At 64.4% G+C, this 108451-nt stretch carries 103 protein-coding genes; 72 read left to right on the top strand and 31 right to left on the bottom strand.

All coding sequences use genetic code 11. From position 1 onward, the window contains the following. Nucleotides 1–742 (bottom strand): NAD(+) diphosphatase (gene nudC, locus IIB36_07455; GenBank protein MCH7531593.1); only part of this gene is annotated, 742 nt, incomplete at its 3' end. A 296-nt stretch (nt 743–1038) separates the two neighbouring features. Here nudC and IIB36_07450 point away from each other — a divergent pair. From IIB36_07450 to IIB36_07435, 4 genes are all read left to right on the top strand, one after another. Then, entirely contained in the window at nt 1039–3420 is a 2382-nt protein-coding gene (locus IIB36_07450; GenBank protein ID MCH7531592.1) for a carbohydrate binding family 9 domain-containing protein, read from the top strand. Nucleotides 3421–3495: 75 nt separating this feature from the next. Further along, entirely contained in the window at nt 3496–3711 is a 216-nt protein-coding gene (infA, locus tag IIB36_07445) for a translation initiation factor IF-1 (protein ID MCH7531591.1), read from the top strand. An 87-nt stretch (nt 3712–3798) separates the two neighbouring features. Further along, entirely contained in the window at nt 3799–4002 is a 204-nt protein-coding gene (locus IIB36_07440; GenBank protein ID MCH7531590.1) for a hypothetical protein, read from the top strand. Between the two features lie 427 nt (nt 4003–4429). Then, nucleotides 4430–4720: an HU family DNA-binding protein gene (locus IIB36_07435; protein ID MCH7531589.1), complete on the top strand. Its 291-nt coding sequence runs from the start codon at nt 4430–4432 to the stop codon at nt 4718–4720. A 140-nt stretch (nt 4721–4860) separates the two neighbouring features. On the opposite strand, the gene IIB36_07430 is transcribed toward IIB36_07435, so the two are convergent. From IIB36_07430 to IIB36_07420, 3 genes are read right to left on the bottom strand one after another with little or no spacing between them, the layout of a single operon-like run. Next, a complete protein-coding gene (locus IIB36_07430) occupies nt 4861–6396 on the bottom strand; it encodes a DbpA RNA binding domain-containing protein (protein MCH7531588.1) in 1536 nt (511 codons plus the stop codon). A 13-nt stretch (nt 6397–6409) separates the two neighbouring features. Then, nucleotides 6410–6712, bottom strand: coding sequence for a hypothetical protein (locus IIB36_07425; protein ID MCH7531587.1), 303 nt, complete (start codon nt 6710–6712; stop codon nt 6410–6412). 41 nt (nt 6713–6753) lie between these two features. After that, a complete protein-coding gene (locus IIB36_07420) occupies nt 6754–7332 on the bottom strand; it encodes a DsbA family protein (GenBank protein ID MCH7531586.1) in 579 nt (192 codons plus the stop codon). 112 nt (nt 7333–7444) lie between these two features. Between IIB36_07420 and IIB36_07415 the strand changes: the two genes are divergently transcribed. Continuing rightward, on the top strand, nt 7445–8647 hold the full coding sequence (locus IIB36_07415; GenBank protein ID MCH7531585.1) for a pyridoxal phosphate-dependent aminotransferase: 1203 nt from the start codon (nt 7445–7447) through the stop codon (nt 8645–8647). On the opposite strand, the gene IIB36_07410 is transcribed toward IIB36_07415, so the two are convergent. Further along, on the bottom strand, nt 8644–9528 hold the full coding sequence (locus tag IIB36_07410) for a fructosamine kinase family protein (protein MCH7531584.1): 885 nt from the start codon (nt 9526–9528) through the stop codon (nt 8644–8646). The two genes, IIB36_07415 and IIB36_07410, sit on opposite strands and share 4 nt — an antisense overlap. Before the next feature lie 9 nt (nt 9529–9537). Further along, entirely contained in the window at nt 9538–10032 is a 495-nt protein-coding gene (locus IIB36_07405; GenBank protein ID MCH7531583.1) for a low molecular weight phosphotyrosine protein phosphatase, read from the bottom strand. A 205-nt stretch (nt 10033–10237) separates the two neighbouring features. On the opposite strand from IIB36_07405, the gene IIB36_07400 reads away from it, so the two are divergent. After that, nucleotides 10238–11473: a DEAD/DEAH box helicase gene (locus tag IIB36_07400; protein MCH7531582.1), complete on the top strand. Its 1236-nt coding sequence runs from the start codon at nt 10238–10240 to the stop codon at nt 11471–11473. Between the two features lie 49 nt (nt 11474–11522). Further along, a complete protein-coding gene (locus IIB36_07395) occupies nt 11523–11756 on the top strand; it encodes a hypothetical protein (protein ID MCH7531581.1) in 234 nt (77 codons plus the stop codon). 149 nt (nt 11757–11905) lie between these two features. On the opposite strand, the gene IIB36_07390 is transcribed toward IIB36_07395, so the two are convergent. Beyond that, a complete protein-coding gene (locus IIB36_07390; protein ID MCH7531580.1) occupies nt 11906–12883 on the bottom strand; it encodes an alkaline phosphatase family protein in 978 nt (325 codons plus the stop codon). Nucleotides 12884–12951: 68 nt separating this feature from the next. Between IIB36_07390 and IIB36_07385 the strand changes: the two genes are divergently transcribed. Further along, the gene (locus IIB36_07385; protein ID MCH7531579.1) at nt 12952–13200 is read left to right on the top strand and encodes a hypothetical protein; all 249 of its coding nucleotides are present in this window, start codon (nt 12952–12954) and stop codon (nt 13198–13200) included. Between the two features lie 185 nt (nt 13201–13385). Further along, nucleotides 13386–13745, top strand: a complete 360-nt coding sequence (locus IIB36_07380; protein MCH7531578.1) for a cupin domain-containing protein — start codon at nt 13386–13388, stop codon at nt 13743–13745. On the opposite strand, the gene IIB36_07375 is transcribed toward IIB36_07380, so the two are convergent. Then, nucleotides 13742–14647 (bottom strand): alpha/beta hydrolase, encoded by a 906-nt coding sequence (locus tag IIB36_07375; protein MCH7531577.1) that lies wholly within the window; start codon nt 14645–14647, stop codon nt 13742–13744. The two genes, IIB36_07380 and IIB36_07375, sit on opposite strands and share 4 nt — an antisense overlap. Nucleotides 14648–14763: 116 nt before the next feature. Here IIB36_07375 and IIB36_07370 point away from each other — a divergent pair, with 116 nt between their 5' ends. Beyond that, complete coding sequence (locus IIB36_07370) at nt 14764–15276, top strand: DinB family protein (protein ID MCH7531576.1); 513 nt, start codon at nt 14764–14766, stop codon at nt 15274–15276. After that, complete coding sequence (locus IIB36_07365) at nt 15273–15803, top strand: transporter (protein ID MCH7531575.1); 531 nt, start codon at nt 15273–15275, stop codon at nt 15801–15803. Before IIB36_07370 ends, IIB36_07365 begins: the two co-directional genes overlap by 4 nt. Before the next feature lie 92 nt (nt 15804–15895). Here the strand turns inward: IIB36_07365 and IIB36_07360 are convergent, their stop codons facing one another. Continuing rightward, entirely contained in the window at nt 15896–16378 is a 483-nt protein-coding gene (locus IIB36_07360; GenBank protein MCH7531574.1) for a diguanylate cyclase, read from the bottom strand. Between the two features lie 143 nt (nt 16379–16521). Here IIB36_07360 and IIB36_07355 point away from each other — a divergent pair, with 143 nt between their 5' ends. Beyond that, complete coding sequence (locus IIB36_07355) at nt 16522–17526, top strand: alpha/beta fold hydrolase (GenBank protein ID MCH7531573.1); 1005 nt, start codon at nt 16522–16524, stop codon at nt 17524–17526. On the opposite strand, the gene IIB36_07350 is transcribed toward IIB36_07355, so the two are convergent. The 5 genes from IIB36_07350 to IIB36_07330 all read right to left on the bottom strand — a co-directional run bounded on the left by IIB36_07350 (nt 17423) and on the right by IIB36_07330 (nt 23262). Then, entirely contained in the window at nt 17423–19018 is a 1596-nt protein-coding gene (locus IIB36_07350) for an amidase (GenBank protein ID MCH7531572.1), read from the bottom strand. The two genes, IIB36_07355 and IIB36_07350, sit on opposite strands and share 104 nt — an antisense overlap. A 128-nt stretch (nt 19019–19146) precedes the next feature. Then, nucleotides 19147–21816 (bottom strand): ABC transporter permease, encoded by a 2670-nt coding sequence (locus tag IIB36_07345; protein ID MCH7531571.1) that lies wholly within the window; start codon nt 21814–21816, stop codon nt 19147–19149. Between the two features lie 2 nt (nt 21817–21818). Then, complete coding sequence (locus IIB36_07340; GenBank protein MCH7531570.1) at nt 21819–22163, bottom strand: PadR family transcriptional regulator; 345 nt, start codon at nt 22161–22163, stop codon at nt 21819–21821. Nucleotides 22164–22270: 107 nt separating this feature from the next. Further along, nucleotides 22271–23125, bottom strand: a complete 855-nt coding sequence (locus IIB36_07335; protein ID MCH7531569.1) for a class I SAM-dependent methyltransferase — start codon at nt 23123–23125, stop codon at nt 22271–22273. Beyond that, nucleotides 23122–23262: a hypothetical protein gene (locus tag IIB36_07330; GenBank protein ID MCH7531568.1), complete on the bottom strand. Its 141-nt coding sequence runs from the start codon at nt 23260–23262 to the stop codon at nt 23122–23124. Before IIB36_07330 ends, IIB36_07335 begins: the two co-directional genes overlap by 4 nt. 127 nt (nt 23263–23389) lie before the next feature. Between IIB36_07330 and IIB36_07325 the strand changes: the two genes are divergently transcribed. Together IIB36_07325 and IIB36_07320 are read left to right on the top strand one after the other, a co-directional pair. Further along, nucleotides 23390–24706 carry an amino acid permease gene (locus IIB36_07325; protein MCH7531567.1) on the top strand — a complete coding sequence of 439 codons (1317 nt, stop codon included), beginning with the start codon at nt 23390–23392 and terminating at the stop codon, nt 24704–24706. Next, a complete protein-coding gene (locus IIB36_07320) occupies nt 24706–25569 on the top strand; it encodes a hypothetical protein (GenBank protein ID MCH7531566.1) in 864 nt (287 codons plus the stop codon). Before IIB36_07325 ends, IIB36_07320 begins: the two co-directional genes overlap by 1 nt. 31 nt (nt 25570–25600) lie before the next feature. Here IIB36_07320 and IIB36_07315 read toward each other — a convergent pair whose 3' ends face one another. Together IIB36_07315 and IIB36_07310 are read right to left on the bottom strand one after the other, a co-directional pair. After that, entirely contained in the window at nt 25601–27268 is a 1668-nt protein-coding gene (locus IIB36_07315; GenBank protein MCH7531565.1) for a PQQ-dependent dehydrogenase, methanol/ethanol family, read from the bottom strand. Nucleotides 27269–27297: 29 nt separating this feature from the next. Then, nucleotides 27298–28101 carry a c-type cytochrome gene (locus IIB36_07310; protein ID MCH7531564.1) on the bottom strand — a complete coding sequence of 268 codons (804 nt, stop codon included), beginning with the start codon at nt 28099–28101 and terminating at the stop codon, nt 27298–27300. 542 nt (nt 28102–28643) lie between these two features. Here IIB36_07310 and IIB36_07305 point away from each other — a divergent pair. After that, nucleotides 28644–29996 (top strand): phosphocholine cytidylyltransferase family protein, encoded by a 1353-nt coding sequence (locus IIB36_07305; protein ID MCH7531563.1) that lies wholly within the window; start codon nt 28644–28646, stop codon nt 29994–29996. Between the two features lie 36 nt (nt 29997–30032). Here the strand turns inward: IIB36_07305 and IIB36_07300 are convergent, their stop codons facing one another. Next, nucleotides 30033–31385, bottom strand: a complete 1353-nt coding sequence (locus IIB36_07300) for an aldehyde dehydrogenase (protein MCH7531562.1) — start codon at nt 31383–31385, stop codon at nt 30033–30035. Nucleotides 31386–31531: 146 nt separating this feature from the next. Here IIB36_07300 and IIB36_07295 point away from each other — a divergent pair, with 146 nt between their 5' ends. Next, entirely contained in the window at nt 31532–31975 is a 444-nt protein-coding gene (locus IIB36_07295) for a MaoC family dehydratase (protein MCH7531561.1), read from the top strand. 71 nt (nt 31976–32046) lie between these two features. After that, nucleotides 32047–32907, top strand: a complete 861-nt coding sequence (locus IIB36_07290; protein MCH7531560.1) for an NmrA family NAD(P)-binding protein — start codon at nt 32047–32049, stop codon at nt 32905–32907. A 50-nt stretch (nt 32908–32957) separates the two neighbouring features. On the opposite strand, the gene IIB36_07285 is transcribed toward IIB36_07290, so the two are convergent. Beyond that, complete coding sequence (locus IIB36_07285; GenBank protein MCH7531559.1) at nt 32958–34205, bottom strand: hypothetical protein; 1248 nt, start codon at nt 34203–34205, stop codon at nt 32958–32960. A 164-nt stretch (nt 34206–34369) separates the two neighbouring features. Between IIB36_07285 and IIB36_07280 the strand changes: the two genes are divergently transcribed. From IIB36_07280 to IIB36_07250, 7 genes are all read left to right on the top strand, one after another. After that, nucleotides 34370–36445, top strand: a complete 2076-nt coding sequence (locus IIB36_07280) for a S9 family peptidase (protein ID MCH7531558.1) — start codon at nt 34370–34372, stop codon at nt 36443–36445. Nucleotides 36446–36457: 12 nt separating this feature from the next. After that, on the top strand, nt 36458–37348 hold the full coding sequence (locus tag IIB36_07275; protein ID MCH7531557.1) for a hypothetical protein: 891 nt from the start codon (nt 36458–36460) through the stop codon (nt 37346–37348). Next, complete coding sequence (locus IIB36_07270) at nt 37348–38727, top strand: hypothetical protein (GenBank protein ID MCH7531556.1); 1380 nt, start codon at nt 37348–37350, stop codon at nt 38725–38727. Before IIB36_07275 ends, IIB36_07270 begins: the two co-directional genes overlap by 1 nt. A gap of 186 nt (nt 38728–38913) precedes the next feature. Beyond that, a complete protein-coding gene (locus tag IIB36_07265) occupies nt 38914–40017 on the top strand; it encodes a cupredoxin family copper-binding protein (protein ID MCH7531555.1) in 1104 nt (367 codons plus the stop codon). A 3-nt stretch (nt 40018–40020) separates the two neighbouring features. Continuing rightward, entirely contained in the window at nt 40021–40410 is a 390-nt protein-coding gene (locus tag IIB36_07260; protein MCH7531554.1) for a hypothetical protein, read from the top strand. Between the two features lie 311 nt (nt 40411–40721). Next, nucleotides 40722–40961 (top strand): hypothetical protein, encoded by a 240-nt coding sequence (locus tag IIB36_07255; protein ID MCH7531553.1) that lies wholly within the window; start codon nt 40722–40724, stop codon nt 40959–40961. 35 nt (nt 40962–40996) lie between these two features. Beyond that, nucleotides 40997–41854: a hypothetical protein gene (locus tag IIB36_07250; GenBank protein ID MCH7531552.1), complete on the top strand. Its 858-nt coding sequence runs from the start codon at nt 40997–40999 to the stop codon at nt 41852–41854. Between the two features lie 32 nt (nt 41855–41886). Here IIB36_07250 and IIB36_07245 read toward each other — a convergent pair whose 3' ends face one another. Next, a complete protein-coding gene (locus IIB36_07245; protein ID MCH7531551.1) occupies nt 41887–42063 on the bottom strand; it encodes a hypothetical protein in 177 nt (58 codons plus the stop codon). A gap of 290 nt (nt 42064–42353) precedes the next feature. Here IIB36_07245 and IIB36_07240 point away from each other — a divergent pair, with 290 nt between their 5' ends. Next, nucleotides 42354–44804, top strand: a complete 2451-nt coding sequence (locus IIB36_07240; protein ID MCH7531550.1) for a fused MFS/spermidine synthase — start codon at nt 42354–42356, stop codon at nt 44802–44804. 12 nt (nt 44805–44816) lie between these two features. On the opposite strand, the gene IIB36_07235 is transcribed toward IIB36_07240, so the two are convergent. Next, nucleotides 44817–44978, bottom strand: coding sequence for a hypothetical protein (locus tag IIB36_07235; GenBank protein ID MCH7531549.1), 162 nt, complete (start codon nt 44976–44978; stop codon nt 44817–44819). Here IIB36_07235 and IIB36_07230 point away from each other — a divergent pair, their 5' ends adjacent. Beyond that, nucleotides 44979–46610, top strand: coding sequence for a peptide MFS transporter (locus IIB36_07230; protein ID MCH7531548.1), 1632 nt, complete (start codon nt 44979–44981; stop codon nt 46608–46610). 77 nt (nt 46611–46687) lie between these two features. On the opposite strand, the gene IIB36_07225 is transcribed toward IIB36_07230, so the two are convergent. Together IIB36_07225 and IIB36_07220 are read right to left on the bottom strand one after the other, a co-directional pair. Further along, complete coding sequence (locus tag IIB36_07225; protein ID MCH7531547.1) at nt 46688–47530, bottom strand: tetratricopeptide repeat protein; 843 nt, start codon at nt 47528–47530, stop codon at nt 46688–46690. A gap of 22 nt (nt 47531–47552) precedes the next feature. Further along, nucleotides 47553–48428 carry a Ku protein gene (locus IIB36_07220; protein MCH7531546.1) on the bottom strand — a complete coding sequence of 292 codons (876 nt, stop codon included), beginning with the start codon at nt 48426–48428 and terminating at the stop codon, nt 47553–47555. A gap of 292 nt (nt 48429–48720) precedes the next feature. Between IIB36_07220 and IIB36_07215 the strand changes: the two genes are divergently transcribed. Together IIB36_07215 and ligD are read left to right on the top strand one after the other, a co-directional pair. Then, a complete protein-coding gene (locus IIB36_07215) occupies nt 48721–49671 on the top strand; it encodes an NmrA/HSCARG family protein (protein MCH7531545.1) in 951 nt (316 codons plus the stop codon). A 52-nt stretch (nt 49672–49723) separates the two neighbouring features. Next, a complete protein-coding gene (ligD, locus tag IIB36_07210) occupies nt 49724–52237 on the top strand; it encodes a DNA ligase D (protein MCH7531544.1) in 2514 nt (837 codons plus the stop codon). Between the two features lie 5 nt (nt 52238–52242). Here ligD and IIB36_07205 read toward each other — a convergent pair whose 3' ends face one another. Both IIB36_07205 and IIB36_07200 read right to left on the bottom strand, forming a co-directional pair. After that, entirely contained in the window at nt 52243–53238 is a 996-nt protein-coding gene (locus IIB36_07205) for a pyridoxal-phosphate dependent enzyme (GenBank protein ID MCH7531543.1), read from the bottom strand. Nucleotides 53239–53332: 94 nt separating this feature from the next. Then, nucleotides 53333–54088 (bottom strand): helix-turn-helix transcriptional regulator, encoded by a 756-nt coding sequence (locus tag IIB36_07200; GenBank protein MCH7531542.1) that lies wholly within the window; start codon nt 54086–54088, stop codon nt 53333–53335. A 152-nt stretch (nt 54089–54240) separates the two neighbouring features. On the opposite strand from IIB36_07200, the gene IIB36_07195 reads away from it, so the two are divergent. Genes IIB36_07195 through IIB36_07175 form a run of 5 tightly spaced genes read left to right on the top strand, consistent with a single transcriptional unit; the run spans nt 54241 to nt 63571 of the window. Beyond that, nucleotides 54241–55704 carry an efflux transporter outer membrane subunit gene (locus IIB36_07195; protein MCH7531541.1) on the top strand — a complete coding sequence of 488 codons (1464 nt, stop codon included), beginning with the start codon at nt 54241–54243 and terminating at the stop codon, nt 55702–55704. Then, nucleotides 55701–56930, top strand: a complete 1230-nt coding sequence (locus IIB36_07190; GenBank protein MCH7531540.1) for an efflux RND transporter periplasmic adaptor subunit — start codon at nt 55701–55703, stop codon at nt 56928–56930. Before IIB36_07195 ends, IIB36_07190 begins: the two co-directional genes overlap by 4 nt. 4 nt (nt 56931–56934) lie before the next feature. Next, complete coding sequence (locus IIB36_07185) at nt 56935–60207, top strand: efflux RND transporter permease subunit (GenBank protein MCH7531539.1); 3273 nt, start codon at nt 56935–56937, stop codon at nt 60205–60207. A gap of 53 nt (nt 60208–60260) precedes the next feature. Next, nucleotides 60261–62621, top strand: coding sequence for a TonB-dependent receptor (locus IIB36_07180; protein ID MCH7531538.1), 2361 nt, complete (start codon nt 60261–60263; stop codon nt 62619–62621). Beyond that, complete coding sequence (locus IIB36_07175) at nt 62621–63571, top strand: hypothetical protein (protein MCH7531537.1); 951 nt, start codon at nt 62621–62623, stop codon at nt 63569–63571. The genes IIB36_07180 and IIB36_07175 overlap by 1 nt, the downstream gene beginning before the upstream one ends. Before the next feature lie 53 nt (nt 63572–63624). On the opposite strand, the gene udk is transcribed toward IIB36_07175, so the two are convergent. Beyond that, entirely contained in the window at nt 63625–64245 is a 621-nt protein-coding gene (udk, locus tag IIB36_07170; GenBank protein ID MCH7531536.1) for a uridine kinase, read from the bottom strand. 2 nt (nt 64246–64247) lie between these two features. Further along, on the bottom strand, nt 64248–64928 hold the full coding sequence (locus IIB36_07165; protein ID MCH7531535.1) for a metal-dependent transcriptional regulator: 681 nt from the start codon (nt 64926–64928) through the stop codon (nt 64248–64250). A gap of 144 nt (nt 64929–65072) precedes the next feature. Between IIB36_07165 and IIB36_07160 the strand changes: the two genes are divergently transcribed. From IIB36_07160 to xerD, 33 genes are all read left to right on the top strand, one after another. Beyond that, nucleotides 65073–65588 carry a hypothetical protein gene (locus tag IIB36_07160; protein ID MCH7531534.1) on the top strand — a complete coding sequence of 172 codons (516 nt, stop codon included), beginning with the start codon at nt 65073–65075 and terminating at the stop codon, nt 65586–65588. After that, nucleotides 65588–66067 (top strand): type II secretion system protein, encoded by a 480-nt coding sequence (locus IIB36_07155; protein MCH7531533.1) that lies wholly within the window; start codon nt 65588–65590, stop codon nt 66065–66067. The genes IIB36_07160 and IIB36_07155 overlap by 1 nt, the downstream gene beginning before the upstream one ends. Nucleotides 66068–66534: 467 nt before the next feature. Continuing rightward, on the top strand, nt 66535–66891 hold the full coding sequence (locus tag IIB36_07150; protein ID MCH7531532.1) for an NADH-quinone oxidoreductase subunit A: 357 nt from the start codon (nt 66535–66537) through the stop codon (nt 66889–66891). Continuing rightward, the gene (locus IIB36_07145; GenBank protein ID MCH7531531.1) at nt 66882–67568 is read left to right on the top strand and encodes an NADH-quinone oxidoreductase subunit B; all 687 of its coding nucleotides are present in this window, start codon (nt 66882–66884) and stop codon (nt 67566–67568) included. The genes IIB36_07150 and IIB36_07145 overlap by 10 nt, the downstream gene beginning before the upstream one ends. A gap of 3 nt (nt 67569–67571) precedes the next feature. Further along, nucleotides 67572–68282: an NADH-quinone oxidoreductase subunit C gene (locus tag IIB36_07140; protein ID MCH7531530.1), complete on the top strand. Its 711-nt coding sequence runs from the start codon at nt 67572–67574 to the stop codon at nt 68280–68282. A 107-nt stretch (nt 68283–68389) separates the two neighbouring features. Beyond that, complete coding sequence (gene nuoD, locus IIB36_07135) at nt 68390–69562, top strand: NADH dehydrogenase (quinone) subunit D (GenBank protein MCH7531529.1); 1173 nt, start codon at nt 68390–68392, stop codon at nt 69560–69562. A 143-nt stretch (nt 69563–69705) separates the two neighbouring features. Beyond that, entirely contained in the window at nt 69706–70221 is a 516-nt protein-coding gene (locus IIB36_07130; protein ID MCH7531528.1) for an NAD(P)H-dependent oxidoreductase subunit E, read from the top strand. Continuing rightward, the gene (nuoF, locus tag IIB36_07125; protein MCH7531527.1) at nt 70221–71513 is read left to right on the top strand and encodes an NADH-quinone oxidoreductase subunit NuoF; all 1293 of its coding nucleotides are present in this window, start codon (nt 70221–70223) and stop codon (nt 71511–71513) included. Before IIB36_07130 ends, nuoF begins: the two co-directional genes overlap by 1 nt. Next, complete coding sequence (locus IIB36_07120; GenBank protein MCH7531526.1) at nt 71513–73099, top strand: (2Fe-2S)-binding protein; 1587 nt, start codon at nt 71513–71515, stop codon at nt 73097–73099. The genes nuoF and IIB36_07120 overlap by 1 nt, the downstream gene beginning before the upstream one ends. A gap of 4 nt (nt 73100–73103) precedes the next feature. After that, nucleotides 73104–74387 (top strand): NADH-quinone oxidoreductase subunit NuoH, encoded by a 1284-nt coding sequence (nuoH, locus tag IIB36_07115; GenBank protein ID MCH7531525.1) that lies wholly within the window; start codon nt 73104–73106, stop codon nt 74385–74387. A 33-nt stretch (nt 74388–74420) separates the two neighbouring features. After that, nucleotides 74421–74900 carry an NADH-quinone oxidoreductase subunit I gene (locus tag IIB36_07110; protein MCH7531524.1) on the top strand — a complete coding sequence of 160 codons (480 nt, stop codon included), beginning with the start codon at nt 74421–74423 and terminating at the stop codon, nt 74898–74900. Nucleotides 74901–74911: 11 nt separating this feature from the next. Next, nucleotides 74912–75430, top strand: coding sequence for an NADH-quinone oxidoreductase subunit J (locus IIB36_07105; protein ID MCH7531523.1), 519 nt, complete (start codon nt 74912–74914; stop codon nt 75428–75430). After that, the gene (gene nuoK / locus IIB36_07100; GenBank protein MCH7531522.1) at nt 75427–75720 is read left to right on the top strand and encodes an NADH-quinone oxidoreductase subunit NuoK; all 294 of its coding nucleotides are present in this window, start codon (nt 75427–75429) and stop codon (nt 75718–75720) included. The genes IIB36_07105 and nuoK overlap by 4 nt, the downstream gene beginning before the upstream one ends. Nucleotides 75721–75745: 25 nt before the next feature. After that, on the top strand, nt 75746–77881 hold the full coding sequence (gene nuoL, locus IIB36_07095) for an NADH-quinone oxidoreductase subunit L (protein MCH7531521.1): 2136 nt from the start codon (nt 75746–75748) through the stop codon (nt 77879–77881). A gap of 160 nt (nt 77882–78041) precedes the next feature. Then, entirely contained in the window at nt 78042–79676 is a 1635-nt protein-coding gene (locus tag IIB36_07090) for an NADH-quinone oxidoreductase subunit M (GenBank protein MCH7531520.1), read from the top strand. A gap of 16 nt (nt 79677–79692) precedes the next feature. Then, on the top strand, nt 79693–81231 hold the full coding sequence (locus IIB36_07085) for an NADH-quinone oxidoreductase subunit N (protein ID MCH7531519.1): 1539 nt from the start codon (nt 79693–79695) through the stop codon (nt 81229–81231). A gap of 37 nt (nt 81232–81268) precedes the next feature. After that, nucleotides 81269–82642, top strand: a complete 1374-nt coding sequence (locus IIB36_07080; protein MCH7531518.1) for a phosphomannomutase/phosphoglucomutase — start codon at nt 81269–81271, stop codon at nt 82640–82642. A 34-nt stretch (nt 82643–82676) separates the two neighbouring features. Then, entirely contained in the window at nt 82677–85427 is a 2751-nt protein-coding gene (locus IIB36_07075) for a UPF0182 family protein (protein ID MCH7531517.1), read from the top strand. Between the two features lie 31 nt (nt 85428–85458). Beyond that, the gene (gene sucC / locus IIB36_07070) at nt 85459–86598 is read left to right on the top strand and encodes an ADP-forming succinate--CoA ligase subunit beta (protein MCH7531516.1); all 1140 of its coding nucleotides are present in this window, start codon (nt 85459–85461) and stop codon (nt 86596–86598) included. Between the two features lie 3 nt (nt 86599–86601). After that, the gene (gene sucD / locus IIB36_07065; protein MCH7531515.1) at nt 86602–87486 is read left to right on the top strand and encodes a succinate--CoA ligase subunit alpha; all 885 of its coding nucleotides are present in this window, start codon (nt 86602–86604) and stop codon (nt 87484–87486) included. A 17-nt stretch (nt 87487–87503) separates the two neighbouring features. Next, on the top strand, nt 87504–87941 hold the full coding sequence (locus tag IIB36_07060; protein MCH7531514.1) for a CBS domain-containing protein: 438 nt from the start codon (nt 87504–87506) through the stop codon (nt 87939–87941). Then, on the top strand, nt 87938–88360 hold the full coding sequence (gene ndk, locus IIB36_07055; GenBank protein ID MCH7531513.1) for a nucleoside-diphosphate kinase: 423 nt from the start codon (nt 87938–87940) through the stop codon (nt 88358–88360). Before IIB36_07060 ends, ndk begins: the two co-directional genes overlap by 4 nt. 80 nt (nt 88361–88440) lie before the next feature. Further along, nucleotides 88441–88908 (top strand): DUF177 domain-containing protein, encoded by a 468-nt coding sequence (locus IIB36_07050; GenBank protein ID MCH7531512.1) that lies wholly within the window; start codon nt 88441–88443, stop codon nt 88906–88908. A 7-nt stretch (nt 88909–88915) separates the two neighbouring features. After that, nucleotides 88916–89098, top strand: a complete 183-nt coding sequence (rpmF, locus tag IIB36_07045; GenBank protein MCH7531511.1) for a 50S ribosomal protein L32 — start codon at nt 88916–88918, stop codon at nt 89096–89098. A gap of 43 nt (nt 89099–89141) precedes the next feature. Then, entirely contained in the window at nt 89142–90146 is a 1005-nt protein-coding gene (gene plsX / locus IIB36_07040; protein ID MCH7531510.1) for a phosphate acyltransferase PlsX, read from the top strand. Beyond that, a complete protein-coding gene (locus IIB36_07035) occupies nt 90143–91138 on the top strand; it encodes a ketoacyl-ACP synthase III (protein MCH7531509.1) in 996 nt (331 codons plus the stop codon). The genes plsX and IIB36_07035 overlap by 4 nt, the downstream gene beginning before the upstream one ends. A 15-nt stretch (nt 91139–91153) precedes the next feature. Beyond that, nucleotides 91154–92110, top strand: a complete 957-nt coding sequence (gene fabD, locus IIB36_07030; protein ID MCH7531508.1) for an ACP S-malonyltransferase — start codon at nt 91154–91156, stop codon at nt 92108–92110. Then, nucleotides 92107–92850, top strand: a complete 744-nt coding sequence (gene fabG, locus IIB36_07025; protein MCH7531507.1) for a 3-oxoacyl-[acyl-carrier-protein] reductase — start codon at nt 92107–92109, stop codon at nt 92848–92850. The genes fabD and fabG overlap by 4 nt, the downstream gene beginning before the upstream one ends. A gap of 39 nt (nt 92851–92889) precedes the next feature. Continuing rightward, entirely contained in the window at nt 92890–93132 is a 243-nt protein-coding gene (locus IIB36_07020) for an acyl carrier protein (GenBank protein ID MCH7531506.1), read from the top strand. 25 nt (nt 93133–93157) lie between these two features. After that, on the top strand, nt 93158–94435 hold the full coding sequence (gene fabF, locus IIB36_07015) for a beta-ketoacyl-ACP synthase II (protein MCH7531505.1): 1278 nt from the start codon (nt 93158–93160) through the stop codon (nt 94433–94435). A gap of 10 nt (nt 94436–94445) precedes the next feature. Beyond that, nucleotides 94446–94946: a 2-C-methyl-D-erythritol 2,4-cyclodiphosphate synthase gene (gene ispF, locus IIB36_07010; protein ID MCH7531504.1), complete on the top strand. Its 501-nt coding sequence runs from the start codon at nt 94446–94448 to the stop codon at nt 94944–94946. Nucleotides 94947–94949: 3 nt separating this feature from the next. Next, nucleotides 94950–95579 (top strand): DedA family protein, encoded by a 630-nt coding sequence (locus IIB36_07005; GenBank protein ID MCH7531503.1) that lies wholly within the window; start codon nt 94950–94952, stop codon nt 95577–95579. After that, nucleotides 95576–96484 (top strand): site-specific tyrosine recombinase XerD, encoded by a 909-nt coding sequence (gene xerD / locus IIB36_07000; GenBank protein ID MCH7531502.1) that lies wholly within the window; start codon nt 95576–95578, stop codon nt 96482–96484. The genes IIB36_07005 and xerD overlap by 4 nt, the downstream gene beginning before the upstream one ends. A 51-nt stretch (nt 96485–96535) precedes the next feature. Here xerD and IIB36_06995 read toward each other — a convergent pair whose 3' ends face one another. Further along, nucleotides 96536–98338 carry a S41 family peptidase gene (locus IIB36_06995; protein ID MCH7531501.1) on the bottom strand — a complete coding sequence of 601 codons (1803 nt, stop codon included), beginning with the start codon at nt 98336–98338 and terminating at the stop codon, nt 96536–96538. Nucleotides 98339–98530: 192 nt separating this feature from the next. Here IIB36_06995 and IIB36_06990 point away from each other — a divergent pair, with 192 nt between their 5' ends. Beyond that, on the top strand, nt 98531–100342 hold the full coding sequence (locus tag IIB36_06990) for an NAD+ synthase (GenBank protein ID MCH7531500.1): 1812 nt from the start codon (nt 98531–98533) through the stop codon (nt 100340–100342). A 12-nt stretch (nt 100343–100354) separates the two neighbouring features. On the opposite strand, the gene IIB36_06985 is transcribed toward IIB36_06990, so the two are convergent. Next, on the bottom strand, nt 100355–102391 hold the full coding sequence (locus IIB36_06985; GenBank protein ID MCH7531499.1) for an Ig-like domain-containing protein: 2037 nt from the start codon (nt 102389–102391) through the stop codon (nt 100355–100357). Between the two features lie 111 nt (nt 102392–102502). Here IIB36_06985 and IIB36_06980 point away from each other — a divergent pair, with 111 nt between their 5' ends. Further along, entirely contained in the window at nt 102503–105238 is a 2736-nt protein-coding gene (locus tag IIB36_06980) for a peptidase (protein ID MCH7531498.1), read from the top strand. Between the two features lie 203 nt (nt 105239–105441). On the opposite strand, the gene IIB36_06975 is transcribed toward IIB36_06980, so the two are convergent. Beyond that, on the bottom strand, nt 105442–106041 hold the full coding sequence (locus IIB36_06975) for a maturase (protein MCH7531497.1): 600 nt from the start codon (nt 106039–106041) through the stop codon (nt 105442–105444). Between the two features lie 139 nt (nt 106042–106180). On the opposite strand from IIB36_06975, the gene IIB36_06970 reads away from it, so the two are divergent. The 3 genes from IIB36_06970 to IIB36_06960 all read left to right on the top strand — a co-directional run bounded on the left by IIB36_06970 (nt 106181) and on the right by IIB36_06960 (nt 107447). Then, entirely contained in the window at nt 106181–106348 is a 168-nt protein-coding gene (locus tag IIB36_06970; GenBank protein ID MCH7531496.1) for a hypothetical protein, read from the top strand. Between the two features lie 530 nt (nt 106349–106878). Continuing rightward, entirely contained in the window at nt 106879–107103 is a 225-nt protein-coding gene (locus tag IIB36_06965; protein MCH7531495.1) for an antitoxin MazE family protein, read from the top strand. Next, complete coding sequence (locus IIB36_06960; GenBank protein MCH7531494.1) at nt 107100–107447, top strand: type II toxin-antitoxin system PemK/MazF family toxin; 348 nt, start codon at nt 107100–107102, stop codon at nt 107445–107447. Before IIB36_06965 ends, IIB36_06960 begins: the two co-directional genes overlap by 4 nt. Nucleotides 107448–107629: 182 nt before the next feature. On the opposite strand, the gene IIB36_06955 is transcribed toward IIB36_06960, so the two are convergent. Together IIB36_06955 and IIB36_06950 are read right to left on the bottom strand one after the other, a co-directional pair. Beyond that, nucleotides 107630–107824, bottom strand: coding sequence for a DUF86 domain-containing protein (locus IIB36_06955; protein ID MCH7531493.1), 195 nt, complete (start codon nt 107822–107824; stop codon nt 107630–107632). 73 nt (nt 107825–107897) lie between these two features. Next, on the bottom strand, nt 107898–108155 hold the full coding sequence (locus tag IIB36_06950) for an isoprenylcysteine carboxylmethyltransferase family protein (protein MCH7531492.1): 258 nt from the start codon (nt 108153–108155) through the stop codon (nt 107898–107900). A gap of 25 nt (nt 108156–108180) precedes the next feature. Here IIB36_06950 and IIB36_06945 point away from each other — a divergent pair. Next, the coding region (locus IIB36_06945; protein ID MCH7531491.1) for a hypothetical protein at nt 108181–108451 on the top strand (271 nt) is incomplete at its 3' end.

Below are 108451 nucleotides of genomic sequence, written 5' to 3'. Positions count from 1 at the left end.
GATACGGCAAGTTAGGCATCGTCTCCGGCGTGAACCACCGCGCATCTTCCATCTCTTCCGGATCGAGTCGGATGTCGCCCGACTCCCAGTCGGCGACGAATCCCACCATGAGCGAATGCGGGAAGGGATGAGGCTGACTGCCGAAGTACCGCAGATTGGTCACATGCACCCCGACCTCTTCATCGATCTCGCGGTGCACGCATTCCTCGAGCGACTCTCCGGGCTCCACGAATCCGGCGAGCGTCGAGTACACTCCCGGAGTGAAGTGTGGGGAGCGCCCCAAGAGCGCCTCCCGCCCGCGTTGAATGAGCACGATGACCGCAGGGGAGAGGCGCGGGAAGTGCAGCTGGCCGCAGTCGGCACACGCCATCGCTTCATGTTCCGTGTGCCGTTCCGTCGGCGCCCCACAGCGCGAACAGAAGCGATGCGTCCGGACCCAGTCGATCTTCTGCCACGCGGTGCCGGCCGCCCGAAAGAATGGCTCGGCCAGGAGCGCGTGGGTCGCTCGCAGCGCCGTCAGTTCGAATCCATCGGGTGCTTCGAAGTCGTCAGGGATGGCGTGGAGCCGTGAGTCTCTCGCGTTCACGGCCGGCAGCGCGACGTCGACCTCCTCGGCGCCCAGCCCGAGCCCGTCGAGCAGATCGGCGACTTCCCGGGACGTGGGAATGGTCGCTCCGTCCACTGTCGACTTCAGCAGCAGTCGGCGTCCGGCGAACACGAAGCTCCAGGCGGTGTCGCTCACGGCACCTGCTTCCTGTCGAGCACGTGAGTGCCGTGGCACGAGGAGCACACGACGAGCAGTCGGTCGCGCACATAGGAAACGTCCGTCCTGGGGGGTACCGGCCGCACGTCGAGGGCGGTTGTACAACGGGGACAGGTCAACGCATCACCCGCCCGAAACGCGCCTTCGATCTTGTGCTCATCAGCCTGAGTATAGCGGCCTGACTCAACCATTTGCGGGCCCAGCAGAGTTGTGATTCCCTGTGTCTTCCAAGACGACACTATATTATCTGGCTCGTCATGTACCTAAGGACATAGATGCACTTCACGATGCTTCAGCTCGCGCTCTCCACGGTCCTGATCGGGCCGGGTGAGACCGATTTCAAAGAAGCGAAGACGTACTCGGGCAGGGCTGACGACATCGAGGTCACGACGCCCGCGGTCGAGCGGGCGGGAATCGATATCGACGGTCGCCTCGACGACGCCGCATGGCTGCAGGCCGCCCTCCTGACCTCGTTCACGCAGTTCAAGCCGGTCGAAGGCCTAGCGGCCTCTCAGAGGACCGAGGTCCGGGTCCTCGTGGATGCGGACGCGATCTACTTTGCGGTCAAAGCGTTCGATGACGACCCTAGCGGGATCCGCGCGACGCTCGCGGAGCGCGATTCGTACACGCGTTCGGACGACTACGTCCGCTTCATTCTCGATACGTTCAACGACGCCAGGCGGGCCTACGTATTCACGGTGAACCCTCTCGGTGTGCAGCACGACGGGATCTGGAACGAAAGCGGAGGCAGCGCGAGCCGACGTCATGGCAACTACGGACAGCCCATCGACGACAACCCCGATTTCCTCTGGGACTCCGATGGGAGGATCACCGATTGGGGCTATCAAGTCGAGCTGCGTATCCCGTTCAAGAGCCTGCGCTTCCCGGAGGCGGAGGAGCAGTCCTGGGGGCTGCACGTACAGCGCAAGATTCAGCGAAGCGGCTTCGAGAGCTCGTGGGCCCCCATCACCGACGACGTGTCGAACAAGCTGACGCAGGCCGGCAAGCTCAACGGGCTGCGAAACCTCGACATGGGGCTCTTCATGGAGCTCAACCCGGTGCTGACCGGGAAGCGAATCGGCGAGTACGACTCGGGTGCCGGCCTCTTCCGGCGGAAGGACCCGAGCGGGGCCTTCGGTCTGAACGCCACGTACGGGGTGACCTCCGATCTCACGCTGGACGCGACGTACAACCCGGACTTCAGCCAGATCGAAGCGGACGCAGGCCAAATCGCCGTGAACGAGCGCTTCGTCCTCTTCTTCCCCGAGAAGAGGCCCTTCTTCCTGGAGGGTACCGAGATCTTCGGGATGGCGAAGCAGATCATCTATACGCGCTCAGTCGCGAACCCGATCGCAGGCGCAAAGCTCACCGGAAAGCTCGGTAGCTTGAACGTCGGCTACCTGGGCGCGATCGACCAGTCGTTCGACGCGGGGGCTCCCAACACGTTCGTGAACTTGGTGCGAGTACGGCAGGACGTGGGCGCTGCCTCTACCATCGGCGCCGTCTACACCGACCGGACGATCGCGACTAACGACTTCAATAGAGTCGCGGGTGCGGATGCGCGGCTTCGCCTCGGTCAACGCTACACGCTCACGATGGTGGGTGCTGCGAGCTTCACCGACAATCCCGGCCTGACGTCACGGGCGACGGGAAGTCTACTGAGCGCGAAGATCGAGCGGGCCGGACGGGCGGTCTCCTTCAACGCCGAGCTGGAGGACACGGACGCGGACTTCAACGCCGGAAGCGGCTTCTTCCGCCGGATCGGTGACACCCAGTTCAACTCGCGTTTCTCGTACAACTGGTTCGGTAAGCGCGGCGCATTGATCCAGGAGGCCGGGCCCTCGCTCGACTTGAAGGGCTACTGGGACCACGATGCGTTTTGGAATGGTGAGGGGCTCCAAGAGGGCGAGGCGCAACTCGGTTGGCGGGTCGGCTTCAGGGGCAACATCACGTTCTGGGGCAACCACAAACGGTCGATGTTCGATTTTGCGCCGGAGGCGTACCAGGGGTTGCTGGTTGAGCAGCCCGATGGGTCGTACTCGGACTTCCTGCCCGACCAGTCCCTCTTCGGTGGGCTGAGCTCGACCACCTTGTCGCTCTGGCTGAACAAGTGGGAGCGTGTTCGTGGCAACATCCGCTACACGTTCTCGGAGACGCCGGTTTTCGACCGGTCCTTCGGCGTCGCGGTCGAGCCTGCGGATTCACGTTCGGGCGAAGTCACGCTCAACCTGTACCCGATGCGCTCACTCGTGGCCGAGCTGGGCGTCCGGCAGACGCGGCTCACGCGCAAGACCGACGGAGTCGAGGTCTCTTCGGCCATCATTCCGCGCGTGCGAGCGCAATACCAGTTCACGCGCTCCCTCTTCGTCCGCGGGATCTTCGAGTACTCGAGCCAGAAGCGCTTGGCCCTACGAGATCCGGCGACGGGATCGCCGCTGTACCGGGTGGACGGGGACGGAGAGTACACCTTGCGTAGCGGCTCCGAGGACTATGACTTCCACATCGAGGGGCTCGTGTCGTACGAACCCTCACCCGGCACAGTCTTCTACGTGGGCTACACGCGACAGATGGAGGACACGGGGTCGTTCCGATTCAGGGATGTACGGGCGATGGCGGACGGTCTCTTCGTGAAGCTGAGCTACCGCTTCCGCATGTAGCGGAGCGTGTTTCCCGCTCGGTTGGACGTGCGTAAGGTACGCGTGCCGACAACCTCAGAAGAAGTGAAGATCTAGGTGGGCAAGGACGCGATCGAAATCGAAGGCACCGTGAGTGAGGTCCTTCCGAACGCGACGTTCCGCGTAGAACTAGAGAACGGACACGAGGTGCTCGCCTACCTCTCCGGCAAGATGCGTAAGAACTACATACGCGTGCTCGAGGGCGACCGCGTGAAGTGCGAGCTGTCGCCGTACGACCTCAGCCGCGGTCGGGTCACATACCGATATAAGTAGCCGGGTTTGACGACGAAACACCGTCGTGCCAGCCTGCGTAAGGATCCACACACAGACATAACATAGTAGAGGTTTCGGAGGGATAGAATGCGGACGTTCGCTACGCTTTCGATTGCCGGTGTGACCGGGCTAGTGCTGATCAAGTTGCTCGCCATGATCATGTTCCCACTCTTCGCTTTGATCGTGGGCTTGTTCGCGATGACGGTTAAGTTCGCGCTGATCGCGGCTGTCGTGTTTTTCTTCTTCACGATGTTTCGGCGTCACCGCGAAAAGCGTGAGGCGGAGGCGTAGGACCGAGCTCGACTTTCGAGGGAAAAGGACCCCCACCGATGGCCTGAGAAGCACAGACGCCATGGGGATCGCGGCGCTGACGTTGGGGCTCACCACTTGTCGAAGACCTCCGAGTATCCCACAGCGGTCAAGGTGATGACCGTCTGGGCGAGAATCGGCTGCGGTTCAGGGAGCCAAATCGGCGAATCGGAGGGGCGCGACCCGCCAGGAAGCTAGGAAACACGCGGCCTTTCGGCCGTTTTTTCCCTTGACGCTTCCGTAAGTGTCGCTTACCGTTGGTTCAATTGTGACCCGCAGGGTGCAGAAACACTTGAGTAGTGCGGCTTTTCAGGTGGTCGGCACCTCCTAGGAGAAAGCTCTCCAGGCCTGCACGTAGGGCGGCTTCGGCCGTGACGGGACAACCCATTCTTGTTACAGGAGCAGCCAGATGAACAAGTCCGATCTCGTGGACGCCCTCGCCGGGGCAACCGGCATGACGAAGGCCGATGCATCGCGGGCTGTGGATGCGCTTTTCTCGCCGAGCGATGGCATTATCGCTACGGCTCTGAGGGGCGATCGCCGCGTACAGATCACAGGTTTCGGCACCTTCGAAGCCAAACACCGCAAGGCGCGCATGGGCCGCAACCCGCGCACGGGTCAAACGATCCACATTACCGCGACGAAGACCCCCGGGTTCCGCGCTGGTAAGGGACTCAAGGACACGGTCAAAGGGGGCTGAGCGCTTCGTCGCGGAAAGGCTGGGCTGACCCGCGCCGCACCGGTTGGCACGCCTGACACAGAGAGGCCGCGTCACTCCTTGGTGACGCGGCCTCTCTGTGTTTCCTACCGGGGTCGCTTACCCACCAACCCGCGACCGCGCTAGCGCCGTGGCGGCCCCTTTCGGGCGCCGCCGGTGCCCCGCCTGGGTCTGTCGAAATCCGCTCGGACCGCACGACCGCGGATCGTGGTGCCGTTGAGCGCTGTGATGACCTTCCTCGCCACCTCGGCGTGCACCTCCACGAGCGTGTGGCTCTCCTTGATGTCGATGCGGCCCACGGAGGTGCCCGGAACGTCGGCTTCGCCCGTGATCGCACCGAGCAGGTCGCCCGTGCTGAGACCGTCGCGCTCTCCCACACCGAAGAAAAGCTTGGCCCACGCGGGCGCCGCTGCCCCGGTAGTCGACGACTCAGGGGCGGGCGGGGCGGTGGGGGGCGTCTTCTTCCTGAGCAGCGCGACCGCGGCAGCGGCCACCTCAGCCGGGTCGTGCTCTTCGAACAGGGGCTCGAGAGCCAACAAATAGGGAGCCGTGTCCTCGTCTTCCAGCGCGGCTCGGAGCTGCTCCTGGAGGCCGGCGACCGCGGCGGAGCCGCTGGATACCGCGGGCGGAAAGGGCACTACCGTGTAGCCAGCAGCGCGGGCCGTGGCCCGAAGGTGCGCCACCTCACGCGCGAGGATCACGACGATTCCCCCGTCTGACACGCCGTGCCGGCGATCCAATTCGTCCGCGTCGGTAGGGGCGTCGCAACTCACGACCTTCACGCCTTCGTGGGCGCCGACTTCGGCGCGGGCGGCCAGCGCGTCCACACCGAGCCAAACGGGCACGGAAGCATCACCTGGGGCGCCGGCCACGAATCCGTGCAGCGTCAGCAGATCGCCCACGTCCGCGGCGCGATCTTCGTTCCTGCAGAAGACCAGCACGTGGCGCGCTTCATCGGCGAGTAGGTGACTCACCATCTCCAGCACGGCCTCTTCACGAGGCTCTGGAACGATACGGAATCGCACGGTGCCACGTTTGGGTCCGTCCTGCGCCGATCGGTCCTCAGCTGGGATCCTGACTGCACGCTTCACGTGGCGTTCGAGGAACTTGGACACGCCGGGCGTTATCGGTTGGGCGACGACCACGCGCTGCGCCTCCTTCGGCAGATACTCGAGGATCGCCTCCGTCGCCTCCATTCCCTCGAAGGTGTCGATGCTGGATGCCTGGTCCACGACGATCGCCTCGACGGCTTCGAGGTTGATGTCGCTCTTTTTCGCGGCAGCAAGCACGTCCGCCGGGGTGCCGAAGAGCATCGTCGCCCTCTCGGGAAGTACCCAATGAGAGCCGAGGGCCCCGACCGTGTGCCCCGCACTGTCCGCAAGCCGACCCATCGACTGAGCGAGCTGATCGGCCCGGTCTTGGGAAGGGGCGAGGACGACCACCCTGGGCGTGTCTCCCTCGCCTTCGACGCGGTCCAGCAGCGCTGCACCCCACGCGACCGTGACGCCGCTGCCGGGGCCGGCGGCCAGGAAGAGGTTGTTCGCTCGTCGGATGACGGGGAGTGCTGCCTCCTGGAGCGACGTCGGCTGCTCGAGGCCGTCTCGGGCGAGCGCCTCTACCAGCTCGGGTGCGAGCCCGAGTTCTTCGAAAGAGTCCATGTCGCGGGCTACTTCAGGTAGGCTCGCCGGACCCGGCGCCCCCTCTGTCTCCTGGCTCGTACGGAAGGCGGTTCAGAAGCCGCTGAACCTCATAGTCCAGCCTGGATGTGCGAAGCCGGTCAGTATTCGCCACCACGTCCGTGTACGGTCCATGACGGTGTGCGGTCACGGTTACAGAACCTTCCGCACCGTTGTACGTGGCGCTGTGGCCGGAGCTTTTCGACTGCGAGAGGCCCACCATCTCCGGGAGGAACTCCTCTGCCTCTGCCAGGACCTCACTCGGCGAGAGCGCCGTCTTGCGCTGGTATCCAGCCATGTCCGCACTGTAGGGTTCGGGTAGCGGTGGCCGTCCTGCCCTCAACGGCCGTCGAGTAAGGTGCCGATGGCCGCCTGGTTGTGGAAGCCCTGAAGTGTACTCGTGAGTGTGACCAGCGCCGGAGCGGATGTCACGCCGGCTTCGACGGCTTGTTGGCGGGCTCTCAGGATGTCGGCCTCATAGCGATCCACGTCGAGCACGGCCTTGCTTTCGGCGAGGTCCAGACCCAGCGAGTGCGCGATGTCGACGAGCACGTCAATGCGTCCGATGTCACGGCCCTCCAGGAAGTAGGCGGCGAATATGGCGTCGAGAGCCGGGCGTCCGAGCTCGAATCCTTTCGCGTGCAGAAGTAGCTCGTGCGCCTTTCGAGAACGCGGTACGAGGTCGGGTCGCACCAGCGAGAAGCCCATCCTCTCAGCCAGTCGCTGACCCTGGGACCAACGCGTCTGCCAGAAGGGATCCCGCGTGTCGGTCAGCGGGGCGTCGGCTGGGTACCCCTCGATCGGCGTACGCACCGCACGAACGTCCCTCTGCTCTTCCGCGGTCCTAAGCGCATGGTGCATCGCAAAGGAAAGCGGGTCGACAGCGTCGAAGAAGAATCGGAGACTCTGGTCGTTCATGGCGCACCAAAGGTGTTCATGGCTGCGTGGCGGGACCACCCCGCAGCGTGCTTCCTCCCCGTACGCAGCGACTCCATATTCTGATCTCACAGCTTACACAATGAGGCTCACGATGCAGTTCAGTGCGAATGTCGAGAAGCTCAAGCCCTCCGCGACGATCGCGGTCAGCATGCTTGCGAAGACATTGGCGGCCGAAGGCCGAGACATCCTGAATCTCGCTGGGGGAGAGCCGGACTTCGACACGCCGGAATTCATCTGCAAAGCGGGCATCGACGGCATACGCGCCGGCCGGACACGATACACGCCTCCAGCGGGGCTGCCCGAACTCCGGAAAGCGATCGCGGCCCACTTGAGTGAGCAAGCGGGTCGCGAGTTGGAATGGACCGGAGTCGTCGTGACTTCGGGTGCGAAGCAGGCACTCTTCAACACGATCTTCACGCTCTTCGGGCCCGGAGACGAGGTCCTCATCGCCGCGCCGTATTGGACCACGTACCCGGATCAGGTCAACATCGCGCGAGCCGAGCCCAAGGCGGTGTTTGGGGCAGAGTCGAGCGGCTTCAAGGTCACGACGGACGAGCTTGAAGCGGCTCGTTCCGAGCACACGCGTGGGCTCATCATCAACTCGCCGTGCAACCCCACGGGCGCCGTATATTCGCTGGAGGAGCTAGAGGCGATCACGGTCTGGGCGCGCGACCGGAGCATATGGCTCGTCAGCGACGAGATCTACCGCAACATCTACCACGATGGGGACCGCGACGCTGCGCCGGGCATCTTGGAGCTGCCCGAGTCTGCGCTCGGCGACTTTGTGCTCATAGACGGGGTCTCGAAGAGCTACGCGATGACGGGCTGGCGTCTCGGTTTCTCGTACGCGAGCGTTGAAGTCTCCCAGAAGTTCACGGCGCTCCAGAGTCAGATCACTTCGAACACGACGACTCCGTCTCAAGTCGCTGGGCTCGAGGCGTTCTCCAACGTCGAAGAGGCGCGGGCGTCGATCGCTGAGATGGGCGTCGCGTTCACGCGTCGGAGGGATCTAGTGACGGCGCGCATGGACGAACTGTTGCCGGGCGTGCCGTACACCCGCCCGCACGGAGCCTTCTACCTCTACTTTCGCGTCGACGGCTTTTTCGATGACGAGATCCCGGACGCTACAGCGTGGTGCTCGCGTCTACTCGAGGGGCAGGGTGTGGCGCTCGTTCCTGGGGCGGCGTTCGGGGATGACCGGTGGGTGCGGATGAGCTTCGCGGTGTCCGACGCCGTGCTGGAGGAGGCCTTCAGCCGCATCGCCGCGATGGTTGCGGCCGGAGCCGCGGCTTAACCGAAGGCGTTCAAGACGCGTGAGGCCGCAGCGAGCGAGCCGCCCTCGTACGAGGCCCCAAACAGGTTCACGTGCACCAACAGATAGTAGAGCTGGTATAGGTCACGCCTGAACACCTCGTACTCTCGACTGATGGGCCGGGCGGCGTTGTATGCCTCGTAGAAGCGGCGCCCGAAGCCTCCAAATAGCTCGGTCATCGCCAGATCCACCTCGCCATCGCCCCGAAACACGGCCGGGTCGATGATCACTGGGTCTCCGTCCACCGTCGCATAGGCGTTTCCGCTCCAAAGGTCGCCGTGCAGTAGTCCACCCCGCTCGACGTCAGCCAGAGCGTCTGGGATCACGTCGACTAGTCGATCCATGGTATCGCCGCTCAAGAAGCCCCTCGAGCGGGCGAGCTGCAACTGGGGCACGATTCGCAGGTCCCGCCAGAAGTCGCCCCAGTCACCCCGTTCTTCGTTCGCCTGCGCCAGCGACCCGATCCAGTTGTCCCGCCCCCACCCGAACGGTGGCCCGAGCTCGGCTTGGTGGAGCTCCGCCAGCGAGGCACCCAACCTCTCCGGGTAGTCGGCCGCTGGCGCTCCTGAGCCCACGTATTCCAGCAGAAGCCAGGGCGACGTGCCGTCGCCGCCACCCCGGTCGAGGGGCTCGGGAACGCGAACTGTGCACGCGCGCCTCAACGCCTCCAGCCCATCTGCTTCGGCCTCGAACATCTCGAGCGGTGCCGCGTCGTTCCACTTCAAGAAGAAGGAACCGCCAGCTCGCGTATCGAGCCGAGCACCGTTGTTGATGCACCCGCCGGACGCAAGAACGCTCCGCGTGATCTGGTGCCCAAGCGCCGACTCCACCTGTTGTCTCAGCGGAGTCGGCAGCAGATGCATCGGAAGCGGCTAGGCGGCGCGCAGCCGCTCGAGCAGACCCCTACAGGACCGCTTGACCATCTTGTAAACGTTCTCGAAGCCGCTCGCCCCCCCGTAGTAGGGATCGGGAACCTCGTCTCCGTCGCGTTCTGCTTCGTACATGCGCAGGAGCTCGATGTGCGCCCCGGATCCGTTGGTCTCACTCATGCGCTCGAGCGTGCGCAGGTTGTCGCGGTCCATCGCGATGATGTAATCGAAGCGCTCGAAGTCTTCCGGCTGCACCTGCCGCGCGCGGGAATTCAATTCGATTCCGTGCTGCTCGGCGACGAGCGTAGAGCGGGCGTCCGCGCGCTCCCCGACGTGCCACGCACCGGTGCCCGCCGAGTCGATCTCGAATCGGTCTCCTAGCCCTTCCTGCTCAACGAGGTGCCGGAAGACGCCCTCCGCGAGCGGTGATCGACAAATGTTGCCGAGGCAGACGAAAAGAACGGATGTGCGGGACGACGAGGCGTCGTTCGCGTCCATTTGGCGGTTGGATCCGGTAAGAGTCGAGTGATCAGGTGGAGGCGAAGCACGTTCTGACGCGGCCAAGTTGTCGCCGTGTTACACCCTTGGCAAGAAAGCCGGTTACCTTTTTTTTGCCACCTGTCTTACGTGTGTCGAAGCGCTTGGTTTCGGCATGACCTTTGCGCCTTCGAGAGACCCAGTGGACATCGCTCGATTCACAGACATGAAGCTCTCCGACGAGCGCCTCGCGGCGATCGAGGCTCTCGGGTGGGAGACGCCGACGCCGATTCAGGTGAAGGCGATCCCTGCGGGCCTAGACGGCGCGGACGTGGTCGGGATCGCGCAAACGGGCACGGGGAAGACGGGGGCGTTCATGATTCCGGCCCTGGAGCGCATACGGGCTGGGGAAGGGTTGCAGGTGCTCGCGCTGTGCCCGACACGAGAGCTCGCGCAGCAGGTTTCGGACGACGTGGCGGCGCTTGCGAAAGGCACGAGCATCCGAAGCGAGGCCATTTTCGGAGGCGTGGGCTACGGCTCCCAGATCAAAGCGCTCGAAGACGGCTTCGAGGTGATCGTGGCTACTCCCGGCCGTTTCATCGACCACATGCAGTCTGGGCGAGTGGACCTGAGCAAAGTCGGCTATCTCGTGCTGGACGAGGCCGACAGAATGCTCGACATGGGATTCAGGCCTCAGATCGAAGACGTTTTGCGAGGTATGCCAAGGAAGCGGCAGACGATGCTCTTCAGCGCGACCATGCCGCACGGTGTGCACGACCTCGCGCTGCGCTTCACTCAGGACGCTGTGTGGATCGAGGCGGCCCCGTCCGGTACGACCGCCGACGGCATCGAGGAATTTTTCTACTCGGTGAAGCCGGAGAAAAAACCCGACTTGCTGCTCAAGCTGATCAACGAGCCTGGATGGGACCAGGTGCTGATCTTCACGCGGACGAAGGCTGGCGCCGATGTGCTCGAGGGGCGCTTGCAACGTGAGGGCATCCAGGCCGACGTCATGCACTCGAACCGTCAGATGAAGTATCGGACCCGTGCGCTGGACCGCTTTGCGACCGGAAAGGTGCGCGTGCTAGTGGCGACCGATGTCGCGCAGCGTGGCCTCGACGTCGAGGGCATCAGCCACGTGGTGAACTACGACGTCCCGCTCGATCCGGAGGACTACGTGCACCGGATCGGTCGCACGGGTCGCGCGGGGGCGACCGGGACTGCGGTCACGCTCGTGACCGCTTCGGATCTCGGCGCGCTGAAGAGTTTGGAGCATCGCTTGGGTCGAAGCGTGGAGAAGATTCACCTTCCCGAGTTCGACTACGCGGGAACGCCTCAGACCGAGTCGCGTTCGGCCGCACGGCGCGGGCGCAAGTCCCGGTCGCCCCACGGCATGGGTTCCAAGGCAGCCGACGAGTTGACGCCCGAAGAACTGGAAGCGCTGCTCAACCCCGGGTCCTGATGCCACCGTTCCCAACCGGTGCTCTGCGCGCCCCCGATCGAGGCACGGCATGATTCTCCGACGTTACGGCACATCGTATCAGAGTGTGGACCTCAACTTCGACTCGAGGGCATTGAACGAGGTCGGCTTCCGTCGGAACCGCGAGCATTCGATCGCGGTGGAAGACTTCGGCGGTTCCTACGCTCTCGAGGCGACGCATGAGCTCCAGCCGGAAGCCGACGGTGACGTCCAGGATCACACCGAGCAGCAGCTCCTCGATCAGTTGTGGGGACCGAGGGGCTGATCCGGCCGGGCCGACATGGCGGCCGTCCAGCGGGGATCGTCATCCAGATGGAGACGAAAGGGCGGGAGCACGTCACGGGGATCGTCCACGGGCTCGAGGCCCTCGGGCACGAGGTCCATGGAAGAGCAATAGGTCGCCCTAGAGCGAAGCTAGCGGATCCCAACCGGTTTGCCGTCGAGCTGCCAGGAGGGATCGATGCTGATGCCCAGGTGCACGAGGGCGGTCACGGAGACATCGACGATGAACGCCGGCTGGGACAGCGGGCCGCGCTTCGCGGAGGGACCGCTCACGAGCAGGTAGATCGTACGCTCCTCGTCGGAATCTCCGCCGTGCCCGCCGTTGGACGTCCGTCCATGATCGGTGCTGGAGATGATCAGCCAGTTCTCGGTGTCGTATGTAGCCCTGGCGCGCACCGCCGCGACGAGCTGACCGACGTGGCGGTCCGCCAGCGCCACCGCCTCTCGGTATTCGGCGCCGATCGAGCGGTGCTGGTGACTCGTCTCGTCCGGATTGCCCAAGTAGACAAAGAGCGCGTCGGGGTCCGCTGTCGCCAGGTGCTCCGTAGCCAATTCCACGGACCGGCTATCGGCCTCGGCCCAACCGAGCTCGTATCCGTCTAGGACGTGACGGACGTCGACGGCGTCGCTCACCGTGGGCATGCCGTCTTCCTGCTGTACGAGAGGCAACCAGTCTGCCACTACGAAGGTGGACAGCTCCGGCCGCACCTGCTCGATGCGCGTCAGGAAGTCGGGATAGAGGTCGTACCGCTTGCCACCGAACTCGTTGTCGGTCACTCCGTGTTTCTCCGGCCACACGCCGCTCAAGAAGGAGGACCATCCCGGGCCGCTCACGGAGGGATACCCGGTCCGAGCCGTGGCAGTGAAGGTCCCCTCGGCCGCGAGGGCGTCCAGGTTGGGCGTGGCGACCTCCGCGAGCACGTCCGGTCGAATACCGTCGATCCCGATCACCAGTACTTTGCGTGTGAGCGCGTCCGCGTTGTCGGCCCGAGTCACCGACGTGGCCGATGTCGCCACCGTTTCCGCCGGCGGTTCGGCGGGTGCGCACGCCGCGCTCAGGGCGAGGAGGAGTGTGGCGCTCAGGCGGGCGGCATCAGAGAGTCTGCTCAAAGGTTGCTCCAGGTTGTGCCGACGGTTGGTATGCCCCTCACATTGTGGGGCTCCGCTTATCCGATGCAATGGTCAAGGTCGACGGCGATCCGGAGTTGGTCGTCTTCCAACCGCAGACACTCGGCGAAGTCATCGGCGCGGGGATCGCTCAGGAGCGCTTCGCCGCTCTGCTGCTCTCCGTCTTCGGTGGTCTGGCCGTGCTCTTGGACGGTCTCGGACCGTACGGCGTGTTGTCACACCTCGTGGCGCGTCAGCAGCGGGTGTGGTGCTGGCTCTCTCGCTCAGCAGTGCGCTCGAAGCCTTCATGTTCGAGGTGAGCGCGCGCGATCCTCTGGTCTTGTCGATCGCGTCGCTCGTGCTCATGAGCGTCGCCGCGGTGTCTAGTTTTCTGCCCGCGTTACGCGCCACCAGGACCGACCCGATGGAGTCGTTTCGCGCGGACTTACACCATAGATTGTCCACGTTTCTACTTCAAGAACCGTCTAACGAGGCGAGGCATCCGATGTCCGTACGACATGTCGATACCGTTCCGGCCGTGGAAGTGAAGGCGGGCACGGGGACCACGACTCAGGTGCTCATCGGACCCGAGCAGGGACCCAACTTCGCCATGCGGCGCTTCATCATGGAGCCCGGCGGCGGCATGCCGATGCACACGAACACCGTCGAGCACGAACAGTACGTCCTGCGCGGAAGCGCGCGTGTTCAAATCGGCGACGATGTGCATCATGTGAAGGAAGGCGACGTGGTATACATCCCGGCCGGGGTCCCGCACATGTACCAGGCAGACGAAGGCGCGGAGTCGTTCGAGTTCATCTGTGTCGTTCCCAACGGTCCGGACACGATCCAACTCGTAGAGTGCTAGTGCCCCCGCCACTGCTGAAGGTGCTCGACTAGCAACTCGCTGAGGCGCTCCGGCGCTTCCTCGGCGATCCAGTGGCTGATGCCTTCGAGGATCTCGAAGCGATACGGTCCGGTGACGAACTCCGCGGACGCTTCTGCGGTGGCGCGCGTGAAGGCGGCGTCGTTCGTGCTCCACACGTACAGTGTGGGCACGGTCACGATCGCGGGTGGTGGTGGGGTCGCGGGGGTCGGGCCGCCCGTTCCCGCCCGGTACCAGTTCAGTGCCGCACCGAGTGCCTCCTCGGTCCCGAGGATATCGAGGTAGGTCTCGATGTCGGCCTCGGGCATGCCGCCCCACCGACCGAGGAGCTCCTTGAAGTGCGCCGCATCGTTCTCGAGAAAGCGGCGTTCGGAGCCTTCCGCGCGGAAGGCCGCAAAGTATGATGACGCTTGGGCCTGCTCCCCCCCAGCCTCGGCCAGCGCCCGACCGAACGCGCTGACATGCGGTGTCGAGAGCGCAACGAGCGAGCGCACCCGCTGCGGCGCTGCTGAGCCGACGACCCACGCTACCGCGCCGCCCCAGTCGTGACCCACGAGGTGGAAGCGTTCGGCACCGAGTGCGGTCGCCATGCCCAGCACGTCACCGACGAGGTCGCCCATCGCGTAATCTGAAACTTCCGGCGGGCGGGCGTCCGGTGAGTAGCCGCGCTGATCGGGCGCGACTGCCCGGAATCCCTGCGCAGCGAGCACCGGAAGCTGTTTCCGGTAGAGATAGCTGGACTGCGGGAAACCGTGTAAGAGCAAGACGAGCTCACCGTCTTCCGGCCCGGCCGCGAGCGCGTCGAAGACCATGTCTCCGACCGGAATTCGGATCCTTTCGACTCCTTCCGGCAGGGTCTGGCTCGATGCAGGGGTGCTTGCCATGAGCAATGAGAGCATGAGGAACGTGGGAGGTCTCTTCATGGGAACTCCGTGACAATAAGCCTTCTAGCGGACAGTGAGACCGGGCGTGAACTTTCACCGATCCAGGAGGAGGGTCGGTGCGAGTACACGACATCATCGAACGCCTGCGCGCAAACGCCGACGTCTTCGACGCGCTCACGCGAGGGGTGAGCAAGGAGCAGGCGCGGTGGAAGCCAGCCAGAGACAAGTGGTCTATCCTCGAGGTCGTGAACCATCTCGCGGATGAGGAAGTAGAGGACTTCCGTTACCGGCTCGACCTCACGCTCCACCGCCCCGGGGAGCCATGGCCCCCGATCGATCCGGAGGTGTGGGCACGAGACCGGCAGTACAACTCACGCGAGCTGCGCCAATCCGTGGAGCGGCTGATGACGCGGCGGGCGCGGTCCCTACGTTGGCTCGAAGGGCTGGATCAGCCCGATTGGTCGCGGGTCTACAACCATCCGAGCGCGGGTCCCTTGCCTGCGGGCGGTGTGCTGACCTCTTGGCTGGCGCACGACTTCATCCATGTGCGTCAGTTGAACCGCCTGCACCGGCAGTACCTAGCCGCGGAGCTCTCAGACTACTCGCTGGGCTACGCGGGCCACTGGTGATCCGGAGCTCGTCGATACTTCTCCTTTGCGGCGCGGTGGTCAGCGTTGCGACCCCCTCCGGCGCGCAGGAAGTGGCGGAGACGATACTACCGGACCGGCCGGGACTGGGCGATGGCGCCCACGTCGTAGGCCCGGGTGTCGTCCAGCTAGAGGTCGGAATCGAGGCCTCTCCCGGTAGGGGCGCCGACGCCTCCACGTTCGGTCAAAGCCTGGTATGCTACGGCGTTGGCGGAATCGAGATCCGCGTCCTGCCTGGCTCGATCGTGATCAGGGACGAGGACCTGGGGGCACCGGATCCGGCTGTGGGGCTGAAGGTGTCCCTGTTAGGCGGAGACGGCCCGCGCATTTCGACGGTGCTCGCCACCACGCTCCCGGTCGGCTCGGAGGCTTTCTCGTCGCGCAAGGCGAGCGGTGCGGCCACGCTGGTCGGGGAATTCGCGCTCACCGACGCGCTCGGGCTTGCGCTCAATGCCGGCTACAGTTTCCCGTTCGACGACGTCGGGCCTTGCCTATGCGTCGGACGCTGACACCCAATTGGATCTGAACTGGGGCATCGATACCGATAGCCGACGTTGGTTCCTCGGTGTGGGCGTCGCGCACCACGGGCTGCTGGACCCTTCTACGCCAGCTCCACTCCTCCCCCAGCCTCCTCCGCGGCACGCAATGCGCGGTCTGCAGCCTCGAGCAACTCGGATGGGTCCTTCATACCCTGCTGATACATCGCGAGACCGATCGACACTCGTCCGAGATCGAGCTCGCCCACCGCCTCTTCGACGCGGTCTGCGGCGATTCGGCCGCCCGCGATGTTGGTGCTGAAGAGGAGAACGACGAAACGCCCGTGACCCAAGTGTGCCGCCAGATCGGCGGTCCGCGTCGTGTCCTGGATCCGCCCGCCGAGCGTGCGTAGGGTCTCGGGATCGCTCGATTCGAATTCGTCGGTCCCGAACGAGAGCAACAATACGGTCAGCGCCACGCCACGGTCGCCCGCTTCGAAGAGGTAGCTGTACACCAGTTCGAAGTGCAGCCGGTTGGCGAGGGCGGTCGGAGGGTCGGTGAGCGCCGGGTGGCCGATCGCCTGATCTCTCATCTTGCCCTCAGTCATGAGCTGCATCCATGCAGGGGGACGTTCGCACACAACGTGAGGGGACGGTCCAGGGCTCGCCAGAGCCGCGGCGAGCCCGTTGCTGGTGACACTGTGCCCCGGTACCGTTTGCCTTCCTTCTGTGACCCCGATGGACTAAACCGATGAAGAAGCGACGGTGGAGAGTCATGGCCGCCGTATTTACGGCGGCCGCGCTCGTTGTTCTTGTCGGTCCACGGACCCGCTTCGAGGAGCGGTGGAACGAGCCGGAGATCGGCTCGGACGTCGATGCGTACCTCTCCCGACGCGAGTCGAGCGTGTCCAATCTACGCCCGGGGGAGGCGAAAGCGGTGGTGTGGGCGGATGCTGAGACGCGCACCAGGACCCCCATAGCGCTGGTCTATTTCCACGGCTACTCGGCGGACCGCCACGAGGTAGATCCGTTATTGAGTCGAATCGCGCAGCCTTTGGGCGCGAACGTTTTCTACACGAGGCTGAGCGGGCACGGTCGGGACGGGGCCGCGATGGCCGAAGCGACAGTGGAAGCGTGGATGGACGATGCTGCCGAGGCGGTCGCGGTGGGCGCCGCGCTCGGGGAGCGCGTGGTGCTCGTCGGCACCTCGACCGGGGGCACGCTCGCTGTCTGGGCAGCGGCCCGCCCGGAAGCCGCCGGGCGCGTCGCGGCGCTTGCCGTCATCTCTCCGAACTTCCATCCGCGGGACAAGTGGTCGCGCATACTGCTCTGGCCGTGGGGTGGCCAGATCGCCCGTCTGATCATCGGTGCAGAGCGGTGCTTCGAACCGGAGAACGCGGAGCAGGAGCTGCACTGGACCGTATGCTACCCGACGTCGGCTTTGCTCCCGATGATGGCGCTGGTCGAGCACGTCCGCACGATGCCGCTCGACGGCGTGACGGTGCCGATCCTCGTCGCTTACTCCCGGGAGGACGCGGTGGTCGATTCGGAAGAGACCCGACTGGCGTTCGGGCGGTTTGGGAGCTCGCACAAGCAGCTCGTAGAGATCTCGGGGTCCGAGGACCCGGCGCGGCACGTGATCGCGGGAGATATCATGTCGCCCGGTACGACTGACGAGATAGCTCGATCGATTCTGGACTTCCTCCGCCTGATACCGAGCCTGCAGCGCCGATTCCCCGGCGACCCGGGGGGGTGATGCTGGTGGCCAACTCGGGCAGACGGTCGAACCAGGGCCGCGCCCGCTCGAGTTGGCCGGCCAGCCTGAGCAGCGAGGCCTCGTCCCCGAAACGGGCGGCGAAGTGCACGCCGATGGGGAGCCCGGCTTCGGTGCTGTAGAGCGGAACAGACATCGCGGGCTGCCCAGTGATGTTGTAGATGGGCGTCCAGGGTGTGAACTCGAAGGCCTCGTTGGCCATCTCGTCTAAGAGTCCGAGCGTCTTGATCAACTGACCCGACCCTACCCTACCCAGGATCTTCAACTGCGTCTGCTCCGCGGATGACGGTGCCAACTCCCCGATCTCCGGAGGCGGCGTCGCCAGGGTCGGCGTGAGTAGCGCGTCGTAGTCGACGAAGAAGCGCCCGACGTCGCGCCCGACGCGTTCCTGGACGCGAAGCGCCGTCGCGAATTCGCGGGCCGAGAGCGCGTTCGAGACCAAGCCGAGCGCCCAAGTGAGCGGCTCGAGCTGGGAGGGCTTCGGCTTCCGCCCCAGCACGATCTCGGCCTCGGCGAGGTCAGCACCCAATTCGGCCGCGACCATCACCATGAAGGCGCGGGCGAACGCAGGCCCGTCGACGGAAGGAGCGGCCGGAACGAGCTCGTGGCCTAGCTCCTCCAACAGCGCGACCGTCTGCTCGACCGCCGCGATACACTCGGCGTCCACCGAGGAACCTACCGTCGGCTCGGTCGTCCACGCGATGCGCAGACGTCCCGGATCGCGCCCGACCTCGGAAGAGAACGGACGCTCCGGTGGTGGAATCTCGTACGGGGCGCCCACGTCTGGGCCGTGGGTGGCGTCGAGCATCGCTGCGCTGTCCCGCACTGACCGGGTGAGCACGTGTTCGACGACCGCGCCCCTCCAGAGTTGTCCGTAGTCTGGTCCGGTAGGGGTACGGCCTCTAGTGGGCTTGAGGCCGAAGAGCCCGCAGCACGACGCGGGGATCCGGATCGAGCCACCTCCGTCACCGCCGCCCGCCATCGGGACGATTCCGGCGGCGACGGCGGCTGCCGAGCCGCCGCTCGAGCCGCCAGGAGTTCGTCCTGTATCCCATGGGTTCCGGCACGGGCCCCACAGCTCGGACTCCGTGTACGGCATCAGGCCCCACTCGGGAAGGTTGGTCTTGCCGGCGATAGTGACTCCGGTCTTGCGCACGCGGCTCGCGAGCTCCGTGTCGTGGTCGATCACGAAGTCCTTCAGTAAGCGGCTGCCCCCCGAGGTTGGGTGCCCCGCGTAGGAGCTTATCAGGTCCTTGGCCAGGAACGGCACTCCACCGAACACGCCGAAGACTTCCGCGCGCGCGGCCGCGTCTCGCGCGTCGTCCATCAGACGCACTACTGCGTTCAGCTTCGGATTCAGGGAGTCGATGCGCGCGAGTGCGATCTCCAGAAGCTCGGTCGCCGTGACGTCACCTGCGCGCACAATTTCGGCGAGCGCGGTCGCGTCATGTCGGAGGTACTCGTCGTGGGTCATCGCCGGGCGGTCGATTCCCTCAGGCCGGTGCCAAACCGATCGGGGTCTCACCGTTCGTCCACATGGTGTACCATCCTCCTGAGTTCATCCGCCCATCATCGTCACGGGGCCGACAAGATACGGGCAGCCTACTCCGAGCGCAGCACGGTGGCTGGGTCCGTACCGGATGCGCGTACCGCAGGGAGAAGCGACGCAAACGCCGAAACGGCCAGGAAGAGCAGCATCACCCCGGCGAGCGTCACCGGATCGTACGGGCTCACCTCGTACAGGATCGCGGAGGCGAGCTGCCCCAAAGCGAGCGCTGCCGCGAGGCCGAGCACGAGTCCCACGACAGTGAGGCGCATACCATCTCCCACTACGATGCCACGGATCTCTGCGGCCGTCGCGCCGAGCGCGATGCGCACTCCGAACTCACGTTCCCTCTGCGACACCGAATACGAGATGAGCCCATAGATGCCGAGCGTCGCGAGCAGCAGCGCTCCGGCTCCGAAGACGCTCAGGAAGAGCGAGCTGATGCTCCACTGGAGCTGGTTTTCCTGCACCACCCCGTTCATCGGGCGGACCCCATACGACAGGTTCGAATTCACGCCTTGCAGGGTCCCGCGTACGCCGGCGACCAAAGTGGATGGGTCTCCGCTGGTGCGTGATACCAGGAAGTACCTCCGTCCGCCCGCCTGTAACGTGGGTCGGTACATTTGTGGCCCCAGATCACCCAAAGTCAGGTCACCGTGCCGTACGTTCGAGACCACACCCACCACGGTGTAGCTCTGGGCCTCCGGCGGCTCGCCGGCGAGCAGCACTTGTCCGATGGGGCTCTCGTTCGGCCAAAGCCGGTTGACGAGAGCGCGGCTCACGATCACGACGGGCTGTGAGCTTTCGCCGTCCATCGTTCCGAAATCACGTCCTTCGAGCAGCTCGATGCCCATCGTTTCGAAGTAGTCGGGATGCGTGTAGTTCAAGACCGCCAGCGGCCACTCGTCCGCGGGAACGCTTACCATGGAGGGTCGAGCGATTTGGGACGTCATGCTCTCATGGTTGAGGGGGAGCCAAGAAACAGCCGATGCCGCCGCGACTCCGGGCGTGCTACGAAGCTGTTGCACCGCCTCGTCCACGAAAGCGAGGCGCTCTTCTCTGGACGGGTAGGCGTTCGTCGGCAGCAGGACTTCCGCCACCACGATACGATCCGCGTCGAACCCCAAATCGATGTCCTGCACGGATACGAAGCTCCTCACCATGAGGCCTGCCCCGGTGATCAGGACTACGGCGAAAGCCACCTGAGCTACGACGAGCAGCCGACGTCCCGTCGAGGTCGCGAGACCGCCGGAGCCCTTGGAGCCCTCCTTGAGTCCGATGGACAGATCGACCTTCGACGCCTTGAGCGCCGGGATCATCCCGAATATGACCGGTGTCGCGAAGGTCACCAGAAGCGAGAACGCGAGCACGGTCCCATCAATGGTGATGTCACCGATCCGGTAGAGGTCCTCGGGCAGAAGCGGGTTAAGTATGCTCGCGAACCAATACGAGAAGCCGATACCGAGCGCTCCGCCAAGTGCCGCCAGCACCAAGGACTCTGTGAGCAACTGCCGGATGATTCGACCACGCCGGGCCCCCATCGCTGCACGAATCGACACCTCTCGCTGTCGGCTGGAGCCACGTGCGAGCGTCAGGCTCGCGACATTCACGCAGGCGATCATGAGCACGAACGCCACTGCGCCCAGCAGCACCTTGAAGCTGATGCTCATGATATCCCACGCGAAGTTCAGCGCCTCGCGCAGCGGCTTCACGGTCACGCCCTCCATGCGGCCGTCGACGTCGGGATATTGCGCACCCAGCTCCCGCTGGATCTGCGAGAGCTCGGTCCGAGCCCGCTCTTGGGTCCAGCCTTCGTTCAGTCGGCCGATCAGCTGATAGGGGAGGCTCCCTCGATTCACTGAAGTGGACTCGACCTGTAGCGGCATCCACAGCTTCACGCCGCCGAACGGGAAGTTGAAGTTCTCGGGCATCACGCCGATCACGGTCCGCTGCACGCCATCCACGTTGATTGTGCGGCCAATGAGGTTGGGGTCACCCGCGTACCGGCGCTGCCAGAGCCCATGGTCCAGCACCACGACCTGGCTTCCGCCAGGGCGTCCTTCTTCGGAAAGGAAGGTGCGCCCCAGAGCCGCGGGCGCGCCAAGCACGTCGAACATGTTGGCGGTCACGTGGGAAGCCTGGACCTGCTCACTTCCTTCATCTCCCATGATGTTCGCTGAGCCGTAGCGGTACGCGCCGACGTCGGAGAAGGCCCGAGTGCGTGCCTTCCAGTCCTCGTACTGCGGATACGAGAAGCGGTCCATGTCCCACCCGGTGATCGGGTTCGCTTGGTTGACCTGAACCAGCTCGTCGGCCGACTCATACGGGAGTGGGCGGAAGAGATACGGGTTCATCAGGCTGAAGATGGTGGTGTTGGCGGCCACGCCGAACGCGAGCGTCAGAATCACGAGCCCGGCGTATCCCGGTGCCTTGAGCAGCGTGCGCAGCGCGTACTTGAGGTCTTGCCAGACTTCGTCCGCCAACATCGTTCTTCTCTCCACCGCCCCTCTCCTCGTTTGCATGTCTTCGCAGTACGCCTTGGTCTCATCCATGTCGCCGAACTGACGCAGTGCCTCGCGCTGCGCGTCGTCGCTTTCCCACCCCGTCTCCACCAGCTCCTCGACGCACAGCTCCACGTGGTGCTCGAGCTCATCGTCCACAGATGCTCGTGCATCGGTTCGGGACGACCGGTCCAGCCGGAACGCCCGCTTGAAGTGGCCGGCCACGGTCAGCTCTCCTGGCTCACTGGCTCTAGCACCTTGAAGACAGCCGCCGCGTACGACCGCCAGAAACTCACCTCGTGTTCGAGGTGGCGGTCACCGGCGGTCGTGAGCTCGTAGTACTTCGCGCGCCGACCCTTCTCGGAGATGCCCCACTCGGCCTCGATCCATGCGGCCTTCTCCAGCCGATGCAGCGCCTGGTACAACGCCGCGTCCTGGAGCTCGAGCGCTCCGTCCGAGCGCGCGCGGATCGATCGAGAGATTGCGAAGCCGTGCAAGGCGCCGTGTGTGAGCGTCTGCAGAATGACCAGATCGACCGTGCCGGGCAGAAGCCCTCGCGCCTGGTGCCCCATCTGAAACCGTCCGTCAGAGTGTTGGCCTCACTAAGTGAGGGTAAGTTATCGAGACTCTACGGGGCGGCGCCGAGAGGAGTTTCAGTGCTCGTCGCTCAGCGCTCGGATCAGGGAGCTGCGGGAAGGCGGCAGAACGCAGCCACCACGGGCCACGCCACGAGCATGCCTCCGCTCTCGAGGACCTCGTCGCGCAGGCGACCCTCGAGCGCGTCCACGTCAGCGACCGTGAAGCCACCCAGGCCCTGGCGCTCTGCCTCGGGCAGCATACTGCGAACGCTGTGGGCGATGTATTCGTAGTAGGGGCTTTCAGGGCCTCCCTCCAGGCGCGCCTCGAGCCGCGCGATCGGCTCGGGCAGCCCGGCGTCACGGAAGAGCTGCTTGAGACGGCCGCCCGCGTGTAAGTCCGCGCCCGCTCCTGCGACGACCGCGCTCTTCCACCGCACGATCTCGTCGTAGAGCGGCGAAGAGGGGAATGAGTGGGGGCCGCTGAGCAGCGCGTCCATGTACGACTCGAGCATGCAGACGACCCCGCCCGCTCGGACCGAGCGCACGACGGACGCGAGCACCCGAGCGGGATCGGGCTGATGCATGAGAATGAAGCGACCCACTACAGCGTCGAAGTCGGCGGGTCTGTGGAACTCGTCGATCTCGCTCACAGCGAAGTCGACGTTCGTGAGCCCACCCTTCCGTGCCCACGCCCGAGCTGCTTCGACTGCCTTTCCTCCGCGATCGATGCCCAGGACCGATCCGGACTCCCCCACCACTGTAGCGACCGCGCGTGAGACGTCTCCCGTCCCGCATCCGATGTCGAGAACTCGCATGCCGGGCTCGATGCCGGCATCCCGGAAGGCGCGCAGCGTGGCCTCACGATACAGCTCACCCTGGATGTCGAGCCGTCTCAGTTCGTGCTCGGTGTGACCGAGCAGGTAGTGAGCACCGCCTTGCCCGGCGTCGCACGTCACAGATCGAGCTCCCACCACTGGGCGACATGCGTCGCGCCCCACACGAGTCGCCGACCGACGCCTAGGCCCCGGGCCGAGAGTTCCACGATGAGCATGCGGAGCGTGACGGGCGCGTCGTTTTTTGCGGAATGGCTCACGGGCGGTAATCTGACAGCCCTGAGCCGATTATCCAGGAGTCGAGACGATGCGATCGAGCGTGACATCGACCCCCGCCTACAACCTCATCAAGCGTGCACTGAGAGGCTTTCAGCGACGGTCGGGCGGTTGAGCCGCAAGAAGGCCCTGGGGCTGTGGACCTGCCTCGCGCTGGTCGTTGGCAACATGGTGGGCGCGGGTGCGTATCTCGTGCCTTCCACATTGGGCCGGTATGGTGCGATATCCCTGGTCGGCTGGCTCGTCACTGCAGGCGGGGCTGTGTGTCTCGCCGCGGTCTTCGCCCGCATGTCGCGCATCATGCCCGCGGAGGGTGGGCCATATGCGTACACCAGGGAGGCGTTCGGAGACTTCCCGGCGTTCCTGGTCGCGTGGGGATACTGGGTCTCGGTGTGGATCGGCAATGCGGCGATCGCGACGGCGTTCACAAGCTATCTGACGCCTTTCTTCCCGGCGATCGAGGACTCTCCCGTGGTCATGGCTTCGGTCGCGCTGGGCGCGATTTGGCTACTTACCGCGCTCAACGTCTGGGGTCTTCGGGAGGCGGCCATCGTTCAGACCGTGACCACGGTGCTCAAGGTCATACCGCTGGTGGTGTTCGCGACGCTCGGCCTGTTCTGGGTAGATACCGCGAACTTCACGCCGTTCAATGCGAGTGGTGAGTCGCACCTGTCGGCCGTAATGGCTACGGCGGTACTCACGCTTTGGGGTCTCATGGGGCTCGAGTCGGCTACGATTCCCGCGGACGAAGTGGAGGATCCCGCGCGTACGATTCCGCTCGTCACGGTGTGGGGAACGGTAGCCACTGCGGTCATCTACGTCGCGAGCACCGTAGCCGTGATGGGCGTACTCCCCATGAGCGAGCTCGCCGAGTCGTCGGCTCCGTTTGCGGACGCGGCGGGTCGCATGTGGGGGAGCGGTGCGGGCAAGCTTGTCGCCGCCGCCGCGGCACTCGCGGGCTTCGGGGTTCTCAACGGTTGGGTGCTCATGCAGGGTCAGATGCCGCTCGCTCCGTCTCGCGACGGCCTCTTCCCGGGGAGCTTCGGTCGGCTGAACCAGCACGGTACTCCGGGCTTCACACTGCTACTCTCTTCGTTCCTGTGCACGGTCCTGGTCATCGCCAACTTCACGCGGGGGCTCGTCGGGCTCTTCACCTTTGCGCTCGTGCTGGCGACGGTGACCGTGTTGCTCTCGTACGTGCTCACGCCGCTGGCTCACATCGTGCTGATCTGTCGTGATCCGGGCCGCTGGGGCGGACGGGGCGCGAGCCTGGCGGTGGTCGTGTCCGCGCTCGCCGCGGCGTACTCCGTGTTCGCGATCGCGGGTGCTCAGATGCGGGAGATCTTGCTGGGGGCGCTACTCTTCACGGCAGGCGTCCCATTCTATCTCTGGAGTACGCGGAAGCGTGCCGGCCCAGACGCTCACTGATGTATCAGTCCGAAGTGGCCCCGCTTCAGCGCGTTCTCATGAAACACCCCCGAGACGCGTTCGTCAGCGCCGAGCGGATTACGGAGCAGTGGCAGGCGTTGGGTTACTCGGGTCCGCCGGACTACGATGAAGCGTGCCGGGAAGCCGACGCGCTCGCGGTGCTGCTCGAGCGTCTGGGGGCGATGGTCGATTGGATGCCGGCGAACGACATCGGCCTGGACTCGATCTACACGCGCGACGCATCGCTGGTGAGTAACGCCGGCGCGATCTTGGCTCGCATGGGGAAGGGCCCTCGATCCGCCGAACCGGGAGCGGTCGGGCGCGAATACCCCGCGTTGGGTATGCACGTGCTCGGCTCGATCGAGGAGCCGGGGACGCTCGAGGGCGGCGACGCGACCTGGCTCGACACCGACACGCTCGCTGTGGGGCGGGGCTACCGGACGAACGCCGAAGGGGTCGAGCAGTTGCGGGCGCTGCTCGGGGAGGACGTCGATGTGATCGAGGTGCAGCTACCGCACTGGAAGGGGAGCGGCGACGTATTTCATCTGATGTCGATGCTGAGCCCACTCGCCGAAGATCTGCTGCTCGTCTACTCGCCGTTGCTCCCGGTGCCGTTCCGCGACGGTCTGCTCTCCCGGGGCTTTGAGCTCGTGGAAGTGCCCGATCACGAGTTCGAGATGGGATGCAATGTGCTTGCTGCGGCGCCCCGGGTCGCGGTGGCGCTCGAAGGATTCCCCGACACTCTCCGCCGCATGGAAGCCGCCGGAGTGGAGGTGCACACGTACTCCGGAGCGGAGATGAGCGCCAAGGGACATGGCGGCCCGACGTGCCTGACGCGGACGCTGGAGCGCGCGCCGGCGTAGGGTGCGGATGGGGGCTGGCGGCCCATGACGCTCACCTCGCCAGCTGCTCGCCCAGTCCAAACGTGAAGAGGACGTTCCCGGCAGCGATGGTCACGTATTGCTTGCCGTCAACCATGTAGCTCATGGGCGCCGAATGAACTCGAGAGCCGAGGTTGAAATGCCACCGCTCCTCTCCGGTTAGCGCGTCCAACGCGAAAAAGTAGCCGTCGGGCGTGCCGCTGAAGACGAGATCGCCCGCAGTCGAGAGCACACCCGCGCTGGATCTCGGCTGGATGGGGTACTCCCACTCCACATCGCCGGTTTGCGGCGAGATAGCCCTGATCGCGCTCGCGTACTTGTCGGCCGGTAGCGGCGTCTCGCCTCCGCCACCCGTGTAGCGCTCGCCCTCAATGTACTCCTCGTCGCGGATGAAGTATGTCGTCTCACCGTCGTATGCGTTGACGTATAGCAGATCCGTGCGAGGACTGTAGCTCGGCGACCACCAGTTCGAGCCCCCTCCGATCGACGGCGAGACGGTCGTCCCCTCCAGGCTCGGAAACGTGTTCGGTAGCCGGATCGGGTGTCCTTTCTTATCGAGACCCTCGGCCCAGGTCTGCCTCGCATACGGCTTACCGTGAAGGAACTCGCCGGTCTCACGGTCGAGCACATAGAAGAAGGCGTTTCGGTTCGGCCAGAGAATCAGCTTGCGATCGCGACCGTCGATGCGGGAATCGGCCAGAATCGGAATCTGTGTGGCGTCCCAGTCGTGGACGTCGTGCGGAGTGAACTGGAAGTACCACTTCAGCTCGCCGGTGTCCGGATCGATCGCCAGCACCGCATCCGAGTACAGGTTGTCCCCCAGCCTGACGTCCCCGTTCCAGTCGGGTCCTGGATTGCCCGTTCCCCAATAGACGAGGTTGAGCTCGGGATCGTACGACCCGGTCATCCAGGTCGCCGAGCCTCCGGTGCGCCAGGAGTCGCCCGCCCACGTCTCGTTGCCAGGCTCTCCCGGACCCGGAATCGTGTAGAGTCTCCAGGCACGCTCGCCGGTCTTCGCGTCGTATGCGTCGACGAACCCGCGGATTCCGAATTCTCCGCCCGCGATCCCTGTTATGACCTTGTCTCCGACGACGAGCGGGGCGGCAGTCTTGCTGTAGCCAGCCATCTCATCGGCGACTTCCGCGTCCCAAAGCAAGTTGCCCGTTCTCGCGTCGAGCGCGACGAGGTGGGCATCCAGCGTGCTCATGAACAGCCGGTTTCCGAGGACGGCGACGCCTCGGTTGTTCCGGCCGCAACAGTAATTCAGGTCTTCGGGCATCTCGTGCTCATAGCGCCAGTACCGAGTCCCTGTTCTGGCATCGAGCGCGATGACGGTGGCCGGCGCTTCGGTCACATACATCACGCCGTCGACGACGAGCGGTGTCGTCTCGGATCGGTCGAGCACGCGCAACTGGTGGACCCACTGCATCTGCAGTTGGTCCACGTTTTGAATGTGGACCTGGTCCAACCCAGAGTACCGTTGACTCGAGTAGTTGCCCGAGTACATGAGCCAGTTGTGGGGCTCCGCGTCCGCGTTCCGCAAGCGTTCGGATGTCACGGGGCTGAAGGAAGGTGCAGCCGCGATCGTAGACGCCGGACGCGGGTCTTCGCCCGGCCCCTGAACGGCCGATGCCGGGTCCGCGAACAGCACCAGACTCAAGAGCGCGTACCATTTCGTCATGTCGCTCCCCCTCTCCTTCATTGCGGCGATCACCCTTCACCTCTCGTCAACCCATATAGATACGCGACGACGTCCACCAATTCATCGTCGGAGAACATTTCCGCGTAGGAGGGCATCGACGAGGTCTCGATACGCTCGCTCTCACGGAGATCTCGCTTCCGGAACGACCACAGTTTGTTGTCCTCATCGAGAATCCTGACCGAGTACGTGCCCTCGTTCATCCTCAAGCCAGCGACACTCGTGCCGTCGCGATGGATGACCCGCATCCTCCACCAGCGCGGCCGCACACGCTCATCGGGCTCGACCAGGTCGGACAGAAGGTCATCCGGTGAGCGGCGATCGCCGATCGTCGAGAGGTCCGGGCCTCTCAGACCGCCTGCACCGTCGATCATGTGGCAGCTGGTGCAGTCGCCTTCGTCTCGGTACAGCCGCTCACCCTTCGAAGGGTCACCAGGCACTTCCACGCGAGGCCCTCCGCTCAGTGAGCGGAGATACGTGACGAGTTGCCAGACGTCCTGATCGGAGCGTGCTCGGCGGAACGCCATCATCTCGGTGTTCGGGACGCCCCGTGAGATCACGCTGAAGAGGCCTGTATCGGTACTCGCGTGCCGAAACCGGCCCGTCGTCAGGTCGGGGCCGGTCTCACCCCCTGCCGCGCTGAGTCCGTGGCAGCGAGAGCAGTGTCTTTCGAAAAGCCCCCGGCCGGCTCGCACGTCGAGGCCCGCGGTGTACGGGTTGGCGTCATGCTGCGCATGAAGGCTGTTTGCCGTGCCGCCTGTCAACGCGGCGACGAGCATCCCAGTGATTCCGAGATGCAGAGACTTACGGAGCATAACCGTCCTCCTTGGGCAACCGGCCAAAGGGCAGGGTACGTCGAGCCGAAGCGGCGGGCAACGAGGGCGACCGGTGCGGCGTAGCGTCCGAAGCCTGAACTGCGGTGTTGGCGCATGGCTCTGGGCTTCACCACATCAGGGTGATGATGCGCCCCCGATCCGGAGTCGCCACCAATGAAGTATCCGAAGCGAAGTCGGTACAAGTACACGAAGGCTCGCCCGGGTTCTTCCCAACTACGCATCCCACTACCGCTCATCGTGAACGCACCGGTCGTTGGACAGTGACATCGAGGTGCGAAGCGCGCGCGGGCCGTCTCCGATTGCTCATGATCGAGAGTACGCGGTAGGTTGTATATCGATCAATCCGGAGAATTCCGAGACGAGCTGACACGCGGCCCGACGGATAGGCATCACGGATAGGATCATGAGGGGCATGGCGTCCGCTACCCGCCCCGATCAGCAGTTGAGCAGCCCGAAGACGAAGAGGCGTTCACGTCTCGGAGCGCGTGCCCTTTTCGTTCGCGTCAACGCTGGGACGGAGTATGCAGCCAGGGAAACATTTCAACTTCGACACCGAGAGCAGCGAACCTCTCCCGACCGTGGTTCGAACAGCCATCATTCTCGCCGCCGGCATGGGAGTTCGCCTGAAAGATCGGGGCGAACTGACGCCCAAGGGGTGCATGTGCCTAGGGGAAAAATCGATCGTCGAGGAGTCCGTTTTGCGGCTGTTGGCGGTGGGTATCGAACGGATTGTGATCGTCACGGGGCACCACGCGGAACAGTATGAGCCCTTGCAGGACCGGTATCACCAGACGGTTCTATTAGTCCACAACCCGCACTTTGCGGATTCGGGCAGCATGTATTCGCTGTACTGTGCCCGTCACTGCGTTGACGAAGCCTTCCTGCTGCTGGAGTCTGACCTCGTTTATGAACCCCGGGCTCTCACCACATGCCTGGAAAATCCCAGCGAGAACGTCGTATTGCTGGCGGGCTTTTCCAAGACCAGCGACGAGTGCTTAGTTGAGACGCGAAATGGCCGCTTGGTGGCGATCTCCAAGAACCGGGAAAGCCTGGGAACTGAGGTGCGGGGCGAGATGGTCGGCATCTGCAAGATCTCCCCGTCGCTGTTTTCTGCGATGCTCGAAATGGCTGAGCAACGCTTCGGTACGACCCGCCACGTAGACTACGAGACTGATTGTCTCGTTGCGGCGGCGTGGGGCGTGCCCATATCGTGCCCTGTCGTTGAAGATCTGGTGTGGTGCGAGATTGACGATGAAACGCATCTCGCCCGCGCACGCGACGAGATTTATCCAGTCGTTCAGAGAACGGACTTGAACAGGGAGTTGCGGGACAGCCAGCGACTCCGAAGCAATCTCGGCAAGTTCAAAACGGTCGGATTCTTCGACGAGCGGGAGCTGATCATCCGCCACATTCATGATTTGGAGCAATGCGCACCAGAACTCGAGCGACAGGGATACACCGTTCAGCGCGATGTCTCAGACGGCAAGAGAGTGGGATGCCGCATCTTCCGGGAAGACAGCCTGAGGGTGCCCAGCAAATCCCGCCTGCGGTTCCCCTGGATCGGAATCTGGGAGCACGAAGTCGGGGAGGACGGACTGATTGCGCTCCCGCCCGAAGATGTACGATACAGGCCGGAGGATTTTCTACCCCTTGAGCAAACGGACTTTCTGGGTGTCTCTGTCGGAGTTCCGCACAATCCGACGGCAGTCCTGAACACGTATTTTGGGTCCAGTGATTGGATGGAAGTCTGTCAACTGCCTTACCGGGACCATCGCAACGGAGGTGACCTCACCGGCTTTCCCGACGACAAGTTCAAGGTGCGGGGATCTTCCTCGGATCGGTCATCGGTTGCTCTCCTAGTCGATTCTTTGTGACCGTCACCGAGCCCCAGGCCTCGCCACGTGCTCCCATCAAGCTCGCGTGGTCAGCACCCGGGTCTGAGTGAACTGCTTGTGTCCGTCGGGCGACTTGTGGAAGCCGAACCCCGATTGGCGTGCGCCCACCCACGGGGTGCCGACGGCGCCTCCCGGCGCGCTGTTGACGCCGATCATGCCTGCGGTAAGGCGCCGCGCAACCGCAGTCGCATTCGCTTCGTCCTGCCCGAACACGACGGCACCGAGCCCGAAATGAGTGTCGTTCGCCTTGTCGATTGCTTCATCGATGGAGGCGACGCGTGTCACGCACGCCACCGGGCCGAAAGTCTCGACGCTCGCGATATCCATGTCCTCGGTGACACCCGCCAGCACGGTCGGCACGATGAAATTGTCCCGATGGCCCTTCCCCCCGGCGAGCACGGTGGCGCCCGCTTCCACCGCGGCGTCAACCTGTGCGAGCACGTGGTCGCGCTGGCCGGCGTTGACCATCGGCCCGACGTCGGGGTTCTCCATGCCGTCGCCCTGGGTCATCGTCGCCGCAAAGTCCGACAGCGCGGACTCGAACTCGTCGGCGATCGAGTCGAGCACGAAGATGCGCTCGGTGGAAACGCAAACCTGGCCGGCGTTCCCGAACGAGTTCCGCGCCGCGAACTTGGCCGCCCTCGCGATATCGGCGTCCTCGAGCACGATCATCGGATCCTTGCCGCCCAGCTCGAGCACGACGCGCTTCAGCGTACCGCTCGACTCGCGCAGGATGTGTTTGCCGACCTCGCGGGAGCCGGTGAACGCGATCATGTCCACGTCCGACCGCACGATGGCCTTGCCCTGGTCGTCGGCGCCGTGCACGACAATGAGCACGTCCTCGGGCAGCACCTCGTTGAGCACGTCCGCGTACGCCTGACCGCAGAGAGGCGTTTCTTCGGACGGCTTGAACACCACCGTATTCCCGGCCGCCAGCGCGGGTAGCACCATCCACGCGGGCATCGACATCGGGAAGTTCCACGGCGTGATCGCTCCGACGACCCCGAGCGCATCGTGATACACCGTCGAACGAAGACGCTTGTCCTCGACGACCTCGGGTTGCAGCGCGGCCGCGATCTCGTCGAGCTCGTGGTCGATGTAGGCCAGAGACTTGGCCTCGCCGATGCCTTCCTTGAGCGGCTTGCCCATCTCCTTCGTCATGAGTTCGCCGTGCGCTTCCGCGCGTTCCGCGAAGATCTCCTTGCTCTTGCGAAGGAGCTCCGCACGCCCTTCCAGGCCAAGCGCTTCCCAGGCAGGTTGAGCGGCTCGGGCTCGTGCGACAACGGCCGGGATGTCGGAAGCCGGGGTCACCGGGACCTCACCGACGACTTCCCCGGTGGCGGGGTTGTAGGACTTCAGCGTTTCCATGCTCATCTCACGAAAGTAGTGTGGGTGGTGGCGGCGGCGATCTAATACCCGGATGATTGTCGCGGATCCCCCGGGTCAGCAAGGAGGAGACTAATGCGGGGACGATCGATCGATGGACCTCGAAGCATGTTGAAGGAGGCGGATGGATGAAGCTGGACCTGGAGGTCGGACAGACCGCGTCACGGACGCTCACCGTGACGAGCGAGCACGTGCGCCTTTACACCGAGATCAGCGGCGACAGGAATCCTCTGCACTACGATGAGGCGTTCGTGGCGGGCACCAAATTCGGCCGGCTCGTCGTGCAGGGTGGCATCACCACGGGGGTGTTATACGCGCTCGTGGCCCAGGACATGCCCGGTCCGGGCACGGTCTTCCTCAGTCAGGATTGGAAGTTTACCGCTCCCGTCTTTATCGGGGACACGATCACGGGCTCTGCTGAGGTTCTCAGCGTTCATGACAGCAAGCCTGTGTGTCGCCTACGCGTCGAGGTCAAGCGTGAGGAGGGTGAAACCGTGCTCGAGGGGGAGGCGTGGTGCTATCGCTTCAATTCGACTGCGGGGGCCAGCCCAGAACCGCGAGGGGAGACATAGATATGAGCGGTCCGCATGGGTGTTGATTCGGCAGGATGTGCGGGGTCGTTGGGGATTGGCTATCGTGCCGCATGAGCGAGAGAATCCTGGTCACCGGGGCGACCGGCATCGTCGGCAGAGAACTGGTTCGGCTGCTCGTGGCAGTGGGCTCCGAGATAAGAGCGGCAACGCGTAGCCCCGAACGGGCGGAAAGCCTGTTCGGCTCCGACGTCGAAGTGGTCGAGCTCGACTACCGGCGGACGTCGACCTTCGACGCGGCGGTCGAGTGGGCCGACCGCCTCTTCCTGCAGGCTCCGCCCTTCGATCCGGACGCGCATGAGACGCTCGTCCCGCTGCTCGACTGGGCGGTGCAGGCCGGGACCGGCCAGGTCGTCATGATGACCGCCATGGGAGTCGAAGTTCGCGACGACCTGCCGATCCGCCGCCTTGAGAAGCACGTCGAATCCCTCGGCGTCGCGTTCACCTTGTTGCGCCCGAACTTCTACATGCAGCACTTCACGGGAGGCTTTCTCGGGGAGCGGATTCGCCGGACGGGAGCCTTTTCGATGCCCGTGGAGGACGCTCGGGTGAGCATCGTCGATGGGGACGACGTCGCCGGGGTCGCGGCGGCGTGCCTCACGTCCGACGAGCACGACGGCAAGGCGTTCACGCTCACGGGACCCGAGGCGCTCACACACCAGGAGATCGCGAAGACGATCAGCGACGTGATCGGTCGGTCCGTGGCGTTCGAGAGCGTGTCCGACGAAGAGATGCTGAGCCGGTTGACCGGCTCTGCGTGGCGGCCGGAGATCGCAGGCGTAGTCATCGCGCTCTACCAGTCCGTGCGAGGGGGCGTCCGTGCTCCGGTGACCGGAGATGTGGAACAGGTGCTCGGCCGAGCACCTACGGCGTTCTCGGACTTCGTCGCACAGAACGCCGAGTCCTGGCTCTAGCGTCTGGGTCAGGACACCTCTTAGCAACCTCTTAGCACGGGCCGCTAGGGCTAGCGCCCCCCTCCGTCCGATCGGTGCCAGTCCGATGGCGCCGAAGCCGGCCCGTACCTGAGGTCGATGCCAGGGACCGGCGTGAGACCGAGCGTCACGACGCGGTGGCCGAACACCGATGCGAGGATGCCCCATCGGCTCCCGTGCTCGAGCTCCAGGGCGCGCATCTCCATCATCACGGCGAGGTGCGCCACGTCGGGTGGCGTGGGCACGTCGCGCTGGAGCGACGCGCAGTACGTCTGCACCGACGCCCAGCTACACCCGTGTCCGGCCCCGAGCACGTGCATGAGCTCGTGGATCACGAGTTGGCGATCAGCGAACAGCTCGTTGTTCTCGAGTCGGACGATTCCGTAGGTGATGTCCGCGCTCACCACCGAGATGCTGCGCACGTTGGTTCCTGACCACGTCGTCGCGTCCGCGCTCAGCCCGTACGTGCGCACGTCCGCGCGGTTGATCACTCCGACGCCACGAAGCGCGACCGACGTGTCCAACTGCACGATGATCGCGTCCGCCGGCCTGCGCGCACCGCCTAGGATGCGCACGTCCTCGAGGAGTGCTGGCGCGAAGGCGTCCCACCCGAGCGCGGCCTCCATCACCTCCACGTGCTCCCAGAACGCGACGGAGTCCGCTGCGGTGATGTCCGCATCCGAGCCAGGTCGGTCGAGCGCGACCGGGATCGGAAAAGCGTCCTGCGGCCATCCCCTGAACTCTGCTGCCCATACGGCGTTGTCGGTGACCGTTTGAAGAAACCCGTCTTGGGAGAACGGAAAGTAGAATCCCCAGAACGAGGGCATGACGCGCCCGTCGGCGGCTAGCTCCGGGTCGATGGGGACTTCCACGCCTGCGTAGTCTCCAGATTCTGCGGTCCACGTTTTCGGTGCGAGCACCACGGTTCCGCGGCCTCCGCCGACATCGCCGGGAGAGAGCAAGATCCAACCCGGATGCATGGGCTCGGACGGACCGGGCTCGATCGTGAGCGTCCCGAAGCCCGATACGGGGTCGATGATCTCTACGTCGAAGGTTCCGTCCGGCTGGACTCCGGCGGTGACGTCTTGCGACCCCCAAACCACGCGCGCGATCACGTCGCCGAAACTCGTCTCGGCGGACGTGACCACCTGTCCGTGTAGGGTTCCGAACGCAAGGACTACGTCCTGCGGCCCGGGCGCTTCGTCCCCGCACGCCGCCACCACGATCACCGATAGCAGCACGGCGAAAGGCGGTCTCTTGAGCGCGAGATGAGGGTTCATGGGTCTCGGCGTTGGCGATGCTGGAACGTGATAGTGTTACGTTGGGCGTCTGCGCAGCTTTCTTCTCTGGTCACCGGCGGGGCGGGGCCGCTATTCTGGGCGTCCGCTTCCGACGTTGCGCCGCCTCGACTGGGCGTCGGGCAGTACCTACCAAGGGTGATCTGATGAACGCAAGGTTCCCGCTGGCGATTCTGGCTGTTCTCGCTCTGGTCGTACCGCTCGCCGCCCAGGTGAACGACGAGGCCTCAGATGCCGATCGTCTCCAATATCTGGACGTATTCGAGATGGAGGTCGCAGCCGATCCCAGGATCTCGCCTGACGGCTCGCGCATCGTCTACGTGCGCCGTGGCTTCGATATCATGACCGATGGGAGCCGTACGGCCCTTTGGATGATCAACTCCGACGGGACCGATCACCGGGCGCTCACGGACGGAACGAACGGGGTCGGCTCCCCGCGTTGGTCCCCGGACGGAAACCGTTTGCTGTACGTAAGGTCCGAAGACGGCTCTGCTCAGGTCTTCCTGCGTTGGATGGACTCGGGACAGACGGCCGAGCTCACGAACGTCACCGAGTCTCCGGGCAGTATCACATGGTCGCCGGACGGCGACTGGATCGCGATGACGATGTTCGTGCCGGAGTCCACGCCGCCCTTCGCCAAGATGCCGCCTAAGCCGGACGGTGCGGAGTGGACCACTCCTCCGATCGTCATCAACAAGTTGCGGTACCGCTCTGACGGCCGCGGTTACCTCGAGGACGGCTACACGCACATCTTCGTGATGCCGGCCGAGGGGGGCACTCCGCGGCAACTCACGAGCGGTCCGTACAATCACGGAGGTGGCCTCTCGTGGTCGCCGGATTCGCGCTCGATCGTCTTCAGCGCCAACCGCGGCGACCCCGACTTCGATGTGCGCAACAGTGAGGTCTTCGAGATCTCGGTCGCGACGGGCGAACTGACGCAGCTGACGGACCGATTCGGGCCCGACGGCAATGCGGTTCTCTCGCCCGACGGTTCGTTGATCGCCTATACGGGCTTCGACGACGAGTACCAGGGCTATCAGATCACACAGCTGTACATCATGAACCGCGACGGCTCTGGCAGCCGCAGGGTGAGCGACCTCGATCGTGGCTTTGGCGGCTTGAACTGGGCTTCGGACGGGCGAGGCCTCTACTTCCAGTACGACGACCAGGGCATGACAAAAGTCGCGTACGTCTCGCTCGAGGGTGAGGTCGAAGACCTCGCCGAGGACTTGGGTGGAGTTGGGCTCGGGCGGCCCTACGGTGGTGGCTCCTACACCGTCGCGAGCAACGGGCGCTTCGCCTTCACGCACACTTCGCCGTCGCACCCGGCGGACGTAGCGGTCGGCCAGCGGGGCCGTGACGCCCAACGCATCACGATGCTCAACGAAGACCTGTTCGGTCATAAGAAGCTCGCCCAGATAGAGGAGCTCTGGTGGGAGTCCTCGTACGACGGTCGCCCGATACACGGCTGGATCGCGACGCCGCCGGATTTCGATCCGTCGCGGAAGTACCCGCTCATGCTGGAGATCCACGGTGGGCCGTTCTCGAACTACGGCCCGCGCTTCTCTCCCGAGGTGCAGTTCTACGCGGCGGCGGGCTACGTCGTGCTGTACACCAACCCGCGTGGCAGCACGAGCTATGGGGAAGAGTTCGGCAACCTCATCCACCACGCGTATCCAGGATACGACTACGACGACCTGATGTCGGGCGTCGACGCGGTCATCGACCGCGGCTACATCGACGAGGACAACCTGATGGTCACCGGCGGATCGGGTGGCGGCGTGCTCACCGCTTGGATCGTCGGCAAGACCGACCGCTTCCGCGCCGCCGTGGTACAAAAGCCTGTCATCAACTGGATCAGCTTCTCGCTCACGTCGGACGGCTACTCCTCGTACTACCAGTACTGGCTGCCAGGGCCGGTCTGGGAGGATGGCAACCTCGAGCACTACTGGGCACGCTCTCCCCTCTCGCTCGTCGGGAACGTCGAGACGCCCACCATGCTCATCACGGGCGAGCGGGATCTGCGTACTCCGATGGCCGAGTCCGAGCAGTTCTACCAGGCGCTGCAGATCCGAAAGATCCCGACCCAGCTGGTCCGCGTACAGGACTCGTTCCACGGCATCGCGAACAGCGCTCCGTCGAACCTGATCGCGAAGATCGCGAACGTGCTCGAGTGGTTCGAGCGTTACAGGCAGACGGAACGGGTCGTCAGTGACAGGTAAGGGCGTGGAGGCATGACGTCCCGGGACCAAGGCTATCGTAGCACCGGCGCCGGCAAGGTCGACCAGTTCGAGTCGGTCTTCCGTGCGGCCGCCAAGGTCCGCTTCTCGTACTCGGCCGTCAAAGTGGAGTCCGTCCTGGTCGTAAGCGACCGAGACGAGCGTGGCGCCGCGGCGTTCGGTGACCAAGTTCAGTCGCTGCTCACGGTGCTCGAGCGGGGGGAGAACATCCGCTGGCGCGTAGCGCACGGGGGTGAGTACGACTCGGTGCCGGCGTTGCTCGAGCTGGTCGAGGCAGAGCGTCCGGGCCTGATCTGTACGTACCGCCACCTCCACAGCGATTCGTGGCGGTGGCCGTACACTCTCGGCGAATACATCGACGTGCTCACACAGGTCACGACGACTCCCATCATGGTGCTGCCCCATCCGGAGCGACAACCGGAACGCCCCGTGCGGCACACGAAGGTGGTGATGGCGATGACGGATCACCTGGTCGGTGATCACAAGCTGGTGAACTGGGCCGCGCGCCTCACGGACGAGGGCGGTCGGCTCGTCCTCGCCAACGTGGAGGATGACGCTGCGCTCGATCGCTTCATCGAGACGATTGGGAGGATTCCGAGCATCGACACGGACCACGCCAGAGACGCGATCGAGGATCGTCTCGAGCGCGACGTGCGCGCCTACATGGAGAGCTGCGCGGACGAGATCGTTCGCGCTGCACTGCCCATCGCCGTCGAGTCGGTGGTCGCCCACGGACACCACCTGACCGAGTACAGCCGACTGGTCGAGCAGCACGAGGCCGACCTGCTCGTCATGCACACGAAGGACGAGGACCAACTCGCCATGCACGGGCTCGCGTACCCGCTCGCGATCGAAGTACGCTCCGTCCCGTTGCTGCTGCTGTGATGGAATCTTCCGTCCCGATGGGCATCACGTTGCTCTTCGCCGGCATCCTCGTCGCGCTCATCGTCAGCCTCGCGCTCGAAGAGAAGCTACACGCGAAGAAGTCCCTCATCGTGGGGCTCTACGCGACCGTGGCGCTCCTTCTCGGTGCGGTTCTGCTGCCGCTCCCGTACAGCCCGTACCTCATCGGCGGGCACGAGATGAACATGCCCGTCTACATCCCGGCGATCGACTGGGGTGTGATCACGATCATCTTCGGGGCGAGCCTCTTCGTAGACGTCACCTCGCGCTCCGGGCTCTTTACCTGGATCGCGATCCGGCTCACGAAGGCGTCGGGCGGCGACCCGGTGCGACTTCTCTGGCTCTATGGGCTCATGACCGTCGTGTTCAGCGCGGTCCTGAACAACGTGACCGCGATGATCATCGTCGGGTCGCTCACGGCAGTGTCACTGGACAAGCTCCGGCGGAACGACAAGCTGCTCGGGTTCCTGCTCGTGGAGGGCCTGCTCACCAACATCGGTGGTTTGCTCACGCTGATCAGTTCGGTGCCGAACATCATCGTGGGCACCGCCGCCAACATCAGCTTCATGGCGTTCTTCTACCGCGCGAGCCCCTTCGTTCTCGTCACGACCATCGCGACGCTCCTACTGGGTGCCAAGCTCTTCGACATCGTGGGTCTAGCGGACGAGGACGCTCGAGCGGAGGCGCGCAGCCTCGTAGCGAGCTTCGACGAGAACGACGGAATCGAGAGCCGAGGGTTCTTCTGGTTCGCGGCGGGCATGCTCGTGCTCTTCATTGTTGCGATCGCGACGACCTCTGTAATGCCCTACGTCTCCGACCTCGGTATGGGCTTCGTGGCGATGGCGTTCGCGGCGGTCATGCTGGTACGATACAAGTCCGAGGTCGACCAGTTCTACCGGTCCGTCGACTGGGACTTGCTCGGCTTCTTCGCTGCGCTCTTCGTGGTGATCAACGTCATGGAGCATGCGCAGGTGCTCGCGCTGATCGGGCAGGGCGTGGAGCGGATCGTGGACCTCGGGCCGACACTCGGTACCGGGGCGGTGATGCTGGCGACGGCTGCGTTCAGCTCGGTGACCGACAACATCCCGCTCGCCGCAATGCTTGCGAAGATCATATCGGGCATGCCGCTCGCCGACGGGATGGCGCGCCCGCCCACGGATCCGCTGTGGTGGGCGGTGATCTTTGGCGCCAACTTGGGAGGCAACATCACTCCGATCGGGTCGGCCTCGACGCTGGTTGCCGTCACGATCATCCACAAGCACGGGCTACGGCTCTCGTTCGGCGGCTTCGTTCGGAAGGCGTTCCCGTTCGCTCTCATGCAGATCGCGATTGCGGTGTTGTACCTGTTGTGGGTTCTGTGACCGGTCAGCGATGGGCCAAGAGGCGCGCGAGTGCAGGAACACATCGATTCGTTATCGCTGGGGGGTGCAAGCTTCATACCTTGTCGGAACAATGAGTGATCTGACGAACGCGGTCCCGAGGGTTCGACATCTGCTAGCCGGTGTGGATTGCGGGCACGAATCCGACGACAGCCGGAGGAAGCTGGAGTGAATACCAATCGTGGGCTCCTCGTTCTCGCTCTCACTGTGGTGATGGCTCCGGGGCCCGGTGTGCTGGCTCAGTCGGTCGCCGCGCGCACACCGAATCTTCAGGGCACCTGGACCGCCCCGAAGGGCGTCGTCCAGTTCAACTTCCTCCACCGGTTCTCGATCAGCGACGCTCCGTTCCGCAAGGTCACGAACACGCCTACGTTCCACGTCGGCACGGGTCTGACGCAGAGCCTCATGGTGGGCTTCACGTACGGCTCGAACTCCGCGCTCGTACCTGCGTTCCCGAACGAGTGGGAATTCTTCGCGAGGGTTCGACCGCTAACCCAGGCGACGGGGGCTCCGCTCGACCTGTCGATCCAGGGCGGCTACAACGTCGCGTCCGAGAGCGTCGACGGTGAAGTGGTCGCCGCCCGAGCGCTGGGCCGGCTACGGCTCTTGGGGGTCGCAAGGGCGTTCTCTGCCGCCTACGCAGGAGAGGACGCGCGCTACGCCGTCGCGGCTGGCGCATCGCTGTCGCTCACGCGCAACATCTCGGTGGGCGGGGACTGGGGCACCCTGATCAACCGGGAGGACGACGAGCCCTACGCCTGGAGCGCCGGACTCCAGATGGGCGTGCCCTTCACGCCGCACAGCTTCTCCATCCACGCGTCGAACGTGGGCACCGCATCGCTCGAGGGCGCGTCGCGCGGGCAGAGGACCCGGTGGGGTTTCGAGTACACCATTCCGATTACCTTGAGGCGCTTCACGTCCGGAGGGGCGAGCACCGCGGGTGCCTCCGCGGACCCGATGCTGACGCCCACGTTCCAGAACGTCCTGGCGTCCGGTGACACAGTGTTCGTGGAAATTCAGGAGTTCGGTTTCTCCGAATCCGAGATCGAGATCGCTCCCGGAACGACGGTCGTCTGGACGAACCGGGATCCGGTCCGGCACTCGGTCACCTCAGACGGCGGCAGATTCCATTCTGGCCTGATCGATCCGGGCGCCGTCTACGCGCTGACGTTCCCGAACCCAGGCGTGTTCCCGTTCCACTGCACGCCCCACCCAGAGATGACAAGTACGGTGCTCGTCAGTCGTGAGCCGGACACCAATGGACCGAGGTAGATCATGAAGTACTCGAGAGCTCGATCAGCTCCTCTAGGCAGAACCGGCCTCGGGTTTGCGGCCTTGATGACGCTGCTCGTCGCCGCGTGCAGCGAGCACCAGGATCCCACGGATCCCGGGGACGGGATCGGTAGCGTCGTCGAGATCAATCTAGTGCTCTTCGCGTTCTCAGCGCTGGAGCTCCGGATCGCGCCCGGGACGACCGTGCGATGGCGGAACACGACGACGACGTTCCACACGGTCACGCCCGACGGGCACACGACATGGACCGAGTGGCAGACTTCGAGCCCGGGGGAGACCTTCGAGGTGACGTTCCTCGAGACCGGTACGTACCCGTACTTCTGCGTTCCGCATCGCTCGATTGGGATGGTCGGCACCATCATCGTGGAGTGAGGCGGAGCCGCGCGCCATCTTGACCTGTTGTGGGTGCTGTGGCTGGTCGATCGTCCTAGGTCATGTACCTGGTCCTCTTCCGATTCCTGGAGCACCGATGACCCATCGTCGTCCGACTTTTCTCTCACTCCTGCTCTGTTCTTTCCTCGCGGCCTGCGGCGGTAGCGACAGCCCGACAGCGCCTAACGGGGACACGGGGGGGGGACACACGCACCATCAAGGCCAACCCAGCCTTCGCTGCTGACATTGTGGAGATCTTCACCCGTCGTGGCTGCACGTCGTCGAGTTGCCATGGCGGCGGCAAGGGTGGATTGACTCTCACGAGCAACGCATCAACGAGCCACGCCAATCTCGTCGGGGTGCGGTCTCCGACTTCGGGTGAGGTCCGTGTTATCCCGAACGACGCGGCGAACAGCTATTTGGTGAAGAAGTTGGAGGGGACTCAGGGCAGCGGGAACGGCTCCCGCATGCCGCTCACGGGCTCCGTGTTGGACAACATCGACCTCACGAACACCAAGAACTGGATCAACACTGGAGCGGCCAACAACTAAACCCGACTCAAGACCCGACCGAAGGAGGACGACACGTGAAATCCGAAACACGCGAGGGATCGCTGAGTGGTGCGTTTCTCGCTGCCCTGCTGCTGGCGGGCGCGCCGTCCACCGTGGACGCCCAGATCATCTTCCACTCGCCCCAGTCAGCTAATCTCCCAACAGCGGAGACGCTGCAGAAGGGACAGTGGCTCTTCGAGATATCTCATCGGTTCTTCCCGCCCGTGGCGGATGGAGCGGACGTGCTGTGGGGCTTCGACGGACCGGTGATCAACCGGCTGGGGCTCGCGTACGCCGCGTCAGATCGTGTGATGCTGGGCGTGCTGCGCTCGAACCTCAGCGACAACCTCGAGCTGAACGCGAAGGCGCGGGTCTTCGAAGGAGGCTCCGACGCGGTGCCGGTGATGATCGGCTTGATGGGTGGCATCGCCTGGAATACCCAAGCGCCGACCGGCCCCAGCAGGCCCGGGGTCGAGGAGAACGAGTCCCAGCAGTACGCCCAGCTCATGTTCAACACGCTGTTGGGCGAGCGCCTAGCCGTGGGCGTCGTGCCGACGGTCCTTCGGAATCCCACCATCGAGGATGCTGACTCAGAGACCGTATTCGTACTCGGTCTACACGGCCAGCTCTACCTCTCGGACAGGGTGAGCTTCCTGGGCGAGTGGATCATCAGCGAGGACCGGAGCGGTCACCATGACCCGGACTCCAATGCGCAGGCCCACGACAGCGGGTCGTTCGGTATCGAGATCGAGACCCGCGGGCACTTTTTCAAGGTGCTGTTATCCAACCAACAGCGCCTGAATCCGACGCAGGTCTTCGGGGGCACGGCAGATGAATTCACGCCCGGCAAGTGGCGGGCCGGATTCAACATCCAGAGGAAACTGATCTTCTAGCGGCTAATCCGAGGGAGCCGAGTCACTGTTTTCTACGAGCCCGCCCCGAAGTACTCCACCAGTATCACGTAGAGCGCCCCGGCGATCACAACGATCGCGACCACCTTGAGCAGCTTCTTCAAGAGCGCGTACAGCATCACCGCTGCCAAGAGCAGCAGCGGGATGAGGAAGAGCGGGTTCGCCAGGAGGAACTCGACGATGCCTGCCATAGGGTCCTCTCGAATAGGGTTCAGACACGGAAGCCCATCGCGTGCGCGCCAATGACGCTTCAAGTGAGCGCGGGCCCGATCCTCCGTCCAATGGGCCCGCCCCTGATTACCTACGCGAAAGAGCCACCCCGAGTGCCATCGCAGGACCCGAGCCATCGCCCGACGCTCGCGGCCATCACCCGAACGCTCGCGGGTGTGGGTGCGGTCCCCTAACGTTCGGCTGGACGTGATTGTCCAAGCTACAGGCCGAGCTGGTCGCTCGGTCATGACTCCTTGGCAAGGTGCGCTCGATGCCTGAATCCGTCGGCCGCCCGGCCGGATCGTCCTCAATAGACCGATATTTGCCGTGGCTGGTCGTGCTCTTCATGGGCAGCGGCTGCGCTGCGCTGATCTACGAGATCGTTTGGTTCCAGCTGCTGTCACTCATCGTCGGCTCGTCCGCGATCTCGCTCGGCGTGCTACTCGCCACGTTCATGGGCGGCATGTGCATCGGCAGCTTGGGGCTCGCGCGCGTGATCTCGACGAGGGAGCACCCCCTTCGCGTATACGCCTTGCTCGAGGCGGGCATTGGCGTGTTCGGCCTACTCGCGCTGTGGCTGCTGCCGCACGTGGGCGGTCTCTACACGTCGATTGGCGGACCGGGCATGCTCGGTATCATGATCCGTGCGCTCTTCTGTGCGATTTTCCTGCTGCCGCCCACGATCATGATGGGCGCAACGCTTCCGGCGATCTCCCGCTGGCTCGAGACCACCCCCAAAGGCGTTTCGTGGCTCGGCTTCTTCTATGGCGGGAACACCTTCGGCGCGGTGATCGGGTGTCTGCTCGCTGGCTTCTACCTACTCCGGGTGCACGACGTCGCTTTCGCTACTTACTCGGCGGTGGCGCTCAACCTCGTGGTCGCGGGCCTCGCGTACGCGCTCGCGAGGCGCACCGCGGAGTTGGGCGCCAAACGAGACGTCGACGCGACTCCCGTCGAGATGGCCCCGGGCTCAACGCTCGTCCTGCTCTCAATCGGAATCTCAGGAGCGACGGCTCTCGGGGCGGAGGTCGTCTGGACCCGCCTCATGACGCTGAATTTCGGCGGCACGACCTACACGTTCTCGCTGATTCTCGCCTCGTTCCTGCTGGCGATAGGGGTCGGCAGCACGGCCGGTTCTTTCATGGCGCGCTACGTCCGCGATCCTCGGCGCGCTTTGGGATGGACCCAGTTCTCGGTCGTGATCGGCCTCGCCTGGGCCGCGTATCTGCTCACGCGCGCGCTCCCGAACTGGCCGGTCAATCCTTCGATCGCACCCGCGCCGTGGTTCAACTTCCAGCTCGACTACACGCGTGCGGTACTCACGGTGTTCCCGGCTGCCGCGCTCTGGGGGGCCAGCTTCCCGCTCGCGCTCGCGGCTGTGGCGTCGGAAGGACAGGACCCGGGCCGGCTCGTCGGGAAGGTCTACGCCGCCAACACCCTTGGCGCGATCTTCGGCGCGCTTCTCTCCTCGCTCGTCTTGATCGCTTGGCTCGGCACGCAGACCACCCAACGCCTCATGATCGGACTCGCCGCGATCAGCGCGCTGCTGCTCCTCGTTGGCGCTTGGAACGAAGAGCGGAAGAGACTCGAGGTCGAGGCGGGCGGCATCATGCGTGGCGCCGTGACCGTGTTCGCGGCGCTCGTGCTCGGCTGGACGGTAATACCCGTCCCGGCTCTCCTGGTCGGGTACGGACGCTACGCGGTCACATACACGGGCTACGACGACATCGATTTCCTCTTCGTCGGGGAAGGGATGAACTCGTCACTAGCGGTTTCGGAGCTCAGCAACGGCGATCGCAACTACCACAACGCGGGCAAGGTGCAGGCATCGAGCGAGCCGCAGGACATGCGCCTGCAGCGCATGCTCGGTCACCTCACGACGCTGATCCCCACCCAGGCGCGGTCGGTCTTGGTGATCGGCTGTGGAGCGGGGGTGACGGCGGGCGCCGTGAGCGTCGACCCGGCGGTTACCGATCTCACGATCGTGGAGATCGAGCCGCTCGTACCGAAGGTCGTCTCCGCGCTCTTCGGGGAGTACAATTTCCACGTCGTCGACAACCCGAAGACCACGGTGGTGATCGACGACGCGCGCCACTTCCTGCTGACCACCGACCGGAAGTTCGATGCGATTACGTCGGACCCATTCGACCCGTGGGTCAAAGGCGCGGCGGCGCTGTACACCGCCGAGTTCTGGCAGGAGGCCAAGAGCCACCTGAACCCGGGTGGCGTCGTCACCGTCTTCGTTCAGCTGTACGAGAGCAACCTCGCAGCGGTGAAGAGCGAAATCGCGACCTTCCTCGAGGTATTCCCGAACGGCATGGTCTTCGCCAACCTCGCGTACGGGCAGGGCTACGACGTCGTGCTCGTGGGCCAAGCGGAGCCGACCGTCATCGACCTCGACGCCATCGAGGCCAAGCTGAGGTCCCCTGAGTATGCGCTGGTCGCGCGGTCGCTCGCGGAGGTGGGCTTCAACTCCGTGGCTGAGCTCATGGCGACATTTGCCGTGAAGAAGCCCGAGATCGATCCGTGGCTCGCCGACGCCGAGGTGACGCGCGACCGAAACCTGCGGCTCCAGTACCTCGCCGGCATGGGCGTGAACCTGTACGAGGCCGACGCGATCTACCGGGACATGGCCCAGTATCGGACGTATCCGGAGGGGCTGTTCACAGGCTCACCGTACAGCCTGTCGATGTTGCAGGCGGCGTGGAATCGCATGCAGTAGCGAGCGCGTCCACTACTCAGCCCGCAGCGCCACCGCGGGATCGGTCGAACTGGCGCGCACTGCCGGTACGAGTGCCGCCAGCATCCCCGCCGTGAGCAAAGCCCCCGCCGCGACCAGCACGCTCACCGGGTCGGTGGGCTGGACCTCGCAAGCTTTGACAGCGGGAAGCGTCAAATGGTTCGGAGTGGTTGGCGTGGGGCATGGCGTGGCCCTTACGTTACCGGCCGTTTCGGACTGAAATCAGACAACGGGAGACCGATTTTGAGCACCGGCGCTGCGTTCGAAGGACCACAGAATCCGAACCTCGGCGAAAAGACCTTCTTCGGACATCCTCGGGGCCTGTCGACGCTCTTCTTCACCGAGATGTGGGAGCGCTTCTCGTACTACGGGATGCGCGCGTTGCTCACGCTGTTCATGACGACCGCCACAATTGGGACCAATCCCGGCCTCGGCTACGACGTGGCGACGGCGGGAGCGATCTACGGTCTGTACACCGGCCTGGTATACATCCTCGCGCTCCCGGGTGGCTGGGTCGCCGACAACCTCTGGGGTCAGCGCAAGGCCATCTGGGTCGGTGGCTGGATCATCGCCGCGGGCCATTTCACGATGGCGATCCCGAGCACGTTCACGTTCTTCCTCGGGCTCGTCTTCATCATTTGCGGCACGGGGCTACTCAAGCCCAACGTGAGCACGATCGTCGGTGAGCTTTACCCGGAGGGTGGGGCGCGTCGCGACGCCGGCTTCTCGATCTTCTACATGGGGATCAACCTCGGCGCGCTCCTCGGTCCTCTCGTCACCGGCTTTCTCGCTGAGGGATACAACTGGCACTGGGGCTTCGGCGCGGCCGGTGTGGGCATGATCCTCGGCCTCATCCAGTACCGCATCGGCATGGAGAAGCTCGGCGACATCGGCAGGCTCAAGACCGATGACACTCCGGAGCAGGTGGCCGCGAAGGAGAGGAAGTTCTTCGGAACGTTCTTCGGCGTGGTCGCGGCGGTCGCGCTGTTCGGGTTTTTGGTATCGAACGGGACGATTCCGGTGACGCTCACCCAGATCGCAACAGTGTTGGGGACCAGTGTGCTTGTGCTGGTCGCGCTCTACTTCGTGTACATATGGACCTGGGGTGGGCACACGGTCGAAGAGAACAAGAGGATGGCGGTCATCTTCTGGCTATTTCTCTTGATCGCCGTCTTCTGGGCCGGCTTCGAGCAGGCTGGCACGTCGTTCACCCTGTTCGCGCGGGACGCCACCTTCAGGGATTTCGCGCTCAAGATCCCGTTCACGAATATCGGGCCCGACGAATTTCCGGTGTCGTGGTTCCAGTCGGTGAACGCGGGCTTCATCATCTTGTTGGCGCCCGTCTTCGGCATGATGTGGGTGTGGCTCGACAGCCGGCAGAGAAATCCGTCGCTGCCGATAAAGTTTGGGCTCGGCCTGGTGGGGCTCAGCGCGGGCTTCTTCGTCATGGCGTGGGGTGCCGCGAACGCGTCGAACGGCGACCTGGTGTCGCCCGCGTGGCTGGTAGTCACCTACTTCCTGCACACCGTCGGTGAGCTGTGCATCTCGCCGATCGGACTTTCGGCCATTACGAAGCTGTCGCCGGAACGGCGCGTCGGTCAGATGATGGGGATCTGGTTCGTGGGCGCCGCGCTGGGCAACGTGTTCGCGGGCCTCGTGGGTGGCCGCGTCGAAACGATGGCGTTCGATGACCTGTTCCGGATCGTCGCGATGATCACCGCCGGAATCGCGATCTTCGCGCTGATGGCAAGCCCACTCGTGAAGAAGCTCATGGGTGGGGTCAAGTAGGATTTAGAGAAGGGAGGCTGGACATGAGAGGAGGCTTGACATGACCGGCAGTGTCAAGACGCTCACGGGACGGGCTGCTAGGCCCCTAGACCGCCGCGCTCGATGAGCCGCTTGTACTCGGCGAGGTGCCGGAGGGCGTCCGGCCGCCGCCCCTCGGCCTCGAAGAGCCGCGACAGGTTGAAGTGCGCGACCGCCAGGTCCGCGTCGAGCCGTAGCGCGGCCTGGTACGCTTCGATCGCGCCCGACCCGAGTCCCTGATCGTCGAGCGCCACGCCCAAGTTGTAGAACGCGCGGCCGCTCTCGGGGTCGGCGTCGGTAGCGTTGCGGTAATGCGACTCGGCTTCTCGGACCCGACCGTCTTCGTGCAGGAGCCGCCCGAGGTTCAAGTGTGCGTCGGCATGGTCGGCTTCCAGCGCGAGTGCCTTCTGGTAGGCGGCGATCGCCTCGTCGCTGGTCACTGCTTCGAGATCCAGCGCGGTGTTGAACCAGTCGTCGGCGCTCATGCTGTCCTCGTCGGCGCGCGCCTCCAATGCTCGGCGGGCTACCGGCGCTGCCGTCTCCGCTACGTCGACCACATCGAAGTCGATCTGCAGTTGACCTGAGCTCGGCTCCCAGACCGCGTCGTCATCATGCACGAGGATTCGGTCTCCGACAGCCGAGACATGGACCGCGCTGAGCGGGCGTCCCACGGGGAGCTGTTCCCGCAGTGCCTCGAGCGCCTCCCTAACGCGCCGCGCCGGCACGTCTTGAGTGAGTAGATCGCGGGCTGTGCGCAGCAGTACGATGTCCTGGAACGAGAACAGATACGCGCCGCGGGGACCGCGTTGCGGCGTGAGCAGTCCACTCCTGGTCCAGGAAAGAATCTTTGAGGTAGAGAGACCTACGACCTCCGCGACCTCGCGGGTCGTGTAGCCCTTCATCCCATCTGCGGCAGAGGGGGAATCAGCCCGACGCGACTTTCTTGCGCGTAGACTCCTTGCTTCCCGATAACTTCTTGGCAGCGGTCTTCTTCTTTCCGGCGCGTGCCGCCGGTTTGCGCTCCTCTTCGTCCTCCTCGATGGAGGCCTTGAGAGCGGCCATGAGATCGATGATCTGGGTCTTCGATTCCTCGGCAGGCGCGGCGGTGATCTCCTGCCCGTCCACCTTGGACTGGATCAGCTCGAGCGTCTTCTCTCGCACCTCGTCCTTGAATTGGGTCGAGTCGAAGCCGTCACTGGCCGCCTGGTCGATCAACTGGATCGCGAGGGTGAGCTCTGCGTCGTTCACGTCACCTTCTTCCAGCGGCACCTCGTCGAAGGAGCGGATCTCCTCCGCGTAGTAGAGCTGCTCGAGGAGCAGGCCTTCGTCGTGCGGACGGATCATGACGATATACTGCTTTCCGCGTGTCGCGTGCTTGGCGATCGCGACGCGCTCGGTCTTACGCAGCGCCGCGGAAAGCAGGCGATACGCGCGCGCGCCGCCCTTGTCCGGCCCGAGGTAGTAGGCCTTGTTGAAGTACAGGCGCCCCACGCTGTCCGCGGGCACGAAGCTGACGATCTCGATCTCGTCGGACTTGGGAGCCTCGACGACCTCGAGCTCTTCCTTCGTGAAGAGCACGTATTGTCCCTTCGCGAACTCGTAACCCTTTACGATCTCTTCTTTGGGCACGACGGTGCCGTCCGCCGGGTCGATGTACTGCTGCCGGACACGGACGCCTCGCTCCTTCCAGATCATGTTGAAGGAGACTTTCCGAGACGACTCGCCCGTCGAGTAGATCTTCACGGGGAGGGAGACCAGCCCGAAGGCGATGGTCGACGTTCCGATTGCGCGCGCTGCCATAGTGCGAAAAACATATGTTCATGCACGAAACCGGGGCAAGGCGTATCGCAGCTACGTGAAGTTCCATGCGTGGTTCTTCGGCTGGAACACCGATCCCAACGCCCTCGACTTGGCGATTCGGGACGCCCAGGCTTCCATCGACCAACTGCTTGAGGCTTTGCACGCGGCGGGGCTACCCGAGTTCTAGCGTGTGGGCGTAGGCCGACCGCGAATGATCCTTGCTCCCGATGGGTCAGCGCCCTAGGGTCACGTGACCGACTTGAAACGAAAAACCAGGCGATTGGGAGGGAAGATGGCAGACAAGAGAATCATCGCGGTGGCCGGTGCCACCGGGGCGCAGGGTGGTGGACTCGTGCGCGCAATCCTCGACGACCCCGATGAGGGCTTCGCGGCCCGAGCCCTCACCCGCAACCCGGACTCCGACAAGGCGAAAGCGCTCGCCGATTCCGGTGCCGAGGTCGTCGGTGCAGACCTCGACGACGAGGCGAGCATCCGGGACGCTTTCGAGGGCGCCTATGGGGCGTACTGCGTGACCTTCTTCTGGGAGCACTTTTCGCCGGAAAAGGAGCTAGCACAGGCACGCTCGATGGCGAACGCCGCGAAGGATGTGGGCGTAGAGCATGTCATCTGGTCGACGCTCGAGGACACACGGCGTTGGATTCCGCTCGAGGACGACCGGATGCCCACGCTCATGGAGCGGTACAAGGTCCCCCACTTCGACACCAAGGGTGAAGCCGACGACTTCTTCCGGGAGGCTGGGGTACCGACGACGTTCCTTCTCACCTCGTTCTACTGGGACAACCTCATCCACTTCGGTATGGAACCCCAGCGGGGCGAGGACGGCAAGCTGGTCCTCGCACTCCCCATGGGAGACAAGAAGCTCCCCGGGATCGCGGCGGACGACATCGGACGGTGTGCCTACGGGGTTTTCCAAGAGGGCCTGAAGCACGTGGGTCGAACCATCGGGATCGCGGGTGAGCACCCGACGGGGATGGAGATGGCCGCTGGGCTGTCGACGGCGCTCGGCGAACCCGTGAGCTACTATCCCGTGTCCTTCGACGAATACCGGTCGTTCGACTTCCCCGGTGCCGAGGACCTGGGCAACATGTTCCAGTTCAAGCATGACTTCCAGGAGATGTTTTTGGGCGCCCGAGACCTCGATGTGGCCCGGCGGCTGAACTCCGGGCTACAGAGCTTTGGGCATTGGCTCGAGAAGAATGGGAGCAGGATCCCCCGGCACTGAGCCGCCCAACCTCGACCATTACGGCGATCTCGCCGGTTCCCTCGCCGACGCGATGACGCCAACCCGCGACGAACGCCTCGCGAAGTATCGCGAAAAGCGCACCGCCTCCCGCACGCCCGAGCCGTTTGGCGGGCGGGTGGTCGCGGGTGGCAGCATCTTCGTCGTGCAAAAGCACGCCGCGCGGAACCTGCACTGGGACCTGCGCCTGGAACTGGACGGAGTGCTGCTCTCGTGGGCCATCCCGAAGGGTCCCTCACCGAACCAGGCCGACAAACGCCTCGCGATGAAGACCGAGGACCATCCGCTCGAGTACGCGGAGTTCGAGGGTATCATTCCCGAGGGCGAGTACGGCGCCGGTGCGATGATCGTGTGGGATCGGGGGGTGTGGGTACCGCTCGAGGATCCGAAGGAGGGCCTCGAGAAGGGGAAGCTCCTGTTCGAACTGAGGGGCCACAAACTGCTCGGCAACTGGACCCTGGTGAAGACGAAGCAGGCGCCCAATTCGTGGCTGTTCATCAAGGAGCGGGACGCCTACATCGACGAGGCGGGCAGCACGGAGGACTATCCCGACGACTCGATCTACTCCGGACTCACGGTGGACGAGTTTCCGAACGCCGATGCCCTTGCCGACGAGCTGGCCGAACGGATCGCGGGGATGGGGGCGAAGGAGAGGGCCGTTTCAGCGAACGAGGTCAGCCTCATGCTCGCTTCGAGCGAAGAGAGGCCGTTCAGCCGAGAAGGCTGGATCTTCGAGCTGAAGTACGACGGGTATCGCCTCCTGGCCGAGCGCTCGAGTCGGGAGCCATACTTGCGCTCGCGCGCCGGGCACGACATGACCCCCACGTTTCCTGAGATCGCGCGCGCGGTTCGGGGCCTCCCCTATGAAGGTCTCGTGCTCGATGGCGAAGTCGTCGTCAACGACGGGGAGGGCAAACCGTCCTTTTCCCGCCTCCAACGGAGGGGTCGAATCCTGAAGGTGGCCGATGCACTGCGCGCGAGCGTCGAGCTGCCCGCCACCTACTACGCGTTCGACATCCTCGGCCTAGAGCTTCACGATCTGCGCGGACTGCCCCTGCTGGAGCGCAAGCAGATCCTGAAGGACGTTCTACCCTCTGTGGGGCCGATCCGCTACTCGGATCACATCGCGGAGCAGGGGGAGGCGATGTACAAGCACGTCGAGGCGATGCGCCTCGAAGGAATCGTCGGCAAGAGGGCGGACGCGCCGTACCGGGGCGGGCGCTCGAGGAGCTGGATCAAGGTTCGCACAGTTCGCATCGAGAACTTCGTCGTCGTCGGCTGGACGGAGCCGAAAGGGTCGCGCGGCGGCTTCGGTTCTCTGCACATCGGCCAGTACGATGGGGAGGATCTGGTCTTCTTGGGCAACGTCGGAAGCGGCTTCAGGGACTCGGAGCTCGACGGCGTACGTTCACTGCTGGAGGACATCGAGGTTGATTCGAGCGCCTGTACCAGGGGCCCCGTGCCCAAGGGGAAGGGACACCACTGGGTTCGCCCTGAGATCGTCGCGGAGGTGAAGTACAAGGAGTTCACCGACCAGGGACTCCTGCGTCAGCCGTCGTTCTCTCGATTCCGCACCGATAAGCGGCCCTCGGAGTGTGTTGTCGAGGGGGCGCTCGGGGGTGAGGCCGAGCCACCCGAGCGGGTGGAGATGATCGAGGAGCGGACCGTACCGTTCACCAACCTCGACAAGGTGTTCTGGCCCGAGGAAGGCTACACGAAAGGCGACCTGATCGAATACCATCGGCAGGTCTCGGAATGGATGCTTCCGTACCTCGAAGACCGTCCGCTGGTCATGACCCGGTATCCGGACGGTATCGACGGAAAGTCGTTCTTTCAGAAGGACGCTCCACCCTACGCGCCAGACTGGTTCCGGCGTGTGACCGTGTGGAGCGAGGGTTCGGAGCGGGAACTCTCGTACTTCGTTGCGGAAGACGTCGAGTCGCTGCTCTACGTCATCAACATGGGCACGATCCCGTTGCACGTGTGGTCCAGTCGGATCGCCACGCTGGCTCACCCCGACTGGTGCATCCTCGATCTGGATCCGAAGGAGGCACCCTTCACCGACGTGGTCGAGATCGCGCGCACGATCCACGACCTGTGCGAGGAGATCGGTCTGCCGTCGTTCCCGAAGACGAGCGGATCGACCGGGATCCACGTGCTGGTGCCGCTGGGCAGGCAGCTCACCTACGAGCAGTCACGAACCATGGCACAACTTCTCGCCCGAGTCGTCGTCGCCGAGCGGCCGGAGATCGCGACTCTAACGCGCAATCCGGATCGGCGCCACGGAAAGGTCTACGTCGACTTCGTTCAGAACGGACATGGCCGTCTCTTGGTCGCGCCGTTCACGGTTCGTCCCAAGCCCGGAGCACCCGTGTCAGCGCCGCTCAAGTGGAGCGAGGTCAACAGGAGGCTCACCGTCGCGAGCCACACCATCAAGAGCGTGCCCAGGCGCATGAAGCGCCTCGGCGATGACCCGCTACGGCCCGTGCTCGAGCTGGAGCCCGATCTGCTGGGGGCGCTCGAACGACTGACGAATTGGTTCGAGTGAAGGCCTCAGGCCAGCAGGCCGGGGTGGCCACCCGTGTGCAGGAACACCACTCGATCTCCGACGGAGAACTTTCCCGCACGCGCCCAGGCGACAAGTCCGGCTGCGGCCTTCGACGTGTACGTGGGGTCGAGCACGAGCCCTTCGGTGCGCGCGAAGAGCTCGAGCGCTTCCAGCGCCGCGGGCGTCGGGATACCGTATCCCTCGCCCACCTGGTCGTCGAGCGCCGTGAGGTTGCCGAGCATGTGGCCCTCCCAGCCGAGCAATTCGGCTCCGTCTCGGGCAATTTCCAGCGTCCAGGCGGTGAGTTCCGCAGCGCTCACGTCGGCGCTCACTCCGACCAACTGCACGTCCTCGCGTCCAAGGAGGGAGATCCCCAAGAGTAGGCCCGCGAGCGTGCCACACGACGAAGTCGGCACAAAGAGCCAGGTCCGCTCGCGGCGAGGTCCAAGGTCCCCGAGTTGCTTCATCAATTCGACCGCCGCCTGTGCGTACCCGAGGCACCCGAGCCCCGTGGACGCGCCGATGGGCACGACGAGCGCGTGTTCCCCCCGGGCGCCGCATTCGATCGCGACGGACTCCAAGCGACCGGTGCGTTCGCTCCGGTCCGCCACCGTCACGATCTCCGCCCCGAAGAGTCGGTGAAGCAGCGCATTGCCGGTGGGGTTCGTCGGCTCCGGGCCGCTCAAGACGAGAGTGCACTTCAAGCCCAGCCTGGCCGCGGCTGCTGCGGTCACGCGGCAGTGGTTCGACTGCGGGCCGCCCGCGGTCAGTAGTCGGGAGACGCCCTCGAGCCTCGTGGGGGCGAGCTCGAACTCGAGCTTGCGGACCTTGTTGCCGCCGAGGGCGAAGCCTGTCTCGGCGTCCATCTTCACGTAGAGATCGATAGGTGAATCGCTCAGCTCGGCGGCCAGCCGCTCGGCCGCGTACAGAGGCGTGGGCAAGTTCGCGAGTATCATGCGCGGCCAATTGTGTAGCCGCTCGAGCGCGATAGACGCGCTCATGCACGATGTCCATCGGGAAGGCGAAGCACGAAGTGGTCGAAGTAGTAGGCTCGCACGGGTAGGGCACTGGGAAGCACGTTCGCGGCAGGACCCGTCAGGAGACACCCTTCATGAACAATCGGGTGATCTGCTCCGCAAGAACGGCCCGGTCGGCGACCTCTTCGCCAAAGAGAATCGGGCGAATCACCGCGTTGCCGATGATCATCCCCATCAAGCTCGAGAGTGCAACGCGCGGGTCGATCTCCGGCGGGAGTTCGGCGGCCTCGAGCAGCGATGCCAAGGGGAGATCCCCGTGATTGGCCTTCATGCGCTGGAACGCCCGCCTGGTGATGGGATCGGGCGCGACGACGAGCCCGAACAGGTCGCGCTGGTCCTCAATGATCTGAAGCACACCCGTCACGAAAGCGGTGATCTTGTCCTCGAATCTCTCCGCGCCGGCGAGAGAAGCCAGAGACAGGCTGATCGGTCCCCTCTCGGAAATGAGAGCGAGCACGAGTCCCTCTTTGTCGCCGAAGCGGTTGTAGAGCGTCATCGGGCTCACGCCGGCGAGCTCGGCGATGCCCTGCATTGTGGCGCCGTGCACGCCCGCTCGCGTGAACTCGGACAGAGCGGCGTCGAGAACTCTGGCGTGCGTGCCGGCCCGATCCGGGGAGACGGTGACCCCTCGTGCTTCGCACAGCGCGGACCGAAGGCCTTCGACGCTGCCGAATCGACGATAGACCGTTGCTCGCGATACGCCGGCGCCGGCGGCAACCCGCACCATGGTGAACTCTTGAGGACGGGTCTCGATCAGGCGCAGCGCCGCATCGAGGATGCGCTCGCGCACGTCCTGCGGGGTCTCTGGTTTCATGGGTAGCTCATAGCTTGCAAGCCCTGACACGATCATATAGTGTTGCTATAATAACGTGTCACCACCGCTGTTCGCTGACGGGCGATCCACCCGTGGTATGACCATGGGGCTCCAGCGGATCTTAACAGCTGCGTATGAAGACGAAAGAACGAATGCGGACGACGATCCAGCCTCGACGACACGCGGCCCTCGCCCTTCTGGCCACGGTGGGCTGCTCGTTCGCGCCCGACCCCGAGCTGCCTCAGCCGGTAGAGGCTCTTCCCGAAACCTTCTTGGAGTCGGAGGCCACAGGCGCATACGCGCCGCTCGAGTGGTGGCGCGACTTCCGCAACCCCACGCTCGACGCGCTGATCGACTCCGCGCTCGTCTCCAACCTCGATCTGGTCGAGGCCGTCGCGCGAGTCGAACAGGCCAGAGCCCAATCGGGCATCGCCTGGGCGGATCTCTTCCCGCAGGTCCAGGCTGGAGGAGACGTGAGCCGATCGAGCCAGCCCGCGAACACGGGGATAGGCGGAGCCTTGGGTCGACTGGGGGGGGACTCCGCGCGGGCGGGTCCGAGCTTCGACCGCTTCGACTTCACCACGTATTCCGCGTCGCTGGGATTCTCCTGGGAGTTGGACTTCTGGGGCCGCGCCCGCAACGACGGGAAGGCCGCCGCGGCCGATCTCATGGCGTCCCGTGCGGACCTGCACGCAGCACGGCTCGGGGTCCTCTCCGAGACGATCTCCACGTACTTCCAGATCGGCGATCTGCGGGAGCGCCTGGGGCTGAGCCGAGAGACCGTCGACGTGCTCGAGGAGCGAGAGGCGCTCACCGAGACCCGCTACGACCGAGGACTGGTTTCCTCGCTGGAGTTGTACCAGGTGCGCCTCGACTTGCGAACGGTGCAGGCCAGCCTCCCACAAATCGAGATGCAACTCGCCGACGCCGAGGGCCGTATGGCGGTGCTCATCGGGAAGTTCGCCGGCCGCATCGGCGGACTCTTGGCGGAACTCGATCCGACCTTGCCTTTCGATGCGATCGACACGGGGATCCCCGCCGACCTGCTTTTGCAACGCCCCGACCTGCGTGCCGCGGCCGAGCGTCTGGAGGCGGCCCGCTTCCGCGTGGGAGCGCGCAAAGCCCAGCTCCTTCCCACGCTTTCCCTGGCGGGGTCGGTGGGGCAGCAGAGTAGCGATCCAGGAGGGCTCTTCGACGCGGGTCAGTGGTTCAGCAGCCTGCTGGGGGGGCTGACGGCTCCGATCTTCCAGGGTGGGCGGCTACGCAACAATGTGAAGGCGGCCGAGGCCCAATACGTCCAGTTCGCCGCGGCCTTCGGCCGGGCGGTCTTGACCGCCGTCTACGAGGTGGAGACGTCCCTCACTGGCTACGAGCAAGAGCGTGAGCGCCATGCGCTCCTGACTTCCCAGCGCGAGGAAGCTCAGGCCTCTGCCGACCTACAGGCCCGCCGCTACGCCGCTGGCGTGGTGGGCTACACAGACTACCTCGACGCCCTGCGCACGTTGCTCGGCGTGCAGTCCACTCTCTCCGCAGCGGGCACGGAACTCGCGCTGGCCCGTCTCGCCGTCCATCGCGCCCTCGGCGGCGGATGGACCCCAATCGAGACCACTTCATGACGAATCGCAGAAGTCTCTTCGCCATGGCCGGAATCGTCATCGGCGCCGTTGCGGTCGCGCAGGTGATGATCAGTTTGCGGCCCGAGCCCCCACGGCGACCCCCCGAGCCGGAGTCGCCCGTCGTGACCGTCGAGGAAGTGGTCGCGGGGTCCGGTCCGATTCTGGTCTTCGGAAGCGGCACCGTGCGTCCACATTGGGAGATCGACATCGCGCCCGAGGTGGGGGGCAAGATCGTGGCGGTCAGCCCCAACCTGCAGAGCGGCGGCCACGTGTCCGCGGGTGAAGTCCTCGTCCGCATCGACCCCGCCGACTACGAGAATCGCGTGCAGCAGGCTGAAGCCGACGTAGCCACGCAGCGGGTCGCGCTACTCCTGGCTGAAGAGGAGGCCGATATCGCTCGGGCCGAGTACGAACAGTTCCGGGCGCGGGAGAGTCGGAGAGGAAACGGCGCGGCGCTCCCGAGTCCGTTGGTGCTGCGCGAGCCCCAACTCCAGGCGGCCCGAGCTGGACTCGCGCGCGCCGAAGCTCAGCTGCGCGATGCCGAGTTGGCGTTGTCCCGAACCGCGGTGACGTCTCCCTTCGACGGGCTGGTCCGTGCCGAGGTCGCAGACGTGGGGCGCTTCGTCGCTCCCGGACAAAGTCTCGGGCAGATCTACGCCTCGGACGCGGTCGAGGTCGTGGTCCCTATGTCCGACGACGATGCCGCGCTGATTCCGAACCTCTGGTCGCTCCAGGCCGGTGACGACGACCGCTCGATTCCGGCGGTCGTGACCATCGAGTACGGCGCTCGGCGCTTCCGTTGGCAGGGATACGTCGACCGGGCCGAAACCGCGCTCGACGAGCAGAGCCGCACGATCGCCGTCGTGGTACGCGTCCCCGATCCCTTCAAGCGAGGTCAGGCGGTCGATGCGGATTCGGAGGCTGGCGTGGCGCCGCCGCTCCTTGTCGGACAGTTCGTTCAAGTCACCATCGATGGGCTCGAACTGGCCGAGTACTTCGTTCTACCCCGCCGCGCTCTGCGTCAGGGCGGCGACGTCTGGACGATCGGCGCGGACGGGCGCGTGCAGATCGTCGTAGCCGACGTGCTCCAGGCGACTGACGAGCTGCTCTACGTCATCGGGGACTTCACCCACGGACAGCTCGTGATCGTCGGGGGCGTCACCGTCGCGACCAACGGCATGCAAGTGCGCCTGGCCGACGCGCCGACCGGTACTGGGAGGCAGTAGCCCCATGACCCGGACGCCCGAAGACGAGCCCGCGCCGAAGGAGCACGAGCCGCGGGGAGCGGCCGACGACTACCACGGCCCGGTCGCATACATGGCGAAGCACAAGGTCGCGGCTAACCTGCTCATGGTCTTCGTGATCATGGCGGGATTCGTGTCGATGGGGACTCTCGTCCAGGAGGTCTTTCCGGAGTTCAGCCTCGACATCGTCATGGTCTCGGTCCCCTACCCTGGCGCGACGCCGGACGAGATCGAGCAATCGATCCTGCTCAGGATCGAGGAGCAGGTGCAGTCGGTGGAGGGAATCGATGAGATCACCTCCACCGCCGCGGAAGGCCTCGGTACGGTCTTGCTGCAGCTCGCGCTGGGCGCGGACGCGAGCCGGGTGCTCGACGACGTGAAGGCCGAAGTCGACCGGATCACGACCTTCCCGGTCGACGCGGAGCGGCCGGAGATCCGCGAGCTCACCAACCGCCAGAGCGTCATCAAACTCGTGATCTTCGGTGACGTTTCCGAACGCACGCTCAAGGAGATCGCGTACCGGACCGAGGATGCGCTCTCCGAGCTCGATGAGATCTCGTTCGTGGAGACGAGCGGCGTCAGGCAGTACGAGATTTCGATCGAAGTCGATCAGAGCACTCTCCGCGCTTTGGGTCTCACGCTCGGCGACATTTCGCGGGTGGTGCGCCAGGGCAGCCTCGACCTCTCGGCCGGAAGCATAGAGACGCGCGACGAGCAAGTGCGCATCCGCACGCTCGGGCAGAACTACGATCAGCAGGACTTCGAGTCGATCGTGGTCATCAGCCGTCCGGACGGAACGGTCGTCCGCCTGGGGGACATCGCGACCGTGATCGACGGCTTTGAAGAGGCGGACTTGATCACGCGCTACAACGGCCGGCCCGCCGCGCTCGTGGAGGTGTACCGCACGTCCAACGAGCGTGTGCTGGAGATCGTGGACGCGATCGAGGTCGCGCTTGCAGAAGACATCATTCCAGGCCTACCCGAAGGCGTCTCCCTCGAGATATGGAACAACGACGCAGACCTGCTCGCGGACCGATTGCGCTTGATGCTGAAGAACGCTGCGCTCGGCCTGCTGCTGGTCCTCGTCGCGCTGTCGCTTTTCCTCGAGCTGGGCCTCGCAATCTGGGTGGCGGCCGGGATCGCGATGTCCTTCATCGGCACGCTGGCGGTGATGATGGTGCTCGGCGTCTCGATCAACGTGATATCGCTGTTCGGCTTCATCCTAGCGGTCGGAATCGTGGTGGACGACGCGATCGTGGTCGGGGAGAACATCTACACGCAGCGAGAGCGTGGAGTGCCGGGCCTGCTCGCAGCGGTGCGTGGCGCCAAGCGTATCACAGGTCCGGTCATTTTCGCCGTTCTCACCACGATTACCGCGTTCTCACCCCTGCTCTTCGCGCCCGGCGCGATCGGGAAGATCCTTGGGGCGATCCCCATCATCGTGATTTCGGTACTGACGTTGTCGCTCATCGAATCGCTCCTGATCCTGCCCCACCACCTCTCGCACCTGCCCGAGCCACACGCGCGCGGGAAATCCGGTATAACCCGCGGGATCGCTCGGATCCAGCAGTCGGTCGACCGGCGGCTTCAGGCCTTCATACACGGGCCGTTGGAGCGGGGATTGCGATTCGCGACCAGGGAGCCCGGCATAATCATCGCGGGGGCGGTGGCGTTGGTCATTCTATCCGTCGCGCTCATACCTGCGGGGCTGATCCGGGTCGAGTTCTTTCCAGCGGTGGAAGGCGACAACGTGATCGCCGACCTCGAGATGCCGGAGGGCACCTCGGTCGAGCGCACGCGGCAGGTGACGGAGCGGATTCGCCTGGCCGCCGAGCGCGCAGTCGAACGACTGGAGACCGAGCGGTCAGCGGACGCCCCGCCGCTCGTTCGGGGCGTCTATAGCGTAGTGGGCCAATCACCGGCGCTCGGTGGGCCGGTCGCGTCCTTCGCGCCGGGCGGTTCCGTCGGGAACCGGGCGTACGTAAACGTGCGGCTGCTCAGCGCGGAAGAGAGGACCATTCCGGCGTCACGCTTCGAGCAGGTCTGGAGAGAGGAAATCGGCAACCTTCCGGAGGTCCGCTCACTGACGTTCTCCGCAGATATCGTCAACATCGGCGCGCCGATTCAAGTGGAGTTGTCGCACCCCGATCCCGTGCGGTTGGCAGCGATCGGTCGTCACGTGGTGGCCGAACTGGAAGCGCTGGCGGGTGTTTTCGACGTGGAGACCGACCAGGATCAGGGACTCAAAGAGATTCAGCTACGCTTGAAGCCCGAAGCCGGCACTCTGGGCCTCACGCTGGAGGAGGTTGCTCGACAGGTCCGCGCCGCGTTCTTCGGAGACGAGGCGTTGCGGGTGCAGCGTGGAAGGGAGGACATACGAGTCTATGTGCGCCTACCTAAGAACGAGCGCGACGCCATCGCGGACGTCGGGGACTATATGGTGCGCACGCCGGCCGGCGGCCAGGTCATGCTGGATCGGATCGCGCGAGTCTCCCTCGGTGGCTCGCCCACCACGATCCGCCGAAAGGAAGGTCGGCGCATCCTCACGATCACCGGCGACGTCGACCCGGCCATCGTGACCGGCCAGGTGGCAACACGCGAACTGGCGGAAGTCATCATCCCCGCCATCGCCGCCGAAGATGGCCGGCTCGGCGTCAGCTTCGGCGGGGCACAACAGGAACAGCAGGAGTCGTTCAGCTCCATCGGGCGGGGATTCATCCTGGCGCTATTGGTGATCTACGCGCTGCTCGCGATCCCGTTCGGCTCGTATGTGCAACCTCTCATCATCATGGCGGCGATCCCCTTCGGGATCGTCGGGGCGTTGTGGGCCCATCTCGCCATGGGCCTCTCTCTGGGGCTGCTCTCGATCTTCGGGATCCTCGGGCTGTCTGGGGTGGTCGTGAACGACGCGCTCGTCATGATCGATTTCATCAACGAGCAACGGCAGAAGGGGATGAGCGCACGCGACGCGATCATCTCCGGCGCGAAGGCGCGCTTCCGCCCCATCATGCTGACCTCGCTCACGACGTTCCTGGGAGTTGCGCCGCTCGTCTTCGAGCGCAGTCTACAAGCTCAGTTCTTGATCCCGATGGCGGCGTCGCTCGCTTTCGGAATCGTGTTCGCGACGGCGATCCTGATGCTGCTGGTGCCTGCACTGACCATGGTTCAGGCGAACGCGGAGGCGTGGTGGGTGGGGCGGAGCGCGAGTCGGCTGCCGATGTCGGCGGCCGAGCTCAGCGCGACCGGAGGGGGACGCTAGTGCTAGTGCTAGTGGGCCACGGGAGAGTGAAGCGATCATCGGAAAGGATCAATTTGCCAGTACATAGATGGGCGGTGCGGTGTCTGCTCGCTCTCGGGGCGCTGCTCGGGATGTGGCTTCCGCTCGAGGCACAGCCGGGGACCGTTCAAGGGCGCATCCGCGGCGAGGAAGGCTCGGCCGTGTACGGTGCGACGGTCCGGCTGCTTGCAGGGACCATCACCATCGGTGCGGCCGATACCGACCGCCTCGGTTCGTTCCGGCTCGCATCAGTGCCCGCCGGAACGTATCAGCTTCTGGTTCAGGCACTCGGCTACGGCGAACAGACGGAGGTCTTGACGCTTGGCGCCGGGCAAACGCTCGAGTACGACCTCCGATTGGTACGCCAGGCCATCGAGGTCGAGGGCATTTCCGTCGAAGCGGAGCGGAGCAGGGCGCGAATCCGTTTTGAGGAGCTCGGAGGCGCGACAGTCCGTGAGATCAAGCTCTCGGACCTCAAGCAACTGCCTGGTGTCGTCGAGGCTGATCCGATCCGAGCGATCCAGGTTCTGCCCGGGGTCGTATCCACAACAGACTTCTCGGCCTCCTTCCACGTGCGGGGTGGCTCGGCCGATCAGAACCTGATCTTACTGGACGGCGTGCCGATCTTCAGCCCGTTCCATCTCGGCGGGTTCTTCTCGGTGTTCAACGCGGACATGCTCGACCGGGCCGAACTGTATTCGGGGGGCTTCCCGGCGGAGCACGGCGGTCGGGTCTCGTCAGTCCTCCAGATCGAGAGCGATCCCGGCGACGGTGATTTCAAGATCGACGCCGGCATCTCTCTGCTCGCCAGTCGTGTCGCAATAGGCGGCAGTCTCCCCCGCGGTACAGCGCACTCCTTGGGTCTCGCGAACGTCAAATGGCGCACTTCGGCCCGGCGGTCGTACTTCGACATCCTGATGAAGCCCGTGTTCGAGTTTCCGTATCACCTCACCGATCTCCAGACCGTGATGGAGGGTTGGACTGAGTCGGGCGATCGCATCACGCTTACCGGATACACCGGAAAGGATGTGCTCGATCTCACGCGGCTCGACGCTGAAGACTTTCCCCTCCGTATCGATTGGGACTGGGGCAACGACGTATTCGGTGGCAGGTGGACGCACCCGCGCCGCGGCGGTGGCTCTCTCGACGTCCGCGCGAACGTCAGCCGCTACGGGACCGGCCTGAGTTTCCCGGACTTCGCCGATACAGAGCTCACCAGTCGGATCGCACAGAGCCAGCTCCGCGTCGATCTCGATACGCGCCCGACACCGACCATGGGCGTCAGGGTTGGAGGGGTGCTCGAGCGCCTCTCGTACCGAAATCTCTTCAAGACGGGAGGCACGGAATTCGGTAGCGGTGAGGGTGATGGGTGGCTACTTGGCACCTATGCCCAGACATCCTGGTCTCGCCCACGAGAATGGTTGCTCGAGGTCGGTCTGCGTCTCGACGCGTGGAGCCCGGACCCCGGCGATCGGATCTTCGAGCTGGCGCCTCGGCTCGCGGCCAAGCGCTTCTTCGATGGCGGCGACGTCGCGGTGAAGGTCGCGGCTGGGCGGTACACGCAGTTCCTTCACTCTCTCAGGGACGAGGAACTCCCTCTGGGACTGGATTTCTGGGTGCTCGCGGGCGCGAGGGCGCCGCACGTGGTTTCGGATCAGCTTCAGCTCGGCGTCGAGGGGTATCGAGACATCGATTGGTTCTGGTCGATCGAGGCCTACGTGCGGTCCTTCGACGGTGTGGTGACTTTCAACGTAGCCGACGACCCCAACGACGACTTCGACGACATTCTCTCGGGCGACGGCCTCTCGTACGGCGCGGATCTGCTCCTGCGCAAGGAGACGGGCGATGTGAACGGCTGGATCGCCATTTCCCTTCTTCGGGCTGACCGGACCTTCCCGGATGTGTTGTCCCCGGAGGCGCCCCAGCCGTCCATCACATACTCCCCGATCTTCGATCGTCGGCTCGACGTCGACCTCGTGTTGCGCTATCCGCTCCCGTGGGGCTGGCAGGGAGGGCTGCGCTGGAACGTTGGCACAGGCACCCCCTACACGCGCGCGATCGGGTCGTACGCATATTACTCGCCGCAGTTCGTCGTCGGCGGTGGCCGCCTCCAGTGGGCGGGCGCGGCCGAACATACGGACCTGAGCGATTATGCTGTCGCGCTCGAGAGCCGCAATGCGTCTCGGTACCCGACCTACCATCGGCTCGACGCCAGCTTCCGGAAGTCATTCGAGAAGTCGTGGGGAACGATCACGCCCCACGTCGACCTGGTGAACGTCTACGACAAGCGCAACGTGCTCTTCTATTTCTATGAATACGACCGCTCTCCAGCGACGCGCTCCGGCATTTCGATGTTCCCGATTCTCCCTACGTTCGGCTTCGAGGTGCACTTCTGATGGCTGGGGGGCGTCGGATCAGGGCCATGGTCGTGTCGTTGGCTCTCGGGGGCTGCACGCTCCAGGAGATCACGATCGTCGATGTCGAGGACGTGATCGTGGCGGAGGTGCACGTTCAGATCGGCGAGGGCCTCTTCGGCGGCGACCGCGTGACCGCGTTTCTGCACCGGACCGTCGGTGGCTTGGGTGAGGGCTTCCATCCGGTGCCGGGCGCCAGGATCGTCATCACACGAGATGGCGGACCGAGCGTGGAACTCGCGGCGACCGCGATCGAGAGGTGCGTCAGCGCGACGCCCGAGGGTGGTACGGGCTCTTGCTACTGGATGGCGCCCACGGCCTCGGCGCCCTTCGGTCCGGGGGACCACCTCCGACTGCGTATAGATCTCGCCTCGGGTGGGGCGCTGACAAGCGCCACGGTCGTGCCCGGGGACTTCGCGATCCTGGGTGTCGCGGAGGGGGCGCAGTGTCTACTCCCACCGAGCACTCCGCTCACGGTTCGTTGGACGGCGTCCGAGGGCACGTGGGCGTACGTGAACGAGACCTTGATCGTGGGCATCAAGGACGCGTTCGCCCTGCTGGGAATCGACGTGGAGAGCGACACGTTGGAGCTGCTGGGCCTCTCGATCTCGGCCTCCGACACCACGATCGTGTTTCCCGGTGAGTTCGGGATCTTCAGCCGCTTCGAGCTCGACCAGGAACTCGCGACGAGCCTCCAGGACGGCCTGCCGCCGGGTACCCGGGCGGCGGTGATGATTTCGGCGACGGACCGGAACTATGTGAACTGGGTCCGGGGCGGCAATTTCAACCCGTCGGGGCAGGTGCGCGTGCCGAGCATTCGCGGGGACGGCACGGGGGTCTTCGCATCTACGGTGACCCGCACTTTCGAAGTCGTCGTGGACCCGGCTCCCCTGGGTGGCGCCTTCTCGGTGCCCGCCTGCCCAGCGTCCTAGCTGCCCGTGGCTGAGGTACAGTGGGCCGTTAGCACTAGCAACTAGCACTAGCACTAGCGAAGGATTTCCCGCACACGGTCGATCACCAGGTCGACGGCTGCCCGGTTGAAGCCCCCTTCGTGGATCGTGAGGTCAGCGTAGCGCCGGCTGGGTTCCACGAACTCCAGATGCATGGGGCGCACTGTCTTCTCGTACTGCTCCACTACGGATTCAGCGGTTCGTCCGCGCTTCTCGGTGTCGCGTCGCATCCGCCGAATAAGACGTACGTCTGGCTCCGTGTCCACGAAGACCGCCAGCTCCATGACCTCTCTCAGCTCCGCGTGGGCGAGAACCAGAATCCCATCGAGAACGATCACCGGCGTTGGCTTCACAGTGACCGTTCGCTCGCCACGAGTGTGGGACGAGAAATCGTACGTCGGGGCGTGGATTGCATCGCCTGCGAGCAGCTCCCGCAGATGCCTCACGAGCATCTCGGTCTCGAGGCTGTCGGGGTGGTCGAAGTTGACCGCCGCTCGCTCTTCGAACGGCAGATGCACGAGATCCCGGTAGTACCAGTCGTGCCGAATGACGGAGGCGACGTCGTCACCGAGCGACCGGACGAGTTCGCGCACGACCGTCGACTTGCCAGAACCGGAACCACCCGCGACCCCGAGGATCACAGGCCGTCGCCCCACGGTCAGGCTTCGTCCGGGACCACCAATATTCGCCGGGCGAGGTGGTCCTGGACCGCTAGGGCGACGCCTTCGTCGCCACCGACGGTGACGCCTACGACCCCGTCCACGTCCTGGGTCGAGTCGACCAGCACCGCAACCCCCGGCACGAGCCCGTCGGCCGCCATAGAGCGGAGCTCGTCGGCTTCCTCGTCGCGGACCTCGCGGATGCGCACCCTCGTTCCGCGTGCCGCGTCCGCAAGCGTCGCCAGCTTCGGGGCCTCGATCTCGCCGGCTCGTGTTGGAATGGGAGAGCCGTGCGGGTCGTGACTCGGGGAGCCCAAAGCGGTCGCCATGCGGTCGACGAGCTCATCGGAGGCTGCATGTTCGAGGCGCTCCGCCTCCGCGTGCACATCGTCCCACTTGTACTCCAGCAGTTCGCAGAGGTAGGTCTCGATGACGCGGTGGCGTCGCAGGACCTTGAGCGCTGCCCGCTCGCCGGCACCGGTGAGCCGGACGCCACGGTAGGGTACGTAGCCCACCAGTCCGGCCTCGGCCAGTCGCTTGACCATGCCGGTTACCGAGGCCGGCTGAACGTCCAGAGCTTCTGCGATGGCGCTGGTGGAGGCTGGATCGCCGCCATCGGAAAGCCCGAAGATGGCCTTCAGATAGTCCTCGACTGACCGTGAGAGTTCGCGCTGTGGCATGGCTTCGAAGCTACTGAGGCGCATTCAGGTCGTCGAGAGTTCACCGGATGCTTTTTTTCTTGGGCCGTCCTGGGTGTTGGTATAACTTTTAAACCTGTTCGGGCGCATCGGTGTGGCTCGACGAAATGTTTCAACGGGTCCGGAATGAGTTCGAAGGACCGCATACGCCCCTATCACGCAGGCAATAAGACGCCGGGCCAGGAGGCGGCCGACGCCGTTTCGGCCGTATTGAAAGTTGCCGCCGAGCGCGACGAGGCCCAGCAGAAAAAGCGGCCGCAGAAGACGCAGGCGAAGTGGGTGCTTCCGTTGGGCATCAATCTGGGCGCCTTCGCCGTCTACTTGTTGATCGCACCGCCGGCGTGGGTCGTCATGAACCCCATTGAGGCTGCACCCATCGAGCAGCAGACCGACCACATGAGGTTGGCGATGTACATGCAGGCGATGCGAGTGGACGAGTATCGCGAACAAAACGGCGAGCTTCCGGCAGCACTCGAAGACGCGGGCAGCACGGTCCCGGGTGTCGAGTACTTCATGATCGGGGCGAACCGGTACGAGTTGATCGCGACGATCGGGACTGAGGTGGTGCGCTACGACTCGTCCGAATCAGCGAACGAGTGGGTCGGCTCCGACGCGGCAAGCAAGCTTCGGGGGGAGTCCTGATGAGCCGGATCGAGCGCCGTGATTCACGCCGCGGAGGGTTCACGCTCATCGAGCTTGTGATCGCAGCATCGATCATGGGTATTCTGGCCGGGTTGGCGATTCCCAACGTGCAAACGATGATCTACCGCGCTCGAGCCACCGACGCGGCGTCGACCATGGAGGTCGTGCGCGTCGCGGCGCTCAACTACCAAGCCGATCTGCTCGCTTGGCCCGCCGAGACCGCGGCCGGGGTGATTCCAACGGGGCTCGGTCCCTACCTACCCGAAGGCTTCACCTTCTCTGGGGATGGGTATCAGCTCGACTTCGAGAGCTGGTCGCTGCCCGGTGGCCTGCCGGGAGATCCGAATACGACGATGCTGATCGGCGTCTCGGTCGTTGCTGACGAGGACGACCTCGGGAACGCGATCGCGGCCTTGCTTGGCGGGGCGGTCGTCTTCTCCGTCGGCAATACCCACACGATCGTAATCGACCGTAGTTAGCAGCCCGTGGTAGAAGTACAGCGGGCCGTGCCACCGTAACCCACGAACCAGTATGTATTTCACACTCGGTGTTGGGCGCAGGGGGGTCGCGGCCCAATAGGTCGTCTCTCCTCCTCGGACCACCGCCTTCGGCGGCGGTGCCCGCTACGGCTACGACTCGTCGTCCTTCCTACTCTTGAACTCGCGAGATCGGGCACCCGCGCCGAAGGCGTGGGTCGCGCGGCGCGCCCTACCTGTGCAGAGGCTCCCTAGGGCTCGGGGCTCGCTGTGAGGTTAAGAACGTGGATCGAGAGGCCGATATCGTCGCTGCGTGTGCGCTGGGAGCACCCAACATACACGGGTCACGGAACGTCCTGCAAACCGGCGAAAAATAACGAAAAACCGCCGATCGCCAGGTTGACACTCCAGAGGCGCGCCGGGTACCTTTTTGCGACCTTAGTGAACTATTTCACAAACCCACCGGCACCATGTCGGGAGACTATCTCCCCCTCCTTCTGCTGTTCGGCGTTTCCATCGTGAATGCTATCGGGATGGTGGTTGTATCGCACATCCTGAACCCGCGCCGTGACACGCCCCAGAAGCTGATGCCCTACGAGTCGGGCATGATCCCGCTCGGTAGTACGCGGGCACGCTTCTCCGTGAAGTTCTACATGGTTGCGATCAGCTTCATCGTCTTCGACCTGGAGACGATCTTCCTGATCCCTTGGGCTGTGCAGATGCGCGAGTTGGGTTGGAGCGCCTTCCTGGCGATGAGCATGTTCGTCGTCGTGCTCGCCGTCGGTCTCCTCTATGAGTGGAAGAAAGGAGGTCTCGAATGGGACTGAAAGACATTCTGCCCGGCGGAGGCACGAGCGCTACGACGGGCGGCATCTTCGGAGCGGGTAGCCCGACCTTCCTAACCAGCAAGATCGACTGGATCGTCAACTGGGGCCGGAGGAATTCCCTCTGGCCGATGCCCTTCGGCACCGCCTGCTGCGCGATCGAGATGATGGCATCGGCCGCGTCCAACTTCGACCTCGCTCGTTTCGGCATGGAGCGCATGTCGTTCAGCCCGCGTCAAGCAGACGTGCTCATTTGCGCGGGGCGCGTACCGTACAAGCTCGCTCCGGTCCTTCGCCGAGTCTGGGACCAGATGCCGCAACCGAAGTGGTGCATCTCGATGGGCGCGTGTGCGAGTTCGGGCGGCGTGTTCGACGTGTATTCGATGGTGCAGGGAATCGATACCATCGTTCCAGTCGACGTCTACATCCCAGGGTGCCCGCCGCGTCCAGAAGGCTTGATCTATGGGCTGATGATGATCCAGGAGAAGATCCGCCAGGAGTCGCTCACGCGTCACTTCGAGCACCGCGCCGAGGACCCGACGCTCGTGGCCAAGCCGCGGGCGAGCGACGTCGAAGTGGCCGAGCTCTCGGGTCCGTTTGGGAACTCGACACAGCAGGATCAGCTGTCGACCGGGGAGGCGGTCCGTGCTGGATCAACCTCCGACGATCTCCTTCCGTAGCCGATGACGGACAAGAAAGGCGGGAGCGGACTGAATGCGGTCGACGAGGGTCCCCTCTCCTCTGACGTATCCAGTGCAGACCACAGCGGCAACGAGGGCGATCCGAGCGAGCACGCTTCGGTCGCCGCACTCATGGAGCGTTTCGGCGATGCGGTGGTTCGACACCGCGTATACGTAAGCGGCCAGCACGTCGTCTGGATCGCCCCGGAGAGGAGTCACGAGATCCTGGGCTGGCTGCAGGCGGATCCCGATCATCGCTACGACATGATGTCCGACGTGACTGCCGTGGACTATGGGGGTGGCCGACCTGTGAATGTGGTCTACCAGATGTACTCGACGGTGCACAAGCGCGAGCTGCGTGTCCGCTGTGAGCTGCCGCTCGATGCGCTCGAGATCGATTCGATCGTCGACCTCTGGAAGGCGGCTGATTGGTTGGAGCGCGAGGTCTTCGACCTCTTCGGCGTGACCTTCAAGGGCCACCCGGATCTGCGCCGCATCCTCATGCCCGACGACTACGCCGAGGGTTACCCGCTCAGGAAGGACTTCCCGCTGCGCGGCCGCTTCTCTCGGGCGGAACAGACTCGCCGGGCGCTCAACCAGGATGTGGAGCGCTTCTACCTCGCGGAGGACCTGAGTGCCGGACACGCCCCGCAAGAGGTGGCACCCGTCGAAGTCGGTACGCCCGCGTCGCATGACGCCGAGCAAGACGCCTGATGGCGCAGAAGACGATAGAGCTCGAGCTGGGGCGCGGACGCGAGATGGGTGTGGACGGAAACCCCTCGCTCAGCCCCATCGCTCCGTTCGACATCGCGGAGCCGGACATGAGCACCGAGCACATGCTCATCAATATCGGGCCGCAGCACCCGGCCACGCACGGCGTGCTCCGGCTGGTCTGCGAGCTCGACGGCGAGACGGTCAAGAAGGTCGTCCCGCATATCGGGTATCTGCACTCGTCGTTCGAAAAGCTGGGCGAGTACCGCACGTGGAATCAGATCGTCACGCTCACCGACCGCATAGACTACCTGGCGCCGCTGATCTACAACTGCGCCTACGTGATGTCCGTGGAGAAACTCATGGGCATCGAGGTCACCGAACGCTGCAAGGTCGTCCGGGTGATCCTCATGGAGATGGACCGGATTTTCGCGCATCTGCTCTGGCTCGGCACGACCGCCATCGACGTGGGTGCGTTCACGCCGTTCCTGTACTCCTTCCAGGAACGGGAACGCATCTACAAGCTGCACGAGTCGCTTACGGGCGCCCGCATCACGACGTCGGCCACGCGCGTCGGCGGTATGATGGCGGATCTTCCCGCGGGGTGGACAGACGCGCTGCGCGAGTTCTTGAAGACGTTCCCGAAGACGCTCGCCGAGATACACCAGCTGCTGACCAGGAATCAGATCCACATTGGGCGTACGCAGGGCATAGGCGTGATCAACGGTGCAGACGCGATCAACTACGGCTTCACGGGCCCGAACCTGCGCGCCACCGGCGTCGACTACGACGTGCGTAGGGACCGCCCGTACTACGACTACGAGACGTACGACTTCGAGATACCGATCGGCGAGCACGGCGACTGCTACGACCGTTACCTGTGCCGCATGGAAGAGATGGAGCAGAGCGTGGGCATCCTCCACCAGGCGCTCGATCGCTTGCCGGGGGGACCGATCAACGTCGAGGACCCGAACATCTCGCTGCCCTCCAAGACGGACGCGATGTCCGACATGGAGAGCATGATCCATCATTTCAAGGTCATCACCGACGGCATTCCGGCCCCCGAGGGCGACTGTTACTTGGCGATCGAAGGCTCCAAGGGCGAGCTCGGCATGTATTTGGTCGCTGAAGAAGGGGACACCAAGCCAGTGCGCTGGCGCGTGCGTCCGCCGTCTTTCGTGAACCTGTCCGTGATCGCGAAGCTCGCCGAGGGCCACCTGTTGTCCGATCTGATCATGATCAACGCGAGCCTGGACATCGTGCTGGGGGAGATCGACCGGTGAGCGACGTTCCGTTCAGGAACCCTGGATGGGCCGGCAACACGGGCGACTTCGATCTCACCGAAGACCAGGTCCGGGGCGACGACTTCGTCGGTGTGCGTCCGAAACACGGTGGACATGCCTCGGGAGCGGGGACGATGCCGTTCATGCTGTCCGAAACGAACCCCGAGGCGGCGCTCTTCGAAGGCGAGTATCAGGAGCGGTTCGAGAAGATCCTGACCCGCTATCCCGAAAAGCGCGCCGCCTTGATGCCCGCGCTCGCGCTCGCGCAGGAATTGCGCGGCTACGTGAGCCCCGAATCGATGGATCGTGTCGCCGAGCTACTCGGGCTAGCCCCGGCGTACGTGCGTGGCGTCGCGACGTTCTACACGATGTACAACAAGCGGCCGGTCGGCAGGCATCTGGTTCAGGTGTGCACGAACATATCCTGCAATCTGTGCGGCGCCGAGGACGTGCTCGAGGCGTTTCTGCGCTACACCGACACCGAGTTGGGTGAGACCTCCGAAGACCGGAGCTTCACCGTGATCGAGGCGGAGTGCCTAGCGGCGTGCGGCTTTCCGACCTGCGTCCAGATCAACTCGCGTTATTACGAGAACGTGACTCCAGCCGAGGTGCCCAAGATCGTCGAGCACCTGAAGGCTCAGTCCGCGGGGGACGGCTGATGGCCTACCCCTACGTGTCGGACAGAGAGGTTCGCGTTCTCAGCACCTATTTCGGCGACCCGAAACAGCGCCACATCGACACCTATGTGCAGCGCGGCGGCTACAAGGCGCTCGAGAAGGCGCTCGGAATGGGCCCGGACGACGTCGTGGACATCGTGAAGTCCTCCGGTTTGCGGGGGCGCGGCGGTGCCGGCTTTCCCACGGGCGTGAAGTGGTCCTTCATGCCCAAGGAGCCGCGGAAACCCCACTACATGCTGTGCAACGCCGACGAATCAGAGCCGGGCACCTTCAAGGATCGTGAGCTCATCCGGTGGGATCCGCACCAGCTCATCGAGGGCTGCCTGATCGGTGCACACGCGATCCGCGCCCAGCATGTCTACATCTATTGCCGGGGTGAGTTCTTCGAGGCGAACCAGGTGCTCGCGCGCGCGGTCGAGGACGCCTACGCCAAGGGCTACATCGGGGAGAACATCCTCGGCTCCGGCCACACGATCGACGTCACCCTACATCAGGGAGCCGGCGCCTACATCTGCGGTGAAGAGACCGGCATGATGAGCTCACTCGAGGGCCGCCGCGGTGAGCCTCGCATCAAGCCCCCGTTCCCGGCAGCGGTCGGAGCGTTCGGCAAGCCGTCCACGATCAACAATGTGGAGACGTTGTGCGCCGTTCCGCACATCGTGAGCAACGGTGGCGACTGGTACCGGCAGTACGGGACCGAGAAGAGCCCGGGCACAAAGCTGTTCTGCGTGAGTGGCCACGTGAACAAGCCTGGCAACTACGAGCTCCCGCTCGGCTTCCCGCTTATCGAGCTGATCGAGGACGTATGCGGCGGCATGCGGGACGGGAACGCTTTGAAGGCCGTGATCCCCGGCGGTTCGTCGGTCCCCCTCATCAATGCCGAGGAGGCGCGCGCGTGCAAACTCGACTACGAGGGCTGCGTCGAGGTCGGAACGATGCTCGGCTGTGCCTCGGTCATCGTGATGGACGAGACTGCGGATATCGTGAAGCAGGTCCGCCGTATGGTCGACTTCTATGCGCACGAGTCGTGCGGGCAGTGCACGCCGTGTCGTGAGGGGACGTCGTGGACCGCTCAGATCCTCAAGCGGATCGAGAATGGGAAGGGGACCGAGGACGATCTCGATACGCTGATGGAGATGACAGAGAACATGGTCGGCACGACGATCTGTGTTCTGTCCGACTCCGTGGCGGCTCCGGTGCAATCGTCGATCGAGAAGTTCAGAGATGAGTATCTCGCCTTGATCCGGCGCGGTGAGCGCGTGGCGGTCGCCTGATGGCCGTCACCCTCACCATCGATGGCCGCGAGGTCACGGTCTCCAAGGGAACCACGATCCTCGAAGCCGCGAAAACCATCGGCCAGGAGATCCCACACTATTGCTATCACCCGGGCATGTCGTCTCCCGCGATGTGTCGCCTCTGTCTCGTGGAGGTTGAGGGTGCCCCCAAGCCGATGCCTGGATGCGTGACGACGGTGATGGACGGCCAGGTCGTGCACACCCAGTCCGAGCAGGCCAAGGCGAGTCGCCAGGCCGTGCTCGAGTTCTACCTGGTGAACCATCCGCTGGACTGCCCGATCTGCGACATGTCCGGTGAGTGCGACCTTCAGGACTACGTGCACGAAGAAGGCCGCGAGAGCGGGCGCTCGCGTGAGCCGAAGAGAGTTTTTGGGCGAGACGACTTCGGCGGTGACGTGCTCTTCTACGGCGACCGCTGTGTGATGTGCACGCGCTGCGTCCGCTTCATGAGCGAAGTGGAACAGGATGCTCGACTGACCGTCGTGGACCGAGGCAACCGCTCAGTCATCGACACCTTCTTCGAAGAAGGTCTCGAGGGCACGCATTGGCATGGCAACATCGTCGATATCTGCCCGGTGGGCGCCTTGGTCTCGAAGGACTTTCTGCACAAGGCGCGTGCGTGGGACCTCGAACACACACCCTCGATCTGCACGAGCTGCTCGCAAGGCTGCAACATCGAGCTGCACACCCGCGACAACCTGGTTCAGCGCCTCAAGCCACGTGAGAACCTCGACGTCAACGGTTGGTGGATGTGCGACCACGGTCGCGAAAACTACGAGTGGATCAACCAGGGCGCTCGTATCGAGGCACCTCTAGTGAGGGACGGCAGCGGTGGCTCCAAGACCGTCGGCTGGAAGGGGGCGCTCGCCGCTTTGCTCGAGAAGGCGGAAGGTGCCGGTTCGGTGAAAGCCGTTGCTTCGCCGCTCGCCTCGAACGAAGATCTCGGGCTCCTGAAGGCGTTCGTCGAGGCGCTCGGTGGTGGTGATACCGTGTACCGCTCCGCCCGGGCTGAGCACGAGATCGTACTCAAGGGCTTCCCGTCGCTAGCTCGGCGAAAGGACCTCGCGGCGAACACGACGGGCGCCGAGCTCATCGGCCTGGCTCGCACGGGCGCAGATGACGCGACTGGCGGCCTGGATGAAGTGGCCGGCCACGACGGCGTGCTCTTGGTTCTGGGGGATGCACTGGAGGACCAGGACGCGGACTTCGGCAAGAACGCTGCGCTCTACGTCTTCCTCGGTAGCCACGAGTCGGCAGCTTCGACCGAAGCCCACTTCGTGCTCCCGGTGACGACCTTCGCTGAACAGGAGGGCACGTTCACGAATCTGTCTGGGCGTGTGCAGCGCTTCTGGCCGGGGCTGCAGGCGCCGGGCATGGCGCGCCCACCCTGGCTCATTCTGGGAGCGCTGGTTGCCGAGCTGATCGAGACCGACGCGCCGCGTAGCGCGGCGGACGCGTTCGCGACGCTCGCGAGCAGCGTTTCCGCCTTCAGTGGTCTGACTTATGACGACATCGGCATGCGCGGCGCGGTCGTGAACGAAACCGTGTCGCTCTCGGGAGTCTGACCGGATGGAACTCCGACCCATTGAGGGAAACTGGGAGCTCTTGGCGATGAGCCTCAAGGTCACGGTGATGTTCACCGCGCTGATGCTCGTCGTGGCATACACGACCCTCGCCGAGCGTCGTGTGTCGGCCTGGATCCAGGACCGCCACGGTCCCAACCGAGTGGGTCCGTTCGGGCTCCTTCAGCCGATCGCGGATGGCCTCAAGAGCATCCTGAAGGAAGAGACGGTCCCGGCGACTGCTTCGAAGGTCTTCTTCGTCATGGCCCCAATGCTGGTGCTCGCGCCGGCGTTGGTGACGTTCGCCGTCATCCCGATTGCCGCGCCTCTTCCGACGCGCGCCGGTGTCGTCGACATGATCATCGCGGACGTACCGATCGGGATTCTGTATGTGCTCGCGTTCAGTTCGTTGGCGGTGTACGGGGTCGTGCTCGGCGGCTGGGCGTCGAACAACAAGTACGCCTTCCTGGGCGCGCTGCGCGCGTCGGCCCAGATGGTGAGCTACGAGGTCGCGCTCGGCCTCTCGCTCATCCCGGTGCTGATGCTGGCCGGAAACGTGACGCTCACTGAGATCATCTGGCAGCAGCAACAGCTCGGCATGTGGTTCGCGCTCCCGCTGTCGCTCGCATTCATTCTCTTTGTGATCTCGGCGTTCGCGGAGACGAACCGGCTGCCCTTCGACATGGCGGAAGCCGAGTCGGAGCTCATCACCGGCTACCACACCGAGTATTCCGCGATGAAGTTCTCGGCGTTCATGATCGCCGAGTTCGGACACATGGTCACCGCGTCGGCGCTCATGGCGACGCTCTTCCTGGGAGGCTGGGATCTGCCCGGCACCTGGGACGACGCCTTCTGGTACGACGGCCAGCTCATCAAGGGCTTCGCGGCCGACGGCGGCGTAGTCCTGGCGAGCCCAGCGTTGTGGAAGACGCTCGCGACCTTCGCCGGCTTCGCGGCCAAGACCAGTTTCTTCCTGCTGCTGTTCATCTGGGTCCGGTGGACGCTTCCACGCTTCCGCTATGACCAAGTGATGGCGCTGGGATGGAAGGTCATGCTGCCGACTGCGCTCGCCTATGTGATGCTGATCGGCGCTACGATCCTCACGCTCGACGAGATCGGAATGGCGTGGGGCTTCGGCTACGGGGCCGCGCTCACCGCGGTTAGCACGGTCGCCACGGTCGGCTTCATGTTCGTCTTGGACCGCGGTCGTGTCATCACCGGAGCCGCTGCCCAATACGCTCAGAAAGTGGAGGTGAAGATCATCTCTCAAGCCGCTCCCGCGGGGGATTGAGGCGTCCAGCTCATGGCCATTTCAGTCAAAGTGATGCACCGACCGGAGCCGGAGTCGACCTCCTACCTCCGCGCCGCGCTCAGCGGCATGGCTCTCACTTTCAAACACATGGTCAATCCGGCTGCGGTGACACAGCAGTATCCCGAGGAGCAGACCGACCTGAGCCCGCGCTGGCGCGGCACGCACCGCATGGCGGTTCACGCGGACGGACGTCCGAAGTGCGTCGCGTGCGGGCTCTGTCCGACGGTGTGCCCGGCCAACTGTATTCGGCTCGTCGGTGGTGAGGACGACCAGGGCAATCGGTACCCGATCGTGTACGAGATCGACGAGTTCCGGTGCATCTTCTGCGGCATGTGCCAGGAGGTATGCCCGGTCGAGGCGATCTATGTGGGGCGGCACTTCGAGAATGCCGAGTATACACGCGACCGGTTCATTTACGATCTGGACCGATTAATGGAACAAGACCACCCAAAGACGCTTCTGTGGGATCCCTCCGACCCGCGGTCGGAGTGATCGGCTCTCCGATGATCACCGTTCTTTTCTACGTCTTTGCGGCGATCGCGGTGGGGGGGGCGCTTGGGGTCGTGATGTCGAAGAATCCGGTGGGGAGCCTGCTCTCGATGATGGCTACGCTGGGCGGTATAGCGGCGATTTTCGTGCTGCTGGAGGCGCATTTCCTGGCGGCGATCCAGATCATCGTGTATGCCGGCGCGATTATGGTGCTCTTTCTCTTCGTTATCATGCTGCTGAACCTGGGGCACGATTATCAGAAGGATCTCAAGGGCGGTGTGTTCGCGCTGTTCTCCTTCGCGACGGTCGGAGCGATGGCGGGCTTCTTGTCGATTCGGTTGGGCGGCGCCGGTCTCGCCGAGGATGGTCCCGGCGGTGCCGCGATCGACGCGGCGATAGCCGAACACGGCGTCGTCGGCGCCATCGCTCAACCGCTCTACACGACGTATGTCGTGCCCTTCGAGATCACGGGCATCTTGCTGCTCGTGGCGATCGTGGGTGCGCTCGTCCTTGCCAAGAAGAACGTCGCATGATCACCGAGGCGCTCGTTCTCAGCGCATTTCTGTTCGCGCTGGGCACCTTTGGTGTGCTCGTGCGTCGGAACGCGATCATCATGTTCCTGTGCATCGAGCTTCAGCTCAACGCGGTGAACCTCACGTTCGTCGCGTTCTCTCGGCTGCACGGCATCGACGGGCAGATATTCGTCTTCTTCGTGATGACCGTCGCGGCCGCCGAGGCGGCCGTCGGTCTGGCTATCATCATCTCGATTTTCCGGCACTACGAGACGGTGAACGTGGACAAGTTCAAACTGCTGAGGTGGTAGCGGCGTGCACGCTTCCTTGGCAGTGATGCTGTTCCAGGGCGGTCCGGACGCCGCGGAGAGCGCCGCACACTTCGAGCCGTTCCTGCTGGGTTGGATCGTGCTGCTCCCGCTGATCGGCTTCATCATCAACGGGATTCTGGCGCTCCTGCACGCGAACGTGTCCGCGGACGCGGTTCGCGCCGGTGGTGAGCTCGACCTCGACGAGGGCGGTCGGCCGTTGACGCACACGCTCCCGAGTCTGATCGGCCCGGGTGTGTTGCTGCTGGCGTTCCTTATCACGCTCGTGAACTTCGTGCGCATGTTGGGCGCGCATCTCGAAGCGCCGGTGGTCGTCACCTACTGGACCTGGATGGCGACGGGCACCCTCACGGTCGATGCCGCGCTCCAGCTCGATCAGCTCTCGATGATCATGATGATGATCGTCACGGGCGTGGGCTTGCTGATCCACGTGTTCAGCGTCGGCTACATGAAGGATGATCCGGGTTATCCCCGCTACTTCGCCTACCTGAACCTCTTCATCTTCTTCATGCTCGTGCTCGTGATGGGCTCGAGCTACCCGCTCATGTTCGTGGGCTGGGAAGGTGTTGGGCTGTGCTCGTACCTGCTGATCGGATTCTGGTTCAGTGACCGCGAGAAGTCGGACGCGGGCAAGAAGGCGTTCATCGTCAATCGCATCGGCGACCTCGGCTTCCTGGTCGCGATGTTCTTCCTGTTCACGACGTTCGGTACGTTGGATTTCGTGCCGGTCTTTGCGGGAGCCGAAGGAGCGCTCGTCTACGGCGGTGGGCTCGTCACGGCGATCACGCTCTTCTTTTTCTTGGGCGCCGCGGGCAAGAGCGCTCAGATGCCGCTCTACGTTTGGTTGCCCGACGCGATGGCAGGCCCGACGCCGGTCTCCGCCCTCATCCACGCGGCTACCATGGTCACGGCCGGCGTGTACCTCGTCGCGCGCTCGGCGGTGCTCTTCGCGCTCTCGCCGATCGCTAGCGCGACGGTCGCAGGCGTCGGCGTCTTGACCGCGCTCTTCGCTGCGACGATCGCGCTCAAGCAGAACGACATCAAGAAGGTGCTCGCGTACTCCACGGTCTCTCAGCTCGGCTACATGTTCGTCGCCGTCGGGGTCGGAGCGTACAGCGCGGGCATCTTCCATCTGATGACGCACGCGTTCTTCAAGGCTCTGCTTTTCCTCGGCGCGGGTGCCGTGATCCACTCGATGCACGGTGCGTATCACAGCACGCACAGCCACGAAGATGCGCAGGACATGCGAAACATGGGTGGGCTGAAGAAGCACATGCCGATCACGTGCGCGACCATGTGGATCGCGACCCTCGCGATCGCCGGCATCTGGCCGTTCGCCGGCTTCTTCTCGAAGGACGAGATCATCTGGCAGACCGCCGCATTCGGTGGCGCGGCCAGCGCCCCCTATCCGACGCTCTACACGGTGTACTGGATGATCGCGCTCGCCACGGCGATGCTCACGGCGTTCTACATGACCCGCATGATGGTCATGACTTTCCACGGTGAGAACCGCACGGGGGGCGAAGAGGAGAAGACGCTGCACGAGGCGCCTGCGGTCATGTGGGCGCCGCTCGCGGTGCTGGCTGTGCTCGCCGCGGTCGGCGGATGGGTGAACGTTTCTGAGCACATCCGAGATACGCTACTTGGCCTCGGGCCGCTGACCAGCGGCTGGCTCCACGAATGGCTGCATCCGATCACGGAGCAGGCGCAGCGCATCCAGGAGGTCAACCTCGGTGCGCTTGCCGTGACCGCGCCTATCGGTGGCGGCGAAGTCGTCTGGGCCGTTCTCTCAGGTGTAGCTGCGCTCGCCGTCGTCTTCGCCTCGTTCCGCTTCGTCGTCGGCCAGAAGGTCGTGCCGGCTGCGGACGACGTCGAGCCGACCGGCTTCGCCAAAGTGCTCTACAACAAGTGGTACGTGGACGAGCTCTACGACCGCGTCATCGTTCAGCCGGTTCTGGCGCTATCCCGGTTCTGCTGGAAGGTGATCGACGTGGGGATCATCGACGGCGTCGTGAACGGTGTCGGCTGGACGGCGCGAGGCTTGGGCTTCGTCGCCAGCATGTTCCAGACGGGGACCGTGAACACGTACGCATTCATTCTCACCGTCGGCGTCCTAGTCATCCTCGGCGTCTCGATCTTCTGATGGATAGACCGCTGAAAACGGCGCGACCCACGCTTTCAGCGCGGGTACCCCGCGTCACGGTCCGCGCGGGTCGCTGCGACGTACCGTTCGGTACGCCTCACTCCCCGTGCTCCCGTTCCTTGCCATCCATCCGTTTTGAGCGGTCTCAGGACGGTCAGCCATGATGACTTCAATGCTCGAATCGATCGGCTATACAGGGTGGGTGCTGCACGCGCTCATCTGGTTGCCCGTCATGGGTGTGGGGCTCGTGCTCTGGGCTGAGGAGGAAACGGCCAAGAAGGTGGCGTTTTGGTGGTCGATGGGCGTGATGGTTCTGAGCCTCGGCCTGTGGTGGGCGTTCGACCCGACGTATGGCGGCATGCAGATGGTGAGCACTACCCCGTGGATCGAGACGTGGGGCGTGAGTTATTCGCTCGGGATCGATGGCATCAGCCTCTTCATGGTGATGCTGACGACGTTCACCAGCGCGATCGCGATCCTCGGGTCCTTCAACTACATCCAGGAGCGGCAGCGCGCGTTCTATGCGCTGATGCTGCTTCTACAAGCGGGTGTGGTCGGCGTCTTCGTCGCCACCGACCTCCTCCTCTTCTACGTGTTCTTCGAGCTCACGCTCGTCCCCATGTATTTCATCGTGGGTGTGTGGGGCGGGGAGCGCCGCATATACGCGGCGATCAAGTTCTTCCTGTTCACGGCGTTCGGATCTCTGCTGATGCTGGTCGGGATCCTCTACATGGCTTACAAGGCGAAGATGCTGCTGGGCATCCCGACCTTCGCATACGCCGACATGCTCCAGGTGCCGCTCACGGTGACCGAGCAGCTCTGGCTCTTCACGGCCTTCGCGCTGGCGTTCAGCGTGAAGGTGCCTGTCTTTCCGCTGCACACTTGGCTTCCGGACGCCCACGTCGAAGCACCGACGCCGGGCTCAGTGGTTCTGGCCGCGGTGCTTCTGAAGATGGGCACGTACGGATTCCTCCGGTTTCTGCTGCCGCTCTTCCCGGTAGCGGCGCAGCACACGACCGTGGTGTCCGTGATGCTCGTGCTCGCGGTGATCGGCATCATCTACACCGCTTGGGTCGCTGCCGTGCAGCCCGACGCGAAGAAGCTCGTCGCGTACACATCGGTGGCGCACATGGGCTTCGTCGTGCTCGGCGTCTTCGCGCTCACGGTGAACGGTTTGCAGGGTGGCCTCATCGTGATGATCTCGCACGGCATCAGCACGGGCGCGCTCTTCCTACTGCTCGGCATGCTGTACGAGCGCCGCCACACCAGGAAGATCGAGGACTTCGGGGGCATCGGCCGCGTGGCTCCGCTCTTCGCGACCGTATTCGTGCTCACCGCGCTCGCATCGATCGGTTTGCCCGGGACCAGCGGCTTCGTAGGCGAGTTCCTGGTATTGCTCGGGGCGTTCGAGACGCACCCTACCATCGCGGTAGTCGCGACCTTCGGCGTGATCTTTGCGGCGTACTACATGCTGCCGATGGTCCAGAAGATCTTTTTCAACGCGCTCGACAAGCCGGAGAACCGCGAGATGAAAGACCTGTCGCGGCGTGAGATGGCGATCTTGGCTCCTCTGTGCGCGCTGATGATCTGGATCGGCTGGAACCCCACTCCGCTACTGGAGCGCATGGAACCGAGCGTGAACGCGGTTCTCGAACGAGTGGAGGCCGCTGCGCCGACGCAGACCGTGGGCGCCGTTGTCGAGCCGGGCTCGAGCGTACTGATCGTACCGGCGCCGGCGGATCTCGAAGCAAGCGATGACCTCGACGGTGGCGGTCGCTCCACCGACGACGACTAGGCGTACGACTGGGCTCATGGAACTCGACTTCAGCCGGCAGCTCCACTTCTTCTGGGCGCTCCTGCCCGAGATCGTGCTGTGCACGTCCGGCATGGTGGTTCTCATCGCCGGCGTTTCGGGCAAGTACAAGGATGCCGACAAGGCCCCGTCGGGTGACCCGAGCTTCGGGACCACGGCCGACCTTGGATGGCTCTCCCTGGTCGGTGTGCTTTTGGCGGCGGGCGCGAACGGGTGGCTCTATGGCGTCACGGAGGTCGGTCACGACTCCATGATCGCCGTGGATCGTTTCCGGCTCTTCGCGAACTGGATCCTCTTGCTCGCCGCCGCGCTCACCATTCTGATTTCGTTCGCCTACGTGTATCGGCAGCGGCTCCAGGTGGGTGAGTTCTACGCGCTGATTCTGTTCGCAACGGCCGGCGCGATGTTCATGGCGGGCGCGCGCGACCTGATCGTCATCTTCCTTGGACTCGAGGTCATGTCGATCGCCGTGTACGCGCTCACCGCCTTCAACCGCCGCGATCGCAAGTCCGCCGAGGCCGGGCTCAAGTACTTCCTGCTCGGTGCGTTCGCTACGGGCTTCTTCCTCTATGGGATCGCGCTCACCTACGGCGCCACGGGCAGCACGAACATCGCGGTCATCGGGGCGAGCGTGTCGAGCGGCGCCGCGACACCGGGTCTGCTGGCGATCGCCATTGCGCTGCTGACGATCGGATTCGCGTTCAAGATCGCCGCCGTTCCCTTCCACATGTGGACGCCCGACGTGTATGAGGGTGCGCCGGCGCCGGTCACCGCGTTCATGTCCGCGGCGGTAAAGGCGGCCGCCTTCGTAGCATTCCTGCGCGTCTTCCTGGTTGCCTTCGACGATGCGTACGCCACTTGGTTCCCGATCCTGTGGTGGCTCGCCGCGATCACCATGGTCTCGGCGAACCTCATCGCTCTCGTGCAGACGAACGTGAAGCGGATGCTCGCGTACTCGAGTATCGCGCATGGGGGATATCTTCTCGTCGCCGTGACCGCGGCGAACGAGAATGCCGCGGCAGGCATGCTCTTCTACCTGCTCGTATACACGCTCATGAACATCGGCGCGTTCGCGATCGTGATCGGCGTGGCGCACCAGGCCGAGGAGCGCCTGTACATCGACGACTACACCGGCTTCGGTTGGGCGAATCCGACTCTGGGCGTCTTCCTGACGATCTTCCTGCTCTCGCTCGCCGGCTTCCCGGGCACGGGAGGCTTCATGGGCAAGATCTATCTACTTCAGGGTGCAGCCGACTCCGAGCTCTGGTGGCTGATGGTCATCCTCGTGGTTTCGACGGTGGCCTCGTACTGGTACTACCTGCGCATCGCGTGGGTCATGTGGATGAAGAACGCCACCAGCGAGAGCCAGCACGACCTCGTCATCACGCCGTTTCCGATGTACCTCGCGCTGATCGTGTGCGTCGGGCTCATCCTGTACACGGGTATCTTCCCCGGTGCGGCGCTCGAGTTCGCGCGCGCGAGCGTGCAGGGGTTGGGATCGATCGGGGGTGGCATGCTCGGGATAACGTCGCAGTAGGGATAGCCTGCGCGGCAGACCCCTACCAGACCACGATATGGCTTTCTCCGACCACATCTTTCGGCAGTATGACATCCGCGGCATCGTGGGAGAGGACCTCGACGCCGGTGTAGCGGAGCTCGTGGGCCGAGCGTTCGGCTCCCACATGAGAGTGGCGACAGGGCTCGAGGCGCCGAGGGTCGCGGTAGGCCACGACACTCGGCTCTCGTCTCCCGCGCTCGTCGGAGGTCTCATCCGCGGCCTGCTCTCGACGGGCTGCCATGTGCTCGATGTGGGTACGGTGCCGACGCCCGTGCTCTATTGGTCCGAGGTGACCTTCGAGACCGACGGTGCGGTGCAGATCACGGGGTCGCACAACCCGCCTGAGTGGAACGGCATCAAGATGACGCTCGGCCGGGGGTCTCTGTACGGGGATGCGATCCAGGACCTCCTCCGGCGCATCAAGGAGGACGACTTCGAGTCCGGACAGGGCGCGCCGGAACAACTCGACGTCATCGACCAGTACATGGCGGATGTCGCGCGACGCTTCCAGCTCGCTCGTCCCATGAAGGTCGCGGTGGACTGCGGCAACGGGACTGGCTCGCTGGTCGCGGTTCAGTTGCTCGAGGCGATTGGTGTCGAAGTGACTCCGCTCTTCTGCGACTCCGACCCGACGTTCCCAAACCACCATCCCGATCCGACGGTCGACGCGAACCTGGAGGACCTCATCCGAGCGGTGCGTGATACGCCACACGACATGGGGGTGGCCTTCGATGGCGACGCCGACCGCATCGGAGCCATCGACGAGAACGGTGACATCGTTCGCGGGGACATGCTGCTGCTACTGTACGGACTCGATGTGCTCGACAAGCACGGCCCCGGCCAGAAGCTCGTTTTCGACGTGAAGTGCAGTCAGGCGCTCCCGGAGGTTTTCGAGGCGGCCGGCGGGGAGCCGATCATGTGGCAGACAGGCCATTCTCTCATCAAGGAGCGGATGAAGGAGAGCGGTGCCCTTGTCGCAGGTGAGCTGTCGGGTCATATCATGATCGCTGACGACTACCTCGGCTTCGACGACGCGCTGTACGCCGCGTGCCGTCTCATCGAGCTCGTGAGCCGATCCGGCAGATCCCTGGCGGAGATGATTTCCGATTTTCCGGTGTACGTATCGACGGCCGAGATTCGGATCGACGTGACGGAGGAACAGAAGTGGACCGTGGTAGCAGATGCCCTATCGCACTTCAGGACGACACATGATGTCATCGAGGTCGACGGCGTGCGCGTGCTTTTCGGAGACGGATGGGCGCTCCTGCGGGCGTCCAACACGCAGCCGGTCATCGTCGCGCGCTTCGAGGCGCGCACCGAGGAGCGGCTTGCGGAGATTCGAGCGCATATCGCGGACTGGCTCACCGAGAACGGTGTTCCGTTCGCGTAGCGTGTAAGCGCCGATGTCGAGCAAACCTCCGTCGATGCCTACCCTTCCGGGGGGACGCGCCCTGCTCACGATTGTCATCGTGGTGGCCGTCGTGGTGGGCTTTGGACGACTCGCGTCCACGATGTACGTCGAGATTCTCTGGCATGCGCAGACCGGGTACAGCGACGTGTTCTGGCTACGCGTGCTGTGGCAATGGGGTGTGCGAGTTGTGGCCGGTGTCGCGATCGGGGCTCTCGTATTCCTGAACTTGCGCATCATGTCCGAGACTCTGGGCGGCATCCAGATCAAACGTCGTTTCGGGAATCTCGAGATCTCGGAACAGTTGCCGAGGAGCTACGTGCTCTGGGGCATGGGAGGCGCTTCGGCGCTGCTCGCGCTCTGGTTCGGCGGATCCATACCTCAGACTCTGGGCCTGCAGCTCCTTTTGATTCGCCACGCGGAAGCGTGGGGCATCGTCGAACCGATGCTGAACCACGATGTTGGCTTCTACGTGTTCTGGGTCCCGGTGCTCCTGCAGATCGTCGCCTACGCGTTGGTCGTTGTCTTCCTCGTATTCACGCTCGCGACGGCGGGATACGCGGCCACCGGGGCGTTGCGTTGGGGCCGCGGCCGCCTGGAAGCCCAGGACCCGGCGCGCATGCACCTCGGGGTGCTTCTCGCGCTGTTCCTGATCCTGATCGGCGCCCGGCTCTGGCTGAGCCGGTACGAGCTCATCCTCGACGGCACCTCCGATGTGCGTGGGATCTTCGGCTTCACGGACGCCGAGGCGAGGCTGCCGGCACTGCAGACGCTCACGATTATCTGTGTCGTTTCGGGTGTGGCGGTGTTCTGGGGAGCCTGGAAGAACCGAGGCGCAGCGATCGTGAGCGCGCTCGTGGCGGTAGTGCTCGCGATGCTCATGATCGGGCAGCTCTACCCCAGCCTGATCCAGTCGCTGCGGGTCGAGCCCAATGAACTGGAGCGGGAGACGCCGTTCATCGAAAGCAATCTCGAATTCACGCGGATGGGCTTCGGTCTGGACCAGATGGAGCGGCGTCCCTTCGAGTATGCGCAGGACGAAGAGATCGACTGGTCGGTGGCGGCCCGGCAGTTCTCGGGGTTGCCGGTCTGGAACAGGGGCCCGTTGCTCGCGACGTACCGTGAGCTCGAGGCTCGCTACCCCTACTACGACTTTCGGGACGTCACGATCGACCGCTACGAGACCGCGGACGGACCCGTAACGGTCGCGATGTCGGTTCGGGAGGTTGAGCCGCGCGGGATTCAGGATCCAAACTGGCAGAACGTGCATCTGCGCGAGCTCTACGTGGAGGGGATGGGCGTGGTCGCGAGCCTCGCGAGCCAGAGGACTCCGGAGGGGCGCCCGCCGATGCTCATCTCGGGCATTCCGCCGGAGTCGACGACCGACGCGTTCGCCATTCCCGGTCTCAGCCTCAATCGCTCGCAGGTGTTCTTTGGCACGCGGGCTCAGGAATATGCGGTCGTCGATGGCGGCAGCGGCCAGTTCCTCGCCCCGAACGGGGAGCGAGGCGTACCGGGCACGGATTTTCCGGCGGGGATCGAGCTCGGCGGGTGGCTCCGAACTGCGCTGATCGCTTGGCGGTTCGGCGAACTCAACCTCATCTTCTCCGACGAGCTCACGGACGACAGTCGGTTCATCTACAGACGCCAAGTCACCGAGCGGGTGCTTGCGATCGCGCCGTTCCTCCGGTTCCCGGAGGTGCCGTACCCGGTCGTGCTGGACGGGCGGGTCGTGTGGATGCTCGAGGGCTTCACCGCGACCGGTGCCTTCCCGCTTTCGACGGTGCATCAGTTCGGCACGATCCGATCGCGGGTGAGGTACGCACGAAACTCGGTGAAGGTCACCGTGGACGCGGTAACCGGCGAGGTGGACTTCTACCGCGTCCCGATCGACGACCCGCTGCTCGACGCGTACGAGCGTGTGTTCCCCGGGCTACTTCAGCCTCTGGAAGAGATGCCGGACGAGATGCGGGCCCACATCCGCTACTCCAGAGCGATGCTGGACCTGCAGAGTCGTGTTCTCCTCCAATACCACCAGGAGACGGCGCCGGCGTTCCACGGCCAGCAGGATGTCTGGGATTCTCCGCAGGAGCTCGCCCAGGGCCCGAACCCGGTCCCGTATCAGCCCGAGTACGGCCTCTATGCTCTGCCGGGGGAAAGTGAAGCGCGATTCCACCTCACGACCGTATTCGTACCGAGGGACCGCCAGAACCTCACCGCGATCCTCGCCGCCCGGACGGATGAACGCGGCGTGCCCGAGTTGATCCTCTACGACGTGCCGGTGACTGACCAGGTGCCCGGGCCCCGTCAAATCGAGGCCCTGGTCGAACAGGATCCGGAGATCTCGCAGCAGTTCTCGCTTTGGCGAACGGGCGGAAGCGAGGTCTGGACGGGGCACCTGCACCTCGTCTCGGTGGGAAAGCGCATCGTGTACATGGAGCCCGTCTTCCTCGCCGCCGAGGCGGACGCGATTCCGGCGCTCAGCCGATTCGTGGTGAGCGACGGTGTCCGCGTGGCGATGACCGAGAACCTGGCCGACGCGATCAGCGAGCTCGCCGGCCTCACCGTGCCGGTGCCCGCCACGGATACGGCGGTGCCGACGCTCGACGCGTCGGCTGGCGGCGACGTGGTTTGGTCCTCCACCGCCCTAGCTCTTCTCGAGCGGGCGGAGGCTAGCGCCCGGGCAGGGGACTGGCAGGGTTACGGCGAGGCATTGGACGAGCTACGTGCGTTGCTTCAGCGCATGGGGTCCGGTGGGGCCTTCTAGTAGCTTCTAAGCTTCCCTCCTCTAAAAGCATATGGATATCCACGAATATCAGGCCAAGGAGCGCTTCCGCCTGGCTGGCATCCCGGTTCCGCCGGGCGAGATTGCGACGACCCCGGAAGAGGCCGAAACGATCGCTACCAAGTACGGCGGCACGGTCGTGGTGAAGGCGCAGGTACACTCCGGCGGCCGGGGCAAGGCCGGCGGCGTGCAGCTCGCCAAGGACGCGGCCGAGGCGAAGGAACACGCCGCGGCCATCCTTGGAATGGACATCAACGGCCTCACCGTAGAAAAAGTGCTCGTGACGCCCGCCGAGGATATCGACACCGAGGCGTACGTCGGCGTGCTCGTGGACCGCAAGAAACGAGCGGCGACGTTCATGGTCTCCGCCGAGGGCGGCGTGGACATCGAGCATGTCTCCGCAGAGACGCCTGAGCTGATTCGGAAGCTGACGGTTGATCCCCGCTATGGAATCCTCCCTCACCAAGCGTACTGGCTTGCCAACTTCCTGTACGACGATCCGAGCTTGATCAAGCAGGCGAGCGAGATCATCGCGCAGCTCTACGACGCGTTCGTGAGTTCGGGAGCCTCGATGGCCGAGATCAACCCACTCATCACCACCTCCGCCGGTGAGGTCAAGGCGATCGACGCCAAGATGAGCATCGACGACTCGGAGCTGTTTCGTCGTCCCGATGTCGAAGCGATGCGGGACACGTCGTGCGAACCGGCGTCGGAGATCAAGGCGCGTGAGGCAGGCCTCTCGTACGTGAAGCTCGACGGGGATGTCGGGTGCTGCGTCAACGGGGCAGGACTTGCGATGGCGACGATGGACCTGGTGAAGTACTACGGCGGCGAGCCGGCGAACTTCCTGGACATCGGAGGTTCGTCCAACCCCGACAAAGTCGTCGCCGCGCTGGAGATCATCACATCGGATCCGAACGTGAAGGCGATCCTCTTCAACATCTTCGGCGGCATCACCCGGTGCGACGATGTTGCGAAGGGCATTGTAGAGGCGACCAAGCGCATCGACATCGGGCCCCCGATCGTGATCCGTCTCACCGGCACCAACGAAGAGTTGGCTCTTGAGATCCTCGAGGACGCGGGTTTCTCCGCCTTTACGTCGATGGACGCGGTCGTAGAGAAAGCGGTCGAGCTGGCAGCGGGGGGCGCGTAAGCCATGTCGATCTTCATCGACAACGACACGAAGCTGGTGGTACAAGGGATCACTGGGCGGGACGGCTCGTTCCACACGCTGCAGATGATGGAGTACGGCACCAAGGTCGTCGCCGGCGTAACCCCGGGTAAGGGTGGCCAGAGCTTCGAGGGTCCAGATGGCGAGACGGTGCCGATCTTCAACGCCATGGACGAGGCGGTCGCGGAGACCGGCGCCGACACCTCGGTGATCTATGTGCCCCCGGCGTTTGCGGCGGGCGCGATCCTGGAAGCGGCTGACTCCGGCGTCTCGTTGGTTGTCGCAATCACCGAGGGCGTGCCCGTGCTCGATATGGTGAGAGCGCATGCGTTTGCGCGCGACAAGGGCGTGCGTGTGCTCGGCCCGAACTGTCCTGGGCTGATCTCCCCCGGGCAATCGAAAGTCGGCATCCTGCCCGGCCAGATCGTCACCGAGGGACCGATCGGGCTCGTCTCGCGATCCGGTACGCTCACCTACGAGGCGGTCTTCCAGCTCACCAGTGCGGGCCTGGGGCAGACAACCTGTGTGGGTATCGGCGGAGATCCGCTCATCGGGACGAACTTCATCGACTGCCTCGAGGCGTTCGAGGCCGACCCCGAGACCACGGGAGTGGTCATGCTCGGGGAGATCGGTGGCACCGACGAGCAGGAAGCTGCAGTGTATGTCAGCGCCAGCATGTCCAAGCCGGTGGTAGGATTCATCGCCGGCCAGACGGCTCCCCCGGGACGCCGAATGGGACATGCCGGTGCGATCATCAGCGGCTCGGCCGGTACGGCGGAGGAAAAGATGAAGGCCTTCGAGGAAAACGGGATCGCGGTGGCAAAGCGTCCTGCGGACCTCGTCGCTTTGATCCAGGACGCACTGAACTAGGGACAGGGCGGAACGTTATGGAAGACGAACCATTGCTGGTCGAAGACGCTCTGAAGCCAGGGCAATACCGGGTCTATGCGGATACTCCGCTCGCTGAAGTCGTGGACTTGATGGTCCGACGCGAACTGCGCGCGGTGCCCGTCGTCGGTGAACGGTACGAGGTGTTGGGAATCATCACCTCGGGCGACGCGCTGGACCGCGTGCTGAACGAGCGCTCAGGTGCGCCCGACCGGGAGGAGTTGCTTGCCAGGGATGTGATGACGCGAGCGGTGCTTTGCGTGTCTGAGGACCAGCTGCTGGACGAGGCAGCCAATACGATGGTGAACCGGGACGTCGAGCAGCTCCCGGTAGTGCGCGACGGAGAGTTTATCGGATTTGTCACACGCGACACGATTCTGCGCGCTTTCCACGACGGTGTCACTCGGGCGAACAGCGAAGAAGAAAGCGACTCATGAGTCGAACTCTGGCGATCATCAAACCAGATGCCGTCGATGCCGGGAAGGCCGGGAAGATTCTCGCGCACCTGGAGAACGCGGGCTTTTCGGTGACGTCCTTGAAGCTCACAGTCCTCGGCCGGGCCCAGGCACGTGCGTTCTATGCGGTGCACGAGGGGCGACCATTCTATGATGAATTGGTCGAGTTCATGACCTCGGGCCCCGTGATTCCGATGGTGCTCGAGGCGGACGACGCGGTGGCCAAGCTACGCGAAGAGATCGGCGCCACCGACCCGGCCGAAGCCGCGGAGGGCACGGTGCGCAAGCTCTTCGCCGAGTCGAAGGGCAAGAACGCCATCCACGCCTCTGACTCCGACGAGAACGCCGCCAACGAGATCGCTTTCTTCTTCTCCGGACACGAGCGACTAGGGGTCTGGTAGCCTGGACAATTCCCGGCCCCTGGCTAGCTTTCGCAACTATGCTAAGTCTCGATCTCGGTCGCCTGAGCCGGGAGGGTTCCGTGCTGGTCGAGGCTCGACTTCCTGCCGATGCACCACTGTGGGATGAGAGTGGCATCGAGTGGGCTGGCCCGGTCGATGTACGGCTCAAGGCTTCGCACGCGGGCACCGGAGAGGTCGTGGTGCGAGGTGTCATCGAGGGAGCGTTGGCACAGACGTGCAGGCGCTGCCTCGAGCCCGTGACGGGTAGTCTCGAACACGCTGTCACATTGGTTTTTGTATCCTCGGACGCTCCGGGGTTCGAAGACGACGACGGCACTCACGTGTTCGATCCGGGCGGTGAGTTTGATGTGAGCAACGCGGTGCGCGAGGAGCTGATGCTCGCGGTCGATAAATACGTCGTTTGTGATCCCGATTGCCGAGGTCTCTGTCCGACGTGCGGCGTGAATCGGAACACCGATTCGTGCACGTGCACGGTGGAGGAGGCCGACCCCAGGTGGGAGGCACTCAGGGCGCTCAAGAACAAGTGAGTAGGTAATGGCGGTTCCAAAAAAGCGGACCTCGAAACAGCGCAAGCGGAAGCGTCGCACGCACTACAAAGCCGAGGCTGTGACGGTCCACAATTGCCCGAACTGTGGTGACGCCAAGGTCCCGCATCGGGTGTGCCCCAGCTGTGGACATTATCGGGGGGAGCTGGTTCTCGAAGTCGAGATCGACTAGGTCGGGGGTCTCCCGAGCGATGTCGCGGCTCCCTCTCTAGCCTATGCGGATCATCCTCGATGCCATGGGCACCGATCACGCTCCGCGGTCCGAAGTGGCGGGGGCGCTCGAGGCATTGAAGGAACTCGACTCCGACGTCGAGATCGTCCTGGTGGGGGATCGGGATACCATCGAGGCCGAGTTCTTACAGCACGACGAGATTCCCGATCGGCTCTCGATCCACCATGCGCCGGACCGGGTGACACCGGAGGAGTCGCCCTCGAAAGTGATCCGCCGCAATCCCGAGTCTTCGCTGGTCGTGGGGCTCAAGCTCCACCGGGACGGCACGGGGCATGCCTTCGTCAGCGCCGGCTCCACCGGAGCGGTCATGGCGACGTCGCTCTTCACCCTGCGTGCGCTGCCCGGCGTGGATCGTCCTTCGCTTGCGACCACGTTGCCGTCAGCCGGTGCCCCAGTTCTCCTGCTCGACGCAGGTGCGAACGTCGACTGTAAGCCCCACCATCTCGTGCAGTTCGCTCATCTCGGCAACATCTACGCGCAGGACATGATGGGACGGTCGGACCCGAGAATCGCGCTGCTGAACATCGGGGAAGAGCCGGGCAAGGGTGATGAGCTCACGTCTGGGACCTATAGACTCTTGAGGCGAGAGACGGGGCTCAACTTCGTGGGCAACGTCGAGGGGCGGGACATTATCAAGGACGTCTGCGACGTGGTAGTGTGTGACGGTTTCGTGGGGAACGTACTCTTGAAATTCTATGAGTCGGTCGCGGAGTTCATCATCGGTCTAGTCGAGGCGGAGCGGGTAGGGAAAGCTGACGACGGCCTGGACCTCGATCACGCTTTCCGGGTTCTCGACTACGCGGAGACGGGGGGAGCACCCCTCCTGGGTGTCGGGGGCGTCTCGGTGATCTGCCACGGCGAGTCACCTCCGAAGGCCATCCGTAACGCGCTCGCACTAGCCGCAAAGGCGGTTCGCTCAGACATGGTCAGGCACAGTGCCCAGGAGGTCGCATTGGCGCTCGGACCCTCCTCGAGGGAGGCGTCATGAGAAAGCCGAAACCGCTGGTCGAGATCGCGGGCACCGGCCGGTTCCTTCCCGACAACGTCGTGACCAACGAGGACCTCGCCAAGACGCTCGATACCACGGACGAGTGGATACGTACTCGCACCGGGATCCGGGAGCGTCGCATCGCGCCGGACGACATGGGTGCCGCCGATCTAGGAACCGGCGCTGCGAGGAATGCGATGCGAAGCGCCGGCGTCGAGCCGGGCGAGATCGACGTCCTCATCGTAGCCACAGCGACGCCGGACCGGTTACTGCCGTCGACCGCGTGTGACATCCAGGCCAAGCTCGGGTGTAGCAACGCCGTGGCCTTCGATATAGGGGCGGCCTGCAGCGGCTTCATCTACGGTCTGACCCTGGCAGAGGGGTACCTGACGGCTGGTCGAGGGGAAGTGGCTCTCGTCATCTCCGCTGAGAAGATGAGCTCGATCGTCGATTGGGAGGACCGCTCCACCTGCGTGCTCTTCGGCGACGGCGGCGGAGCGGCCGTCGTTCGCCCCGCCAACGAATCGGGGCGTGGAATCCTGTCGAGCCACCTCCGGTCGGACGGGAATCTCGGCGAGCTCTTGTATCGACCGGCCGGTGGAGCTTTGCACCCGATGAGTCAAGCGGTCCTCGACGACAAGACCCACCTCGTCCGCATGAAGGGCCGGGAGGTCTTCAAGCACGCCGTTCGCAACATGGCTGAAGCGTGCGATCACGCGCTGCAAACCGCGGGCCTGACTCCAGACGACGTCGATCTTCTCATCCCGCACCAGGCGAACATGAGGATCATCGAGTCGACCGCCAAGCACGCTGGCATCTCGATGGACCGGGTGTACGTCAACGTCGACCGATACGGGAACATGAGCTCCGCGACGGTCCCCATCGCGATCGATGAAGCTCTGGAGCAGGGGCTCATCGGACCGGGCTCCAACGTGCTCCTCGCCGCCTTTGGCGCGGGCTTCACATGGGGCGCGATGGCGCTCCGTTGGTAGCAGAAAGAGGCGAACGTGTCACTCGCGCTGATCTTTCCCGGGCAGGGGTCACAGGCCGTTGGTATGGGCCGTGCCCTCGCCATTTCAGATGCCAGGGCCGCCGCCGTGTTTGCCACGGCAGACGAGGTGCTGGGGTTCCCACTTTCGGGTTTCATGACGGAGGGCCCGGAGGACGAGCTCACGGCCACCAAGAACGCACAACCGGCCATCCTCGCCCACTCGGTGGCCGTGCTGCGGGTCGTCGAAGACGAGCTCGGTCCAGTGGCTTTCGCTGCCGGGCACTCGTTGGGCGAGTTCAGCGCGCATGTGGCGGCAGGTACCCTCAGCTACGAAGACGCGCTGGCGGCGGTTCATCTCAGAGGCGAGCTGATGTTCCGAGCGGACCAGGAACGGCCGGGAACCATGGCTGCGGTGCTCGGCCTGAGTGACGACGAGATCGAGGCGCTGTGTGCGGAGGTCGATGTCGGTGTTTGCGTGCCTGCCAACTTCAATGCGAGCGGTCAGGTTGTCATCAGCGGTGACATTGCCGGCGTGAAGCAGGGGATGGAGCGCGCGCAGGCGGCGGGTGCGACGAGGGTCGTACTCTTGAAGGTGTCAGGGGCGTTCCACTCTTCGCTCATGGAGCCCGCCGCGGACGGCCTGAGAGACAAGCTCGAGTCGATCGACTTTCAGGACCCGGCATACCCAGTGTTCTCAAACGTCACAGCGAGGCCGGTCACGAGCGGCTCCGAGGCACGGAAGCTGCTGGTCGAGCAGCTCACGTCGCCGGTGCGGTGGAGCGCCTCGGTGGCGGCGATGGTCGAAGCGGGGACGGATCGCTTCCTCGAGATCGGACCTGGCTCCGTCTTGCGGGGCTTGAATCGGCGCAACGCGAAGGGGGTCCCGTGCAGTTCCCTCGGGGAGCCTGAGGACCTTGCAGCACGGTGGAGGGCGCCTGAAGGCGCTTCACAACGGGAGGCTTTGACGAGATGAGCGCAAGAGAGCTCGAAGGCAAGGTCGCCATCGTCACAGGTGGATCGCGGGGGATCGGCCTGGCAATCGCAGAGTCGCTCGCGGACGCGGGAGCCAAGATCGCCGTGATCGGTCGCAACGGTGAGCGCGCCAAGGAGGCCGCGGCCGCCCTGCCGGGCGAGGGACACCGAGGCTTCGCGTGTGACGTGGCGGACTCGACTCAGGTTTCACACACGGTAGCGGCTGTTCAAGAAGGCTTGGGCTCGATCGACATCCTCATCAACAACGCAGGTCTCACGCGGGACAACATCCTACTGCGCATGAAAGATGAGGAATTTGATGAGGTGATAGCTGCTAACCTAAAGGGTGCATTCAACTTCACTCGTGCAGTGACGCGTGGGATGATGAAGAAGCGTGACGGCGTGATCTTGAATATCGCGTCCGTCGTGGGGCTCGTCGGCAACGCGGGGCAGACCAACTATGCCGCTTCCAAGGCCGGCATGATCGGGATGACCAAGAGCGTGGCGAAGGAATTGGCCTCCAGGGGGGTCCGTTGTAACGCGCTTGCGCCCGGCTTCATTCGCACCGACATGACCGCTGCGCTGACCGAGGATCAGATCGAGGACGTAAAGGCCCAGATCCCCCTCGGGCGCCTCGGTGAGACGGACGATATTTCGGGCGTCGTGCGGTTTCTCGTGAGCCCTTCTGCGCGCTACATTACCGGCCAGGTCTTGGCAGTCGATGGCGGAATGGTCATGTAGTGGGCCACACCGCCCTTTTCGTGACGAACAGGAGGGGACATGAGCGAGCCCATCGAGGCCCGTGTGCGCGAGATCATCATCAACGAGTTGGGTCTCGAGCCTGAGAAGGTCACGGACGACGCTTCGTTCGTTGAGGATCTGGGTGCCGACTCCCTGGACACGGTCGAGCTCGTGATGGCGTTCGAGGAGGAATTCGGACTGGACATCCCGGATGAGGACGCGGAGCAAATGCGGACCGTTGGCGATGCGATCAAGTATCTGAAGGAAAACCGCGAAGACTGAGTCCTTCCGGCTTGTTAAAGGCGGCATGACTACGGGGCAGGAGCCGGGGCAGGAGCCTCGACGGGTGGTCGTCACCGGGATGGGTGTCATATCGCCCGTCGGAAACGACCTAGCGAGCACGTGGGACGCTCTGCTCGCGGGCACCAGCGGTTGTGGCCCCGTCACGCTCTGGGAGACGACCGACGAGTTCGCCTGTCGGATCGGGTGTGAAGTGAAGGGTTTCGATCCGCTCGACTATGTGGAGAAGCGCGACGCGAAGCGCTTCGACCGCGTGTCGCTCCTTTCGATCGCGGCTACAGCACAGGCGCTCGAGTTAGCCGGCGTGCCGGACGGTACCCCGGACGGCATGGATCCGAGCCGCTTCGGGGTGATCTTCGGCAGCGGCATCGGCGGGATCGCGACCTTCGAGGAGCAGCACAAGCGCATGCTCGAGGGCGGGCCGAAACGGGTGAGCCCGTTCTTCATCCCGATGTTCATTCCCGACATCTCAGCAGGGCTCATCTCCATACGGTGGAACCTTCAGGGTCCCAACTACGCCACCGTATCGGCGTGCGCGTCCTCGGCGCATGCCATCGGGAATGCCGCGCGCCACATCCGTCATGGCGATGCCGACATGATGATTGCCGGCGGTGGCGAGGCCACGATCACCCCGATGACGTTCGCGGGCTTTTCGTCGATGCGCGCCATGTCGACGAGAAACGACGACCCTTCGGGAGCGAGTCGGCCGTTCTCCGCGGACCGGGACGGCTTCGTGATGGGAGAGGGTTCCGGCGCTTTGGTTCTGGAAGTCCTGGAGCATGCGGAAGCGCGCGGCGCAGAGATTCTGGCGGAAATCGTCGGGTACGGCCTTTCCGGTGACGCGCACCACATCACCGCACCGCCGCCGGACGGGTACGGGGCCCAGCGCGCAATGCGCATGGCAATCGAGTATGCGGGGGCGGCGAGTGAAGACGTGGACTACGTGAACGCCCACGGGACCTCGACGATGGCTGATGCGATCGAGACGGCGGCGATCAAGGCGGTGCTCGGTGATCACGCCTACGACACGGTCGTGGGCTCCACCAAATCCATGACCGGACACCTGTTGGGGGCGGCCGCGGCACTCGAGGCGATCGCATGTATCCAGGCATGCCGGACCGGCAAGATCCCGCCGACCATCAACTATCAGGGCCCGGACCCAGAGTGCGACCTCGAGTACGCGCACGGTGGCATGATCGAGCGCCCCGTCGAGTTGGCGCTCAGCAACTCGTTCGGCTTCGGTGGGCACAACGTCTGCCTGGCGATCCGGCGCTGGGACGCCTGACGCGCGCGGCATGAGAATCGGGACCGGGTACGACTCACATCGCTTTCAGGACGGTAGGGCGCTCGTCCTGGGCGGTGTACATATTCCTGATCACGCCGGCCTCTCCGGCCACTCCGATGGTGACGCGGTTGCCCACGCGATCATCGACGCGATGCTGGGCGCGGCCGCCGCAGGGAACGTCGGCAGTCATTTCCCTCCGGACGACGACGAGTGGAAGGACGCCGATTCCATGGATCTGCTCGCTCGGGCCGTACAGATCCTGGAGGCGCGAGACTACGGGGTCGTCAACGTGGACGTCACCGTGATCTGCGAGAGCCCCAAGATCGGACCCCACGCGGAGGCCATGTGCCTGCGTCTCGGTGAGGTGATGCGGATCTCGTCGACGTCGATCTCGATCAAGGGCAAGAGCAACGAAGGCATGGGCTGGATCGGCGCGGGGGAGGGCATCGCGGTACATGCGGTCGCGCTGATCGAGTCCCAGGTGGGTGGTGGCTCGCCGGAACGCGCGTGAGGCATGGCTAACTTCCTGAACTGGGTAGAGGATGTTCCGGCTGCGGTGGTCTACGTCTTGTTGGGCGTCGGTGCCGCGCTCGAGAATGTGTTGCCGGCGATCCCGGCGGATACGTTCGTGGCGCTGGGTGGATTCCTTTCGGCAGTCGGAGAGTTGGACGCGCGGTGGATCTTCGTGTCCACGTGGTCGTTGAACGTGGGGTCGGCGCTCGCCATGTATCGGCTCGGCTACACTCATGGCAAGCCCTTCTTCGAGGCCGGATGGGGGAGGCGAGTCTTGAGACCTCATCAGATGGAGCGCATGGCCAGCTTCTACGAGCGCTTTGGGATCGCGGCGATCTTTCTCACGCGGTTCTTGCCCGGACTCCGCTCCATCGTTCCGGTCTTCGCAGGGGTTAGCCGCCAGCCGTTGATCCTCGTGGCGATTCCCATCGCCTTGGCTTCCGCCATCTGGTACGGTGTGCTCATCTGGCTCGGGGCGCTGGCGGGGCAAAACCTGGACGTGCTGCGGGCGCTGCTCGGGCGGGTCAACGGTGTCCTGCTCGTCGTCGCGGTGGCGGTCGCGGCGCCGTCGGCCCTCTGGTGGTGGCGCACGCGGCATCCGCGGGACAGCGATGGAGCGCGGCCTCGGTGAGTGAGTCGTCGATTCCGAGCGCGTTTCGGTTCGAGCAGTTCAACGACTACATCACCTTCGAGCGAGGACTTTCCGCGCGCACGTTGTCCGCCTACGAACGAGACCTCACGCGCTGGTGGAGGTCCGTGTCAGAGAGCGGAGTGGGCGACCCTGTGGAAGTGACGCTGGACCTGCTGCGCGAGTGGATTTTCGGATTGAAGGACGCTGGACTCGCCGGTACCTCGATCCGCAGGGCGCAGTCTGCGGTGCGCACGTACTTCCGCTTTTTATTGTCGGAAGGCGTACTCGACGTCGATCCGACCGAGCGTCTGGAGAGTCCGCGTGTTGCCCGGAAGCTGCCGGACTTCCTGACGCAAACCGAGGTGGTGCGCCTACTCGACGCCCCGGATTCCGAGAGACCACTGTTCTGGCGGGACCGCGCGATCCTCGAGCTGCTCTACGCCTCCGGGCTCCGGGTCTCCGAACTGGTCGACTTGCCGCTGTCAGGCCTCGATCTGGGTGAAGCGTTCGTGACCGTGTTCGGGAAGGGCTCTAAGGAACGAATCGTGCCCATGGGTGGTCCGGCGGTGAGGACGCTGGAGCGCTACCTGCGAGAGGTGCGCCCGGGACTCGACAAGGGCCGCGGTGAGGGCCATGTGTACCTCAACGCCCGGGGGACTCGGATGAGGCGGGAGTCCGTTTGGAAGCTCGTCAAGAAGTCTGCGAGGCGAGCGGGAATCGTGAAGAACGTCTCTCCGCACACCCTCAGGCACACCTTCGCGACCCATCTGGTGGAAGGCGGGGCGGACCTGGCTGCCATTCAGGAGCTGTTGGGTCACGCCGACATCTCGACGACACAGATCTACACCCACGTCGACCGCGAATATCTCCGAGACGTGCACCGACGATTCCACCCCCGGAACTGAGGGGCGGCGTACGTCGCGCTCGGGCTACTGGGGCACGTCGCGCTCGGGCCGCTAGAGCCCTCCCGTCCCCTGACCCCGGCGAACCCGCTCCGCGTCGGCGGCCTGGAAAAGCTGCGCCTGAGAGGTCGAGGTCCGCAGCAGACGCACAGCTTCGGACAGGACAGGATCCCGCTCCATTCGGATGTCGGCTTCCGCACCCAGATCATCCATGCGCTGAGCCACGCTGATACGAGCCCGCCAGCGCAGGTATGTCCGGACGCCCGAGTCGGAGAGCTGGTCCTCGGCGAGGCCCTCCTCCGCGAGAAGAGTCATGAACCGATCGAACTCCGCATCGGTGAGACCCGGGTCATCATTGGCTTCGCGGCGGGCGCTGGCGGCCTCGAAGCCGAGTTCTGCGAGGCGGAGCCCGAGCGGAATCTCCTGGTCGTTCGCAGCCCTGATCAGCTCCCGCTCGACGACTGTGGTCGTGTCGTCCGCCACGGCGAGATCGGGGAAGATTCCACCGCCGTTGATGAGCGAGCGCCCTTGCGCGGTCGTGACACGTGGCAACGTGTCCAAGTCCTCCGCGATCGGACGGAACTGAGAATCTCGTGCCCGCTGAAGCGAGCGGCCGAGTGGTGTATGCCACGACCCGATCGTGAAACGCAGACGTCGGCTGTACGGTAGCCGCATCACGGTCTGCACGACGCCCTTGCCGAACGAGCGTTCACCCAGAACGAGCGCGCGATCGTAGTCCTGGAGAGCGCCGGCGAGAATCTCGGCTCCGGACGCGGTGAAGCGATCGACCAGCACCACGATCGGGAGATCCGGAACCAACTGAGGCCAGCGGTCCGTGTAGGATTCGGTCTCCGTTTCATACGCCTCGGCGTCCGGTATACGCTGCACGGTGCTGGCGAGCGTCGAGCCGGGCTTCAGGAAGAGGTCGGCCAACATGAGCGACTCGTCGAGGAAGCCGCCGGGGTTCCTACGCAGGTCGATGACGAGCCCCCGCGTATCCGCGAGCTCGGCGAGCGCGGAGTTCATCTCCTGGGCCGCGTTCCGCGCCACCCGGTCGAGCAATATGTAGCCGATGCCGCTCTCGAGAACGCCGTAGTGAACGGCCGGCACGTGCACCTGCGCGCGCGTGATGTCGAAAGCGATGGGCTCGTCGAACCCGGCGCGCTTGATCTTCACGAGCACACCGGTGCCCACCGGACCCCGGATCGAGTCCGCAGCCATCTTTGTCGTCCAGTCCGACGCATCGTTCGCGTTCACGCCCACGATGATGTCGCCGACGATGATCCCCACTTGATTGGCGGGCGTGCTGCGGAAGACCGCCGTGACGGTGACCTCTTTGTTGAGTCGAGTAATCTGGAGGCCGATGCCGGAGTAGTTGCCCGTCGTCTGCTCTTCCCACGCATCCGACTCGACCTCGGTGAAGAGCTCCGCGTAGGGGTCGTCGAGCGCCCCGATGAGGCCGTCGATCGCCGCCTCCCACAGCGTGGAGTCGCTGACACCGTCCATGAGAAGGCCGGAGATCCTAGCCACGGTTTGTGCCAGGATCTCGGGCTCGGCCGACTGCCCGACCTGCTCGACCGCAGTGAGGAGGTCGGCCAGCATGATCGGCTCGTCTACCGCTTCGTCGGAGTTGCGCCGAAGCAGCACCGTTAGGCCGTCGAGCGCCGCCTCCCACAGCGTGGAGTCGCTGAAGCCGTCCATGTGCATCGTTGTGATCGCTTCCACGGCCTCCGCAAGGATCTCGAGTTCGGGCGGTGACCCGACGCTCGAGTTCGCACGGGTCTCGGTGTCTTGCGCGCCCAGAGTTGGGGCGGCGAGCGCCAGGATCAGCGTCAACGTTGCGAAACGGTATCTCATGCGGGCGCCCTCGGCGTCGGCGTAGTTGTCATGTGTGTCCTCTAACCCCCGCGTACGGAACCGCGTTCCGTGCATCGCCGGGGCTTCCAGGACGCTCCCCTGCAACATATGAACCGAACGGATACTTTTCACCTATCGGTACAGAATAAGGTCGGAGGCATGAGGCCGAGACTCAAACGAGATCCACCGTCCATGAGCCCAACCGAGGCCCGCCCTCCGCTCCGGGTGGCGCTGGTACAGTTCAAGCCCACGAAGGCTGATGTCGCCCGCAATATCAAGGCCGTATGCGACATTGTCGGGGCCCACGCGAACCAGACCGACCTGATGGTCTTTCCCGAGGCGGCGCTCAGCGGATACTTCCTCGAGGGTGGTGTCGCAGAGGCGGCGCTGACGGTCGAGCGGTTGATCGAGATGCTCGGCCCACCGCCGGCAGGCGGGCCCGACGTCGTGATCGGCTTTTACGAGCGCTGGCGCCGTCGTTTGCACAACAGCGCCGTCTACCTCGAGGCGGGAGACGGCGCGTGGGCCGTGCGACACGTGCATCGAAAGATGTTTCTGCCCACATACGGTGTCTTCGACGAGGCGCGGTTCGTAGAGACGGGCACGGAGCTTCGGGCGTTCGATACGCGGTTCGGGCGCCTAGGCATCCTGATATGCGAGGAAATGTGGCACTCGCTGCCTGCGACGATCCTGGCACTGGGTGGCGCTGAGCTTCTGGTGGTCGTCAGCGCTTCGCCTGCTCGAGACTTCACTGCGGGTTCGGGCGGACGGCCCGCCAACCTCGAGCGCTGGGAGCAGATCGCCCCCGGCGCCGCGATCGAACACGGCGTATTCGTGGTCGTCGCTCAGCTCGTTGGGTCCGAGGGCGGCAAGCTTTTCCCCGGTGGGTCGATCGCGGTCGGACCGGACGGACAGGTGCTCGCACGTGGCCCCCTCCTCGAGGAGGCCGTGACGATCGCCTCCCTCGACGCCGCGTCGATCGATCGAGCCCGCGTCGTTTCACCGCTCCTGTCCGACCTCGAACAAATGTTGCCCCACCTCCGGCGGTCGCTGGAAGCGACACGGCCGGGGGCGGGTGCTTCTGAGGTCGAGGATGACCCGGAGGCCGAAGGGGACCCAGAAGAAGCGACACCGGCGCTGGTGGGGCGCGGGCCGATCCCCACGGACGATGCGGCGCTCAAGAACCCTGTCGAGCTCGAGCTCGACCTCGAGCTCGTCGAACGCACGCTGGTGGAGTTCATCCGCGAGGAGGTGCGGCGGCGACGTCACTTCGAGCGCGTCGTCGTGGGCGTGAGCGGAGGGGTCGACTCGGCGGTCTCACTCTTCCTGGCCTGTAGGGCACTGGGCGCTGAGAACGTGTACGGCTTCCGGCTGCCGTACCGGACATCCAGTGACGAGAGTCTCGAGCACGCGGCGATGGTGCTCGAGGCGACCGGCGCACACACCCGCACGATCGAGATCTCGGATCCGATCGACCGATACGTCGAGCAGTACGAGCCCGATATCTCGCCGCTGCGCAAGGGCAACCTGATGGCACGCCTCCGCGCCGTGATCCTCTTCGATCAATCGGCCAGCCTGAGCGCGCTTCCGCTCGGCACCGGCAACAAGAGCGAACGGCTGCTCGGGTACTTCACATGGCATGCCGACGACTCGCCCCCGATCAACCCGCTGGGGGACCTGTTCAAGACGCAGGTGTGGGCGCTGGCGCGCCACCTCGGTGTGCCGGACGTGATCATCGAGAAGCCGGCTACGGCGGATCTCGTGAGAGGCGTCACGGACGAGGATGAGATCGGAGTGTCCTACCACGACGCGGATCCGATCCTGCACGCCATGGTGCGCGGCTATGGTCCCGAGCAGCTCGTCGGCCTCTCGTTCGACCGGGAAGCTGTCGAGGTCGTGTGGCGGCGTCTGCAGAGCACGCACTGGAAACGGGAGCTCCCGACTGTCGCGGTGTTGTCCTCCACCGCGATTGGCGAGTTCTATCTCAGGCCGGTCGACTACTAGCTGATAGGACGGCTAGCTGATAGGGCGGCCTTTCGGCATGACCTTCGCCGCCCACAGCCCCGAATTCATGTCGGAAAAGAAGACATACCCTTTGTGCGGCTGCCCTCCCCAGACGCTCACCTGGTTCCTCAGGAAACCACCTGGGTCCTGCGGCTTGTAGATGGCGATCTCGCGGCCCTGCCGACCGAGGTTGCCCATCAGCTCACCCGAGACGTCCACGATGCGTAGACCACCCTTGTAGTACGCCTGATACAACACGTCGTCCTCGACCCAAGAATTGTGCGTACCGGCTTCCGGCACTTCGTAACGCGCCACGTCCTTCGGATTCTCCGGGTCGGTGAAGTCGATCACGTGCAGGTACCCGTCCATGCGTCCTTGCACGCCGCCCTCGCCGGTCGCGGGGTCGTACGGCCGGTTGTCCCTACCCGGGCCGGTCCAGGCTCTCCCTCTACCGCCCCCGATCTCATCGCCTAGGAAGAGATAGAACTTCCCCGTCGACTCCTGGAAGTACGGGAAGGCCGCGTGCGTGGCGCCCACGGGGTAGGGCACTTGGGTCACGAAGACCGGATTCTCGATGGAGCCGCCCCACCTTCCGTTTCCGACATCGACTACCACGACGCCGTTCTGCCATTCCGATGAGTAGGCAATGCCGTCGTGGACCCACACATCGTGAATGCGGCTGTTGGGGTGGTTGTACTCACTGACGAACTTCGGATCGTACGGATCGCGCACGTCGATGATGACGTACTTGTCACCGTTCGCGAGCGCGAACAGATAGTCCTCGGTGGCGAACATGTTGTGCACGCCGCCGGTGACCCCGTGGCTCTCGAACGTCGAGGCGATTCGCGGGTGGGCCGGGTCTGCCATGTCGAGGATGACTACGCCGTTTCGGCGGTTCGACGCCCCTTCGCGCGAGAGCGCCGCGTACCGACCGCTCGGCGCGACTTTCACGTCGTTCACGGTGCGAGCGTCGAGTTGCAGGGAGTCCGTCTTGATGATGTTCGTCGGATCGGTGACGTCCCAGAAGTACGCCCACCCCGCAGCCGACCAAGTCCCGGTGATCGCGTAGTCGCGTCCGTCGACGCCCTCGAAGACCCAGAGGTCCGACGTGTGTGTGTTGCCCACCGTGCCCCGTCCCTGGAGCTCGATCTCCTGGACCGCGTCACGGCCGCGGATGAGGACGGTCTTGCGCGCCGTGAGCGGGCCGGACATCGCCAATAGTGTATAGCGACCAGGAACCTCGGCCACGAACGCCCCGGCCTCCATGATCGCCGATGCTCCAGGCGAACGGATCGAGTCGTCCGGAACGAATGTGTAGGCCCACGTCAACGGCAGGTCCGGCACCGGGCCCTCCGGACCGCTAGCTCGCGCGGAGAAGCGGAGCACGTCGCCAGTGCGTGCCTGGTCCGCACCACCGTGGATGGTGAGCTCGGTCGCCGGAAACGCCAGAACGTCGAAGGACGCCTGCACCTCCGTCTCGCCGTCGACTTCAACGGTGATCGTGACGGACCCGGCTGCGGTCGCCATCACGGTTCCGTACGCGTCGACCGACGCGACCTCGGGGTTCGAGCTACGCCATGCGAAAGACGCCTCGGGCCGGCGCGTGCCGTCGGCGTGCAGCGCCACCGGGCCGTGGGTGATCGTAGTCCCCACGTAGAGAGCCGCGCCGGATGGGTTAAGCTCGACTCGGTCGATCGCCGGCCAAGCGATGTCGACCGGGATGCGTAGCATTGGCGGGGCGCCCGTAGCCCCTTCGGGGAGCACACCAGTCGCCACGATCTGGTAGCTGCCGGCCCGGTACGACTGCAGAACGCCGTTGCGGTACCTGAGCACCGAGCGCGGTGCCGCGAAGCGGATGTCCATTTCCACCGAGTCACCAGACTCGTCAACCGCCCTGACCGCCAGCGCAATTTCCGATCCGACGACGAGCGACACTTCAGCCGGCTCCGCCACCAACGTGATATCTGATTCTTGCGCCGAAAGGCTTGGGCTGGCCGAGGCAGTGGCCAAGCTCAACATCAGGACCAAGGAAAGGTGTCTCTTTTTCATGATGGGATTCTTCGCGGCCTGTTGACGGGTCCAAGGAGCAACAAGAGAATCAACCCCCTCGAGTCGCTGAACAAGATGGGAGAGATACCAAGCATGACGGAGCACTCATTCATGACGAAGCACTTATTCCGGTCTGCGCTCCTGACGGTCGCAGCTCTTCTCTTCGCGATGCCCGCCTTGGGCCAGCACCGGGTTACGACGCCCGAAGAGCAGTTTGGGCACGAGATCGGCGCTGACTATGAGTTGGTCAACTACGAAGGCCTACACGCCTATTGGATCAAGCTGGCCGGCGAGTCCGACCGGATGATCCTGGATACCATCGGCTACACCGAGGAGGGACGGCCGCATCTCCAGGCGATCATCACGTCTCCGGAGAACCACGCGCGCCTCGAGCACTATCGCGACATCTCGCGCATGATGGCGAAGGCCGAGGGGGTAAGCGAAGCCCAGGCGCGGGAACTCGCGCTGGAGGGTAAGGCAACGGTCTGGATCGACGGTGGTCTGCATGCGACCGAGGTGCTGGGGGCCCAGCAGCTCATGGAGCTCGTCTATCGGCTGAACGACTACACCGACGCCGAGACGATGCGCATCCTCGACAAGGTCATCATCCTCGCGACGCACGCGAACCCCGACGGCCACGCGCTCGTCGCGAATTGGTACATGCGGCAAGACGACCCGATGGAACGCAGCACGAGCGGGGTGCCGGTCCTCTACAACAAGTACGCCGGGCACGACAACAACCGCGATTTCTACATGGCTGCCCTGGCCGAGTCGCAGAACATCAACACGTCGATCTATCGCGTCTGGTACCCGCAGATCGTGTACAACCATCACCAGACGGGCCCGCAGGGAACGGTGATGTTCGCGCCGCCCTTCAGGGATCCTCCGAACCACTACTTCGATCCGCTCATCATCACGGGGCTCGATCAGGTCGGCTCGGCGATGCACCAGCGCTTCGTACGCGAGGGCAAGGGTGGTACGACGATGCGTTCCGGTTCGTCCTACTCCACGTGGTGGAACGGGGGTCTGCGCACCACACCGTACTTCAAGAACATGATCGGGCTGCTCACCGAAACGATCGGCAACCCGACCCCGGTCGAGATTCCGTTCCTGCCTAGGCAACAGATGCCAAGGGGGGACCTCCCTCTTCCCGTCGAGCCCGGTCCGTGGCATTTCCGTCAGTCGATCGAGTACTCGCAGACCGCGAACTGGGCGGTTCTGGACTTCGCGTCGCGGAACTCAGACCACCTGCTGTTCAACATCTGGCAGATGGGCACCAACTCGATCGCGCGTGGCAACACCGACTCGTGGACCACGATGCCGTTCGAGATCGACGCGGCCGCCGACGCGATGGCCCGCGGCACTCGAGAGGACTGGGAGCGCATCCTGCGCGATCCGGCGGATCGCGACCCGCGCGGCTTCATCATTCCGTCGGACCAGCGCGACTTCCTGACCGCGACGAAATTCGTCAACACGCTGCTCTACGGTGGTGTGGACGTCCACCGAGCGAGCGCGGACTTCACGGTCGCCGGCACCCGGTACGCGCAGGGATCCTACGTGGTGAAGGGCGCTCAGGCGTTTCGTCCGCACGTGCTCGACATGTTCGAAAAGCAGGAGCATCCGAACGACTTCGCCTACCCGGGCGCGCCGCCGACCGCGCCGTACGACAACACCGGCTGGACGCTGGCGTGGCAGATGGGCGTCGAGTTCGATCGCATCATGGACGGCTTCGACGGCCCCTTCGAGCTCATCGCCGACATCATCTCGGCTCCAGTGGCCGGCGTGGTGGCCGGAGCCGCCAACGCTCGCGGCTACGTTGTGGACCACATCAACGACGCCTTCATCGCGGTCAACCGGGTGCTCGCGGCGGGCGGGAGCGCGTATTGGTATACGGACGAGCTGAGCGTGGGCGAGCAGAGCTTCAGCGCCGGCGCGTTCTACCTCGAGACCGATCGCGCCACGGTCGAGACGCTGGCTGCGGAGAAGGGACTCAGCTTCGTCGGCGTGGCGAACCGACCTGCCGGGAACACGATGGAGCTCAAGCCGGTGAAGATCGGACTTTGGGATCGCTACGGAGGGTCGATGTCGTCCGGATGGACGCGCATGATCCTCGAGGACTTCGAGTTCGACTTCGACGTGTTGTATCCGCCGGACCTGGACAATGCCGACCTCTCCCAGTACGACGTGCTCGTGTTCGAGGACGGAGCGATCCCGGCCGCTGAGAACGATGGCGGCGGTGGTGGCGGGCGCGGTGGGCGTGGCGGACGCGGTGGCGGCCCTGATCCGAGCACGATTCCTGAGGAGTACCGCGGCCGCATGGGGAACGTCTCGATCGACGGCACGGTGCCGCGCATCCTCGAGTACGTGCGCAACGGCGGTGCCGCGATCGCGATCGGCTCCTCGGCGAGTCTCGCGCAGCATGCAGGCCTGCCGGTGAGCGATCACCTGGTAGAGAACGGCATCCCACTCACGCGCGAGCAGTACTTCACGCCCGGCTCTGTCTTGGACATGAAGATCGACCATGGGAGCCCACTTACCCACGGCTTCGGCGAGCGCGTGAATGTGCTCTTCAGCCATAGCCCGACATTCTCGCTGGACGCGGGTGCAGAGGCACAGGGCGTGCGCCGCATCGGGTGGTACGACACGGAGAGCCCGCTCAAGAGCGGGTGGGCGTGGGGTGGGCGGTACCTGCAAAACGGTGTCGGCGTGATCGAGGCCGACTACGGTCAGGGCAAGCTCTTCATCTTCGGCCCGAGGATCACCTTCCGGGCGCAGCCGCACGGGACGTTTGGCTTCCTCTTCAACGGGATTTACTACGGGGCGGCGGACAACCGTCCGATATCGTAGGAAGCGTTCAGGTCGCTCCAGCGTTTTGAAATCAAGTCGGATCGCGGACTGATCGGGTAGGGCGTAGCGGCGGCGGCCTGTAGGTCCGTCTCCTTGGCAGTGTCCACCGTTTCCGGTTTCGTGCCCGTATAGGGTTCACCGTGGGTCGGCTCACCGCTACAACCCTCCCACACCACCGGACTTACGCTTCCGTATCCGGCGGTTCACGAGGAGCGCGCAAGTCTCCGGTACTCCTGTAGAAGGCTCACGAGGCCCATCTGGCTCAACAGTGTGGTCGGTACGGCCTGGTTCATGTTTCTCGAGCCCGCGTTCCACCACGGACCTCGCCCGTTGTACGCCGACTGGGCGGCTCGTTTGTCGTCCAAGCCCCGCTTGCGCAGCTCCTTGAGTCGGGTCCGTGGCCGCTTCCACTGTCGCCACAGAATGAGGCGCAGCCTTCGGCGGATCCACATGTCCAACTCTTCGAATACTCCGCTCACGTCCGCCAACCGATAGTACGCAGCCCAGCCCCTCAAGATCGGGTTGAGCTCCCCGATGGTACGCGCAAGGCTCCAACCTCGGCCTCGTCGGAACAAATCCTTCAGCTTCAGTTTCAGCCGCTTCACCGACTCCGGTGCCGGCTTCAGTTTCGGCTCCTTGTTCGACGTGGTCCCATACCCTAGGAACTTTCGTTTCCAGGGCCGGTCCACCGCGCTCTTGTTCCGGTTCACCTTCAGGCGGAGGCGCTTCCTCAAGAAGCCCTCCAGCGACGCCAGCACACGCTCCCCGGCCCGCTCCGACTTCACGTAGACTTGGATAGTCATCGGCGTAACGCACGAAGCGGTAGACTGCTTCCAGGACCTCTCGCAGCGCACCCTGCACGATCTTGTCCTCCAGACTACTGATACCGATCGGCCGCGTCTTACGGTTCGCCTTCGGGATGTGCACACGTCGGATCGGCTGATGCCGGTACCGCATCGTCTTCAGCCGCTCGTGCAGCCCCCGGAGGTTCTCTTCCAGTTGCTGCCCGTACTGCTCCTTCGTGATGCCATCGACCCCTACCGCCGCATCCTTGCGGATTCGGCTGAAAGCCCGTCCCAGCGCCGCCTCGTCCACGAGGTGCGCCAATGAGTTGAACCGAGCGTCCGAGTCTCGCTGCGCTCGCTCCGCTACCCTCAGGAGTCCCGTGGACATGGGGACCCTCTGTCTGAGCTCAAGGTCATGTTTCCCTCCTGAGGTTCTACCTCAACACTGGCCGCCTTTGCTCCGCTGGGTCCGGGTGCCGAGCCCGTTCCCCACCGGAAGCCTGAAACCTTTGAACGTAGTCGGACGACATGAGGGTACGCATGATCTTCTAGGTCGCGGGAGCTCACACTCCCGCTCCGCCACCTCTCGGGCCTCGCCTCGGAGGATACACGGCGGCTGAACCTCAATAAGTGTTTGGTCCAGAGTTCAGCCTCTGCGCCCGACTTCGAAGCCAAGTCAGAGTCCAGGGGACGCTTCCATCGATTCGGGGTCCTCGTGGCGCTGCTAACTCGCAGCGCCTCTTGGGGGACCTCCGCGCTCTTGCCTCCGGGGGCCTGATAAGTGTTGGGCGGCCCCTCGCCACACGCGCTATCCGCCGGTAGGTTACATGTAACCTTGTGAGGAGTCCGCGTGGAATGTCTAGTACAAAGAAGCCGATGAGTTCACGCGATAAGGTACGTGCGCATCGGGAACGCCTGCGACGGGAAGGGCTCCGACCGATCCAGATCTGGGTCCCGGATGTCCGGTCGCCAGATTTCGGGGTCGAGGCGCATCGGCAGTCGCTAGCGGTGGCAAAGAGCGACCACGGGTCGAGCGACCAGGGCTTCATCGACGCTGTTTCTGAGTCCCTCGGGGAGTGAGACGGGGCGAGATATGGTCCGTCGTCGGTGGTAGAGACTACGTCGGGAAACCGCGGCCCGCAGTCATTGTGCAAGACGACGGATTCGACGCGACCGCGTCGGTGACGATTTGCGCGTTCACGACCGATCCCACCGAGGCCCCACTTTTCCGGATTCACGTTGAACCGGACGATTTGAATGGGTTGAAGGAGCCGTGCCGCCTAATGGTGGACAAGATCACCACGATCCCGAAGCAAAAGCTCGGCTCTCACATCGGTCGACTCGGCGACGAAGACGTGATACGACTGAATCGTGCGATTCTCGTGTTTCTTGGACTGGCTGGATCCTCAAAGACCCGAGGATAGCCCGCCCCCATCACTGATCCTCAGGGGGCCGTCCAACGTCTCGCGATTGTGTGCTGCCGGAGCTGCAGGCACACAACTCCGAAGCGCTACCAGGCGTAGCTGATCAGTTTCCCCGCACTGCAGCAATCGCCTCATCCTCATGCAGACCCCCTCCCGGACCTCTCGACGAGAGGGCGGAAGGATCAGGGTGCATGCTCAATCCATCTCTCCCAGGAGAGGACGGAAGGATCAGAGCGCAGGTCAACCCGAAAATACTCGTGAATCATGATGTCGCGCGCCCCTGCAATGTCTCGCCATGGCACGTCTGGGTATTTGGCTCGAAGATCTTCGGGGAGCCCTTTCGCCGCCTCCCCAATGATCTCGAGGCGGCGAACCACGGCATCCTGCTTTTCGACATCCGCTGGGAAGTCTTGTTAAGAACGCGCAGAGGGCGCTCCAGAACGACACCGGTCAGAGCCAGCGCCGGACCCGGCGTTTGTAGTCCAGATAGGGTTCCCCAAACTTCCGCTCGAGGTAGGCTTCCTCCGGCAGGATCGAAAACGCCTGAAGAATTAGGCCGCAAACAGGCGTCAGAGCTAGAATCCAGATATTGGAGAGGATCACTGAGAAGCCAAGGCAAGCGAGGACCATCTGGAGATACATGGGGTTCCGCGTGATTCGGAATGGGCCGCGTTCAACTATCTCGGGCGTCCCCTTCCAGGGACTCACGCTTTGGCCGGAGCGACGAAAGAGGATGACCGACCAAAGCCCTAGGCCCAAAAGCGGTCCGGCTTGGCCGTGGCTATTCGACCGACTCGACGGCAACGGTGTGCACTTCGTGCTTGCGCACGCGAAGCGACTCAGGGTCATCGCCGAGTCGAGCTACAAGAGCGACGATATCGACGCGGAGCTACTGGCGCGCATGCGGCTCGCTGGCCTCATCCCCGAGGTCCATCCGAAGTCCGTTGAGCAGCGAGGGCATGCCGTTCTTCTTCGCCATCGGGCGAGGCTCGTGCGGCAACGCA

The sequence above is a fragment of the Gemmatimonadota bacterium genome (assembly GCA_022560615.1).
Classification (GTDB): domain Bacteria; phylum Gemmatimonadota; class Gemmatimonadetes; order Longimicrobiales; family Gaopeijiaceae; genus UBA1138.
The sequence above is the reverse complement of the archived record's forward strand: the minus strand, read 5'-3'. Positions and strand labels throughout refer to the sequence as shown.

Coding starts and splice junctions, on each gene's coding strand:
- IIB36_07220 (MCH7531546.1), bottom strand. CDS start 48,428: ATGGCAGCGCGCGCAATCGGAACGTCGACCATCGCCTTCGGGCTGGTC.
- nuoK (MCH7531522.1), top strand. CDS start 75,427: ATGATCACCGAGGCGCTCGTTCTCAGCGCATTTCTGTTCGCGCTGGGC.
- IIB36_07405 (MCH7531583.1), bottom strand. CDS start 10,032: ATGGACGCGAACGACGCCTCGTCGTCCCGCACATCCGTTCTTTTCGTC.
- ndk (MCH7531513.1), top strand. CDS start 87,938: ATGAGTCGAACTCTGGCGATCATCAAACCAGATGCCGTCGATGCCGGG.
- IIB36_07360 (MCH7531574.1), bottom strand. CDS start 16,378: ATGACTGAGGGCAAGATGAGAGATCAGGCGATCGGCCACCCGGCGCTC.
- IIB36_07420 (MCH7531586.1), bottom strand. CDS start 7,332: ATGAACGACCAGAGTCTCCGATTCTTCTTCGACGCTGTCGACCCGCTT.
- sucC (MCH7531516.1), top strand. CDS start 85,459: ATGGATATCCACGAATATCAGGCCAAGGAGCGCTTCCGCCTGGCTGGC.
- IIB36_07430 (MCH7531588.1), bottom strand. CDS start 6,396: ATGGACTCTTTCGAAGAACTCGGGCTCGCACCCGAGCTGGTAGAGGCG.
- IIB36_07315 (MCH7531565.1), bottom strand. CDS start 27,268: ATGACGAAATGGTACGCGCTCTTGAGTCTGGTGCTGTTCGCGGACCCG.
- IIB36_07110 (MCH7531524.1), top strand. CDS start 74,421: ATGCACCGACCGGAGCCGGAGTCGACCTCCTACCTCCGCGCCGCGCTC.
- IIB36_07140 (MCH7531530.1), top strand. CDS start 67,572: ATGACGGACAAGAAAGGCGGGAGCGGACTGAATGCGGTCGACGAGGGT.
- IIB36_07175 (MCH7531537.1), top strand. CDS start 62,621: ATGGCTGGGGGGCGTCGGATCAGGGCCATGGTCGTGTCGTTGGCTCTC.
- IIB36_07300 (MCH7531562.1), bottom strand. CDS start 31,385: ATGGAAACGCTGAAGTCCTACAACCCCGCCACCGGGGAAGTCGTCGGT.
- IIB36_07005 (MCH7531503.1), top strand. CDS start 94,950: ATGGCTAACTTCCTGAACTGGGTAGAGGATGTTCCGGCTGCGGTGGTC.
- IIB36_07085 (MCH7531519.1), top strand. CDS start 79,693: ATGGAACTCGACTTCAGCCGGCAGCTCCACTTCTTCTGGGCGCTCCTG.
- IIB36_07440 (MCH7531590.1), top strand. CDS start 3,799: ATGCGGACGTTCGCTACGCTTTCGATTGCCGGTGTGACCGGGCTAGTG.
- IIB36_07425 (MCH7531587.1), bottom strand. CDS start 6,712: ATGGCTGGATACCAGCGCAAGACGGCGCTCTCGCCGAGTGAGGTCCTG.
- IIB36_06975 (MCH7531497.1), bottom strand. CDS start 106,041: ATGACTATCCAAGTCTACGTGAAGTCGGAGCGGGCCGGGGAGCGTGTG.
- nuoH (MCH7531525.1), top strand. CDS start 73,104: ATGGAACTCCGACCCATTGAGGGAAACTGGGAGCTCTTGGCGATGAGC.
- IIB36_07350 (MCH7531572.1), bottom strand. CDS start 19,018: ATGACCCACGACGAGTACCTCCGACATGACGCGACCGCGCTCGCCGAA.
- IIB36_07155 (MCH7531533.1), top strand. CDS start 65,588: ATGAGCCGGATCGAGCGCCGTGATTCACGCCGCGGAGGGTTCACGCTC.
- IIB36_07205 (MCH7531543.1), bottom strand. CDS start 53,238: ATGAGCGCGTCTATCGCGCTCGAGCGGCTACACAATTGGCCGCGCATG.
- IIB36_07260 (MCH7531554.1), top strand. CDS start 40,021: ATGAAGTACTCGAGAGCTCGATCAGCTCCTCTAGGCAGAACCGGCCTC.
- IIB36_07400 (MCH7531582.1), top strand. CDS start 10,238: ATGAAGCTCTCCGACGAGCGCCTCGCGGCGATCGAGGCTCTCGGGTGG.
- IIB36_07310 (MCH7531564.1), bottom strand. CDS start 28,101: ATGCTCCGTAAGTCTCTGCATCTCGGAATCACTGGGATGCTCGTCGCC.
- IIB36_07290 (MCH7531560.1), top strand. CDS start 32,047: ATGAGCGAGAGAATCCTGGTCACCGGGGCGACCGGCATCGTCGGCAGA.
- IIB36_07340 (MCH7531570.1), bottom strand. CDS start 22,163: ATGGGGCACCAGGCGCGAGGGCTTCTGCCCGGCACGGTCGATCTGGTC.
- IIB36_07385 (MCH7531579.1), top strand. CDS start 12,952: ATGGTCAAGGTCGACGGCGATCCGGAGTTGGTCGTCTTCCAACCGCAG.
- IIB36_07120 (MCH7531526.1), top strand. CDS start 71,513: ATGGCCGTCACCCTCACCATCGATGGCCGCGAGGTCACGGTCTCCAAG.
- IIB36_06995 (MCH7531501.1), bottom strand. CDS start 98,338: ATGAGATACCGTTTCGCAACGTTGACGCTGATCCTGGCGCTCGCCGCC.
- IIB36_07280 (MCH7531558.1), top strand. CDS start 34,370: ATGAACGCAAGGTTCCCGCTGGCGATTCTGGCTGTTCTCGCTCTGGTC.
- IIB36_07320 (MCH7531566.1), top strand. CDS start 24,706: ATGTATCAGTCCGAAGTGGCCCCGCTTCAGCGCGTTCTCATGAAACAC.
- IIB36_07105 (MCH7531523.1), top strand. CDS start 74,912: ATGATCACCGTTCTTTTCTACGTCTTTGCGGCGATCGCGGTGGGGGGG.
- IIB36_07160 (MCH7531534.1), top strand. CDS start 65,073: ATGAGTTCGAAGGACCGCATACGCCCCTATCACGCAGGCAATAAGACG.
- IIB36_07295 (MCH7531561.1), top strand. CDS start 31,532: ATGAAGCTGGACCTGGAGGTCGGACAGACCGCGTCACGGACGCTCACC.
- IIB36_07230 (MCH7531548.1), top strand. CDS start 44,979: ATGGTTCGGAGTGGTTGGCGTGGGGCATGGCGTGGCCCTTACGTTACC.
- IIB36_06970 (MCH7531496.1), top strand. CDS start 106,181: ATGCCGGTACCGCATCGTCTTCAGCCGCTCGTGCAGCCCCCGGAGGTT.
- IIB36_07395 (MCH7531581.1), top strand. CDS start 11,523: ATGATTCTCCGACGTTACGGCACATCGTATCAGAGTGTGGACCTCAAC.
- fabF (MCH7531505.1), top strand. CDS start 93,158: ATGACTACGGGGCAGGAGCCGGGGCAGGAGCCTCGACGGGTGGTCGTC.
- IIB36_07200 (MCH7531542.1), bottom strand. CDS start 54,088: ATGAAACCAGAGACCCCGCAGGACGTGCGCGAGCGCATCCTCGATGCG.
- rpmF (MCH7531511.1), top strand. CDS start 88,916: ATGGCGGTTCCAAAAAAGCGGACCTCGAAACAGCGCAAGCGGAAGCGT.
- IIB36_07375 (MCH7531577.1), bottom strand. CDS start 14,647: ATGGCAAGCACCCCTGCATCGAGCCAGACCCTGCCGGAAGGAGTCGAA.
- IIB36_07410 (MCH7531584.1), bottom strand. CDS start 9,528: ATGCATCTGCTGCCGACTCCGCTGAGACAACAGGTGGAGTCGGCGCTT.
- IIB36_07305 (MCH7531563.1), top strand. CDS start 28,644: ATGCAGCCAGGGAAACATTTCAACTTCGACACCGAGAGCAGCGAACCT.
- IIB36_07165 (MCH7531535.1), bottom strand. CDS start 64,928: ATGCCACAGCGCGAACTCTCACGGTCAGTCGAGGACTATCTGAAGGCC.
- sucD (MCH7531515.1), top strand. CDS start 86,602: ATGTCGATCTTCATCGACAACGACACGAAGCTGGTGGTACAAGGGATC.
- IIB36_07415 (MCH7531585.1), top strand. CDS start 7,445: ATGCAGTTCAGTGCGAATGTCGAGAAGCTCAAGCCCTCCGCGACGATC.
- IIB36_07435 (MCH7531589.1), top strand. CDS start 4,430: ATGAACAAGTCCGATCTCGTGGACGCCCTCGCCGGGGCAACCGGCATG.
- IIB36_07285 (MCH7531559.1), bottom strand. CDS start 34,205: ATGAACCCTCATCTCGCGCTCAAGAGACCGCCTTTCGCCGTGCTGCTA.
- IIB36_07225 (MCH7531547.1), bottom strand. CDS start 47,530: ATGAAGGGCTACACGACCCGCGAGGTCGCGGAGGTCGTAGGTCTCTCT.
- IIB36_07020 (MCH7531506.1), top strand. CDS start 92,890: ATGAGCGAGCCCATCGAGGCCCGTGTGCGCGAGATCATCATCAACGAG.
- nuoL (MCH7531521.1), top strand. CDS start 75,746: ATGCTGTTCCAGGGCGGTCCGGACGCCGCGGAGAGCGCCGCACACTTC.
- IIB36_06990 (MCH7531500.1), top strand. CDS start 98,531: ATGAGCCCAACCGAGGCCCGCCCTCCGCTCCGGGTGGCGCTGGTACAG.
- IIB36_07060 (MCH7531514.1), top strand. CDS start 87,504: ATGGAAGACGAACCATTGCTGGTCGAAGACGCTCTGAAGCCAGGGCAA.
- IIB36_07130 (MCH7531528.1), top strand. CDS start 69,706: ATGCTGTCCGAAACGAACCCCGAGGCGGCGCTCTTCGAAGGCGAGTAT.
- IIB36_07150 (MCH7531532.1), top strand. CDS start 66,535: ATGTCGGGAGACTATCTCCCCCTCCTTCTGCTGTTCGGCGTTTCCATC.
- IIB36_07245 (MCH7531551.1), bottom strand. CDS start 42,063: ATGGCAGGCATCGTCGAGTTCCTCCTGGCGAACCCGCTCTTCCTCATC.
- IIB36_07190 (MCH7531540.1), top strand. CDS start 55,701: ATGACGAATCGCAGAAGTCTCTTCGCCATGGCCGGAATCGTCATCGGC.
- IIB36_07185 (MCH7531539.1), top strand. CDS start 56,935: ATGACCCGGACGCCCGAAGACGAGCCCGCGCCGAAGGAGCACGAGCCG.
- IIB36_07035 (MCH7531509.1), top strand. CDS start 90,143: ATGAGAAAGCCGAAACCGCTGGTCGAGATCGCGGGCACCGGCCGGTTC.
- IIB36_07080 (MCH7531518.1), top strand. CDS start 81,269: ATGGCTTTCTCCGACCACATCTTTCGGCAGTATGACATCCGCGGCATC.
- IIB36_07090 (MCH7531520.1), top strand. CDS start 78,042: ATGATGACTTCAATGCTCGAATCGATCGGCTATACAGGGTGGGTGCTG.
- IIB36_07075 (MCH7531517.1), top strand. CDS start 82,677: ATGCCTACCCTTCCGGGGGGACGCGCCCTGCTCACGATTGTCATCGTG.
- IIB36_06965 (MCH7531495.1), top strand. CDS start 106,879: ATGTCTAGTACAAAGAAGCCGATGAGTTCACGCGATAAGGTACGTGCG.
- IIB36_07145 (MCH7531531.1), top strand. CDS start 66,882: ATGGGACTGAAAGACATTCTGCCCGGCGGAGGCACGAGCGCTACGACG.
- IIB36_07195 (MCH7531541.1), top strand. CDS start 54,241: ATGCGGACGACGATCCAGCCTCGACGACACGCGGCCCTCGCCCTTCTG.
- nuoF (MCH7531527.1), top strand. CDS start 70,221: ATGGCCTACCCCTACGTGTCGGACAGAGAGGTTCGCGTTCTCAGCACC.
- IIB36_06980 (MCH7531498.1), top strand. CDS start 102,503: ATGACGAAGCACTTATTCCGGTCTGCGCTCCTGACGGTCGCAGCTCTT.
- IIB36_07380 (MCH7531578.1), top strand. CDS start 13,386: ATGTCCGTACGACATGTCGATACCGTTCCGGCCGTGGAAGTGAAGGCG.
- IIB36_07275 (MCH7531557.1), top strand. CDS start 36,458: ATGACGTCCCGGGACCAAGGCTATCGTAGCACCGGCGCCGGCAAGGTC.
- IIB36_07270 (MCH7531556.1), top strand. CDS start 37,348: ATGGAATCTTCCGTCCCGATGGGCATCACGTTGCTCTTCGCCGGCATC.
- IIB36_06985 (MCH7531499.1), bottom strand. CDS start 102,391: ATGAAAAAGAGACACCTTTCCTTGGTCCTGATGTTGAGCTTGGCCACT.
- IIB36_07450 (MCH7531592.1), top strand. CDS start 1,039: ATGCACTTCACGATGCTTCAGCTCGCGCTCTCCACGGTCCTGATCGGG.
- fabG (MCH7531507.1), top strand. CDS start 92,107: ATGAGCGCAAGAGAGCTCGAAGGCAAGGTCGCCATCGTCACAGGTGGA.
- IIB36_07240 (MCH7531550.1), top strand. CDS start 42,354: ATGCCTGAATCCGTCGGCCGCCCGGCCGGATCGTCCTCAATAGACCGA.
- ispF (MCH7531504.1), top strand. CDS start 94,446: ATGAGAATCGGGACCGGGTACGACTCACATCGCTTTCAGGACGGTAGG.
- IIB36_07355 (MCH7531573.1), top strand. CDS start 16,522: ATGAAGAAGCGACGGTGGAGAGTCATGGCCGCCGTATTTACGGCGGCC.
- plsX (MCH7531510.1), top strand. CDS start 89,142: ATGCGGATCATCCTCGATGCCATGGGCACCGATCACGCTCCGCGGTCC.
- ligD (MCH7531544.1), top strand. CDS start 49,724: ATGACGCCAACCCGCGACGAACGCCTCGCGAAGTATCGCGAAAAGCGC.
- IIB36_07215 (MCH7531545.1), top strand. CDS start 48,721: ATGGCAGACAAGAGAATCATCGCGGTGGCCGGTGCCACCGGGGCGCAG.
- nuoD (MCH7531529.1), top strand. CDS start 68,390: ATGAGCACCGAGCACATGCTCATCAATATCGGGCCGCAGCACCCGGCC.